General features: G+C 38.7%; 102 protein-coding genes, 2 tRNA genes, 2 riboswitches and 1 other annotated feature (1 of these 107 running past the window's edge). Of the genes, 35 read left to right on the top strand and 69 right to left on the bottom strand.

The window, feature by feature from the left end; translation table 11 throughout:
- From ACTQ45_RS04875 to ACTQ45_RS04845, 7 genes are all read right to left on the bottom strand, one after another.
- A protein-coding gene (locus ACTQ45_RS04875; RefSeq protein ID WP_441763091.1) for an ABC transporter permease subunit crosses the window boundary here: on the bottom strand, positions 1-202 show its start. Its footprint begins 1,061 nt before the window's first position; only the first 202 of its 1,263 coding nucleotides appear in the window; the start codon lies at positions 200-202; its stop codon lies beyond the left edge, outside the window.
- A 29-nt stretch (positions 203-231) separates the two neighbouring features.
- Positions 232-1,470, bottom strand: coding sequence for an extracellular solute-binding protein (locus ACTQ45_RS04870; RefSeq protein WP_441763090.1), 1,239 nt, complete (start codon positions 1,468-1,470; stop codon positions 232-234).
- A gap of 514 nt (positions 1,471-1,984) precedes the next feature.
- Positions 1,985-3,448, bottom strand: coding sequence for an alpha-L-fucosidase (locus ACTQ45_RS04865; protein WP_441763089.1), 1,464 nt, complete (start codon positions 3,446-3,448; stop codon positions 1,985-1,987).
- Positions 3,445-4,110 (bottom strand): SGNH/GDSL hydrolase family protein, encoded by a 666-nt coding sequence (locus ACTQ45_RS04860; protein ID WP_441763088.1) that lies wholly within the window; start codon positions 4,108-4,110, stop codon positions 3,445-3,447. The genes ACTQ45_RS04865 and ACTQ45_RS04860 overlap by 4 nt, the downstream gene beginning before the upstream one ends.
- A 153-nt stretch (positions 4,111-4,263) precedes the next feature.
- Positions 4,264-6,024 (bottom strand): extracellular solute-binding protein, encoded by a 1,761-nt coding sequence (locus ACTQ45_RS04855; RefSeq protein ID WP_441763087.1) that lies wholly within the window; start codon positions 6,022-6,024, stop codon positions 4,264-4,266.
- A gap of 21 nt (positions 6,025-6,045) precedes the next feature.
- Positions 6,046-6,996 (bottom strand): carbohydrate ABC transporter permease, encoded by a 951-nt coding sequence (locus tag ACTQ45_RS04850; RefSeq protein WP_441751560.1) that lies wholly within the window; start codon positions 6,994-6,996, stop codon positions 6,046-6,048.
- Positions 6,997-7,011: 15 nt separating this feature from the next.
- Positions 7,012-7,953, bottom strand: coding sequence for an ABC transporter permease (locus ACTQ45_RS04845; RefSeq protein WP_441751562.1), 942 nt, complete (start codon positions 7,951-7,953; stop codon positions 7,012-7,014).
- A 229-nt stretch (positions 7,954-8,182) separates the two neighbouring features.
- On the opposite strand from ACTQ45_RS04845, the gene ACTQ45_RS04840 reads away from it, so the two are divergent.
- Both ACTQ45_RS04840 and ACTQ45_RS04835 read left to right on the top strand, forming a co-directional pair.
- A complete protein-coding gene (locus tag ACTQ45_RS04840) occupies positions 8,183-8,785 on the top strand; it encodes a YesL family protein (RefSeq protein ID WP_441763086.1) in 603 nt (200 codons plus the stop codon).
- A 12-nt stretch (positions 8,786-8,797) separates the two neighbouring features.
- Entirely contained in the window at positions 8,798-10,573 is a 1,776-nt protein-coding gene (locus tag ACTQ45_RS04835; protein ID WP_441763085.1) for a histidine kinase, read from the top strand.
- 136 nt (positions 10,574-10,709) lie between these two features.
- Here ACTQ45_RS04835 and ACTQ45_RS04830 read toward each other — a convergent pair whose 3' ends face one another.
- The 19 genes from ACTQ45_RS04830 to ACTQ45_RS04740 all read right to left on the bottom strand — a co-directional run bounded on the left by ACTQ45_RS04830 (position 10,710) and on the right by ACTQ45_RS04740 (position 35,114).
- The gene (locus ACTQ45_RS04830; protein ID WP_441763084.1) at positions 10,710-12,128 is read right to left on the bottom strand and encodes a response regulator transcription factor; all 1,419 of its coding nucleotides are present in this window, start codon (positions 12,126-12,128) and stop codon (positions 10,710-10,712) included.
- A gap of 195 nt (positions 12,129-12,323) precedes the next feature.
- Positions 12,324-13,979: an ABC transporter substrate-binding protein gene (locus ACTQ45_RS04825; protein WP_441763083.1), complete on the bottom strand. Its 1,656-nt coding sequence runs from the start codon at positions 13,977-13,979 to the stop codon at positions 12,324-12,326.
- A 32-nt stretch (positions 13,980-14,011) separates the two neighbouring features.
- Complete coding sequence (locus ACTQ45_RS04820) at positions 14,012-14,944, bottom strand: carbohydrate ABC transporter permease (protein WP_441751572.1); 933 nt, start codon at positions 14,942-14,944, stop codon at positions 14,012-14,014.
- A gap of 14 nt (positions 14,945-14,958) precedes the next feature.
- Positions 14,959-15,933: an ABC transporter permease gene (locus ACTQ45_RS04815; protein ID WP_441751574.1), complete on the bottom strand. Its 975-nt coding sequence runs from the start codon at positions 15,931-15,933 to the stop codon at positions 14,959-14,961.
- 210 nt (positions 15,934-16,143) lie between these two features.
- Positions 16,144-17,505: a hypothetical protein gene (locus ACTQ45_RS04810; RefSeq protein ID WP_441763082.1), complete on the bottom strand. Its 1,362-nt coding sequence runs from the start codon at positions 17,503-17,505 to the stop codon at positions 16,144-16,146.
- Positions 17,498-18,199 (bottom strand): DUF624 domain-containing protein, encoded by a 702-nt coding sequence (locus tag ACTQ45_RS04805; protein ID WP_441763081.1) that lies wholly within the window; start codon positions 18,197-18,199, stop codon positions 17,498-17,500. Before ACTQ45_RS04805 ends, ACTQ45_RS04810 begins: the two co-directional genes overlap by 8 nt.
- On the bottom strand, positions 18,196-19,731 hold the full coding sequence (locus ACTQ45_RS04800; RefSeq protein WP_441763080.1) for a response regulator transcription factor: 1,536 nt from the start codon (positions 19,729-19,731) through the stop codon (positions 18,196-18,198). Before ACTQ45_RS04800 ends, ACTQ45_RS04805 begins: the two co-directional genes overlap by 4 nt.
- 1 nt (position 19,732) lies before the next feature.
- Complete coding sequence (locus ACTQ45_RS04795) at positions 19,733-21,532, bottom strand: cache domain-containing sensor histidine kinase (protein WP_441763079.1); 1,800 nt, start codon at positions 21,530-21,532, stop codon at positions 19,733-19,735.
- A 256-nt stretch (positions 21,533-21,788) separates the two neighbouring features.
- Complete coding sequence (locus ACTQ45_RS04790) at positions 21,789-22,352, bottom strand: ECF transporter S component (protein ID WP_441763078.1); 564 nt, start codon at positions 22,350-22,352, stop codon at positions 21,789-21,791.
- Positions 22,328-22,774 (bottom strand): DUF4430 domain-containing protein, encoded by a 447-nt coding sequence (locus ACTQ45_RS04785; protein WP_441763077.1) that lies wholly within the window; start codon positions 22,772-22,774, stop codon positions 22,328-22,330. Before ACTQ45_RS04785 ends, ACTQ45_RS04790 begins: the two co-directional genes overlap by 25 nt.
- Positions 22,775-22,933: 159 nt before the next feature.
- Positions 22,934-23,085, bottom strand: a riboswitch (adenosylcobalamin (AdoCbl) riboswitch).
- An 80-nt stretch (positions 23,086-23,165) separates the two neighbouring features.
- Positions 23,166-23,903: an ABC transporter permease gene (locus tag ACTQ45_RS04780; RefSeq protein ID WP_441763076.1), complete on the bottom strand. Its 738-nt coding sequence runs from the start codon at positions 23,901-23,903 to the stop codon at positions 23,166-23,168.
- Complete coding sequence (locus tag ACTQ45_RS04775) at positions 23,900-24,616, bottom strand: ABC transporter ATP-binding protein (protein ID WP_441763075.1); 717 nt, start codon at positions 24,614-24,616, stop codon at positions 23,900-23,902. The genes ACTQ45_RS04780 and ACTQ45_RS04775 overlap by 4 nt, the downstream gene beginning before the upstream one ends.
- On the bottom strand, positions 24,609-25,535 hold the full coding sequence (locus ACTQ45_RS04770) for an ABC transporter substrate-binding protein (RefSeq protein WP_441763074.1): 927 nt from the start codon (positions 25,533-25,535) through the stop codon (positions 24,609-24,611). Before ACTQ45_RS04770 ends, ACTQ45_RS04775 begins: the two co-directional genes overlap by 8 nt.
- A 293-nt stretch (positions 25,536-25,828) precedes the next feature.
- A complete protein-coding gene (locus ACTQ45_RS04765; protein ID WP_441763073.1) occupies positions 25,829-27,700 on the bottom strand; it encodes an ABC transporter ATP-binding protein in 1,872 nt (623 codons plus the stop codon).
- A gap of 18 nt (positions 27,701-27,718) precedes the next feature.
- A complete protein-coding gene (locus ACTQ45_RS04760) occupies positions 27,719-29,500 on the bottom strand; it encodes an ABC transporter ATP-binding protein (protein WP_441763072.1) in 1,782 nt (593 codons plus the stop codon).
- Positions 29,501-29,950: 450 nt separating this feature from the next.
- On the bottom strand, positions 29,951-30,736 hold the full coding sequence (locus ACTQ45_RS04755) for a PHP domain-containing protein (protein ID WP_441763071.1): 786 nt from the start codon (positions 30,734-30,736) through the stop codon (positions 29,951-29,953).
- Positions 30,737-31,000: 264 nt separating this feature from the next.
- Entirely contained in the window at positions 31,001-32,473 is a 1,473-nt protein-coding gene (locus ACTQ45_RS04750) for a carbon starvation CstA family protein (protein ID WP_441751599.1), read from the bottom strand.
- 134 nt (positions 32,474-32,607) lie between these two features.
- Positions 32,608-33,360, bottom strand: coding sequence for a LytR/AlgR family response regulator transcription factor (locus ACTQ45_RS04745; RefSeq protein WP_185150097.1), 753 nt, complete (start codon positions 33,358-33,360; stop codon positions 32,608-32,610).
- Positions 33,357-35,114: a LytS/YhcK type 5TM receptor domain-containing protein gene (locus ACTQ45_RS04740; protein ID WP_441763070.1), complete on the bottom strand. Its 1,758-nt coding sequence runs from the start codon at positions 35,112-35,114 to the stop codon at positions 33,357-33,359. The genes ACTQ45_RS04745 and ACTQ45_RS04740 overlap by 4 nt, the downstream gene beginning before the upstream one ends.
- Before the next feature lie 434 nt (positions 35,115-35,548).
- Between ACTQ45_RS04740 and ACTQ45_RS04735 the strand changes: the two genes are divergently transcribed.
- A complete protein-coding gene (locus ACTQ45_RS04735; RefSeq protein ID WP_441751604.1) occupies positions 35,549-36,904 on the top strand; it encodes a glutamine synthetase family protein in 1,356 nt (451 codons plus the stop codon).
- A 147-nt stretch (positions 36,905-37,051) separates the two neighbouring features.
- On the opposite strand, the gene ACTQ45_RS04730 is transcribed toward ACTQ45_RS04735, so the two are convergent.
- The 6 genes from ACTQ45_RS04730 to ACTQ45_RS04705 form a co-directional block, all read right to left on the bottom strand.
- Positions 37,052-37,996 carry a MetQ/NlpA family ABC transporter substrate-binding protein gene (locus ACTQ45_RS04730; protein ID WP_441751606.1) on the bottom strand — a complete coding sequence of 315 codons (945 nt, stop codon included), beginning with the start codon at positions 37,994-37,996 and terminating at the stop codon, positions 37,052-37,054.
- 141 nt (positions 37,997-38,137) lie between these two features.
- Positions 38,138-38,392 (bottom strand) — a binding site (T-box leader).
- A gap of 127 nt (positions 38,393-38,519) precedes the next feature.
- Positions 38,520-39,584 carry an LLM class flavin-dependent oxidoreductase gene (locus ACTQ45_RS04725; protein WP_441751820.1) on the bottom strand — a complete coding sequence of 355 codons (1,065 nt, stop codon included), beginning with the start codon at positions 39,582-39,584 and terminating at the stop codon, positions 38,520-38,522.
- A gap of 169 nt (positions 39,585-39,753) precedes the next feature.
- A tRNA-Leu gene (locus ACTQ45_RS04720) sits at positions 39,754-39,839 on the bottom strand.
- A gap of 67 nt (positions 39,840-39,906) precedes the next feature.
- Positions 39,907-40,461, bottom strand: coding sequence for a GNAT family N-acetyltransferase (locus tag ACTQ45_RS04715; RefSeq protein WP_441763069.1), 555 nt, complete (start codon positions 40,459-40,461; stop codon positions 39,907-39,909).
- A gap of 262 nt (positions 40,462-40,723) precedes the next feature.
- A complete protein-coding gene (locus ACTQ45_RS04710; protein ID WP_441763068.1) occupies positions 40,724-41,908 on the bottom strand; it encodes a PQQ-dependent sugar dehydrogenase in 1,185 nt (394 codons plus the stop codon).
- A gap of 146 nt (positions 41,909-42,054) precedes the next feature.
- Positions 42,055-42,627 carry a TetR/AcrR family transcriptional regulator gene (locus ACTQ45_RS04705; protein WP_441763067.1) on the bottom strand — a complete coding sequence of 191 codons (573 nt, stop codon included), beginning with the start codon at positions 42,625-42,627 and terminating at the stop codon, positions 42,055-42,057.
- Between the two features lie 151 nt (positions 42,628-42,778).
- Here ACTQ45_RS04705 and ACTQ45_RS04700 point away from each other — a divergent pair, with 151 nt between their 5' ends.
- Positions 42,779-43,864: an ABC transporter permease gene (locus tag ACTQ45_RS04700; protein ID WP_441763066.1), complete on the top strand. Its 1,086-nt coding sequence runs from the start codon at positions 42,779-42,781 to the stop codon at positions 43,862-43,864.
- Between the two features lie 11 nt (positions 43,865-43,875).
- Positions 43,876-44,580, top strand: a complete 705-nt coding sequence (locus tag ACTQ45_RS04695) for an ABC transporter ATP-binding protein (RefSeq protein ID WP_441763065.1) — start codon at positions 43,876-43,878, stop codon at positions 44,578-44,580.
- Positions 44,581-44,700: 120 nt separating this feature from the next.
- Here ACTQ45_RS04695 and ACTQ45_RS04690 read toward each other — a convergent pair whose 3' ends face one another.
- From ACTQ45_RS04690 to ACTQ45_RS04680, 3 genes are all read right to left on the bottom strand, one after another.
- Positions 44,701-45,564, bottom strand: a complete 864-nt coding sequence (locus ACTQ45_RS04690) for an ROK family protein (protein ID WP_441763064.1) — start codon at positions 45,562-45,564, stop codon at positions 44,701-44,703.
- Positions 45,565-45,594: 30 nt separating this feature from the next.
- Entirely contained in the window at positions 45,595-46,365 is a 771-nt protein-coding gene (locus tag ACTQ45_RS04685) for an ROK family protein (RefSeq protein ID WP_441763063.1), read from the bottom strand.
- 85 nt (positions 46,366-46,450) lie between these two features.
- Positions 46,451-47,236: a PHP domain-containing protein gene (locus ACTQ45_RS04680; protein ID WP_441763062.1), complete on the bottom strand. Its 786-nt coding sequence runs from the start codon at positions 47,234-47,236 to the stop codon at positions 46,451-46,453.
- 306 nt (positions 47,237-47,542) lie between these two features.
- Between ACTQ45_RS04680 and ACTQ45_RS04675 the strand changes: the two genes are divergently transcribed.
- The 6 genes from ACTQ45_RS04675 (at position 47,543) to ACTQ45_RS04650 (ending at position 54,751) form a co-directional block, all read left to right on the top strand.
- Positions 47,543-48,439 (top strand): ABC transporter ATP-binding protein, encoded by an 897-nt coding sequence (locus tag ACTQ45_RS04675; protein ID WP_441763061.1) that lies wholly within the window; start codon positions 47,543-47,545, stop codon positions 48,437-48,439.
- Positions 48,436-49,221 (top strand): ABC transporter permease, encoded by a 786-nt coding sequence (locus tag ACTQ45_RS04670; protein ID WP_441763060.1) that lies wholly within the window; start codon positions 48,436-48,438, stop codon positions 49,219-49,221. The genes ACTQ45_RS04675 and ACTQ45_RS04670 overlap by 4 nt, the downstream gene beginning before the upstream one ends.
- A 2-nt stretch (positions 49,222-49,223) precedes the next feature.
- Complete coding sequence (locus ACTQ45_RS04665; RefSeq protein ID WP_441763059.1) at positions 49,224-50,000, top strand: ABC transporter permease; 777 nt, start codon at positions 49,224-49,226, stop codon at positions 49,998-50,000.
- 972 nt (positions 50,001-50,972) lie between these two features.
- Positions 50,973-52,319 (top strand): type I glutamate--ammonia ligase, encoded by a 1,347-nt coding sequence (gene glnA, locus ACTQ45_RS04660; protein ID WP_441751629.1) that lies wholly within the window; start codon positions 50,973-50,975, stop codon positions 52,317-52,319.
- An 82-nt stretch (positions 52,320-52,401) separates the two neighbouring features.
- A riboswitch (Lysine riboswitch) is annotated at positions 52,402-52,547 on the top strand.
- A gap of 94 nt (positions 52,548-52,641) precedes the next feature.
- The gene (gene dapF, locus ACTQ45_RS04655; RefSeq protein WP_441763058.1) at positions 52,642-53,517 is read left to right on the top strand and encodes a diaminopimelate epimerase; all 876 of its coding nucleotides are present in this window, start codon (positions 52,642-52,644) and stop codon (positions 53,515-53,517) included.
- Between the two features lie 10 nt (positions 53,518-53,527).
- Entirely contained in the window at positions 53,528-54,751 is a 1,224-nt protein-coding gene (locus ACTQ45_RS04650; protein WP_441763057.1) for an LL-diaminopimelate aminotransferase, read from the top strand.
- Positions 54,752-54,981: 230 nt separating this feature from the next.
- Here ACTQ45_RS04650 and ACTQ45_RS04645 read toward each other — a convergent pair whose 3' ends face one another.
- Both ACTQ45_RS04645 and ACTQ45_RS04640 read right to left on the bottom strand, forming a co-directional pair.
- The gene (locus ACTQ45_RS04645; RefSeq protein WP_441751635.1) at positions 54,982-55,287 is read right to left on the bottom strand and encodes a MetQ/NlpA family ABC transporter substrate-binding protein; all 306 of its coding nucleotides are present in this window, start codon (positions 55,285-55,287) and stop codon (positions 54,982-54,984) included.
- 12 nt (positions 55,288-55,299) lie between these two features.
- On the bottom strand, positions 55,300-56,331 hold the full coding sequence (locus ACTQ45_RS04640) for a family 20 glycosylhydrolase (RefSeq protein ID WP_441763056.1): 1,032 nt from the start codon (positions 56,329-56,331) through the stop codon (positions 55,300-55,302).
- A 191-nt stretch (positions 56,332-56,522) separates the two neighbouring features.
- On the opposite strand from ACTQ45_RS04640, the gene ACTQ45_RS04635 reads away from it, so the two are divergent.
- Complete coding sequence (locus ACTQ45_RS04635) at positions 56,523-56,765, top strand: hypothetical protein (protein ID WP_441751639.1); 243 nt, start codon at positions 56,523-56,525, stop codon at positions 56,763-56,765.
- A 169-nt stretch (positions 56,766-56,934) separates the two neighbouring features.
- Positions 56,935-57,831, top strand: a complete 897-nt coding sequence (locus ACTQ45_RS04630; protein WP_441751641.1) for a DMT family transporter — start codon at positions 56,935-56,937, stop codon at positions 57,829-57,831.
- A 50-nt stretch (positions 57,832-57,881) separates the two neighbouring features.
- On the opposite strand, the gene ACTQ45_RS04625 is transcribed toward ACTQ45_RS04630, so the two are convergent.
- From ACTQ45_RS04625 to ACTQ45_RS04600, 6 genes are all read right to left on the bottom strand, one after another.
- Positions 57,882-57,954, bottom strand: a tRNA-Thr gene (locus ACTQ45_RS04625).
- Positions 57,955-58,022: 68 nt separating this feature from the next.
- A complete protein-coding gene (locus tag ACTQ45_RS04620; protein ID WP_441751643.1) occupies positions 58,023-58,643 on the bottom strand; it encodes a carbonic anhydrase in 621 nt (206 codons plus the stop codon).
- A gap of 200 nt (positions 58,644-58,843) precedes the next feature.
- Positions 58,844-59,368, bottom strand: coding sequence for a peptide-methionine (S)-S-oxide reductase MsrA (gene msrA, locus ACTQ45_RS04615; RefSeq protein ID WP_441763055.1), 525 nt, complete (start codon positions 59,366-59,368; stop codon positions 58,844-58,846).
- Positions 59,369-59,412: 44 nt separating this feature from the next.
- The gene (locus ACTQ45_RS04610) at positions 59,413-60,765 is read right to left on the bottom strand and encodes a serine hydrolase (RefSeq protein WP_441763054.1); all 1,353 of its coding nucleotides are present in this window, start codon (positions 60,763-60,765) and stop codon (positions 59,413-59,415) included.
- A complete protein-coding gene (locus tag ACTQ45_RS04605) occupies positions 60,752-61,948 on the bottom strand; it encodes a sensor histidine kinase (protein ID WP_441751649.1) in 1,197 nt (398 codons plus the stop codon). Before ACTQ45_RS04605 ends, ACTQ45_RS04610 begins: the two co-directional genes overlap by 14 nt.
- On the bottom strand, positions 61,938-62,627 hold the full coding sequence (locus ACTQ45_RS04600; RefSeq protein ID WP_441751651.1) for a response regulator transcription factor: 690 nt from the start codon (positions 62,625-62,627) through the stop codon (positions 61,938-61,940). The genes ACTQ45_RS04605 and ACTQ45_RS04600 overlap by 11 nt, the downstream gene beginning before the upstream one ends.
- Positions 62,628-62,867: 240 nt before the next feature.
- On the opposite strand from ACTQ45_RS04600, the gene ACTQ45_RS04595 reads away from it, so the two are divergent.
- The gene (locus tag ACTQ45_RS04595; RefSeq protein ID WP_441751653.1) at positions 62,868-63,308 is read left to right on the top strand and encodes a hypothetical protein; all 441 of its coding nucleotides are present in this window, start codon (positions 62,868-62,870) and stop codon (positions 63,306-63,308) included.
- A gap of 83 nt (positions 63,309-63,391) precedes the next feature.
- On the opposite strand, the gene guaB is transcribed toward ACTQ45_RS04595, so the two are convergent.
- The 10 genes from guaB to ACTQ45_RS04545 all read right to left on the bottom strand — a co-directional run bounded on the left by guaB (position 63,392) and on the right by ACTQ45_RS04545 (position 75,001).
- Entirely contained in the window at positions 63,392-64,867 is a 1,476-nt protein-coding gene (guaB, locus tag ACTQ45_RS04590) for an IMP dehydrogenase (protein ID WP_441763053.1), read from the bottom strand.
- Between the two features lie 302 nt (positions 64,868-65,169).
- Complete coding sequence (locus ACTQ45_RS04585) at positions 65,170-66,012, bottom strand: DUF1129 domain-containing protein (RefSeq protein WP_441763052.1); 843 nt, start codon at positions 66,010-66,012, stop codon at positions 65,170-65,172.
- Between the two features lie 15 nt (positions 66,013-66,027).
- On the bottom strand, positions 66,028-67,128 hold the full coding sequence (ychF, locus tag ACTQ45_RS04580; protein WP_441751658.1) for a redox-regulated ATPase YchF: 1,101 nt from the start codon (positions 67,126-67,128) through the stop codon (positions 66,028-66,030).
- A 62-nt stretch (positions 67,129-67,190) separates the two neighbouring features.
- Entirely contained in the window at positions 67,191-67,388 is a 198-nt protein-coding gene (locus ACTQ45_RS04575) for a DUF951 domain-containing protein (protein ID WP_441751660.1), read from the bottom strand.
- A gap of 39 nt (positions 67,389-67,427) precedes the next feature.
- Positions 67,428-68,312, bottom strand: a complete 885-nt coding sequence (locus tag ACTQ45_RS04570) for a ParB/RepB/Spo0J family partition protein (protein WP_441751662.1) — start codon at positions 68,310-68,312, stop codon at positions 67,428-67,430.
- Positions 68,302-69,066, bottom strand: coding sequence for a ParA family protein (locus ACTQ45_RS04565; protein WP_441751664.1), 765 nt, complete (start codon positions 69,064-69,066; stop codon positions 68,302-68,304). Before ACTQ45_RS04565 ends, ACTQ45_RS04570 begins: the two co-directional genes overlap by 11 nt.
- 20 nt (positions 69,067-69,086) lie before the next feature.
- Positions 69,087-69,806 carry a 16S rRNA (guanine(527)-N(7))-methyltransferase RsmG gene (gene rsmG, locus ACTQ45_RS04560; RefSeq protein ID WP_441751666.1) on the bottom strand — a complete coding sequence of 240 codons (720 nt, stop codon included), beginning with the start codon at positions 69,804-69,806 and terminating at the stop codon, positions 69,087-69,089.
- Positions 69,807-70,224: 418 nt separating this feature from the next.
- A complete protein-coding gene (locus ACTQ45_RS04555) occupies positions 70,225-71,199 on the bottom strand; it encodes a hypothetical protein (RefSeq protein WP_441751668.1) in 975 nt (324 codons plus the stop codon).
- 137 nt (positions 71,200-71,336) lie between these two features.
- Positions 71,337-73,163 carry an ABC transporter ATP-binding protein gene (locus ACTQ45_RS04550; RefSeq protein ID WP_441763051.1) on the bottom strand — a complete coding sequence of 609 codons (1,827 nt, stop codon included), beginning with the start codon at positions 73,161-73,163 and terminating at the stop codon, positions 71,337-71,339.
- Positions 73,163-75,001 carry an ABC transporter ATP-binding protein gene (locus ACTQ45_RS04545; RefSeq protein ID WP_441763050.1) on the bottom strand — a complete coding sequence of 613 codons (1,839 nt, stop codon included), beginning with the start codon at positions 74,999-75,001 and terminating at the stop codon, positions 73,163-73,165. Before ACTQ45_RS04545 ends, ACTQ45_RS04550 begins: the two co-directional genes overlap by 1 nt.
- 191 nt (positions 75,002-75,192) lie before the next feature.
- Here ACTQ45_RS04545 and thrC point away from each other — a divergent pair, with 191 nt between their 5' ends.
- Together thrC and ACTQ45_RS04535 are read left to right on the top strand one after the other, a co-directional pair.
- Positions 75,193-76,674, top strand: coding sequence for a threonine synthase (gene thrC, locus ACTQ45_RS04540; protein WP_441763049.1), 1,482 nt, complete (start codon positions 75,193-75,195; stop codon positions 76,672-76,674).
- Between the two features lie 234 nt (positions 76,675-76,908).
- Positions 76,909-77,895, top strand: coding sequence for a serine hydrolase (locus ACTQ45_RS04535; protein ID WP_441751676.1), 987 nt, complete (start codon positions 76,909-76,911; stop codon positions 77,893-77,895).
- 73 nt (positions 77,896-77,968) lie between these two features.
- Here ACTQ45_RS04535 and ACTQ45_RS04530 read toward each other — a convergent pair whose 3' ends face one another.
- The 7 genes from ACTQ45_RS04530 to mnmE form a co-directional block, all read right to left on the bottom strand.
- Positions 77,969-78,691, bottom strand: a complete 723-nt coding sequence (locus tag ACTQ45_RS04530; protein ID WP_441763048.1) for a sensor histidine kinase — start codon at positions 78,689-78,691, stop codon at positions 77,969-77,971.
- A gap of 1 nt (position 78,692) precedes the next feature.
- A complete protein-coding gene (locus tag ACTQ45_RS04525) occupies positions 78,693-79,421 on the bottom strand; it encodes a LytR/AlgR family response regulator transcription factor (protein WP_441751680.1) in 729 nt (242 codons plus the stop codon).
- 42 nt (positions 79,422-79,463) lie between these two features.
- On the bottom strand, positions 79,464-80,288 hold the full coding sequence (locus ACTQ45_RS04520) for a metallophosphoesterase (protein WP_441763047.1): 825 nt from the start codon (positions 80,286-80,288) through the stop codon (positions 79,464-79,466).
- A gap of 25 nt (positions 80,289-80,313) precedes the next feature.
- Positions 80,314-80,982 (bottom strand): DNA alkylation repair protein, encoded by a 669-nt coding sequence (locus ACTQ45_RS04515; protein ID WP_441763137.1) that lies wholly within the window; start codon positions 80,980-80,982, stop codon positions 80,314-80,316.
- A 376-nt stretch (positions 80,983-81,358) separates the two neighbouring features.
- Positions 81,359-83,263 (bottom strand): tRNA uridine-5-carboxymethylaminomethyl(34) synthesis enzyme MnmG, encoded by a 1,905-nt coding sequence (gene mnmG / locus ACTQ45_RS04510; protein WP_441751686.1) that lies wholly within the window; start codon positions 83,261-83,263, stop codon positions 81,359-81,361.
- A 20-nt stretch (positions 83,264-83,283) separates the two neighbouring features.
- The gene (locus tag ACTQ45_RS04505; protein WP_441751688.1) at positions 83,284-83,757 is read right to left on the bottom strand and encodes an NUDIX hydrolase; all 474 of its coding nucleotides are present in this window, start codon (positions 83,755-83,757) and stop codon (positions 83,284-83,286) included.
- Between the two features lie 28 nt (positions 83,758-83,785).
- On the bottom strand, positions 83,786-85,168 hold the full coding sequence (gene mnmE, locus ACTQ45_RS04500) for a tRNA uridine-5-carboxymethylaminomethyl(34) synthesis GTPase MnmE (protein WP_441763046.1): 1,383 nt from the start codon (positions 85,166-85,168) through the stop codon (positions 83,786-83,788).
- Between the two features lie 248 nt (positions 85,169-85,416).
- On the opposite strand from mnmE, the gene treR reads away from it, so the two are divergent.
- Positions 85,417-86,139 carry a trehalose operon repressor gene (gene treR / locus ACTQ45_RS04495; protein ID WP_441763045.1) on the top strand — a complete coding sequence of 241 codons (723 nt, stop codon included), beginning with the start codon at positions 85,417-85,419 and terminating at the stop codon, positions 86,137-86,139.
- Positions 86,140-86,195: 56 nt separating this feature from the next.
- On the opposite strand, the gene ACTQ45_RS04490 is transcribed toward treR, so the two are convergent.
- The 9 genes from ACTQ45_RS04490 to rpmH all read right to left on the bottom strand — a co-directional run bounded on the left by ACTQ45_RS04490 (position 86,196) and on the right by rpmH (position 95,611).
- Entirely contained in the window at positions 86,196-87,398 is a 1,203-nt protein-coding gene (locus ACTQ45_RS04490; RefSeq protein ID WP_441763044.1) for a GerMN domain-containing protein, read from the bottom strand.
- A 92-nt stretch (positions 87,399-87,490) separates the two neighbouring features.
- Positions 87,491-88,813 carry a branched-chain amino acid transport system II carrier protein gene (gene brnQ / locus ACTQ45_RS04485; protein WP_441763043.1) on the bottom strand — a complete coding sequence of 441 codons (1,323 nt, stop codon included), beginning with the start codon at positions 88,811-88,813 and terminating at the stop codon, positions 87,491-87,493.
- A gap of 168 nt (positions 88,814-88,981) precedes the next feature.
- Complete coding sequence (treC, locus tag ACTQ45_RS04480; protein ID WP_441751698.1) at positions 88,982-90,640, bottom strand: alpha,alpha-phosphotrehalase; 1,659 nt, start codon at positions 90,638-90,640, stop codon at positions 88,982-88,984.
- Positions 90,641-90,661: 21 nt separating this feature from the next.
- On the bottom strand, positions 90,662-92,179 hold the full coding sequence (gene treP, locus ACTQ45_RS04475) for a PTS system trehalose-specific EIIBC component (RefSeq protein ID WP_441751700.1): 1,518 nt from the start codon (positions 92,177-92,179) through the stop codon (positions 90,662-90,664).
- Positions 92,180-92,494: 315 nt separating this feature from the next.
- Positions 92,495-93,490, bottom strand: coding sequence for an RNA-binding cell elongation regulator Jag/EloR (jag, locus tag ACTQ45_RS04470; protein WP_441763042.1), 996 nt, complete (start codon positions 93,488-93,490; stop codon positions 92,495-92,497).
- A gap of 32 nt (positions 93,491-93,522) precedes the next feature.
- Complete coding sequence (locus ACTQ45_RS04465) at positions 93,523-94,350, bottom strand: YidC/Oxa1 family membrane protein insertase (RefSeq protein ID WP_441751703.1); 828 nt, start codon at positions 94,348-94,350, stop codon at positions 93,523-93,525.
- Positions 94,351-94,359: 9 nt separating this feature from the next.
- The gene (gene rnpA / locus ACTQ45_RS04460; protein ID WP_441763041.1) at positions 94,360-94,719 is read right to left on the bottom strand and encodes a ribonuclease P protein component; all 360 of its coding nucleotides are present in this window, start codon (positions 94,717-94,719) and stop codon (positions 94,360-94,362) included.
- A gap of 159 nt (positions 94,720-94,878) precedes the next feature.
- On the bottom strand, positions 94,879-95,388 hold the full coding sequence (locus ACTQ45_RS04455; protein ID WP_441763040.1) for an NUDIX hydrolase: 510 nt from the start codon (positions 95,386-95,388) through the stop codon (positions 94,879-94,881).
- An 88-nt stretch (positions 95,389-95,476) separates the two neighbouring features.
- Entirely contained in the window at positions 95,477-95,611 is a 135-nt protein-coding gene (gene rpmH, locus ACTQ45_RS04450) for a 50S ribosomal protein L34 (protein WP_441751708.1), read from the bottom strand.
- A 499-nt stretch (positions 95,612-96,110) separates the two neighbouring features.
- On the opposite strand from rpmH, the gene dnaA reads away from it, so the two are divergent.
- The 18 genes from dnaA (at position 96,111) to ACTQ45_RS04360 (ending at position 115,124) form a co-directional block, all read left to right on the top strand.
- A complete protein-coding gene (gene dnaA, locus ACTQ45_RS04445; RefSeq protein WP_441763039.1) occupies positions 96,111-97,442 on the top strand; it encodes a chromosomal replication initiator protein DnaA in 1,332 nt (443 codons plus the stop codon).
- Positions 97,443-97,621: 179 nt separating this feature from the next.
- Positions 97,622-98,770 carry a DNA polymerase III subunit beta gene (gene dnaN / locus ACTQ45_RS04440; RefSeq protein ID WP_441751712.1) on the top strand — a complete coding sequence of 383 codons (1,149 nt, stop codon included), beginning with the start codon at positions 97,622-97,624 and terminating at the stop codon, positions 98,768-98,770.
- Positions 98,771-98,953: 183 nt separating this feature from the next.
- Complete coding sequence (yaaA, locus tag ACTQ45_RS04435) at positions 98,954-99,193, top strand: S4 domain-containing protein YaaA (protein ID WP_441751714.1); 240 nt, start codon at positions 98,954-98,956, stop codon at positions 99,191-99,193.
- The gene (recF, locus tag ACTQ45_RS04430) at positions 99,190-100,314 is read left to right on the top strand and encodes a DNA replication/repair protein RecF (protein ID WP_441751715.1); all 1,125 of its coding nucleotides are present in this window, start codon (positions 99,190-99,192) and stop codon (positions 100,312-100,314) included. The genes yaaA and recF overlap by 4 nt, the downstream gene beginning before the upstream one ends.
- A complete protein-coding gene (gyrB, locus tag ACTQ45_RS04425) occupies positions 100,314-102,239 on the top strand; it encodes a DNA topoisomerase (ATP-hydrolyzing) subunit B (RefSeq protein ID WP_441751717.1) in 1,926 nt (641 codons plus the stop codon). The genes recF and gyrB overlap by 1 nt, the downstream gene beginning before the upstream one ends.
- A 36-nt stretch (positions 102,240-102,275) precedes the next feature.
- Positions 102,276-104,861: a DNA gyrase subunit A gene (gyrA, locus tag ACTQ45_RS04420; RefSeq protein ID WP_441763038.1), complete on the top strand. Its 2,586-nt coding sequence runs from the start codon at positions 102,276-102,278 to the stop codon at positions 104,859-104,861.
- A 109-nt stretch (positions 104,862-104,970) separates the two neighbouring features.
- Complete coding sequence (locus tag ACTQ45_RS04415; RefSeq protein WP_441751721.1) at positions 104,971-105,198, top strand: hypothetical protein; 228 nt, start codon at positions 104,971-104,973, stop codon at positions 105,196-105,198.
- 221 nt (positions 105,199-105,419) lie between these two features.
- A complete protein-coding gene (locus ACTQ45_RS04410; protein ID WP_441763037.1) occupies positions 105,420-105,884 on the top strand; it encodes a LytTR family DNA-binding domain-containing protein in 465 nt (154 codons plus the stop codon).
- Between the two features lie 159 nt (positions 105,885-106,043).
- A complete protein-coding gene (locus ACTQ45_RS04405; protein WP_441763036.1) occupies positions 106,044-106,361 on the top strand; it encodes an ATP-binding cassette domain-containing protein in 318 nt (105 codons plus the stop codon).
- A gap of 195 nt (positions 106,362-106,556) precedes the next feature.
- On the top strand, positions 106,557-106,691 hold the full coding sequence (locus tag ACTQ45_RS04400; RefSeq protein WP_441763035.1) for a hypothetical protein: 135 nt from the start codon (positions 106,557-106,559) through the stop codon (positions 106,689-106,691).
- 86 nt (positions 106,692-106,777) lie between these two features.
- Positions 106,778-107,176 (top strand): hypothetical protein, encoded by a 399-nt coding sequence (locus ACTQ45_RS04395; protein WP_441763034.1) that lies wholly within the window; start codon positions 106,778-106,780, stop codon positions 107,174-107,176.
- Between the two features lie 719 nt (positions 107,177-107,895).
- The gene (rpsF, locus tag ACTQ45_RS04390; protein ID WP_441751730.1) at positions 107,896-108,195 is read left to right on the top strand and encodes a 30S ribosomal protein S6; all 300 of its coding nucleotides are present in this window, start codon (positions 107,896-107,898) and stop codon (positions 108,193-108,195) included.
- A 38-nt stretch (positions 108,196-108,233) separates the two neighbouring features.
- Entirely contained in the window at positions 108,234-108,791 is a 558-nt protein-coding gene (ssb, locus tag ACTQ45_RS04385; protein WP_441751732.1) for a single-stranded DNA-binding protein, read from the top strand.
- Between the two features lie 23 nt (positions 108,792-108,814).
- Complete coding sequence (gene rpsR / locus ACTQ45_RS04380; RefSeq protein WP_441751734.1) at positions 108,815-109,048, top strand: 30S ribosomal protein S18; 234 nt, start codon at positions 108,815-108,817, stop codon at positions 109,046-109,048.
- A gap of 1,217 nt (positions 109,049-110,265) precedes the next feature.
- Positions 110,266-112,272 carry a DHH family phosphoesterase gene (locus tag ACTQ45_RS04375; protein WP_441763033.1) on the top strand — a complete coding sequence of 669 codons (2,007 nt, stop codon included), beginning with the start codon at positions 110,266-110,268 and terminating at the stop codon, positions 112,270-112,272.
- Positions 112,272-112,724: a 50S ribosomal protein L9 gene (gene rplI, locus ACTQ45_RS04370; RefSeq protein WP_441751738.1), complete on the top strand. Its 453-nt coding sequence runs from the start codon at positions 112,272-112,274 to the stop codon at positions 112,722-112,724. The genes ACTQ45_RS04375 and rplI overlap by 1 nt, the downstream gene beginning before the upstream one ends.
- A 192-nt stretch (positions 112,725-112,916) precedes the next feature.
- Positions 112,917-114,290, top strand: coding sequence for a replicative DNA helicase (gene dnaB / locus ACTQ45_RS04365; protein WP_441751739.1), 1,374 nt, complete (start codon positions 112,917-112,919; stop codon positions 114,288-114,290).
- 30 nt (positions 114,291-114,320) lie between these two features.
- Positions 114,321-115,124, top strand: a complete 804-nt coding sequence (locus tag ACTQ45_RS04360; RefSeq protein ID WP_441763032.1) for a hypothetical protein — start codon at positions 114,321-114,323, stop codon at positions 115,122-115,124.
- The last annotated feature ends 219 nt before the right edge of the window (positions 115,125-115,343 follow it).

Here is a 115,343-nt window from a genome sequence, read left to right as displayed (position 1 = left end):
AGATGGAGTTATCTCTGGGAACCTCCGTTCCCAGAGTAGCTAAACCCCAAATGCCAGTTTGGAAAAAGTCGCTAAAGACAAGTGCAAATGCTGTAAAGAGACTAAACATTATCAAGCCTTTTACATATTGCCGATTATAGAGTTGCCCTAAACCAGGGACCAAAGAGAGCATGGCACTGACAGGTGCTTTTGTGTCTTTCATTTACTTCCACCTCTTCCAATCTACCACTTTTACTGTAAAGCTTGATTCGTCATAATGATTTGTTGTACAGCAATATCTAAAGCTTCTTGAGCGCTTGATTGCCCATTCATCACGATTTGTAAAGCTGGGTCCATTGAGTTCCAAACTTCGTTCATTTCAACAATCCCTGGAACTAATTGGGCATGCTCAGATTGTAAGGCAATCGCTTCAGCTGCATCATTCTCAACGACACTTGGGTGGTCAGATAAAGCCAACACCGCTGGTACTTCTAATGTTTCTTCATAACGCACTAATGAATTTTCTTCATTGGTAATAAATAAAAGGAACTCTTCAGCTAACTCTGGATTCTTGCTATATGATGAAATGTTATAACTCTTGACGCCAGCCACAGATTGCATATGTTCACCATTTGGTAAGATTGGCAATTCTTTAACCCCAAAGTTTAAACCGGCAGAAGTGAATGGTTCTAGGTTCCATGGTCCTGATATTATAGCTTGAACACGACCTTCAACAAATAGAGCTTCTATGACATTAATGCCTTGCTCACCGATGATACCATCAGGGAATAAGCCTTCTGTATAAAATTTAGACACGTAATTAACCGCTTCTACCGCTCCTTCATTATTTAAGCCGATATCTTCCGGCAAATAATTACCATTCTCATCTTGGTTGAAAATGTAGCCATCATAACCACCAATGACTCCCATTGTATAATATAGCTGATCAAATAAAGCTAAGAAGGCGAAGGACTCTGCCGTATTATTTTGTGACAGTTCATACCAACCTTCTAACGTGTCAGGCAAATCTTCCTCAGCAATCAAATCTTTATTATAGAATAATATTTGAGTCTCAACTGATTTAGGTAAACCGTACAATTTACCATCAACTATTTGTGATTGAATAGAAGATTCAGTAAAACTAGCTTTGACATCGTCATCTGCATTGACTTCTTTTACTAAGCCTTCAACAACCGCTGTCCCAATTTGATCTGCTGGCATTGTGAAAACATCTGGTCCTGAACCTGCTGGCCCGTCTAAACGTAAATCCTCCAATTGCTGAGCATAGGTTTTTTCAATCACTAGAATATTCACGCCATGTTCTGCTTCAAACTGCTCGACTGCTGCTGTGATACCATTACTTTTATAAACATCTTCCCACACAACTAAATCATATTCCTCTTGTGCCTTTACTGGACTTACCGCAACGTTTGACAATAGACCTCCCAAAGCTAACATTGAACCTAACACTACTTTACCGAACTTCTTCATTTTTTCCTTCCTTTCCTTTACCACTAAATGTAATCGCTTTCTACATCCTTATCATAGCAAAAGAGTTTCCTTCTTTATCAAAAAACAGCTAGCTTTTTTATTTTTTAGTAAATTTATTTACTAAGCGCTTTCAACAAGCGCCATATCGCCGATCTAAAGACGTATTTCAAGGCAGCACAAAGAGCCATAAAACTCCACTTGATACGAGTTTAATGGCTATTCATTAAATTATTTTTTAAAAATAAACACAAGCAGTGGTATTAGAGTGAGCTCGGCTGATTATCAAATGCTTGCAGTCTTGTTTAGAATTAAGGCTTTCATGCAAACAAAACCAGATCAATGTCACTCAAGTGCTATGGACCATCCTACTTCCGTTTCATTCCGTTAGGACCTCTCAAGCAACACTCCCACACTTTTAGCCCCAGCCTGAAGAACAGCACACACTAGAAAAGCCAAGCAAACCAACCTAGCCCTGTCAAACCAACCTAACCAACCTAGCCAACCAACCGTCACGCTACTTCATCGTAATCTTACAGACAACCGGTAAATCACTACGTAGCTCCGGACATTGAATATGCAAACCCTCGTGATCTTTAGTCCACGAAAGCTCCCCCTCATAACCCAGTACTTCAACAGCTTGAAGAATACCGTGGAATTCAGGTTTATTTTGATCAGCAGATTCAGCGAGTGAACGAATCACCACTGTACCATCTGTTGGTGCCTCTAATACAAAAGCATACAAGGCTTCCGCTTTAACAGTAAAACGAATGTCTTCAGACGTATAAGACTTCACATTAGCCTCTTGGAATTGACCAGAAAAGACTTCCGTTGGCCCCTCACCAGACTGACGCCAAGGCTTGCTATCATAAATTCCTTCCCCATTGACTGCCAGCCAAGCGCCAATATCTTCTAAAATCTGTTGATCTTTTGCTGGAATCGAACCATCACCTTTGGGCCCCACATTCAATAATAAGTTCCCATTTTTGCTGACAACTTCAATTAAATCATGAAGAATCTCCTTTGTCTCTTTGTAATCCAAAGTAGACGTGTAACACCATGAGTTTCGAGCAATTGCCGTATCCGTTTGCCAGTAAAAGGGTTGAGCTTCCGCAAATTTCCCGCGCTCAATTTCAACAATGCCGCTACCAAACATCATCGCATCATGCTTATAACAAATACCCACGGGCTTGCCCCACTCAATGCCACGATTATAATAATAGGCCGCTAGCAATTGTAAGTGTTCTTTGAATGCATCATGTTGAATCCACCAATCAAAGTACAATAGCTCCGGTTGGTAATTGTCAATCAATTCTACCGTTCTAAATAACCAATCTTCTAAATACTCTTCACTTGGATAAGGCTGACTAAATAAGTCTTGATTATCCGGCTCCGGCATAGCTGGCCAATAAAAATCCCCTTTTTCCATCGGATCTTTGATGTCGCTGTCAAATTCTTGACCATGTCCCATAAAGAACCAATGCTCTGCCCGATGGGACGACGTACAAAAATGTAGATCCACCGCTTCAAACGCAGTCTTTAATTCCCCAAGAATATCCTTCTTCGGTCCCATCTTCACCACGTTCCAATCAGACAACTGACTATCATACATTTGAAAACCATCATGATGTTCGGCGACTTGGAAGACGTATTGAGCGCCCGCCCTTTTCAACAAGTTCGCCCATTCCTTCGCTGCAAATTTTTCCGCTGTAAACATCGGAATAAACTCTTTATAACCAAATTCTTTATGCGGTCCATAAGTTTCCACGTGATGCGCAAACTCAGGATGGTCCTCAATATACATGTTCCGCGAATACCATTCATTATTAAAAGCCGGCACACTATACAAGCCCCAGTGAATGAAAATCCCAAACTTGACACCCTTGAACCAAGCCGGTATCTCAAACTTACCTAAAGACTGCCAATCTGGTGTATAAGGCCCCTGATTGGCCACTTGTTTAATCTGATCCATTGTTATCATCGGTTAGTCTCCTTTATGCCCACAGTTTCAAGCCATGTTTGTGCAATTAACAAATGCCCTGCCAAAGAAGGATGCACACGGTCGCTACTTAATACGTAAGACGACTGATGATGTAAAAACTCGTCCACCTTCGCCTGAACATTGCCATAGGAAAGTTGATATTCCTCCGCTAATTTTTCAACAACGCCCCGATAAGCATCAACTCGCTGACGCATCGCATCCTCCAAAGAACTCTCCACCATAAAAGGCGACAACAGAATCATCCCCTTCACTGTCGGTAAGGTTTGGTCTAACAAACGGCGGTAGCAAGCTTCAAACTCCGCGATAGACACAAGCGGCACTTGGGCAAACGTCCCATCGAAATGACGCCAGACATCATTCACACCAATCATGACCGTGATCCAATCAGCATTAAACGCCAAAGCATCTGCTGACCAACGCTGCTCTAAATCAACGATTGTATTGCCACTTACTCCCCGATTGACCACCATTAACTCTTCTTCTGGCAACAAGGCCGTCGTATACGCATTCAACAGATTTACATAACCGTCTCCCCATGAACCCCAACCTGCCGGCATCGCCTCATATAAACGGTTACTATCGGTGATTGAATCACCCATAAATAAAAGTCGATCGCCCTTGTCAAATAACCATTGCCCCATCCTATTGACTACCCCCTCAAACTTAATAGCAAGAAGAGGCATGCCGACACTTTGGCATACCTACTTCTCAAATGATTCCACTTCCTCAGTCCAAAATAGCCCTCTAAACTTCTCGGCGCTAACTGATGAAGCTCTACGCTTAATCATTAAAACTTATTCTGTTTCACCAAATTCTTCTGCTACAAATTCACGTCTTTCATTTTGCTCCTGAGCATTTGCCATATCCACTTCTAAGACTTGTTCATAACCTAAGCCATTCGCAATATCTTGCATTTCAGCTAATAAAGTATTGAACTCTTCTTCGTCATTGGCAAATACCATGCGCCAAGAATACTCAACGATTGTTGATTTCACTTGATTACGTAATGTCGAAATTTCAGAACTATCTTCTGGAGCGACATAACTTGCACCTGGCGCTACTAAGATTTGATCATTTTCCTCTAAATACTCAACAGTAGATAAAGCCCCTCCCATGTGTTCAGACCAATCTTCTTGAACTGGATTCATATTATCGGTTAGGAAACTTTCCCACATCGTGTAGGCATAAGCATGTCCCGTGTTAGGGTTTGTATCAATCGGTAATACAGCATTGACATTTAACGCTGAGACGCCATCTTTATAAGTGCCACCACCCCATTCAGCTGGAACATCTGCATCACCATCAAGTAATGCTTGCTCACCAAACTCAGTTAAGACAGGTGTGTCATCTTGCATTTCCCAAGTTAAACCTTCAGGCCCACTACTTCCGCTCGTTTGAGCAGCATTCGACAGAACTCCTTCTGGTGAATATAACCAGTCAATAAAGGCAGCAATACGTTCTGGGTCTTCTGCATTTGAACCAATCCCGATAAATTGTGTTGCACCATACACTTCAGCACCATAAGAGAAAATCTCTTGATCTTGAATAGGTGCTAACATAAATCCTTTACCGTCGGTTAAGTTTGTTGTTGTATTATAAGCTGCTTGACCTAACCATGGCCACCAAGAGTAAAGCACTTGACCACTTTGGAATTTCGCAAATAATGTATCATAGTTTTGAGTCGTTGACTCTGGATCGACTAAGCCCATTTGATTGGCATCAAAATATAATTTTAGTGCTCGAATATATTCAGAATCACTATCTAAAATACTTTGATAATCCGAACCATCTGCTTTAGCAATAACAAAGCCAACCTCATCATAGCCATACAGTGTTAGCAATTGCTTCGCATTGTTCATGTAGTTACCGTCCCAGTCACCAAATAGTGAGAAGCCATATACTTTTTGCCCATCTTCAGTGGTTGGGTTCGCTTCTTGCATTTCTTTGAGGACTGGTAAAATATCTTCTAACGTTCCAATTTCTGGGTAATCTAAATCATCATATAAATCCCAGCGAATATATGCCCCATAGTTTAAGTCTAATCCTTCAGAAGGATCTGTGGATTTCAAGTTAGAAACTTGAGTTGGGAAACCATAAATACCATCTGTACCCTCATTTAGATTTTGAACTGCAGCATCAAAATTTTGCAGATTTTCCATACTGTCATAAAATTCACTGGCATCATATAATAAGCCCGCTTGAATCAATTCATTATATTGTTGCCCTCTATCAACGATGATTAAGTCTCCCAAATCGCCTGCGGCTGTACGTGTTTGGTATAAAGTATCCCCATTACCCGCAACGTTTGGCGCAATCACATTTAATTCCATATTGAATTTGTCTTTTACTATTTTGCCGAACCAACCTTCTTGAATCCCCATATAGTTCGCTAAACCATCAAAGACGTCAATGGTAATTGTTTCCGCGTATGGATTATCTTCGGTTACTTCCGTTGTGTCGTTAGCTTCTGATGCATCTGAGCCGCATGCTGCTAATGTCCCTGCCACTGTGATTGCTAATAAACTTGTTGCTGTTTTTCTAAGCCATTTACTCATTTTTTTCCTTCTTTCTCAAATTTATCCTTTAACTGCACCCAACATAATACCTTTTACAAAATACTTCTGAAATAGTGGATAGATAAACATAATTGGTAACACCACAATGACTGAGATTGTCATCCGAATCGAAGTTGGCGTTTGTGACGTAGCTGCTGAAGCGATGCCCGCTAAAGATCCGGTCGTATTCTTCACCATTTGGGCCAACGAGTTTGCTTGGTTGATATAGGTATATAGTAAATATTGTAAAGAATATAAACTCTGATCTGTAATATACAATAACGTATCTTGGAATGAATTCCACTGAGCAACCGCTGAGAAGATCGCAACTGTTGCAAGAATTGGTGTACAGTTTGGCAAGATGACTTTAAAGAACACTTGCAGAATGTTCGCACCATCAATTTCAGCTGCTTCTTGTAAAGAACGCGGAATAGATTCGATGTAAGTCTTTACCAAAATAATATTAAAAGGCTGAACAATTGCGGGTAAAATGTATACCCAGAAACTATTCGTTAAGCCAAGTGTTTTCATGGTTATAAACATAGGGATCAAACCAGCATTGAAATACATTGTAATAATGATGAATCGGTACCAGAATTGACGTTTCCACATTTTCTCTTGCGTAAACATAAAGCCCAAAAAAGCAGATGCCAAAACTGTTGTAACCGTACCAATGACAGTTCGGGCAATTGAAACCGTCGCAGCTAAAGGTAAGCCTCTTAATTGTAATACTTGCCTATAGTTTTCAAGATGAAGCCCTTGTGGGAAAAATCTAATCTTACCCAGAGCACTCAAATCATTACTACTGATTGAGTTGATAATTAGGTAATAGAACGGATAGGCACAAATTAAGGTAACTAATAAGAAAAACGTATAGTTTAAGATATTAAAAATAATATCCCCTTTTGTTCTTTCTTGATTATTTTTCGTATGTCTTTTAAATCTTTTCTTCTTTTCGATAGACAAATCCAATGTTCTTCCTCCTTTCTAGATAATTGATGTTCCTCTGATTTTTTTAGACGCGCCATTCACAATCGCAAGTAGCGCTACAGAAATTAAACTTTTCAGCATACTGATCGCAGTAGCTAGCGATAAACTATTGCTTCCCAAACCTAAATTATAAACATATAAGTCTAAGACTTGAATGGTTTCTTTATTGAAGGCGTTTTGGAAAACAAAATATTGTTCCATCCCGTTGTTCAATAAGTTGGCAATTGATAACATTAACATGACTAAGTAGGTTGGCATTAAAGCGGGTAAAGTAATATGACGCATTAAGTCAAAGCGATTCGCTCCATCAATTCTGGCAGATTCATAAAGTTCTGGATCAATTCCCGAAATTCCTGCTAGATACATAATGGCTCCCCAACCTAAGCCTTTCCAAATGTTCCAAGCAGTCATCATTAACCATGTATGATTCCCGCTATCTAAGAAACGAACAGGGTCTGTCACAAAACCATATTCTTGTAACAAGGTATTAACTAGACCTGTTGTTGAGAATAAACTAAAGGCAATTGTATAAATTAAGACCCAACTGATAAAGTTTGGTAAGGTCGTTAAAGTCTGTACGATATTTTTAAACCATTTGCTTTTGATCTCATTTAAGAATATCGCAAAAGCAACAGGTAAAATTGAGGTTGCTATTCCTAGAAAGCTCATTGCGAATGTGTTTTTTAAAACTTGGACAATTTGATCGATTTGTGTGGAACTAGAAACAAGTAACTTGAACCACCTTAATCCGACAAACTCACTTCCTTCGAGACCGAGTGCGGGCTTATAATCATACAATGAATAGATCCAGCCGTGTAATGGAAAATATGAAAACAAGAAAACTAAAATAAGGAAAGGGACAATACATAAAAACATGATGAGTCCGTTTTTATTTTTTTTCTGTTTCGCACGGTCAGATAACTGCTTGTTCAACTCCATTTTCATCCTCCTCAAGATGTGAAACCGTTTTTACATTTTTATCGTAACATAGCCATTTATTTTTCTATCAGCTAAAAATAGATATCAATCAGTAAAAATTAGTCATCTTGTTAGCGCTTTCCAAGGAGAATGCTTTTATGACAAGCTTTCTAGGTCTACCACAACTTTGGTAAGGCTTTCAAAAATCTGTTTTTGAGTATAGAATGAAGGAAAGAGGAGGAGTTAATCCATGAAATTCAATCCAGATGGTCAATTATATAAACTAACAACAGTCACGACACAATTTATTTTTCTAAATCTCCTGTATATCCTATCTTGTCTGCCAATTATTACAATTGGTGTAGCCACTTCCGCCCTATTTGAGGTATTATTACGCTATGCAGACAATGAACGCGGTAATTTAATTCGAGATTATTTTCAAGCGATTAAAAGCAATTGGAAACAAGCGACCGCAGCTTTTGTTGTTTTATCCGTGCCGATCGCCCTATTAATTTACAGTAGTTCTTTTTGGGTCGGTGGCGGTACGATTCTGACCAGTATTATCGGTGTTGTCTCAGCCATCTTAGCTGCTTATTTCTTTGTAGTCTTAGCATTGAGCTTGTCCTTAATTGGCCGTTACAAGAATAGCCTAAAACAAACGCTAAAAAATGCTTTTCTTTTACCTGTTGCTGATCCCATCCGATCTTTAGGCGTCCTATTGATTCCAGTCGTCCTATTTTGCCTAATGGTTCTGTTTCCAGGTTTTAGATTATTTTTACCACTTTTTGGTTTTGTATTGATTTGTTACTGCAGTGCGTTTTTATTATTATCCATTTTTAAACGATGGAATTAACGAGGTTTTTCCATGAAATTTTCATTTTTTAGAAAGTTGAGTCAATTTTCGATTCGTCAACAATTATTTATTGTTTATATTCCTTTGGTTTTTCTTTCGACTGTGTTAATTGGGGGTTATTTAGTCGTGGATTCTACCAATCAACTCACAGCCAATTACCAATATTTAGCGGAGCTAAATGCTCAACGCGTGAAGTCTGTTCTGTTTGATACGACGAATACGCTATACAACACCGTCTTTTCTTTATCGAATGATACCGAGTTAAGAGAGCTTTTATCCAGTCAGTTTGAAACGGATTTAGAGGCGATGGAAAGTATTGATGATTATCCTGCCGTTGAAGAAGCCCGTAAATACCAGACGTCGATCTCAGAATTAACCATTTACACGACTAATGAAAGCTTGCCAAATCATCGCTTTATCCAAGCGGCCAATAATAGTGTTCAAGAAACCGCTTGGTATCAACGGGCTATGACACAATCTAGTGCCTTCTTCGTGACTGATAATGAACAAGAAACGAATCGCTTAGTCTTAGTCAAGTCTTTGCCTTTACCCTTATCCGATGAAAGAGCCGTTTTGGTGATTCGTTTAGATTATAACTATTTACGAAATCGTCTCCGCAATTCTTCTTATTATCTTGAATTGCAATTAAACGATGATGTGATTTTTTACAGTGATCAACTTCAGCGAGTAGGGCAACCACTTAGTCTGGAACCAAACAAGCTGTTCCAAACACAACATGAGCAACGCGCCATTATCTCAGACAATACGCTTTCATCGAGCACGATTGATGATGTCATTCATATTTATTCGGCAGACTTTGAGGCCTACAATAACCTGAGGGAGAATCTGCTGCGTTGGGCGGCGATTGTGGGTGCTGTTGTCTTAATTACTTTCTTGATTGTTCTTTTATTTGCTCGCTTCTTTACTAATCGGATTCAGCAATTACAACAAGCCGTCAAACATGCGTCCATCGAAGATTACGACTTCTTCCAGAATATCAATGGTGACGATGAGATATCGCAAATTTCACGCGACTTCCATATCATCATTCAACGGATCAAGCGGAAGGAAGAAGAGATTTTCCAAGCGCGCATATCAGAACAAGAACTACTAACCCAACAACAGCAGATGGAATTCAGCATTCTTGCTGGACAGATTAACCCTCATTTTCTATTCAATACGCTGGAGACTATCCGGATGACCGCATTAATTTCAGGCAATACCGATGTGGCCTACGCCATTCGTTTGTTAGCTACCTCAATGCGTAACACCTTAAAGACTCACGGCACCGAATTGGTCAGTCTAGAAGAAGAACTTGATGCCTTACATGTTTATGTAAAAATACAAAGATTGCGTTTTGGCGACCGGGTCAACTTTTCTTATGCGGTTGATAATGCCTTAGACCAGAAAAGAGCCATCCTTCTACCACTTTTGATTCAACCATTAGTCGAGAATTCAATCACTCATGGCTTAGAAAGTATCACCTATCCAGGTTATATCCGCCTTAAGGTAGAAGTAAACGAAGAGGATATCATCATTACGGTTCAGGATAATGGCGTTGGCATTTCTGAAGAGGCTTTATGCCAACTTCAGGAAAAAATCAACACGCCTTCGACGACTTCTCAGAAAAACATTGGTTTAGCCAATGTGAACCAGCGTGCGTCCCTATTTTATGGCGAGGGGTATGGTTTAACAATAGACAGCACCGAAGGCCAGGGAACAACCGTTGTTTTAACTATTCGTGATCTTGGCCTGAAAGCCAAAACAAGTAAGCGTCAAAAAACTTGAGACTAGGGTAGACTTGCCCGATCAAGCCTCACAGTAACAACTGCTTTTAATTGTCAACAGCTGACTAAAACTAAAACAAAGAGAGTCTGACACAACAACGCGACAAGCGCTGAGTGCCAGACTCTCTTTTTATGGCTTATTTCATTAAATTGTTTCGAAACTCATTAGGTGACACATTAAAATGTTGTTTAAATTTCTTGTAGAAATAGTCCGAATTGCTATAACCGACCATTTCGGCCACTTCATACACCATAAAATTAGAATGCTGCAGAATATCGCTCGCTTTTTCCATTCGCACTTGATCGAGAAATGACAAATAGTTTTCTCCCGTTTCCTTCCGGAATTTCTTACCTAAGTAAGCACTATTGTAATTGAATAATTCGCCAACTTTTTTCAAGGTTAGCTCCTCTTGGTAATTTTCCTTCGTATATTTAATCAACTCTGAGACAATATCCAGATGATTCAAAGAGCTCGCAATTAAGATACTCAACTTATCTACCTTCGTTGCCATCATATCTTTTAGCTGAGACAAAGACTCAGCCAAATAAATTTCTTCGTGAAGCTGTTCCGAAGACCAAGCAATCTCAACGGGTACTTTGCCGGTAATTTGTTGATGGATCCACTCCAGATCACCATTCACTCGCCATTTTATCGCTTCCTCACTTGCCACATTGTGATAGAAATTCTGCCAATAATCTTTTAGAGCGATTTTCAACCCTTGACGGGAAAAAATCGCTTTTAACAAGCGTTCACTCGCTTGCTGAATCGCAGGATAATGACTACGAAGATTTTCGATTATGACCTGTGACAGCAATTGTTGCGGCAACAAGAAAATCAACTCACTTAAACTTTGTAGCTCTTCGACCATAGGTTTCAAGTTTTCACCTGCTGCATACCACCGCGACACTAACATCTCTTCTTGAGGCATTTCGTGTTGACAAAGTTGGCCAATCGTCTCTTCACTTACCTGTTCATCACTTAAGATTACCACATAGTGATACTGACGATAAGTCAATACCACTGCCTCAGACACTTCCTGCAACAAGGCATTCACTAATTTTTCGGTCTCTTGCTCTTGTGGTAAACGCAAGAGTTTCACATAACGAAAACGATCAACCCCAGTCATATCACTTCCAAATAGCTTCGCATGCCAGATATTGGCTTGATTGTGTTCAAATTTTTCCGTTTCTTTTTGAGTAATCAACTTTAAAATCTTGATTAATTCATCCTCATTGACCGGCTTAAGTAAATAATTGACTGCCCCCAATTGAATTGCTTGTCGAGCATAATCAAAATCAGAATAGCCTGATAAAATGACCGCATAAAAAGTTAAACCTTGCTCGATTGCCGCATTGATCATCTCTAAACCATTTTTTCCTGGCATTTTAATATCTGCAATCACGACATCCGGCTGATAGTGAGCAATCTTTTCTAGGCCGACTTCCCCATTCTCAGCGGTATCCACAATCTCAAAGCCATAACTTTGCCAATCGATGACATAACGTAATCCTTCTCGTATCATGGCTTCATCGTCTACGATCAGTACTTTACGCATTGAATTCCTCCCTCATTTTTCCTCGCATTATATACACTATAAAACGTTACCACTAAAACACGAATTAGTCACATTGTCCCTCAAGTTTTCCTATTTGTAAACACCTGATTTGCCAAACAAATAAAAAGCACCTATATGGACTAAGCCATATAAGTGCCTCCTTAAATTCAACACCCCAAAGGCAAAATAGGAAAATTAATTGCCTGAACTCCATAATTCCATACGGTCTGTTGTAATTTTCGTCATTTGACTTTCTGCTTCTTTGATATTCATGGCTTCTAATTGAGCTACCATGTCATCATAGATTGCATCGAAGTCTTCTGGACTTGCTAAAATTGCTTCAGTAATTTTTTGAGTCGTTAAGTCGTCTGCTTTCTGTTGTATAATCGTCACATCAGAACTTGTTGGGATAACATATTCCCATGCACGTCCATGCGGTGGTTGACCTAACTCTTCTGGTTGTGGGAAGCTTTCTACCCATAAATCAATACCATAGGCTTCTAGTACTTCAACTTCAGCCTCTGTATAGTTTTCCATAATATCTACTTTAGAGTCACGACCGATTGTTTGGCCGTTTGAGTCCAAAGCGCCATTCCCCCACATTGGGAAAGGATGGATATAAGCGCCAATTCCTGCGTCAATACTATAGTTAGGGTTTGTGTTCGCATTTTCTCTATCTTCTGGTTTTTGAACACGTAAACCATCAACAATGTCATAGTGAACACCTTCAACACCCCAGTTAACTAGGATTTGTGCTTCTTCAGTCGCCATCCAGTCTAAAAATTCAAAGGCTTCTTCTTGCTTGTCTGACGTTGAAGAAATTGAGATACCCATTGTACCGGTAAAGCCTGCGTCACGCGTACTTTGAGAAAGTTGATCTTCTGAAACAGTAACTGGTAAAGGTGCCCATAGGCGATTGGCTTTATCGTCAGCTTTTAATACAGCAACTGCTTGAGAAACGTTCCAATCTTGGTCAGCGGTACCTAAAACGCGACCTGACGATAACTTCGCAATATATGAGTCGAATGTTTGAGTGAATGATTCAGGGTCTAATAAGCCAATGTCATTCATATGGTTTAACCATTTGAAGTATTCTCTGATTTCAGGCACTAAGAATTTATAGAACGTTTCGCCAGTTTCTTCATCGACATGCCATTGCCCGTCATCTTGGAAACCTGCCGCAAAACCTGCAGGGTTACCCACTGTAATTAACCAACGCCAGTCACTACCTAGTAAACTTAAACCAATCGTTGGTTGACCATCAATCTCTGGATACATGTCGATATACTCTGTCAAGGCGGCTTCATATTCTTCTAACGTATTAATTTCTGGATAGCCTAATTCTTTTAAGACATCTAATTGAATTTGTACGGTCCCGCTAGTTTTTAATTGTAAGTTTGTTACGCCACCCGTTCCTAAGTGGTAAATTTGTGGATCTTCAAGACTATTTCTTAAACGTGTTAATTGCTCACCATACATCGCTTTTAAGTTCTCGCCTTTTTCCTCGATTAAATCATCTAAAGGAATAACCGCTCCCGCATCAATTAACTTATTCAAATCACCTTTACTATAAATTAAGTCTGGGTAGTCACCACTGGCAATCATCAATGGAATCGCTTGTTCATCTCCACCAACCGGGTGAGATAATTCTAGTTTAATCCCGGTACGTTCCGTAATTTCTTGGGCAACAGGGTTAGTAAATGGATCGTCTATTGATAAGTCCACCGAAAAGAATGTTAACGTTGTTTCTTCTTCTTGAGCCCCTACAAAAGTCGGTGAAATTAGAGCACTTGCTGCTAGTAAGACACTACCACACATAAGTAATGATTTTGACCATAAGCTTTTTTTCATTAAAAATCCTCCATTCATTTATAAAGCATTGTTTAACTTTTTACTGCACCTAGGGTTAGGCCCGTCACAAAATATTTTTGTAAGAAAGGATAAACCACTAGAATTGGAACGGTAGCGATAATTGTAATCGCCATTTTAATTGACTCGGGCGTCGTACGAGGGACTAAAGCGGCATTTTGATTCATACTGCTAACATCGTTGGCAGTGATTGAACTAGAGTTATCCATAATTTTCATTAATTCATACTGAAGCGTGGTTAAGTTCGTGTTGCTTCGAGCATATAAGTAAGTATCAAACCAGCTGTTCCATTGACCTACGGCCACAAATAAAGCGATAGTGGCTAAAACAGGCATACATAGCGGCATGATAATCTTAATGAAAATCGTGAAGTCATTAGCACCGTCCATCCGGGCTGATTCTTCAAGGGCATCAGGCAGATCATCAATAAATGAACGAATCACGATGACATTGAAGGCGCTGATTAGACCAGGGATGATATAAACAGCGAAGTTATTGATTAAGCCGAGATTTCTGATCAGTAAGTAAGACGGAATTAAACCTCCGCTGACATACATCGTTAGCATTAACATAATTGTTAACGGCTTACGAAAGACAAAGTGCTTACGGCTTAGAACATAGGCTAGAACGGCACAACAGAAAGTCGATGCGACTGTTCCAATTATGGTTCTTAAAACCGAGTTACGAAAGGCTGTCAGTAAGTTATTATTCGACGAGAATATTTCCTTATAGTTTTGTAGAGTGAAATCTCTTGGGAAAATATGTAAGCCTCCGCGGGCAGTATCCGTCGCATCATTTAAAGAAACGGCTAATACATTCAGGAAGGGATACAGAGTCACTACAATGACGAATAGCATCACGATACCTAATAGGACATCTGTAACGGTCGGTCTCGTATTTAGCGGGCCTTTCCGTTTCTTTATTCTTTTACTTAAAATTGCTGTCATCTGTGCTCCTCCTCTTACATTAATTGACCTTCGCCTGTTCGTTTCGCAATCCCATTAAACGTAAAGATTAATACGATACTTACGACAGACTTGAAGATTCCGATAGCTGTACCAAATGAATAGCGGAACATCCCAATCCCATAGTCCAAGGCATATTTTTCAATAACGAGGGCTTGGTTGGCGACAATGTTGTTACCTAATAACATTTGTTTTTCAAAACCAATATTTATTAAGTTACCGATACTCATGATTAATAAAATAATGATGATTGGACGAATCGATGGTAAAGTGATGCTCCACATTTGTTGCCAACGAGTGGCGCCATCTACTCGAGCTGCTTCATACATTTCTTGATCGACACTGGTCATCGCTGCTAAATAAATAATGGCATTCCAACCAGTTTCTTTCCAAACATCTGCGATGGTTACAATTCCCCAGAAATAGTCCCCTTTTGCCATGAAGTTTATTGGGCGTTCGATCCAATTCATCGACATTAAAAACTCATTGACGACACCACTTGTAGATAAAGTTTGGATGACGATATTCGCAACAACTACCCAAGAAACAAAGTGGGGCAAGTAAGAAACGGTTTGTGTAAATTTCTTAAAGCGGGTAAACCGAATCTCGTTAAGGATTAGGGCAAAGGAAATGGACGAGAGTGTCCCGAAAATTAGACCTAAACCTCCCATGCCTAATGTATTTTTCAAAGCTGTATAAAACATTGGTTCACTGAATAAATCTCTAAAGTGTTTGAGCCCAACCCACTCTGAACCGAAAAAACCGTTCTGTGGTAAATAATTTTGAAAGGCAATGGCCCAACCAATTAATGGTGAATAAGCGAACACTAATAACCAGATAACAAAAGGTAATGCCATGAAGATGAGCCCTTTTTGGTTCTTGATTTTCTTCCACGTAATTTTCTCTTTAAACTTCTTTTTTGATTTTTGATTACTTTGCAGGACGTTATCCATGACCTTTACACCTTCCACACTAATCACTCCTTCTTTCGCTCTTCTTAATCAAAGTATATTTGATACCGCTTACAAAACAAACCATAAAAATTAGCTCTTTAGCCTGTCAAAATTAGCTATTTAATGAAATTTGTCGAAAAATCACTAAAAAAATCTGAACAATAGCACTTTACGTTGCTTAAAAGTTAAAGGCAAGCGATGCTTTTGTCCAGATTTCGGAAGTTATATTTAGTTAAATTCTGCTAATTCTGTCAACATATCGTCAATTTGTGCTTTGGATGCCGTAAATTCTAGCACACCATTTTTCTCAACGGCATAGCTTTCTTCTGAGACATCATAAAAATGAATCACATGGGCGAGTGTTTCGCCCTCAGACTCAAATTGATAAGTCAGCGTCAAACTAGCTTCTTCAGGCATCGTGGCGTCTGCTGGGATCAAATCTTGATAAGATAAGGCAGCTAAATATTGATAGACTTTTCTAAAAGCCACTTCTTCGACAAGATGCCCGTCCAAAGAAAATTCATGATGTTCTTCAGCCAATTCGCCTTCACCGATTGTTTCGACCAGATGATTAATCGTCATATTTTGCAGTCCATCGAAGGTAATTGTTTCGACCGCGTCCAATGGAATTAAGGCGATAAAGTTGTCGATGAGTGCTTGGGGGTCTAAGGTGAGATCATTGACGAGTCCTTGTGGCACAGCGTACCAGGCGTCTTTTTCTTGCCAGTACATGGCCAGGTTTTCTTCGCTGTGTGGATAAAAGGCTAAGTGACTTGTTTGCTGGGCATCGTCCATCAGGCTTAAGCTTAAACTGGCCCTTTCAGCTGTTGCCGGCTCAAAGTCGGGTAAAGGCTGCGCATGTAAATTCTTCAGTGTCGTTAGGAAGCTTTCCATTTGCTTATATTCGACCGAAAAGTCTGTTTGATAGACATCATGCAAGAACCAACCACTGATAAAAGGTGAGCGTTCCACATGACTCCAGTCACTCTCTTGACTTAAGGTGAGGTCGTTTTTGGTATCTTGATAGGCCACTTCTATTAAACTGCCTAAGCCTAAATCAAGGGGAGCTTCTAAATAGAGCAATGAAAAGTCAGAGATAGCAAGCGGCAAGTTAGGAAATTCCAAGACGTCCTCTTGTTCCTTGTCACCGATTCGCTGCGTCACTACTCCAATATGACTATCAGAATTAGCTAGCGCATAAAGTTCGAGCGTTATATCGTAATTTTCATCCTGAGTGAAAGTATAGCGCGTCATTTTTTCAAGCGAGGTATGTTCAGGGGCTTTTTCTAATGTTAAGGCTTGTAAGCTGATGACTTGAGCGATAAAGTCCCAAAGTGCCTCTTCCTCAATTGCTGGTAAATCAGCACTGACTAGTTTTTCACCATCTGACGTAAAGACGTATTCTTCATCCTCATCTGTGATTCTGAATTCTTCTAGGGCTTCTAACACTTTAAACGGTTCAACAATGCTAGCTTCAAAAGTAGAGGCTGTCACTTCTTGGGTTGGACCGTCTTGGCTGAGCCAATAAGCGGGGATAGCAAGGATTAATAATAAGCCAAATAGGCTGTAAAATAAGTTCTTTTTAGTCATCTAAGGGGTCGTCTCCTTCCGGCGCTGGCTGTGAAAACTGTTCCGCCAAGGCCTCAAACATGTTTTGGTTATGTCGCATGACATAGAAGGCAATTAAGGAAAACAAAAATAAAAATAATTCGCTTGGAAAGGCCCAGAAAATAATTGCAAGAGCCACAATCGTTAATAAATTGACTAGTTGCTTAAGCGCGTATTGCCAAATGACCACGACTGTTGCTTGATAAATACTTTTTAACTCGATTTCAAAAGTAGCGATCAGTGGAAAGCCAATCAGTGAAAAGAGGCACACAAGTAAGAATAGGACAAGAAAGACTGCCGCAAGGATTTGCCAATCTCTTTGATAAAAATAGATGGCATCAATGAGTAGGATGGCACTCACTGTTAATTGCAGTAGCCAATATTTCAAAGACAGCCAAAAGTTTGACCGATAGGCTCTAAAGAAATCTTTAACAGGTGCGAGATCCCCCGTTCGAACCAATTGTCCCATTGAGAAAAACAGGGCTGTCAAGGCTGGTCCCAATGGAATTAAAGCAATTAAGTAAATGATCGAAAATTCTAGTCTGGGTGGAAACGTAATAAAGACGATTAAAAATAATAAGTTGGCAAGGATAAATAATAGATTACTCGCTAGGAAAAAATAACCATAGCGGAGTATTTTGTAAAATTGGCTGTTGATAATGTTTTTATTGGTCACGTCATTTCCTTCTCTCTCGCATCTTGCCAGTCGCGTTGGTAGGCACCTGGGCTTTGCCCAACTAAGGCTTTGAATTTTTTAGAAAAATAGTCACTGTTGGCATAGCCAACCTTTTCTGCGATTTCATAGATCAAAAAGTTTTCATCTTGGATCAATTGTTTGGCAGCTTTTATTCGGACTTGATCCAAGTACATGCGGTAACTCATTTTGACTTCTGACCGGAATTTTTTTCCTAAATAAGAATGACTGTAATTTAATTCTTTGCCTAGCTCTTGCAGGGTTAAATTGAGGTGATAGTATTTATGAGTATAGTGCTTCATCTCGTCAACTATATCAAATCTTTCTTGTTGGATGACTAAGAGACGGCTAAAATCAATAAAGATCTCATTCAGAAATTCAAAAGTTTGTTGTAGTGAGCGCTCACTCAAAATGACAGAGATAATATAGCGTTTGTCACGCTCTTTCATTGGCTGATTGATATCTTCTTCAATTTCATCACAGTAAAAATTGAAGAGTTCGGCGATATCCGCCTTGATTTCTCGTTCTGTCCACTCATTTTTCTGATAGTAATACTCTATTTCGCTCAGGTAAGCACGAATTTTCTTTTTCCGATTTTGTTTAATCGCGTCGAGTAAATTCTGCTTCCAAACGACCTTTTCAAAGCCCACCGCTTTATTCTTGTTTTTCTCCGTTAAATCCTGTAGGTGCTTATGGGAAACAATTGGTAAGGTTGGGAAAATATAACGTTTCTCTTTTAACGCTTTAATTGATTGTTGTAATTGCGGTAATTCTTTAACATCTGTTGTTAATTGGCTGACAATGACATATATTTCTGGGTGCTTGGCTTGGAGGGCACTGCTTAATTGTTGGGTCATGCGGCTAATTTCACTGCTCGTTTGATCGGCCAGCAAAACATATTGCAAGCTACCATGACTAAAGCTGACAACTTTCCCAAATAAATGCTCATCAAAAATCGCCTCTAATTCTTGTGAGTTCACACCAAAGGCCTCATAATCACAGGCTAATAAACAATAGCTATCAAAGGCCATGCGGGTCATTAGCTCTTTATCACATTGTTCATTCAGAATAAAATGACGGACTCGTCTAGCATCGACATAGTTTTGATAGAGGGTTAAATTAGCTGCTTGTTTTTTCTTAAGTAAAATTTGTTGAGAAATTCTTTTCAGCGCATCGAGTAATTCATCTTCATCAACTGGTTTCAATAAGTAGTAGGCAACCCCTAAAGACATGGCTTCTTTTGCGTAAGTAAACTCTGAATAACCCGATAGAATAATAAATTCCCGGCGTAAGCCATTCTCACAGGCATAACGAACCATCTCTATGCCGTCCATTTCTGGCATTTGGACATCGGTTAAGACCACGTCTGGCTGATAGCGCTTCATCATTTCTATTCCCTCAAGGCCGTCGCTAGCTGAAGCGATGATTTCAAAACCTGCTGCTTGCCAATCGATAATATAGGCGAGTCCTTCGCGTACAATTGGCTCATCGTCTACAATTAAGACTGAATGCATCTTATTGCTCCCCTTTTTCATTTATTTTCTGTGGTAATAAAATAGTAACTTCTGTTCCTTTTCCTTCTTCGCTAGAAATAGTTAAGCCATAGTTCACACCGTAATAGTGTTGGATTCTCTGCTGAACGTTACTAATGCCAATCCGCTTGGCTTCCTTCTCATTTTTCAACAAGGCATGTAAGTCGGCCAATTTCTCTGCTGAAATGCCCCGACCATTATCTCGGATAACGATCGCTATATCTCGGTCTAATACAAGCACTTCAAGTGAGACTCTCACAGGGCCACTGACTTTTTCAACGCCATGAATAAAAGCATTTTCGATAATCGGTTGGATTAATAAGGGAAGAATCATATACTCTTTTGTCGTCTGTATGTGAATACGATAGGTCAGACGCTCACCTAGTCGTAATTTTTGAATTTGTAAATACATTTCGATAAAGGCCAAGTCTTCGTTCAATGTCATTTCTTCACGGTCGCGTTCAAGCGCTTTTCGCATCAGTTTACTTAATATTTTGACCGTTTCAGCAACTTCTGGGTCTTTATTTTTTAGCGCCTTCATGCGGATCATTTCTAAGGTGTTGTATAAAAAATGTGGATTAATCTGGCTGGCTAGCAATTTAAATTCGGCATCTTTTTTGACAAGTTGCCAATTTTTCTGATCAATTTCATACTGGTAACCTTCTTCTAATAAGGTCTGAAGACTTCCCATCGTTGTTCGTAGTTCTTGGTAAATATCCGTAATTTCATCATTACCAGTCAAATTGTTTGGTATATCAAAATCACCGTGAGACACTTTGGTCATACTTTCTTTTAGGAGTAAAACGCGGCGATTAAAGTGCTGAATAAAGCGCGTTAAAATCAATAGGGATATCAAGAAGACAAAACCAATAATTAAATAACCGGTCACTAAAACGCGGTTCGCCTCTCGGGTTATGCTGATGGTCGGCACCGTCCCAACGATTTCAAAGTGAGAAATCAAGGATTTATTCAAAGGAACGGGTTGTACCGTAAAGGTGAGTTGATTACCAGTCCCTTGGATACTTTCTTCCTCACTATTCGCGTGATTCAAGTCAATTCGGTCACCTTCTAAAGCCAATAAGCGGTAATAATCAGAGACTTCTTCTGGCGACTCGGGACTCGTGTAGTTAAAAATTAAATTATTATCCAATGTTAAAAAAGTACTGTTACCTGAGTTGGCTAGCATTTGATTGATTTCATCGGTCGACACTGCAATGGTTACCACACCAATAAACTGATTGTTTCGAAAGACTGAGCGCGTCAGATTTAAATTTTTTTCCCTAGTGATGGGATCTTCAATCATGCGCCAGACGATTTGTCCACGTTTTTCGATCGTATCTTGATACCAAGCTGTTGAAGTAATAGCCGGGGTGACTGGATGGAAGCCGACACTACTCAAGAGGGTAGGATTATCCGTATAAAAACGTAAATAATCTATTTCGGGATAATATTTTATATAGTCAGAAAACTGACTATAAGTTTCATAGGTTTGCACAACGTCATAGATATTCTGAAACTGGGTCCCGACAATTTGAGCAAGTCGCTCATCTTGGTAAATCCAGTCAGAGACGCGGATGATCAATTCAAAGGTTCTGATTAAATCATTCGTTGTCCGAATGGTATTCTGTTCGATTTCTTCAATTTTCGTATCGATCTGATTCGAGCGGATTTCAACACTGATATAATAGCCTACCAGAATAATGGGAATAAAAAGCAGCCCTACATAAATCAAGTAGAGTCGCTTCTTAATTGTATTCATTTGAAAAAATTGTTTAATTTTCACTATGCTTCAACCCCTGATTGTGCTGCTTTTTACCATGAATGAGCCATCCGTTAAAGTATATACTTTAATGTATCCGTTAACAACATTGTGCCTGATTTTTTTTCTTTTGTAAAGATTGACTCATTCGTTATACCTTTGAGAAAACAAAAAGCACCCATTGAAAGCCTATGCGTCAATGAGTGCTTTTGATGATGGATTTTTCCTACACGACCTTTCGGCCAGTCATTATGAGTTGGTCTGATTGGTCCTGTTGTCTTTAATTGAACGACAAGCCACTGTGCTTTTTAATTAAGGGTACCAGAATTGGTTCCAAGATTAAGAAGAAGGCAGCATTTCCAGCAGCATGTAATAGATCAAAGGATAGGCCTTGTAAATAATAGACCCAGAAATTAGCAATGCCGAATAATCTAGTATCGATTATCGAAATAACAAAGCCGTACAGCAAACCTGTCAGAAAAGCAAAAGCAATAAACAGGCCACGTTTCAGTAGTGGCTTTAGGCGGCTTGAACGGTAGACTGGTCGCAAACAACCCGTCACTAATATAACGACTGTAAACGCAATAAATTGTGACATTGTCCAAGGACCCATCCCTAGAAACATATTGGATAGTAACAAGGACAATAAAGCGACAACCAGCCCGTCAACAGTCCCCATCACTAGCGCAATCAGTAAGAGAATCGTCGTCATTGGCTGAACATTAGGGATAAATTGGAAGAGCAAGCGCCCAACATGACTCATGGCGGTTAGGGCAGCTAAGACAGCAATTCTTTGAACGCTAAAGTATTTTCTTGGTTTTATTCGAAGGCCTCTAGTTTCCATTCAATTAAGTCACCTGCTTGTAATTCAGTTTCTGCCGCACCGGTTTCGCCCATTGCACCGTTGACATCAAACATCCACCATTTGCCTGCATCTTCATCTTGTTCTACGCCATTAATGGCTGAGATAAAGCCGCCGTCTTCTGTGATAGCATAATGTTCTTTCATCACATCTAATAACAGTGCACCTTCTTCGACTTCGACTACTTGTTCACCGTCTGTAATTAATTCGCCATCTTCCGTTACGGACACTGTGACCTCAACTAAGTCAGCATCTGTTTCTGAACTCGCAAGCTCTGAGCTGACCTCGCTTTCAACGACACTTGTCGATGTGTCAGCTGACGTGTCAACCTGGGGTTCTGCAACCTCTTGACCACAAGCTGCCAAGACAAAAGATGCTGATAAAAGTAATAACCATTTTTTCATAAATAATTCCTCCTTAGTAAACTTAAGCTTTGATAGAAGCCAATTATTTGCTAAAACAGCGACACAAGCAGAGCTACCTGAGATGTTTTTCATCCGGTCTAGAAAAAACAGCCATACCTTGTATGCAAAAAAACAGCCTATGTACCCCTACATAGACTGCTGCACGATTCTATTCTGCCTCGGAATAGTCATCGCAAAAATTAGCGAACTGAAAGAAAGATCTGACTACATGTTGTCACATGATTACAGTGGCGGGACCGTGTTGGAATTGAACCAAACTTCCATCTTTCAGCTGTCTTTGAACGGTAATTCTATCTCAATTTATCTTAGGCCAAACGCAAGTTTATTTCAAGTCTTGACAGAAAGAAGTAAGGAAAATTTAACAGCTACTTCAAGCTTGCCACTTGATGCTGAGTGTTTGAACGAGGCCCAATAAAGCGAACAGGATATTGCCTAGTAAGCTAAGTAAAACGATGCCCGCATACAAGGCAATATAATCCGATTTGAACCAACTCGTCATAATAAAATAGCCCAAACCCCACTGGGTGACATAATTTTCTACGAAAAATAACGTTGCCATGCTTGTCCCTAATGTTAATTTTAAGGCCGTCAATAATTCTGGTGCCACACATGGTAAAATAATATACCTCAAAGTCTGCCAAGCATTAAAGCCAAATTGCCGGGCTTGTTGCAAGTAACTTTTTGGCAAATATTTGACTGTATCACGCAAAGGAATGTAAATATAAAACGCTGCTACTGCAATCATTAAGGCGACTTTTGACAGCTCACCTAAGCCTAATAACAGTAAAAAGACTGGCAAGAAGGCCACCCGTGGGACAGGATAAAACAAATAGACGATTGGCGTTAACAAACGATCAACAAGTGAGAAACTGCCTGCCAGTAAACCTAATGAGGCACCCAAGAATAAGGAGCCCGCTACTGACCATAAAATCCGCCATAAGCTAGCTTGAATATGTAGCCACAAGCTCCCGTCAAGCGACTCGTGCCACAAATACTCAAATACAAGCCAAGGATTCGGTACGATAAATGCCTCCAACACACGGTAAGCGCCATACCAGACAAGCAGGACCATACAACTAGCATAAACTTTAGACTGCATTTGTTTCATCGCTGATCGCCTCCCAAAAGTTGTCGTAGTAACAATTGTTGCTCAAAATAATGGGCCTGTTGCCGGTAATTCTCACTGGCAGCTAAGGGATTCTGCAAACTTTTTATGACGCTGGCTTCTTCCATCACCCACACATTCTGTCCAAGAAAAGCCGCTTCCTCGATACTATGCGTGACCCAAACAATCGTTAGATGGTGTTTCTTTTGCAAACTGACCAGTAAGTCTTGAATTTTTTCTTTCGTAAAAGCGTCTAAGGCAGAGGTCGGTTCGTCCAAAAATAAATAGCTTGCCTCCTTGGCTAGTAATTGCCCTAAGGCCACTCTTTGTTGCTGTCCGCCACTAATTTGGTGAGGATACTTTTGCAGAAGTGACTGAAGCTCCAAAGTCTGCGCCAGTTCTTTGACACGCTCGCTTTGTTCTTTGCGTGTTAACTTTAAGGCCTGCAAGGCTAATCGTAGATTTTTCTCAACCGTATGCCATGGAAATAATTGATAATTTTGAAAGAGCAACCCTACCTCACTGCTTGTTAAATTCGGCTCAAGGCTGCCCGAAGTCAATGGTTGCCAACCCGCAAGTACACGCAATAAACTTGACTTCCCACAGCCAGAGGGTCCGATAATCACGGTCGTCTGATGCCGCTTGATCTCGACCGTGACGTCGTCTAAAATCACGGTCGAACCACTGACTAGTCTTAGGGAATCAGCTTTAATCATGGCTTACATAGTCCTCAACAACTAACTCATCATAGGGCACCGTAATGTCTTGATCCAACAACTGTTCTAACCAAACGCGAGCTGCTTCAACAGTTTCTTCACTCGGCAAGCGAGTTAGATGATAAGTTGGTAGCACCAATAAGTCTTGGATGCTTTCATCTAAACCAATGCGTTCAAGCAACAAAGCCTTGACCGCTTCTTCCTGTCCTTCCATCGCTAAAACAGCCGCATTATAGGCTTGATGGAAGGCAGCCACTTTGTCGGCTTCTTCACTTAAGGTCGCTTGATTGAAAATCATCACATTCGGAGAAAAATCGTCCGATTCACTCACTAACAATTTCTCCAAGCCTTGGGCTTGCGCATTTGACGCCATCGGCTCTGGCAGAACCGCCATGTCCAATTCCCCGGCCAATAACATCTGAATTCTTAACGGAACTTCTGCAATAAACTGTTTATCCAACGCATAATCGCTTAAAAATAAATCGGCCACATAATTCGTGACACTGATTTCCATCAAGCCAATGCTGACGTCTTTTCCGCCATCATACTTGGGTGACACGACCACAGGAAAGACCCCGTCCGTACTGGTCGTAATCGCACCCGCTTCGGGATTGTTTTCGATCGCAATTAAAAATTCGACCAAACTCGCCATATAGACATCAATTTGTTGGGCTTGGGCTGACGTTTGTTGATGGGTCGCATTGGTAAATAATTCCACTTGGACATTGATCCCGGCTTCTTCAAACAAACCGTACTCATCCGCCCAGAAAATCGGCGCCGCATCCGTGGCTGGCATGACACCGACTAACAAATCGACAGCCGCTTCATCCTCTGCTTGCGCAGCTACAACTAAATTGCTGGGCAAGAAAGCCCCGAGTAAACACGTACCACACACCAGTAACTTTAATAATTTTGACATCCCATCATTCCTCCAATTTTCTAATGTGATTAGTTTAACATATACGCCTAATCATTGGAATATATTTAATTAAATTTCGAGATAGTCTTTAAAGAAAAATACCCCAAACACAGGCAAAATAGTCCTTTACACCTTACAGCATTCTTTGGTCTGTTCACTGCTTCTCCAGAGAGCCGGCTGATAAAACATACACAATCTTGGCTTTCACCCCATTTGCCGACTGTTCTAAGGTAACAAAAAGAGCCCCTAACCCTTGATTGCTTCAAGTAAGAGAGGCTCGCAGTATGATTGATTTAACTATTTTGCTCTAGGAGTTGGTTGTATTGTGATTGATACAATTGATAGTAGAGGCCACGTAATTGCAATAATTCTTGGTGACTGCCGCTTTCGACAATGCGACCTTGTTCGATGTAGAAAATTTGGTCACTGTTGCGAATGGTTGACAGGCGGTGGGCAATAATAAAGGATGTTCGGCCTTTCAATAATTCTTGTAAGCCTTCTTGTAACAATTCTTCCGTTTCCGTGTCGATACTGCTGGTCGCTTCATCCAAAATTAGGATACGCGGATCGGCAATAATCGTTCGTGCAAAAGCAATCAGCTGGCGTTGCCCTGCTGACAGGGTGCTCCCACGCTCTTCAACGGCGGTATAATAACCATCCTTAAGGTTCATAATAAAATCATGCGCCCTCACAGTCTTGGCAGCTTCGATGACTTCTTCTTCAGTCGCATCTAGGTTACCGTAACGAATGTTGTCGATAATGGTGCCTGAGAAAATAAAAGTATCTTGAAGCATGACACCCATTTGCTTACGCAAGGAACGCATCGTGATATCTCGCAAATCATGCCCATCGATTTGGATGCTTCCCTCGTTCGCATCATAAAAACGGCTCAATAAGCTGATAATCGTCGTTTTACCAGAACCGGTTGGTCCAACTAGGGCGACGGATTTACCTGGTTCCATCTTGAAGCTGACACCATCCAGAATATTTTTACCTGGTTCATAACGGAAAATCACGTCTTTAAATTCGATATGCCCTTTTATGGCCGGCAATGGCTGGGCATCGGGGGCATCCACAATCTGTGGCTGCTCATCTAGCGTTTCAAAAATTCGCTCTAAGTAAGCAGAGGCCGTGATCAAATTATTGTAGAAGTTCCCGATATTAATAATCGGATTCCAGAAATTATTGACATAGGCCACAAAGGCAATCAAGGTCCCTGTGGACACCTCAACACCAATTTGGCGAATACCCACAAAGTAAATCATCGCAACCGTTAAGATGGAAATATTCTCAACAATTGGCCACATTAAAAATTGAATTTTAACAGCCTGCATCCAATGAGTCCGATTTTCTTCACTGATTGATGTGAAAATCTCGTTATTGACGTCTTCACGAGCAAAGGATTGTGTAATTCGGATCCCAGCAATACTTTCGTGAATAAAGGCATTCAAGGTCGATTGCTTGTTACTTAATTGCTGATAAGCACGGCGTTGTGAATTTTTCAGCCACAGCACTAGGCCAAAAAGAATCGGTAACAAAGCGAGACTGTAAAGGGTCAAACGAACATCAATCAATAGCATAATGCTGAGTGTGAAAATCAAACTAAATAAATCGGACACCAGGTTGATGACTCCATTACTCAAGAGATCACTCAAGGTGTTGATGTAGTTGACGACACGAATCAAAATCTTGCCATGCGGTCGACTATCAAAATAGGAAAAAGGTAAAGATTGCAGGTGCGTAAATAAATCAGAACGCATGTCCTTCAATGTATCTTGACCAATTTCGGTAATCGCATAAATACGATAACGCATGCACAAGCCAATCACGATTAGGGTCAGGATGAACAAGCCACCATATAGGAATAAGCGTAAGGTGTCGCCTGCTGGAATCACCTCATCAATGGCACTTCTGGTTAACAAAGGTCCCACCAAGGCGGCGATATTAGCCAACATAATCGTTGCTAACACTTTCAAGACTGCTGTACGATATGGCGTTAGATATTTGGCCACTCGTTTTAAATCTGAAAATTTAAATTCTTGTTCTAATTCTTCGTCGTCTTCCAAGCGTTGACGCTTATAGACTTTTTCTTTTTCTACTTCTTCTGCTGATTTATCAAAGTTTTCTGTATCTGTGATACGTTTCTTTTGCTTAAATTTAAACATTTTAGTCACCCCGCTTACTTACAAGCTTGGCGTTTCAGTTAGTTCTGAAACAGCCTCTTGGTCATCATCCGCAATTTCCATTCCCAATTGTTTCTGGTAAAGACGATAGTAGCGCCCTCTTTGGGCAATTAACTGACTATGAGTCCCACGCTCAACAATTGAGCCTTTATCCAACATTAAAATTAAATCCGCATCACGGACTGACGAAATTCGGTGGGCAATAATAAACGTTGTCGTGAGATCGGTGACTTCATTTAAACCTTGTTGAATTTTCGCTTCCGTTTCCATATCGACCGCTGAGGTTGTATCATCAAGTATTAAAATACTTGGTACTTTGGTCAAGGCTCGCGCTAAACTGATTCTTTGTTTTTGACCACCAGACAAGCCAACCCCACGCTCGCCGACAATTGTGCTATAACCATCTGGCATCCGTGAGATAAAAGCATCCGCATCCGCGACAGCAGCCATGCGTTTGACATTGTTAGCAGTCGTATAAGGATCGCCAAAGGCAATATTATCTGAAATCGTATTTGAGAATAAAAAGACATCTTGCATAACCATCGAAATATGGTTACGTAAAAAACGCACTGGGTATTCCTTAATATTATGCCCATCAATTTTTACTTCACCTTCGGTTGCATCATAGAAACGACCGATCAAGTTAACGAGTGTCGATTTACCTGAACCCGTTTCCCCAATAATACCGACCGTTTGGCCGACTTCTGCTTTAAAACTGACATTATTCAAGACGGCAAAGTTTGGATCATCGGCAAACTTAAAGGACACGCTATCAAACTCCACTTGCCCTTTAACAGGCGGCAATTTATCATGATTCATGACTGGTATTCGTGATTGAGTTGTTAACAACTCACGGATTTTGATACACGCAGCTTGGAAACGCTGAACGTCATTTAACAGCCAGCCACTCATCCGCATCGGATTGTTTAACATCCACAAATAACTATTGAAGGCGACCAATTCACCCATCGAAATCGAGCCTTGAATGACTAAATAGCCACCTAAAACTAAGGTAATCACATTCAAGCTACCAGCAAAGCCTTCTAGCCATGGCATATAAGTTCGAGTCACATCAGCAGAAGCCAAGTTCTTTTGCTTAAAGTCATCATTATGCTTATCAAACTTTTCAATTTCAAACTCTTCTTGAGCGAAAGCCTTCACCATGCGGTTACCACCAATATTTTCTTCCACCATCGAATTCAAACGTGAAAAACTCTCGCGAATGTCGAAAAATTTGATACTACTTTTTTTCACTAAACGACGAGCAAAGATGAAAATCAGTGGTGTCACAGCTACAAGCGAAAGTGTCAATGGCACATTAATCAAGCCCATTGCCACAATTGCACAAACAAACCAGACTAAACTTTCAACAATATTGTAGGATACCCAACCAATAAAGTGACGGATCGCATCTGTATCCCCTGTCATCCGCGCCATTATGTCCCCGACACGCGTATGGTTAAAGTATTCAAAATCTAATTCATTGACCTTATGATACAAATCCTGACGCAAGCGATAGAGACTATTCTGAGAGATTTGTTCAAACATCATTTGATAGCTATAACGCACAACTGTACGAATAAGCGTCGACCCAACCATCGTTAAAATAATAGGAATTAATAATTGCCCTTGATTACTATAAATCACCTGATCCACAATTAAACCAATTAAATAAGGATTGACTAAAAACAAACCTGAATTGACCAGCAACAGTAGGCAAGCGACTAACATTTTTCCCCAGTCCGTTTTGACATAAGTCCAAGCCCAACTAAAATTATTCATTCTACACCTCTATTTCTACACCTTGAGCAACAAACAACGTATGACTGATTTACAAAAACGCTTACAATATAAACTTGCCATTTTCTGGCAATATACTTATACCATCAATGACATAGTTTAAAGCTCTCTACTCCAAAAGTCACGCATTATCATCTAAAAATCAAAAGTATTTTTTTATGGCGAATATTGGTCTATACAGGCTCTCTCAAAGCTTTAATATTAAAAAATATTTTCAATTTCCTCGTGGAAACACTAAATAATACTTACTTATTTTAAGAGCTAGCGGTGGGCCCCTTGACTAGGTAAACATAAAAAAATTAGTTTAGTTTTAGAGAAAAATTAAGCGAATCCTAGTGGGCTGGTAAGTTGGTTGACTGAGACAAAAACAAAAACCCAACCGCCTTGAATTCTAAAGGGGTTGGGTTGACAAGCAGTGAATGCATTGCTTGCTTAGTTGGGTAGCGCCACAAAGTTGGCTTCGCTATTTTGAAAGGTGACTAATTGTTTGACATTGTGTTTGCGCAACATGTTAAAGGCATCACTAAAACGCAATTGATAGTCGCTGGCTCGATGGGCATCGGAACTGACAGTAAATAAGTTGCCGCCTAATTGTTTGTATAAACCAATTGCATAGTCATACAGATGCGCATTGTCGTAGCGGTACATGCTCCGAGTATTCAATTCAAGGGCTTGGTCTTGACGAATCATCGTTCTAAAAATTTTCGTCAAAATGGCTTCTTTGCGCTCTAATTCCTGCAATTGCACGTCATCATAGCCTCTTAAACCAAAGTCAAAGTGAGCCAAAACGTTCGCATATGGGGCAGCTTGCACAGCTTCTAGCATGAGGCTGAAATACTCATCGAGGTGAATATCTAAAGGCTTTTGATCATGATTCAAGGTCATAAAACCGTGGCGACCATTGTGATGGATGCTCAACAGTTTAAGATCATAGTCTTTTCCTGCTAAAAACTCTTCAATTCGGTGGCGATCGGCGTAAGTAAAACCAACCTCGATGCCTTTTAATAAACAGTTGTCATAGGTCGCATTTAATTCTTCAACCTTAGCACTATAACCGTCATAATCCGGTATCACATCATCGGCCCGCTGTAAGGGGCTGAAAAAATCAAGATGCTCGGTACTAATCAATGGTAAGTCAGTTAGGTTTAAATAGTTTTCAAACGTTTCACGTGAGTCTGGTGAGAAATAGGTGTGTAAGTGTTGATCATAGTATCGCATATTACGCTCCTTTTAATCTGAACTAAAAAAATAACTACTGAAATAAGTATAACGCAAGTCTTTTGTAAATACTCACGAAGTCAATTATGAAAGCGTTTCCTTGTCAAAATCCCACTTTCGCTTCTAAAATTTACTCATTAAATAGTCCTCGAAATTCCTTGCATCAGGATTCAGAACGCTCGCTGGAACTCACGCCGTAGCCTTTAAGACGCAAAAAAGCCTCAAGTAGCAGTCGCTACTCAAGACTTATTATGCAATTTATTATTATTTACTGAAGGTACCGATTGGTAGATAGTCGTGCGTTAAATCTGGACGCTCTGCCAAATTAGCCATTTGTTTATTACCTGTCACAAAGAAGAAGACTAAGATTGCCACACCTACCGCTAAACTAATGATATAGGTCGATGCATTAAGGCCTAAGTTAAGGCCAATTGGCTCGCTGACAATGTACACTAGACATGCGTATAACATAAAGGTTCCTGGTAGTAAGGCAACCAAATAGTTACGTTTTTTATACATTAAATAACGCGTCGCGACGAACAAGGCAATAACTGCAATCACTTGGTTTGCCCAGTTGAAGTAACGCCATAGTAAGTTAAAGTCAACTCTAGTTAAAATGAATGACACGGCAAAGATTGGAATGGTTAATAACAAAACATTTTTCAAGTTATCTTGTTTTAAGTTGATGTAATCTGCAATAATATTTCTCAATGAACGGAAAGCAGATAAACCAGATGAAATTGGTAAGACAATGACTCCAATAATGGCAGCTGTCCCAAAGACGTTTCCTAATAACATATAGGATACTTGGTTAACCACAGCTGATGGTGTACCAGCATCAATCATCTGACTTAATGTTTGACCGTCAAATAGACTCATTGACGCAGCAGCCCAAATCATTGCGATGACACCTTCCGCGATCATCATGCCGTAGAATAAGAAACGGCCTTGTTTTTCAGAAGTAGTCGTACGTGACACCATTGGTGCTTGAGTGGCATGGAAACCTGACATTGCACCACAAGAAATGGTAAAGAAAATCGCTGGGAATAATTTTACGCCGTTGACATTTTCTAAACGAATCGCTGCCGGTGTTAATTCTGGTAAAGCGTGACCTCCAAAAATCAATGACAAACCGATCGCAACGGTTGAGATAATTAAAATTGCACCAAACCATGGATAAACTTTCCCCATTGCTTTATCAATTGGTAAAAAGGTAGACACGATATAGTAGCCGAAGATTAAAGCGACAATAATTCCTGTCGTCATAAAGTCAGGTGTTAAACTTTCAATTAAACTAGCTGGTGATGTAACGAACACTGTCCCTACTAGTAATAAGAGTAAAATTGAAAAAATGTTAACAAAATGTTTCATAGGTTTGCCCAAATACTTACTTGATAATTCTGGCAAATGAGCGCCATCGTTTCTTAGGGAAATCATACCGACCATATAGTCATGGACAGCCCCACCAAAAATACAACCGACTACAATCCAAATATAAGCTACAGGTCCATATAAGGCACCCATGATTGGTCCAAAAATCGGCCCTGTTCCGGCGATGTTTAATAATTCAATAATAGCATTTTTCCAACGCGGCATTGGAACAAAATCCATCCCATCTTGTAAAACCTCAGCTGGGGTTTGTCGATCTGGTTCAATCCCAAAGTTCTTCTCGATAAAGCCACCGTAAACGAAATAACCGATAACTAATAAAGCGATACCACCTAGCAATGTTACCATCTTATTCAACTCCTCTGTTTTGTTATGATAAATTTATCACAACATCAGGAAAGCTGACTGAATTCTGAGTGAAATGCACATATCTGTTAGTGAACTGCACATAAAGTCAATTGAGCTGTTACAAATAGGCTCCCTTACTCGATGCCTAATCGCGTTTTAAAAGCATTCATATAAGAACGACTCACAATTACCTTCTGGCCATTCTTCATCGTGAGTTGATAATTACGATTGAACCACGGTTGAATTTCAGAAATCGCTTCAATATTTACCAAATAGGCACGATGCACTTGCATAAACAACTCTTCAGGCAATTTATTTTTAACCATCTTTAGGGTATCACGCATTTGATAACTTTCCGTCGCTGTGTAGATCGTTAAGGCACCATCTTCTGTAGCAACTACGTGAATGTCATTAAAAGGCACCATCGTAATCCGACCATCGACTTCAACGGGCAAAAACTTGTTGACTATTTTATAAGCCAACTGGTCTGACTCACGCTCCGCCTTGTTAATAGTCCCTTGTTGATTGGCGATTAATTTATCTAATCTTTGAAGGACTAATTGAATGCGCTCATCTTCGAAGGGCTTCAAAATATAATCAGTCGCATTCATATCAAATGCCTTGATGGCATAATCATCATAAGCGGTCGCAAAAACGACGAGGGGCGGCGTGTCCATGGCATTAATCGTATCCATCAATTCTAAGCCACGTTCATTTTGTAAATGCATATCCAGAAAAACCACTTGGACTTTCTCTTTCAATAGAAAAGTCTGAGCACTTTTAATATTATTTGCTTCATAAATCTCTACGTCGGCTTGATACTGCTTAATAATATAACTCAACTCTTGACGTGCTAAAGGCTCGTCATCTACTAGCAATACTTTCATTCTAACCATTCCTCCTCACTTTCAAATATTTTGAAGCGCACAGCAACGACCGTACCTTCTCTGCTGCTTGTAAATTTCAGTTCACTTTGCGAGCCATAAATTCCCAATAAACGCTGATTTAAATTCTCCAAAGCTGTGCCACTGCCTAAATTTGATACAATCGTTTCTTTGCCTAAGTTCTGTAAAATGTCTTCACGGATGCCAAAGCCATTGTCTGAAACAGAAAAAATGGCTTCCTTGTCATTGAGTCGCTTTAATGAGATATTAATTTGATTGTTTTCTTCACGATCTTTAAAGGCGTGATGAATCGCATTTTCGACTAATATTTGGATTAAAAAGGGTGGGATTAAACTGTTCAGCATATCCTCAGAAATATCATAGCTAATATCAAAGCGCCCTGGAAAACGAGCTTCTTCAATTTCTGTATAGGCTTGGACTTGTTGTAACTCATCCTCAACCGTTACAAGAGCTTGACGATTCCCGGTTAAACTTGCTCTAAAATACTGACTTAGTTTTAACAGTAAGCGTCGCGCTTTATCTGGATCAAACCGCATAATGGCACTGATTGTATTGATAGAATTAAAAAAGAAATGCGGATTGACTTGTCCTTGTAAGGTTCTCAATTCTGCTTGTTTCAACAGATGCTGTTGGGCTTCTGTTTGTCCAAGTTGGATTTGTGAAGAGAATATTTCGCCTAAACCTTCTGCCCACTGCTGTTCAACTTCTGTTAAATTATCCTCTTGAGTAAAGTAATATTTCAGTGTGCCTATCACTTCTATGCCATTACTCAAAGGTACGACGATGGCTCCTTCTAACGGACATTTTTCACATATACAACCAATCTCTGAGCGACTGTGTGCCACCCACATTTCGCCACTAGAGATGACCCTTTGTGATAAATCAGTGACTAAATCAGACCCCACCGTATGATGATCACTCCCAACTCCCGTAAAGGCTAATATCTCGTCACGGTTTGTCACACTGACAGCTGAAACTTTCATTGTTTTAAGAATCAATTCTGAAATTTCTTTGGCATTCGTCCGATTCAAACCACTGTGAAAATAAGGAAAGATATCTTTGGTTAATTGTAAAACATCATGCGTTTGAATCGCTCTTAAATTCTCTTCCTGACTCAAAGCATTGATGATAATCGACAGAAAAAGACCGGTCCCAATACTATTCACCACAGCCATGGGAACAAAAATCACTTGTACTAAATTCCAACCCGTTGCTTGATTTCGACTCAAAAAGCCAATACAAGCCATCTGAATAATTTCGAGACCTATCGCAATCAAGCCCCCTTGGACTGGCGTTAGGAAACGTTGTCGCTGCACAAAATAATGCCCAATCCAACCGCTCAAGACGCCGATGATAATGGAGGAAATTAAGTAAATATGAGGATCCGTCCCACCTTGAAAATAGCGAAACACACCTGAAAGTAACCCAACAGCTGAACCGACAATTGGTCCGCCAACTAAGCCACTAATCCCAATACTTAACACACGTGTATTGGCAATCACGACCTCATCGCTCAGTGAACTGAGTGCCGAACTGAATGAGAATTGTTCGATCGAAATCATCACACCAAATAGATTAGATAAGATAGCAAATATGGCAAAAAGGATAATCAAACTGATGATTGACTTCAGTTGCGTCCGTGTCATCAGTAATTGCTTCAGGTGACGATTGCTCATCAAAATATAGGCCAATAAAATAATTAATGCAGCTCTCTCAAATAAAATAAGGGTTAACACCGACGCTCGCCTCCAACTACTAGATCTTTATGTGATAATTATAGCATAGCAATGATCGAAACAGATAGTTCACGCCTTAATACCGAGCTGACCAGCTCACAAATTTCGAGACCAGTTAGAAAACCGGTTTTTTTATTTTTTTCATTCCAAAATAGGGCTCCCATTCATTCACTTGTCATTAATTGATTTAATTTAATCCCAATACATCAACTATATCACTTAATTTAAGTCAATTAATTCTTCTGTATGTTTTTATCCATTTAATATAACAATCTTATCTTTTCAAAAATAAACATCATCAAATCGGCGTTAACAATGAAGTTTCATGTGATGTTTTCTAACATTTAAGGTAACTAAAATGTTGCATTAGTCTTTTTTTGAGAATATAATTCAGAAAAATAAAAATATATTTTATTACAAATGGAGGAAGAACAATGACAACAGTGTGGACGAAAGAAAGTATCCTAGCAAACGCAAAGAAACATAACGTACGTTTTATTCGTTTAATGTTTACCGATATACTAGGAACCATAAAGAATGTGGAAATTCCTCTGTCTCAATTGGAAAAAGCCTTGGCGAATAATATGACCTTTGATGGATCATCCATTGAGGGTTTTGTGAGAATTGAAGAAAGCGACATGTTTCTCGTGCCTGATTTAAATACTTGGTTGGTTTTCGATTGGAATATCGCAGGAACCAATACCGATGAACCTTTACGAATTGCACGTTTGATTTGTGATGTCGAAACAGCGAAGCGCGACCGCTTTATTGGGGATCCACGTCAAAATCTTAAACGTGTGCTAGATGAAATGTCCGAATTAGGTTTTACTCATTTTAATTTAGGGCCAGAGCCTGAATTCTTTTTATTTAAATTAGACAACGAAGGCAAGCCAACGATGACATTGAATGATCATGGAGGTTATTTCGACTTAGCACCGACAGATTTGGCCGAAAATTGCCGACGGGATATTGTCTTAGCCCTAGAATCATTAGGCTTTGAAATTGAAGCCAGCCATCATGAAGTCGCTCATGGGCAACATGAAATCGACTGGAAATACGCGAATGCTGTGACTGCTTGTGATAATATACAAACCTTTAAACTGATTGTAAAAACGGTCGCGCGTCGTCATAATTTGCATGCGACTTTTATGCCTAAACCAATTTTTGGTATCAATGGTTCTGGCATGCACTTCAATATGTCTTTATTTAATGAGTCGGGCAATACTTTTTACGATCCTGAAACTGAATCAGGTCTGTCTGAAACCGCCATGCATTTTATTGCTGGATTAATGAAATACGCGACAGCCTTTACCGTTATTTGCAACCCGACAGTTAACTCTTATAAACGTTTAGTCCCTGGTTATGAAGCACCAGTCTATGTGGCTTGGTCGGGACAAAACCGTTCACCCTTAATTCGCATTCCTGCTTCTCGTGGTAACTCAACTCGCGTCGAATTGCGAAGCGTTGACCCTTCTGCTAACCCTTACCTAGCTCTAGCAAGTATTCTGAGTGCTGGACTTTTGGGAATTAAAGAAAAACTTGAGGCACCCGATCCAGTTGATCGCAATATTTATCAAATGTCAGCCAGTGAACGTTTGAAAAATGGCATTATTAGTTTGCCGGGATCTTTGAAAGAAGCGGTTCACGAATTTTCTCTTTCCGAAGAAATGAAAGCTGCTCTAGGTTCCCACATCGCTAGCAATATCATTAAAGCTAAAACGCAAGAATATGAAGACTATTCGCGCGATGTTTCTCCTTGGGAGATTGATAAGTATTTTAATTGCTTCTAAATCATCAATAGCTAGTCTTTCAGAACTTGGTGACCTGATCAAGGACACAATTTGTCACAAAACACTCGTAAACCAAACACGACAAGAAAAAACATGGTGCTTAGCCCAACCAGGCCAAGCACCATGCTTATTTTTACGCTTAAAGTCTTATTCTTCTGATGACTCTTCTTCTGTTTCATCTGTTTCTTCTGAATCTTCCGCTGCTTCATCAGATGTTGCTTCTGCAGAAACATCTAATGGGTAAGCATCGTTATCAGTCCATGCTGGTAAATCAGCACCTTCAGATACTTCATCTAATTTAACTGCCACATCTTCTGATTGGTACAATGACACGATGTGTGCATATAATTCATTCTCAACATCAGCTGCACGAGTCGCAATCACGTTTTTGTAATCTGCTGCTAAACTTTCGATATCATCCCCATCAGAAAAAATCGCGTCTTCAACAGATAAACCAGCATCTAATGCAAAGTTATTATTAACAAACACTGCCGCGACATCTGGTAAAACTTGTGCCAATTGAGCCGCTTCTAATTCTTCAAATTCAAGATTTTTATCATTGGCTGTAATATCATCTACAGTTGGTAAAACGCCTGCTTCATCATCCACTTCAATCACGCCAGCTTGCTCTAAAGCTAATAAGGCACGACCACCATTGGTTGGGTCATTTGGAATCCCGATTTTATCGCCATCTTGTAAGTCATCTAAAGATTCAATTTTATCTGAATAAGCACGTAATGGGGCAACATAAGTAAACCCTAAAGCTGTTAAATCTCCGTCGTTTTCGTCATTCCAACTGTTTAAGAAAGCAATATGTTGGAAGGCATTCAAGTCAGTCGACCCATCTTGTAAAGAAATATTTGGTTGCACATAGTCAGTAAACAAGACGATTTCAACCTCGATGCCCTCTTGGGATGCCTTCTCGACAACAACATCCCAAACATCGGCTTCATAATCACTTGCTACCCCAACCGTTACATGTTCGCCATCAAATTGTCCTGCTTCGTCTTGAGCGAAGACACTCACCGTTGAACTTGCTGCTAATAAACCTGCTAATGTGACTGCTGATAAACCTTTGATTAATTTTTTCATTTGAAAATCTCCTTTATTTTTAAGTTTTAATAGTTGCTTAATAGTTGCTTGTATCGAAGTGTACATGCCCATTCGTAAATAACATCGATCTATTTATCGACAGCCTCCTTCCATAAAAAAACTCACGTCCTCTAACTTAATAGAAAGGACGTGAGTTCAACTCCGTGGTACCACCTTTGTTCGCTATTCCATCACTAGAATAGCCTCTAACAGTACAGAAACACTCAGCTCTATACTGCGCAATGTTAACGGTTGCTGCCGTTCACTGTTTGTGACAAGTCATTCACAGTGACCGCTCCGTGGCCATTTTCAACGAAACAAACGATGCTCATTTCCACCAACCATGAGCTCTCTAACAACGTTGCATTCATTTACTTTCCACTTCATAGCGTTTCAATACTGGTTTGTACTTCCTATTCTAAGCCACCCTTTAATAAATGTCAACACTTTTTAATCATAATTTTATCTTACTCTCATTTACCATAGCAAAATAGGGCTCTACACTGTCTAAGCGAGCAAATCGTTACTTTTTCCGCGTATATTTCTTAACCGCTGGCGCAATCACGTCTCCTAACAATTCAACATTTTTCATCAATTGCTGATGCGACACCCCGCCAAAATCCATTTGCGCAATGTAACGTTGGTGATTAAACTGCTCGTGTTGATATAAAATCTTCTCAATGATTTGTTGTGGACTACCGATATTCTGTACACTACGGACATCTGCCCCTTGCGCAAAGGCCTGCTTATGCATGCCTCTACCATTGGTCAGTTTCATCCCTTCGTTTAGATGTGGGTAGACCTCACGCATCGCTGTTTGCGAATCTTCTGCGGCATAAAACCAGCCCGCAATCGACACTGGAAAATCTTCGACTGAATAATTGTTGTGAACTAAAGCTTGACGGTAAGCATCAACAGATACCTTAAAAGAGGAAGCTGGCCCACCTAAGGTGGCTAAAAACATTGGAACCCCTTGTAAACCTGCCCGAACCGCACTTGCTGGTGAACCACCAACCGCCCGCCAAATCGGTAAACTACCATTTTTAGGACGTGGTAAGACGTGGGCATCGACTAAAGGGGCACGGTGTTTACCTTCCCAGTTAATTACCTCATGTTGATTAATCTGTAAGAGCAGATCAAATTTTTCTTCAAATAATTCTTCGTAATCTCGCAAATCATAGCCGAGCAATTCAAACAAACCGACCCTCGACGCACGACCAGCCACAATTTCGGCTCGCCCATCTGAAATTAAATCTAGCGTCGCAAAATCCTCGTACACACGGACCGGATCAGAGGTACTAATAATTGTTGAAGTACTAGCGATTTTTATCGTCTTTGTCGCTTGAGCAATCGCCGCCAGCACGACCGAATGGGCCTGCGTGGTAAAGTATTCTTGATGACTTTCACCTACACTAAAGAAATCCAAGCCTGCTTGCTCCGTCAATTGAGCCAGCTCGATGATTTCCTTTAATCTGGCTTGGGCGCTAGGTCGTTGGCCCGTATGAGGATTGGGTAGATGATCACCCAATGTATAAATCCCCAGCTCCATGCCCTTGCTCTCATCAATTCTATATGTTTCCATCCCCATTTTTGCTGCCTTCTTTCTTTTCATGTCTTTATGACTCCTGAACATTATAACATACACTTGAACATAAACTTCAGATTTCAAGCAGCAGTGGCTAGGCCTTTAAACCTTGATTATTTTTTTAGTGCAAAAAAACACACCCCATCTCTTACGAGACTGAGTGTGTTAGCAATGCCGAGGGCCGGAATCGAACCGGCACGGTAGTCACCCACCGCAGGATTTTAAGTCCTGTGCGTCTGCCAGTTCCGCCACCCCGGCAAAAGAACTGTGCTCAACTATTCTAGCTTGTGACGTAGCAATAGTCAATACTCATGTCGACTTCTTTTTATAAATCTGAGGCAAGCAAGCTATACTGAAATAGATCTATCAATTTCCCTTGATTATCAAAGGCGCTTTGGCGGATTCGGCCTTCATATTGCATGCCGCATTTTTCCATGACAAGACCTGAATTAGGATTTTCAACACTATGATGACCCACTAAACGATTGATTTCTAGTTCTTCGAAAGCAAATTTAATCAGTCGTTCGAAAGCTTCACTCATAAAGCCTTGGCGCCACCAGGCTTTTCCTAAGGCGTAGCCAATTTCCATGGCCTCAAGTCGCTCATCATTAATACCTAAAGCGATCGAACCAATCGGGTGGTCTGGATCTGATTTTAAACAGATAGCCCATGAGTAAGTCGTGGTTTCTTCATAGCCCTTGACCCATATTTGAAGTATTTCTGCGGTCACGTCTTGAGAGGCATGACTTGGCCAAGTTAAGTAGCGGGTGACTTCATCATCGCTTGCCCAATTATGATACATGGCTTTGGCATCTGCCAGAGTAAAACGTCTTAAAATTAAGCGGTCTGATTCTAGTTCTTTGGTTCCTAAATGCTTCATCGGCGTCACCCTTCTTGTTTTTATTTAGCCAATAACATACCAGTTTGTGAAGCAGAAAGCAAACGAATTGTCAGATTGCGCTCTTGATACTCTGGTAGAGTCTGGCACAGAAAACTCCCTAACTCAGGGTCAGGGAGAGGGGGATTTTTTAGTTTAATAAGGCAACTCAGAGTTAGTCATTGTTTGAAAACGAACGACGGCTAGACCTTAAGGGGCTTAACCGGCGTCATCCCCGACTTCATAGATGGGTTCAGTGATTTTGCTAGTTCTTTTTCTTGACTTGATAGAGTTTGCCACTATCTGTAATCGCATAGAGCGCGCCATCTGAACCAATTAGAACATCTCGGAAACGCTCGCCTTCTTCAAGCAATAATCTTTCTTCAGCAACCACTTGTTGATTTTGAATCAGTAAGCGGGCAATATGTTTGCCTTTTAAAGCGCCAATAAACAAGTTGCCTTGCCATTCTTCGATGATCTGGCTGTCATAAAACGCCATCCCACTTGGCGCAATTACCGGGTCCCAGTAATAGACCGGTTCCGTAAACCCATCATGACGGCTTTGACCATCCTTAATAGGTTTACCGCTATATTCAATCCCATAACTTACCACGGGCCAACCATAATTTTGACCGTCAATCAGCAAGTTCAATTCATCACCGCCTCGCGGTCCCATTTCACTAATCCAAATTTCGCCAGTGTCGGGCGCGATGGCTAAACCTTGCACATTGCGGTGGCCCACCGTATAAATTGGCGACTCATTGCCCTCGACTGCTGTGCCTTCCTCTGTTAAATAGAGGACCTTACCCAAATAACTGTCCAGTGACTGAGCTTGGTCGCGCATTGAAGGGTCGGACCTTTCACCTGTTGTCACGAATAAGTTGCTAAGGCTATCAAAAACAAGTCGACTACCATAATGCTGAGTACCTTCGTAGGCTGGACCAGCTTGGAAAATCACTTCGAACTGTTCAATCCTTTGTTCATCCGCGGCTAATTTTCCGCGACCAACCGCTGTCAAATTGCCCCCTGCAATTACTTGGGAAAAGGTGACATAAATCAGCCGACTCTTGTCAAAGTCTGGGGCGAGTGCTAAATCTAACAAGCCACCTTGCCCCTGGCTAGTGACCCCTTCAAACCCTCCAATTGGATCAGAGACTGACCCGTCCGCCAAATTGACGATGACTAAATCGCCTTGTTTTTGTGTCACCAGCAGCCGTCCATCACTTAATTCAACTAAGCCCCAAGGTGCTGATAATTGGTCGGTAATTACGGTAACGGCTAAATCCGTTTGCGTTTCAAAACTTGCTGCGCGTGTCTGACTGTCAAAGGCTGGTAGATACTGCGTTTCAGGCGGCTGACTTTCAACCGGCGGGTTTTGAGCGTTCACAGCTGGCAAAGGCAACAAGCAAACAGCAACTATTATGAGTAATCGCTTGAGTAATCTCTTCATGCACTCACCTCCTTGAGCTTATTTTCGCACATTTGTTGATAAATGAACAATAGCTTGCTTGTTAGCTGATTGGCCGATGGCTTTAGAATTATATTGCGTTAGGAAAGGTCAAAAAAAACACTCTTTAAAGGCAGAGTGTCGGTCTATTATTTCTTATTAGTGATGCCATAGAGGAAGAAATTGATAATTTCTTCGATTGATAAAGGATTATATGATAAGTTGTCTGGATTTAAATAGGGTGAAATTAATAAAAAATAGTGACTAGCATAGCGTTCAATCTCATAATTAGACTGTAATTTTTCCTTGTGTAAGGTAAATAAATCGATAAAAGGTTGCAGATAAGCGGCCTTAAAAATTTGATAGAGGGCGAAGCTTGCCTCAGGTGAGATTTCCTTTTTCATATCGTTCATCATCATGGAAAAATTGAAGGGATGCGTTTGCTGCAGATATGAGGTCATCTGAATCAAAGCTTGGGTCAAATCGGTATCCGTTTGAAGTTTAATTCGACTCAAATCGTTCAGCGCTTCATGAGCCACTTCTTCTAAAACGGCCACATACAAGGCTTCTTTATTCTTAAAATGATGGTATAAGTTCGGTTGTGTAATGCCCACTTCTAGGGAAATATGGCGGGTTGAGGTCGCATTGTAGCCATCTCGCATAAAATGAATTTGGGCAACGGCGATGATTCTCTCTCGCGTCGTGGCTTCTTTTTTTGTCATCCTTGGAAACTCCTTCCAAATATTCGTCAATTGGACATGAATTATGTGTCGATTAATCATAACATATTATGATTGCAAATAAACTTATCAAGTGATATAATTATAAAAACTTATCGTTCGATAGGTGTGAAAATTAAGGTGGTGTACGATCATGTTTTTAGCATGGAATGAAATTAAACACTCTAAAACACGTTTCCTATTAATTATTGGCGTCATGGTGCTCGTCAGTTATCTGGTTTATTTCTTAACAGGTTTAGCATTCGGCCTGGCGCAAGAGAACCGCACGGCAGTTGATAAATGGGACGCAAGTGCGATTATCTTAAAGGATGAAGCCAATGCGAATATTAATATGTCGATGATGGAATTGGGTCTCAAAGAAGCGATTGACGCAGATGACATCGCGATGCTTGGCACAACACCTAACGTGGTCCGAAAAGCTGGCACCAATGGTGAGGACGATAAAATTTCGGTGAATTTCTTTGGAGTCCATCCCGATGAATTTTTAATGCCAACTATCATCGACGGTGTGGAAGTCACTGCTGATCATCAAGTTGTGGCTGATATTAGTTTACAAAAAGAGTATGGTCTTGAATTAGATGATGAGTTAAACTTGGCTGGGACAGAGATCACAGTTAAAATCGTTGGTTTCACGGAGAATGCCAAATTTAGTGTCTCACCGGTTTTATATACGACGATTCCAACTTACCAAGAGATTCGATTCGAAGCTCAAAATGAAACGCCTGAGGGGCGAGTCAGTGCTTTTATTGTGCGCGATGATGATTTAGCGTCGGTTAAATTGTCTAATGATGATTTACGCCTCTATTCGATTGATGACTATATCAAAGAATTGCCTGGCTATATGGCACAAGTTTTGACCTTCGCTTTAATGATTATCTTCTTGATTGTCATCGCAGCCGTCGTGATTGGGATTTTTATGTATGTCTTAACCGTTCAAAAAGCAAGTATGTTCGGGGTCATGAAAGCCCAAGGGATTTCAACCAACTATATTGCTAAGTCAGTAGTTGCTCAAACATTTCTTCTCGCCGTGATTGGCGTTGGGACAGGTCTCGCGTTGACCATTATAACGGGACTCGTCTTACCAAGCACGGTTCCCTTTCAACAGAATATCTACTTTACACTGATTATTTCAGCTTTGATTATTCTGTTTGCTCTACTCGGCGCCTTTTTCTCTGTTAGAACTGTCGCTAAAATCGACCCACTTGAAGCCATAGGATAGGAGCCTGCCATATGAAAGCAATTGAAGTCATTAATGTAAAAAAGAAATTTTTAGATGGTAGTAAAGAAATTGTCGCCTTAAAAGACACGACTTTTTCCGTTGAATCAGGTGAATTTGTTGCCGTCATTGGGCCCAGTGGTTCAGGAAAAAGCACCTTTTTAACAATTATCGGAGGCCTTCAAACGCCGAGTGAAGGTCGCGTTCTTATTAATAACAATAAATTTAGTGAAGTCGATGAACAAAAACGTGCCAAATTGCGTTTCGAAGAAATTGGTTTTATCCTGCAAGCCTCTAACTTAATTCCCTTTCTATCCGTCGAAAACCACTTACGTTTAGTCAACAAAGTCAAAGGCGAAAAATTTGACCAAAATACGGCTGATAAGTTGCTGAAGCAGCTTGATATTGATAAATTACGCAATAAGTACCCGAGCGATCTTTCAGGCGGAGAAAAGCAAAGGGTCGCTATTGCTCGGGCCTTATACCATAATCCATCTGTTATTTTAGCCGATGAACCAACGGCCAGTTTGGATACTGAGCGCGCCTATGAAGTGGTTGAAATCCTGGCTCGCGAAACGAAGGAACAAAATAAGGCGACCATCATGGTCACTCATGACGAACGCCTCATTGGCTACTGTGACAAAGTCTATTATATGAAAGACGGCCAATTGACCTTAGACGAAGAAAAAAGCAAGCTAAAACCTCAAAAAGAAGCCTAGTTGCTACTGACATTATCTTCTGGGCTCAGGCCGTCAGAAGATAATGTCAGGCATACATCCCTTGCTATTTATCAAAAAAAAGCGCCATCTTTCCAATTGGAGAGGTGGCGCTTTAGTCGATTATTTAACTTGGTTGGCTAGCGTTAAGGCGCCAGTAATACCGGCATTATCACCTAGTCCAGGTAAGACAATGTAATCGGCTAAGTCTGGGTAATCCACATAATCTGCCATCAGTTGGTCAAATTGGTCTTTGATTTTATCCAACATGCCAGGGACTTTCATGTTGCCACCACCGATCACAATCCGTTCAGGACGCAAAATTAACGTATAGTCGACCAAGGCTTGGCCTAAATAATTAGCTACGTAAGTCCAAACCGCATCATCAGGTGCGACGTCTTTGCCTGATACGCCTAAACGCCCGTCAATCGATGGACCAGCGGCCATCCCTTCAAGACAGTTGCCATGATAGGGACAGAAGCCCGCGTAATTATCAGCTGGATGTGGGTGGACAATCACATGTCCCATTTCCGGATGTCCAAGGCCTTCAAGTAGCTTGCCATTAACGAGCGCACCGACACCAACCCCCGTTCCAACCGTCACGTACAACATGTTATCAAGGCCTTTAGCGGCGCCGACACTTGCTTCACCGACTGCAGCCGCATTGACATCTGTGGTCCAAGCCATTGGAAGATCGTAGCGGACCTTCATAGCTGCTAGAAAATCGAAATTCTTCCAAGCTAGCTTAGGCGTTGATAGAATCTGTCCATATTTAGACGAATTTTGACGAACTTCAATCGGCCCAAATGAACCAATCCCAATCGCCTTTAAACCATCTAGATGTTGATCAAAAAACGCAAAGACCTGCGCCAATGTTTCTTCTGGTGTCGTCGTGGGGAAAGACACTCTTTCAATAATTTCATTCTGTTCATTACCGATGGCACACACAAACTTTGTCCCACCTGCTTCAATTGCTCCTACTTTCAATACATCAGCTCCTTTTGTTTAGTATAGCTTTTATTGCCTTGTTTGAGAATAGTGGGCGGCCACTGCCCCTAATAAATTCGCTTGATTGCGAAATTGACAAGTCTCGATATCGAGTACAACATCAGTCGCCTGAGTGCGTTTCAAGTATCCATGAGCTCTTTGAGTCACTTCTTCAAGTAAACCATCGCGTTCAGAAATCACCCCACCTAACAGAACACGGTCAGGATTCAATACAACTGACAACATTTGAATGCCACGTCCGAGCGCATCGAGCATTTGATCGACATGCTTTTGAGCTAGACTCTCTCCCCTGTCCGCTCGCTCGAATAATTCCTGTCCAGAAATCGCGATTTGACTGCCACTTTCTTCAGTATAGCGGCGCGCTGTATTAACTGGACTAGCCAAGTCACTAAAGGAATATTCTGCGTCCATCATCATGTAGCCAAACTCGCCGCCAAATAGGTTGCGGCCTTTCAATATTTTTCCTTCTGAAATAATCGCGCCACCAATTCCTGAACCAATCACAATAAAAATCGCATTCTGAACGCCGCGAGCCGTTCCTTGCCAACTTTCAGCTAAAGCGGCACAATAGGCATCATTTTCAAAGGTGACTGGCACGTCAAGCGCCTCAGTTAATTCTTGAACAATTGGGAAATGATGCAAATAAGGAATCGCACTAAAACCTTTAACGACACCTGCCTTCGTATCAACAGAACCTGGACTGCTAAAAGCAGCCCCCGTAATGTCATCGTTAGCCAAATTTCCCAAGTTCTCAAATGCTACTTTCTTTTCGCAATTCATTTCATTATTTTTTCTTCGTTTTATGGGGATTGTTCTTATTTCCGCTGAAAAAAAACCTTGCTTTGGTTAAGCAAGGTTGGGGGATTTAGTTGGGGAGGTCAACGAGTTGGATGGTTTGGTTTTGGTATGTGGCGAGGTGTTGGACGTTGTGTCGGCGTAACATGGCGTAGGCGTCGGTGAAGTATAGTTGGTAGTCTGCTGCCACGTGAGCATCTGAGCTGACGGTAAAGAGTTTGCCGCCTAGTTGTGTATATAGGGCAATGGCGTAGTCATAGAGGTGGGCATTGTCGTAGCGGTACATGCTACGGGTGTTGAGTTCGAGCGCTTGGTCTTGTTGAATCATTTTGTTAAAGATTTGTGTTAGGACGGTTTCTTTGCGTTCTAGGTCTGTTAGTTGAACATTATCGTAGCCTCGTAAGCCGAAGTCAAAGTGAGCGAGGACATTGGCGTAAGGCGCGTGGTTGACAGCTTCTAACATGAGGTCAAAGTATTCATCTAGGTGAGTATTGAGTGATTTAGTATCGTGATTCAGAGTCATGAAGCCATGGCGGCCGTTATGGTGAATGCTAAGTAATTGGATGTCGTAAGTTTTATCAGCTAGAAAGTCTTCAATGCGGTGGCGATCAGCGTAGGTGAAGCCTACTTCGATGCCTTTGAGTAATCGGTTGTCATATTCGGCATTGAGTTGGTCTAGCTTTTGAACGTAGCCTGTGTAATCCGGGATAACATTTGGTATGGCTTGTACTGAGCTAAAAAAATCAAGGTGTTCAGTCGTCACGACTGGTAAATCTGATTGAAGCAAGTAGTTTTCAAAAGTCTCTGAAGAATCCGGTGAAAAATATGTGTGTAAATGTTGGTCATAATAACGCATAATAAACTCCTTTTTATTAGAATCTTAAACACTGACTAACTTTAGTATAACGGAAGTTGAAGATGTTTTCTTACAAAGGGTATCACGAAAGCGTTTGCTATTTGAATTTTATTTAGAGACTAAATGGTACGCGTGTTTGGATGATATTTAAGGTTTATTCTCGCTTTCGGTTAAGTGTTATGCTACACTATTGTTCCTTAAAATGTCTTGAAAGGTGGCGATTAGTTCATTATTGAATTACAACAGATTCAGAAGAGTTTTAAAGTAGCTAAACGAGCGGCTGGTTTTTGGCAGACAAGTAGAGCCTTGTTCCAGAAAGAGTACACTCAAATTGATGCTCTCAGTGATATTACCTTCAATATCCAACCTGGCGAAATGGTAGGTTACATTGGGCCGAATGGCGCAGGTAAAAGCAGTACCATCAAGATTATGAGTGGCGTGCTTGTTCCTGATAGTGGGACTTGTGTCATCAACGGCCTAACTCCATGGAAAAAACGCAAGGAGCACGTGCGCAATATTGGCGTAGTGTTCGGCCAACGTTCACAGCTTTGGTGGGAAGTACCGGTGATTGATTCGTTTGAATTACTACGGGACATCTATGATATTGATCAAGCCGCTTACCGCCAAAAGCTTAATGAGTTGAGCGAGCGTTTAACCATTGGTGATTTGCTTACCACTCCGACGCGCCAACTGAGTCTAGGTCAGAGAATGCGTTGTGAAATTGCTGCTTCTTTGCTGCATTCTCCTTCTCTTTTATTTTTAGATGAACCTACGATTGGTCTGGATGCCCATTCCAAAATAGCTGTGCGTCAATTTATTCAAGAGCTGAACCATGAACATCAAACCACCATTATTCTAACCACCCATGACATGCAAGATATCGAAGCACTGACCGAAAGAATTCTGTTAATTGGTAAGGGACGCATTCTATTAGATGGTTCATTGAAAGATCTAAAACAGCGGCAACAAGACCACACACAGATTGTCATTGAAGCTGTGCATGGCAACTTCCAAGCCCAAGCTGGACTGACTTTACTGGAACAAACAGCCGGTCATTATTTAGTCGAAGTCGATACGCAACAACTTTCGCTAGCTAAAGCGATTGAAAACTTAGCAAAGCAACTCGAGGTAACTTCCTTAACGGTCAAGCAGCCGACCGCTGAAGAATTAGTCGTTAACCTCTACCAGGAGTTTGAAATATGAAAGCCTATTTGAGTATCTTTCGCGTTCATTTCATTAGTGTGCTTCAGTACCGTTCGGCTGCTTTCGCTGGTATTCTCACACAATTTGCTTGGGGCTTTATGTTAGTTTTAATGTTTAAAGCATTCTACCAAAGTAATCCAAGTGCCTTTCCCATGGGCTTAAGCCAAGTAACAGACTATATCTGGCTCCAACAAGCATTTCTCAATTTATTCGCTGTCTGGATTTTCGACCACAGTATCTTTACAAGCGTGACGGATGGGCAAATTGCTTACGAACTAGTGCGACCACTCAGCCTGTATAAACATTGGTTTGCGAAGACGCTAGCTTTTCGCTCAGCACGCACACTCTTGCGCTGTTTCCCGCCTTTAATCGTGGCTCTTTTCTTACCAGAACCTTATGGTTTATCTATCAGTCAACATTTACCTTTATTTCTACTCACGATGTTATTAAGCACTTGCTTAGTCATCGCTTTTTTGATGTTAATTTATATTTCAACTTTTTATTTATTATCCTCAACCGGCATACGTACACTTGTGATGACCATCGGAGATTTCCTAACAGGTGGCATTATTCCTTTGCCTTTCCTTCCACATTCTATTCAACACGTGATAGAATTAACGCCTTTTGGTCTAATGCAAAACGTACCATTGAGAGTTTACAGTGGTGACATCAAGGAGTGGACCATTATCTTTCCACAACTATTCTGGCTCATCCTATTGATTGTATTTGGCCAGCTATTCATGAAGAACGCCTTAACACGCGTGGTTATCCAAGGAGGCTAAGCATGAAATTATATGGACGTTACTTAAAAATCCAACTCAAAAGTCAATTGCAGCATAAAGCTTCTTTCTTAATGCTCCTTTTCGGCCAGTTTCTTGCCACCTTTACTTCTTTTCTGGGCGTTTACTTTATGATGCACCGTTTTTATAAAGTGGCAGACTTTACCCTATCTGAAGTGCTGTTAAATTTTTCGATTGTCTCCTTCGCCTTTGCGACCGCTGAACTATTCGCCCGTGGCTTCGACAGTTTTGCGCAAATTATTAGCAACGGCGAATTCGATCGCATGCTTGTCAGACCTAAGAATTTGTTTATTCAAATACTCGGTTCAAGAATGGAATTTTCGCGAATCGGTCGTTTAATTCAAGCTGTTTTACTGTTTATCTGGGCCGTTACCAACAGCACTATTAACTGGACCCCAGCCAAAATATTAACCGTACTCTTCATGTGGTTCGGCGCTACTATCGTATTCGCAAGCCTGTTCTTATTGTATGCTAGCCTCTGCTTTTTTACCTTAGAGGGGTTAGAATTTATCAACATTCTAACGGATGGGGGTCGTGAATTTGGCCAGTATCCCTTCTCAATTTACGGAGAAATCGTCCTGACATTTCTGACATTCATTGTGCCATTGGCTTTAGTTCAATATTACCCATTACTGTATTTGACTGACCGTAGTAATCAGATCTATCTTATGTTTCTACCTTTAATCGCGACGTTATTTATATTTCCCGTTTATGGTTTTTGGCGTTTTTCTTTAAAACATTATCAATCAACGGGTTCTTAAATCATAAGTATCGCGGTCTTATCAAAGAAACTCGGACGAGTCCGAGGGAATCGACTAGATTAATGGCTTTTATAGCCGATAGTCCGAGGGAATCGACCAGATTAATGGCTTTTATAGCCGAAGGTCCGAGGGAATCGACCAGATTAATGGCTTTTATAGCCGATAGTCCAGGGGAATCGACTAGCAAGCGCCTATCACTTTAGAAAAACAACAAGCTGAAAGTAGTACAAGCCTTGCTAAATCAACAAAAGCCTATAATCCCTTATATAATAAAAACTTAAGCATAACCTCGACCTGCTTTGCGGCCAGTGAGATTTTCTTACTGGCTATTTTATAAGCAACTTTAAGTTTTATATTGATTTAGCTCGTTCTATTTTTTTGATGGATTTGGGCCATACAGGTTGATCCGCATATTTATTTAGCTATGCGCCAATTGATACTGAGCGTTGGGGGAATACCGTTAGTCGATTTATCGTGATTATTTCTTAAACTTTTAATAGTATTAATATCGCGGTCATTGTTAGCATCCTTTTCTACCTCCAAGTAAAAGTAACTTTAGAGGATAAGGGGATAGCTAACAAGGCCTTTTTTGCCTGCAGAGTTATGTACAAATGTTCTGCAAACTTATGTACTTTTATTTTGCTATTAACAACTGTCTTTTCAAAAAATACTTTTTTTCTTACAAAAAATTATTTTCACCTCCATAAACTTTCATTTAATTGACACAATTAAATCCAACTAACCTCAATATTTATCATTTAATTACCAACAATTTATCACGACCTATTTTGTGTAATATTATATCACAATGTTATCGTCTCGCTAGTTAATATTGTTAAAAACGCTGTTTTTGCGTCATATTTTATGACATAGCAGGTGACCAAAAAGTTGTTTCTGAGATATTTACCCTCTATAATCTAACAAAATACAAAAAAATATTTCTATTTAATATTTAATAACGGAGGGAATAGTATGACAAATACGTGGACAAAAGAGAGTATCCTAGCAGATGCTGATGAAAAAAATGTACGTTTTATTCGATTAATGTTTACAGATATCCTTGGAACGATTAAGAATGTTGAGATTCCATTGTCTCAATTAAGCAAAGCTTTAGATAACAACATGATGTTTGACGGATCATCCATTGAAGGTTTTGTCAGAATCGAAGAAAGCGATATGTACTTGGTGCCTGATTTAGCCACTTGGCTCGTCTTCGATTGGGCGATTACAGAGAACGAAACTAGCCGAATCGCAAGGTTGATTTGCGATGTAGAAACTCCACAACGTGACATCTTCGCAGGAGATCCACGTAGTAACTTAAAACGTGTACTTGAAGAAATGACTGCGATGGGCTTCAAACAATTCTATTTAGGACCCGAAGCAGAATTTTTCTTATTCAAACTCGATGATCAAGAAAACCCAACGATGCAATTGAATGACCACGGTGGCTACTTTGACTTAGCACCGAATGACTTGGCTGAAAATTGCCGCCGAGATATTGTTCTCGAGTTAGAAGCATTAGGTTTCGAAATCGAAGCCAGTCATCATGAGGTGGCGCACGGCCAACACGAAATCGATTGGAAATATGCCGATGCGATCTCAGCTTGCGATAACATCCAAACTTTCAAATTAATCGTTAAAACAGTCGCCCGTCGACACCATTTACACGCAACCTTTATGCCCAAACCACTCTTTGGTATCAATGGTTCTGGTATGCATTTCAATCTTTCACTTTTCACCTCAGATGGCAATGCCTTTTACGACCCAACTTCAACATCTGGATTGTCAGATGTAGCCATGCACTTTATCGCCGGGCTTATGAAATATGCAACAGATTTTACTGCCGTTTGTAACCCAACTGTTAATTCTTACAAACGCTTGGTTCCAGGTTATGAAGCACCTGTCTATGTCGCGTGGAGCGAAAAGAATCGCTCGCCTTTGATTCGAATTCCTGCTGCTAGAGGAAATTCCACGCGGGTAGAATTGAGAAGTGTCGACCCATCTGCCAACCCTTATTTAGCACTGGCTGTTATCTTAAAAGCTGGTCTGCTTGGCATCAAAGAAAAATTAGCCACACCAGAACCTGTTGACCGTAACATTTATCGCATGACGGCCGAAGAACGCCAAGCTCATCATATCATCAGCCTACCCGGTTCTTTAAAAGAAGCGGTTGACAAGCTTGCTGCCTCACCAGATATGCTTGACGCATTAGGGCCACACATTGCGAGCAACTTTATCAAAGCTAAAAACCAAGAGTACAAAGACTTTGCCATGTATGTCTCACCTTGGGAAATTGAGAAATACTTCACCTGTTACTAATTCAAAATACAAAACATTAATGAGATTGATAATAATTAGTTGACGTCAATTAAATACAATGATATGCTATTAAAAATAAAAAGGAATTGTGCGAGGTGCGACTGACAAGAGTACAGATTATGTCTGGAAAGGGAAAGTCGCCGAAACGATGAATCGTTGGTTGCTAATCATAATAGGTTAGTAACTGTTCAACTTAACTGCCAGTTAAGTTTGATTGTGCAAACAATTACCCGGCAAAAGAATGTTACTCGCTCCATTCCGAGGACCACAGACTTTTGTTTGTGGTCCTATTTTTATTAAACTAATTAAGGAGTGAGACACAATGACAAATTTAATAAACAATCAAGGCATCCCCTTCACGAAAATGGAAGGCCTCGGTAATGACTATATTTACATTAACGATTTAGCAGAGAATTTATCGAATTTAGATGACTTAGCAGTTGAAATGAGCGAAAGACATTACGGCATCGGCAGTGACGGCATCATCGTCCTTCGTCCCTCTTCCATTGCGGACTTTAAGATGCGCATGTTCAACTTAGACGGAAGTGAAGGCAAGATGTGTGGTAACGGTATCCGCTGTTTGGCCAAATTTATTTACGACCAACACCTTTGGTCCGATAAACATCTGACTATTGAAACCCTCAGTGGCGTTAAGCAAGTAGAACTTATTTTCAATCAATCAGGACAAGTGACAGGCGCTCGCGTCAATATGGGCCAACCGATTCTCGAGAATTCGCTCATCCCAGTCCAAACAAAAGAAGCCAATTGGTTACAACACCCATTCACTTTAGAAAATACTACCTACCAAGTGACCGCCGTATCAATGGGCAATCCCCATTTGGTCATTTTTCATCCCGAAATTTCGCAACTCGACCTACAATCGCTCGGCCCTAAATTCGAACATCATGAATGTTTTCCTGAACAAATTAATACTGAATTCGCAGAAATAATTCGCTCAGATGAAATTAATATGCGCGTTTGGGAGAGAGGCAGTGGCGAAACGTTAGCTTGCGGCACTGGCGCTTGTGCAGTTGCCGTTGCTAGCATCCTTAACGGTTTCACCGACAATACTGTAACTGTCAATTTACTTAGTGGTTCCTTAATTATCACTTGGGACACTTCAACATCAGGCGATGTTTATATGGAAGGCCCTGCTCGCACTCGTTTTTCCGGCTCTTATTACCCAAACACCCACTAGGAGGAGTATCATGAAACCCAATACGAATTACCAGAAAATTCCCGCAAACTATTTATTCTCAACCATCAATCAGAAAGTTGAGCAATACAAGACACAGCATCCTAACTCAGATCTTATTTCATTAGGTATCGGAGATGTGACTCAGCCGATAGTTCCCGCGGTTATTGACGCACTCCATAAAGCAGTCGATGAACAGGCAAGTAGTGAAACGTTCCAAGGTTATGGTCCTGAGGGTGGTTATGACTTCTTACGCCAATCTGTCGCACAGCATGATTTCCAAGACCGAGGCCTTGCGATTGACGCTTCAGAAATTTTCATTTCCGATGGCGCAAAAAGTGATATAGCTAATTTGCAAGAGCTGTTTGAAGTGAACAATAAAATTGCAATCGGCGACCCTGTCTATCCTGATTATATCGACAGCAATGTCTTAGCTGGACGCTTAGGCGATTGGGATGAGCAAATCGGACAATGGAGTGACTTAACTTACTTAAGCAGTAACGAAGCCAATCAATTTATTCCTGAACTTCCTAAACAAGTTGTCGATGTCATTTACCTTTGTTATCCTAATAATCCTACCGGTATGACCTTGAGTAAACCTGAATTACAAACTTGGGTAGACTATGCTTTAGAAAACAATAGTTTAATCTTATTTGACGCAGCCTATGAAGCCTATATTCAAGAACCGAATATTCCACATTCAATCTACGAATGTGAAGGCGCGACAAAATGCGCAATTGAAGTCAGAAGTTTCTCGAAGAAAGCTGGTTTCACTGGTTTAAGGCTAGGGTATACGGTCGTCCCTCAAGAACTATCTTTCCAAGGACAATGTTTGAATAAGTTATGGTCACGTCGCCAAAGCACTAAATTCAACGGCGCGCCCTATATTATCCAGAGAGCAGGTTGGGCTTGTTACCAAGAACCTGGCAATACACAAATTAACGAACACATCGCTTATTACATGGAAAATGCTCGTATCATTCGTGCAGGCCTAGAAGCAGTTGGCGCAACCGTATTCGGTGGTATTAATGCCCCTTATATTTGGTTAAAAACACCAAACCATCTGACGTCTTGGGAATTTTTCGACGCCTTACTCGAAGCGACTCAAGTTGTTGGAACACCCGGTAGTGGTTTCGGTCCTAGTGGCGAAGGTTATTTCAGATTAACCGCCTTTAATTCACGCGAGCGGACCATCCAAGCAGTTGAACGCATTCAACGTTTTTTCACTCAAGCATAACAGGCGAACGAATCACTTCGCTAACCTAAGCCTTTGAACTTCAAAATCAAGAACGTCAGCGAGTCGCTAGAAGCGACCACCGCATTGGATAAATTCAACGGCGAGCGAAATACAACCTCCATTAACCCCATAAGCTTATACAAAAACTGAGTGGCTAAACTTCGGTATTATACCGAGGTTTAGCCACTCAATGTTTTATTCAGTAGTTATTTTTATTATTAATTTTGATATTATTCTTCGTCAGAAGCTTCTTCATCTGTTGATTCTTCAGTTGTGTTTGAATCATCTTCAGCTGCTTCAAGGCTTAATGGGTACTCGTCGTTTTCAGTCCAAGCTGGTAAGTCAGCACCGTTTGAAACTTCAGCTAATTTATCAGCTACTGTTTCTGATTGGTATAACGCTACGATGTGTGCGTATAATTCGTTGTCAACGTCTGCGCCACGTGTCGCAATCACGTTTTTGTAGTCAGCTGCTAAACTTTCAATGTCATCATAGAAGTTTATGAAACCCTTTTCAACAACCTTCAAAAGATACATAGTGTATTGATTTTACACATTATACTTAGCGTCCTTTGAGATTTGTAAGCTTTGATACAACTGTTTTAACTCTAAATTATCTGTATGCTGCCCTTTAGCTATCTGTTCAAAAACAGTAAAAGCTTCTGTGTCCCAGTGATGCCAAGATGTGACTAATCTGCCAAAATATTTATCTTCTGTCGATCGCTCTTTAGCAGCTTCTGCAGTCTCTTCAAATAATTGCTTAGCAACGTTATTCTTATACCAACAGGCAGGCATTACTCGATAGCCTTTTTCCATAAAGTAGCCTGGCGTTGGATAACCTTGAGTACGCTCATCATAATGCCAATCAAGAATGACAATGTCTTTAGGTAATTGCTCAACGGCGTGGTAAGTGCCGAACGTATCTCCTTCCCAATTATCATAGCCAAATCGTTCTGCATCAATTAATCGATCCCCCCACATCATCATATCTAAATCATGTATTTTTACAATGTGTTGATGCATGTCTTTGACAGCTTTAATAAATAGATCCGCACGATTTTTGCCTCGACATCTTGTGCATTCGTCACTCGCAATCTCGTATACTTCATCCATTCCAATATGAATGGTTTTGGCATCAAAGGCTTCAATGATTTCATCTAACATATCATAGACGATTGGATTCACATCAGGATGCAAAGGACACCAACTCCGGCAGAAAATCTCTGGCCATTCTGCTGTTAATGGTGTTTGTGGTGTTTCATCAAACTCCGGATAAGCTGTTAGTAAAGCACTGCGACTGCCTCCCCATCCTTGGTGACCTAAACATTGCATCAAAGGTACAATCTCCATTTGATGCTTACGAGCAAAATTAGTTAACTCCCTGGCATCTTCTTCTGTTAAAGCATGGCTTCCGGTCTTCAATTCGGGATGTTTGGTAAAAACAAAGGATTTGTCTAATTCTAAAATTAAATGAGATACGGCCTGAGTTGCTAGAACTTGACTGATTAATTGCTTGAGTTCAGGTATCAAACGACGATCTCCAAAGCGTAAATGAAAAGCAATGACTTGTGTTTGTGACATTAGAAAACTCCTCTCAAATTAAATGATTTATTCTGTCTATTAATAGAACCTGACTTTAAATTAACACCAACAGAGAGCGCATACAATAGGTTTAATTTAGCAGTCTATGTTAAATTTGATTGAAGGCATAATGTTAGTAATCGCTTTCTTTTTATGTTATATTGAAAAAAACTTTGAAAGAGGTGACATGGATGCCAACTGAAAATCCAGAAAGACCCGTTTCAGGTGTTGAAGGCTTGGCTAATTTAGCAGGAGCGCGAGCGGTTGCGAGAACTCACAAGGAAAATAGTGATAACACACTCTTACCTGAAACAGATGTAAACCGTAGCGAGGAAGAAAAGAACGCAGATGTCGTACCAGAAGATTTTGAATCATTCAATTTAGATGCAGTAGATAATTTAAAAGAGTCTAACCGCGAAGAGTCGCCTGAATGACACTAGACACCTTTATTAACATGACATAGATTTTTTTAAAAGCAGGCCGGGCTGATGCTCGTTCTGCTTTTTGTTTGGTTTGATTATATATATTATTATTGTATTTTAATCTTCTCTTAATTTTATAGGTGTGTTACGATAGCTATAATTATTTGGCTGGAGGGTTATAATGGAGAAATTTAAACTTATTATTGCGATGTTAATTGTAGGATCTATCGGCATTTTCGTTCATTATATGCCAATCTCTTCTGCTCTAATTGCAGCAGCAAGAGCTGTCATTGGAACTTTGTTCTTATTATTCGTTATATTGATTCAAAGAAAAACGATTAACTGGCCTAAAGTTCGAGAAAACGGCCGATACTTGGTAATTTCAGGGGCTGCTATCGGTTTTAACTGGATTTTCCTATTTGAAGCCTATCAATACACTAGTGTTGCGATCGCTACTTTATGTTATTATATGGCACCCGCTTTTGTAGTCATATTAGCACCTTTGGTATTGAAAGAGAAAATTACGCGTTTTAACTTAATCTGTACAGGCTTTGCAATGTTTGGGGCAGTTTTAATTTCTGGTGTCTTATCTGGAGGAGAAAGTAATCTTCTTGGAGTAGGTTATGGACTAGCTGCCGCTGTTTTATATGCGAGTATTATCATTCTTAACAAGAAAACAAAAGGTTTATCAGGACTTGAGTTAACATTCTTCCAACTACTCGTTGCTGCTTGCGTAATGGTGCCGTATATTTTACTTACGGAAGATATTAGTGCTGTCAATTGGACACCACAAATCATCGGTTTACTGTTATTTGTTGGAACGATTCACACTGGCTTAGTTTATCAATTATTCTTTTCTGCTATGAATAAACTGCCTACTCAAACGTCGTCAATCTTAAGTTACATTGACCCGATCACAGCGATTTTCCTGTCTGCAATCATCCTAAAACAAGGTCTAACACTCGTTCAGGTCTTAGGAACGATTTTAATACTAGGTTCAGCCTTGAGTAATGAACTCTTTGCTAATCGGCTAAGTAAACGTCGAAACACAAGGCCTAAATCAGAAGTCTTTAGCTAAACAAAAAAAAGTTGAAGCTGACCTAGGTCAACTTCAACTTTTTACTTTTATGCCGGCTAAAGGACTTGAACCCTCGACCCTCTGATTACAAATCAGATGCTCTACCAACTGAGCTAAGCCGGCATTATTGCTTTTTCAAACTAAAATATATGATACATTAGTTAGTAAGAAAAAGCAATATCAATTTATTATTAAAATACCTCAAAGACTTCTTTTTCTTGATTATAAATCGAAATCTCTCCGGTCCCAATATTGTAATGCCAACCATTTAATGTGAGTTGACCATCGGCCACGCGTTCACGAATATTATCGAAGGTTAACAAGTTAGATAATTGTTGAATAACATTCACTTTCTCTAAATGAGTCGCTTGTTCTTCAAAACTTTCTCCGGCCATCTCATCCGCTATTTGATCTCTTAATGCATTAATCTGAGAAATCCAAATATCCGTATAAGGAAGTTTATCAATATTACTTGGAGGATTAATACTGGCCGCACAACCGCCGCAATTTGAATGCCCACAAACAATGATGTTTTTTACATTTAGTACTTCTACTGCATACTCAACCGAAGAAGTTGTTGAAGCATATTTCACACTTTGTCCCGCTGGGGGAACAATATTTGCAATATTGCGAATGTGGAAAACCTCGCCTGGATAAGCTTGTAATAAGCGTTCCGGACTTACCCTTGAATCAGAACATCCAATAAATAAAGTGTGGGGCGTTTGTGTCTGACTTAATGTTTCATAAAGCTTTTGATTACGTACATAATCCTTCGCTTTAAATTGCTTCAGTGCTTCGTAAATATCGCGCATTTGAACGCCTCCTGGCATATTGTGTAAAAATTAAAAACGTTTGTTAGCTGCAATTCACTCAACAAACGTCTTTATTTTTTATTAAGTTATAAAAGGAAGTACTTTTATCTTATCAAATAAATTTAATTCAATAAAATAATGTTACACCTCAAAATTATGAATATCAAGCCAGAGCGATTACTTAAAACAATTTTTAATGTTTAGTCTTGATGCTTCTCGATAAAAGCATGACGTCCTGATCCGCGTGAATAACGTTCATAATGAATGGGATCTTTTTTATAAAAGTCTTGATGATAGTCTTCTGCATCATAGAATTCTGTTGCTGCTGTAATCGGCACAACAACCGGACGGTCAAAACGACCACTTTGATCAAGGGCTGTTTTAGATGCTTCTGCTACTTCTTTTTGCTCAAGACTTGTGTAAAAGATTTCTGGACGATACGATGAGCCACGATCAACGAATTGACCCTCTGCATCAGTAGGATCCATAATTTGCCAGTATATATCTAAAATCTCTTCATATGAAATGATTGATGGATCGTAGGTTATTTTGACTGCTTCAGTATGTCCTGTCCTTCCCGTACATACATCCTTATAGGTTGGATTCGGTAGATGTCCACCTGTATAGCCTGAAATGACAGATTCTACGCCATCCCATTGATCAAATGGTTTGACCATACACCAGAAACAGCCTCCAGCTAAAATCGCAATTTCTTTCTTACACATTGTATAACATCCTTTCTGTCTATCGTTTACTCATCCTAACAGATTTAATTAAAAATGTCCGTGAAGAAGCGTCGGGTACTGTCCCAACCATTGCCTACTGATTCAGTAATAATCTGCCAAGTTTGTGAATACCAAGGAGCTACTTCAATTGTTTCAGCAATTTCAACCGGTACGCCGCCGGTATCGTAAGCGGCACTTGTTCTTAAATAACGAATTGCTTGGTCTGTAATATTAATAGAAACGTAGCCAATGACAGTTCCAGCTTCAAGCGGTGCAGTCAATTCGCCTATTTGATTAATCTGATCATTAGGAATAAATTCGTATTCCAATCGAGGGGCTGTATCAATTACTGGCACCACTAAATTTAAATTCTCGCCGTAGCGCATCGGAGCGGGACTGATTTTACCATTCGACACTTTTATTTGCGAAACTTGTGTTGCTTCATCGCCTTGCTTAATAATTTCCTCTGTCATATAAGCTGAAAAAACATAATCAAATAGTTTTTTCGTTTCATGATAACGCGATTCTGTGCCTTGTGCCCCTAATACAATACTAATAATACGCATGTCATTACGAATAATCGTGGAAACAAAACTTCCACCGTCTTTAGCTGAATAACCTGTCAATAAGCCATCAACGCCTTCAAATTCAAACGTTCTACCTGGTAACATCAAGTTGTAATTTGTCATTTCAAATTCATCTGAGGTGCCATATTTAAATAGTTTTCGATTAATTTGGGTATGTTTTAAAATTTCAGGATGATCTTTGAGAAGATGGTAGGAGATAATCGCAACTGCCTCAGCTGATAGCATGTTTTGGGGACCTCTATCAATGGTCTCAGCATCGGTTGGATCATAAGCTCCATTCAAACCTGTCGCATTAATAATTGAGGCATTCATTATTCCCCAATTCTCCAAGTAAGTATTCATCTGTTTAACAAAGTCAGATTCAGATCCTGACACCAACTCTGCCAATGCAATTGTTGATCCGTTAGATAGGGAAATCATAACAGATTCAATTAGCTCTTCGACCGTGTATAACTCATCTTGTCTTAAAGGGACGTTAGAAACATCGTAGTCCTGACTAACAGCATAAGCATAGTCAGAGATAGGCACTTGGTAATCTAAGTCGATTTCACCCTTTTCAACCGCTTGCAAAACGATGTAAATCGTCAATAATTTACTGATAGAGGCCACTTCAACGGCTTCTTCTGAATTTTGTTCAAATAAAATTTGACCATTGGTTGCGTCAATCACCATCGCGGATTGAGCGCTCGTTTCTGGAATCGCTTGGTTTATGGCTGCCAGACTTGTTTTTGGACTGACAAAGACGGTTTGCAAAATCAAGACGATAAGCAAACCGCTAAAAAATTGTTTCAATTGTTTATTTATTTTCATTCGCGTCACCTAAATTATATGTTTGCAGCATTTCAATTCGGAAAACTAATTCATCTGCATCTATTAAAGCATACACTTGACCGCCGTGTAATTCAACAATATTCTTTACGATTGATAAACCTAAACCACTACCTGGTTCATCCGAGTGGCGCGATTGATCCGTTCGATAGGTTCGATTAAAAATTTGCTTCAAATCCTTTTCAGGAATGAGTGCTCCATTGTTTCTCACTTCGTACACAATTGTCTTCGGACTCTGCGGATGATTTTTTAAATAAAAAGCATTTATTTTAATCACTGTTGCCCCATAACCATACTTTAATGCATTTACCATCAAGTTATTAAAAACTCGGGCCATCTTCTCAACATCAAAATCACCTGTTAAGGTTTCTGGCTGCACACTGACTTCAATCGCCACACCTTTTTCTTCAGCAGATAATTCAAAATCGGCTGCCAACTGCTCCATAAATAACTTTAATTGGATTTTACTTGGTTGAAGAACGTAGGTTGTTTGTCTAGAAGACGCATAATCAAATAACTCAGCCACCAAGGTTTGCATATGTAAGGCTTTAGTATACGCCGTATGCGTATAGTCTAAAATTTCTTCGACACTATGATACTGTTTATTCTCAATTAAACCTAAGTAACCAATGATGGACGTCAATGGCGTACGAATATCGTGACCAACGTTCGTAATCAACTCATCTTTCGTCTTCTCAATCCGTCTTTCTTCTTCCATCGCTTCAACTGTACTGTCGACAAGTTTATTAATACTCGTCACTACCGAACTCAAATTACCTAAGTTTGTATCTGGAATACGGTAATCATAATGACCATCTGTAATATATTCGAGTTGCTTAAATACATGTCCGAGATGAACAATTCGCAAACGACGCTTAATGCGCCACCATACTAATAAAGCCGAAATGACGATCAACAAGACGCTGAATAGGTAAAACATATTTAACAATCGATTTTCCGTCAACATAAATTGAACACGTAATGTTTTTAGCTCCAAGAAATCGAGTTCCCAATCGATAATAGCTGAGAATAGCAAAATAACACTCAAATAGAAAAAGAATACTATCCAGAGTGTTACGATTGCTTCTAGTACTAATTCGAATTTTTCACTACGCGATAATCTAGTCTCAGGGATTGCTGGACTTTGACTCGCTTTAGCCTTCAATTTTGTAACCTACGCCCCAAACGGTTTGAATGACTTTTTCGCCACCCGTTGCCGATTCGATTTTATCGCGTAAGTGACTCACATGAACCATTACAGTTTTTGCACTTACAATACTTTCCTGATTCCAAACAGCTTCAAAAATCTCTTCCGCACTAAACACACGATTCGGATGACTCGCTAATAAATAGAGAATCCCAAACTCTAAGGCTGTTAATTGAATCGCCTTACCCGTGATTGTTTTGACCTCATGAGACTCTTTCTTAATAATCAGCGGACCAGCTTCCACTGTATCAGGCTCTTCAGTTTCAGTATATTTATGCTGACGACGCAGTAAAGATTTTACACGCGCAATCACTTCTAAAGGATTAAAGGGTTTCGTTACATAATCATCGGCACCAGAAATTAAGCCTTGAATTTTGTCATTATCAGAAGATTTAGCACTCAGAATAATGACTGGGATACTATGATTGGCTTCACGAAGCTTCTCAACTACCTCAATTCCATTAATCTTAGGCATCATCACATCAAGAATCACTAATTCAATTTCTTCATCGTTCTTAATATAATTTAACGCTTGCTGGCCATTATAAGCTTTCACTACATCATAGCCTTCATTTTTTAAATAAATATTAAGTAATTCAACAATTTCGCGATCGTCATCTACAATTAAAACTCGCATTATACTCAACTCCTTCTCTATCAATCTTTCATGTAAATACTCTCTCTTTTATTATACCCTATTTTAGCACGATTAACATTTTAACGCTTTCTTTATCAAAGATTACATCAAAGTTTCACACTTTCATCACATGTTAAACATTATGCTGTTTTACTACAAATATTCGTCAAATCGGAATAATTTCACATCAGGCCAAATATGACTTATAATTGCTATGCACACAAAGAAAGGGGTTTCACTATGACTAAAAAATCAATTCCTGCGATTATTCATTTAATCGCACACTTGGTTATTTTCACTTGGCAGTTTTTCCAACAAAGTCAAGTAACTGGAAGCGCACTAGCTTTCGAAACTCAAATTTACTTATGGGGCGCTTTTTTTATACGAACCCTGTTAATGACCTTTGCGGTTCAAATCGCTATTTTTACCGTCTTATATCTCTTTGGACGTTTGCGAACAAGACATCCTGCCGAACGAAAAGAGGACCGTGACCAACTGCTTGTATTGCGTTCCTTAAGAAACTGCTCGATCACCTTTGCGTCGGGCTTCTTTTTAGCTATGCTTTTATTGATGTTGAATTTTTCAATCGGGAGCATATTCCAAGTATTAGCCTTTAGTTATGCTTTAGCTGGCATCTTCTTCTATGCTTCGCAAATTTTTTATCATGAAAATAACGCTTAGAGAAACTCAATTAAACACCTAAGCAAAAACAACATGTCTTCGATGAATTGATCGAAAACATGCTGTTTATTTAGTGACTATTATTATCTTGAATAGTTAGGCGCTTCTTTGGTTATGTTTACATCATGCGGATGTGACTCAATCAAGCCAGCACCACTCATACGGATAAATTGTGCTTCATCGCGTAATGCTTTCAAGTCAGCTGAACCTGTATAACCCATACCTGAACGAATACCACCAACCATTTGGAAAATAATATCTGTGACGCTTCCTTTGTATGGAACGCGCCCTTCAATACCTTCTGGTACCATTTTCTTCGCTTCGTTTTTAGATTGAAAGTAGCGATCGCTAGAGCCAGCTTCCATCGCTGCTAAACTTCCCATCCCGCGATAAGATTTAAAACGACGGCCTTGATAAATTTCAAAATCACCAGGAGACTCGTCTGTTCCTGCTAACATACTCCCTAGCATAGCGGCGTGCCCCCCTGCTGCTAAAGCCTTCACGATATCACCAGAATACTTAATCCCACCATCCGCAATAATCGTCTTGCCATATTCCTTGGCTGCTGATGCACATTCATAAATTGCAGTTAATTGTGGCACACCAACACCTGCAACTACACGGGTTGTACAGATTGATCCAGGACCAATCCCCACTTTTACCACATCAACACCCACTTCAAATAATTCACGTGTCGCTTGCGCTGTGGCAACGTTCCCTGCGATAATCGTTACATCTGGATAAGTTTCGCGAATTTCTTTGATTTTACGAATCACACCTGCACTATGACCGTGAGCAGTATCCACAACAATCGCATCTACTTGCTCTTGAATTAAAGCCTCCGCACGTTCGAAAGTATCGGATGTTACACCAATCGCTGCAGCAACCAATAAACGACCGTGTTCATCTTTAGCTGAATGAGGGAATTGAATGACCTTTTCAATATCTTTAATCGTAATTAAACCTGATAATCTACCCTCTGTGTCAACAATTGGCAATTTCTCGATTCGATGACGGTGTAAAACTTCTTTCGCTTCTTCTAAAGAGGTTCCAATTGGTGCAGTTACTAAGTTATCTTGAGTCATCACTTCTCCAATTGGCGAAGTAAAGTTTGTGACAAATCGCATATCACGGTTAGTAATAATACCTACTAATAATTTATCTTCAAAACTTTTCACGATTGGCACTCCACTAATACGATAGCGTGACATCAATTCTTCTGCATCATGAACCGTGTGATTAGGCGTTAAATAGAAAGGATCAAGAATAACACCATTTTCTGAACGTTTTACTTTTTTTACTTCATGCGCTTGTTGTTCAATTGACATGTTTTTGTGAATAACACCTAAACCACCTTGTCTAGCCATCGCAATCGCCATATCAGCATCAGTGACCGTATCCATACTTGCACTAATAATTGGAATATTTAACCTTAAGTTGGGAGATAGTTCTACTGAAAGATCTACATCATTTGGCAACACTTCACTTTTCGCTGGCACTAATAATACATCATCAAATGTGTAACCTTCTCGAACAAACTTTGTTTCCCATGCAGTCATTTGCACGCCTCCTAATTTTTTTTGAATATATTTTTACTAAGTTATCATTTTACCGACCGACATGCAAGTAAAATATGAACATTATAAATCCCTCATCAAACTCTTGGCTTTAGCAATCATCGACACAACGATGTTCGTCACACAAATTAATTTTAGGTAAAATAAAAACACGAACATTCAGACAGATATCCTTCGTCAATCATCTTTAAATTTCAGATTGAGAGAATTCTGATAAAGGGCATAAGATTACAGACAATTGCCTCACTAGAATGTTCGTGTTATAAAATAATATTTACTTAAACTTAAAATACGCCACCGACAATGTTATAACGTTTCTTCAAGTAGAAACGTAAGCCAAATGTCGCCGCTCCGATAACCATATAAACCATTGGAGGGAAAATAGGGTTAATAACTGATGGTATAAAGGCTGCGGATAGGGTCACTACTGCCACCCAAACAATCATCCATAGTGAGGATACTCCGAAATATTTGAAGTAACCTTTTTTACCTTTTGGTGCTTCCATATTAGGCATTACTTTTGACGTTTGAAGCATCGCCCAACCGGCCACTAAGTAATTCAAGATTAAAGTGATTAGTCCCATAGATAAGACCGCTTCAGGTTGCTCAGCATTTGCATTCATCATAGACAGTCCCACGATAAAAGTGAAAACTGATCCTAAGATTAAGCCACCATCCAAAGCAATTTGCCAATCAGGTGAACGAGTCACTTCTGTTTGATCTTGAAAATTCTGATTTAAAATTGACGTTGCACATTCAGTCGGCGTGCCGTAAATTTGACGAGCCGTTTGTCCTACTTGTTGGCCTTCAATTAAAGTTTCTAACATTTCTGTGTAAATGGGCATTTTAACCGCTTCAGTCAAGCCGCCATCCGTTAGTTTCTTATCAATGGATACTAAGAATTGTTGACTTCTTTTCGTCAATTGATTAAATTCATCCCACTCTAATCCAGGTAAAGGATTAACAGCGACTGGGGCAACTGGACTGACTTGAGTCGTTTCTACAACGTTAGCATTAGTCTCAACTTTCGTCCCAGTACTTGCTTTAATCGCATCTTTAGCTGCTTGAATTTTATCTGCTTCGTTTGGATCTACAATGGGGGTATTTTTTTCAGTTTCTTTACTCATAAATTATGTCCTCTCTTAAACGTTAAAGCGGAATAACATAATATCGCCATCTTGAACGACATAGTCTTTACCTTCTGAACGCACACGGCCATGTTCTTTGGCTACAGCCATACTTTGATGAGTGACTAAGTCATCATAAGAAACAGTTTCCGCACGGATAAAGCCACGTTCGAAATCTGAATGGATAATACCAGCAGCTTGAGGCGCTTTGATTCCTTGAACAAATGTCCAAGCACGAACTTCTTGCTCACCAGCTGTAAAGTAAGTCGCCAGGCCTAATAGAGAGTAAACATGTTGAATTAGACGATCTAAACCAGACGCTTCAATTCCAAAGTCCTCTAAGAAAATGGCTTTTTCTTCATCATCAAGTTCAGCAATCTCTTCTTCAAGACGTGCACATACCGGCACTACTTCTGCGCCTTGACTTGCTGCAAGCTCACGCACCTGTGCTAAGTATGGATTATCGCTTGAGTCAGTCACTTCGTCTTCGCCAATATTCGCTACATATAACATTTTCTTGCGTGTTAATAAGAATAGGTTACGAACATAAGGTAATTGAGCATCGTAAAACTCAAGTGAATTGGCCATTTGATCATTTTCCAATGCGACTTTAAGTTTTTCTAAAACTTCCATTTCAGCAACTGCTTCTTTATCTTTTGTACGGGCTAATTTACCAACACGAGCCATTCTTTTTTCAATCGTTTCTAAGTCAGCTAAGATAAGCTCTAAGTTAATTGTTTCAATATCTGAAATTGGATCAACTTTACCCGATACGTGAGTAATGTTACCGTCATCGAAACAACGAACAACGTGACAAATCGCATCGACTTGACGAATGTGGCTTAAAAATTTATTCCCTAAACCTTCACCACGGCTAGCACCTTTTACGATTCCAGCGATATCTGTAAATTCAATCGTAGTTGGAATTGTTTTTTTAGGTTTAACTAATTTAGTGATTTCATTTAAACGTTGGTCTGGTACTTCTACCACACCAACGTTAGGATCGATAGTGGCAAAAGGATAGTTCGCAGCTTCAACGCCTGCTTTTGTAATTGCATTAAAAAGTGTTGATTTCCCAACGTTTGGAAGACCAACGATTCCTGCTGTTAATGACATAGGTGGCACTCTCTTTCTTCTGTAAAAATTCTATTTATGTTAATAGTTTCAAACGGTTGTTACTAGTTTTCTTCGTGTTTCACAAGTATTTTTTTCATTTTCTTTTCAAAATCACGGCGTGTCATTGTGACAACATGTCCACAATTCTCACATTTAATACGGATATCCATTCCCATACGTACGATTTGCCAGCGATTAGTTTGACAGGCATGAGGCTTGCGCATTTCAACAGTATCAAATTTATCGTATTTTTTTTCCATCTTGCTTCCTCCAATAAAGTAATGTCAGATTGTAACGCTTCACAACTGAATGTCTAACATCTCCAGAATACGGATTAAATCTGATTGAGATAAGAACTCAATTTCGATTTTTCCTTTATCCCCCTTTTGATTAATTGAAGCACCTGTTCCAAAGCGTTCTTGCATTTGATGTTCAATTTCGACGATATGAGGAGCTTTGGCAACTTTATCAGTTTTTTCATTTTTCTTCGGTTGAATCGGCATTTGTTGATTGTATTGTTGCACAAGTTCTTCCAATTGTCTAACGGTTAAATGCTCTCTTACAACCTTTTCAGCGACTGGTATCATTTGGCTTTTGTCTTTTAATCCTAGTATGGTTCTTGCTTGACCCATTGACATTTTTTCCTCTGTTACCATTTGCTTGATTTCTTCTGGAAGTGTTAATAAACGAAGATAGTTCGCGATGTAGGGACGACTCTTGCCCATACGATCGGCTACTTCGGCTTGAGTTAAATTTAATTTATCCATCAGCATGCTGTATGCTTCAGCTTCTTCTAAAGGACTTAAATCTTCCCTTTGTAAGTTTTCAACGACCGCAATTTCAATCATTCTTTCTTCGTCTAACTGACGAACAATTGCTGGTATCGTTGTTTTACCTGCTAAACGACTCGCACGAACACGTCGCTCACCTGCAATCAATTCATAACCTTTAATCATTGATTTACGCAAGATAACTGGTTGGAATACACCACTTTGTTTGATTGATTCGCCTAATTCTTGTAAGGCAATCTTATCAAAATGTTTACGTGGTTGATAAGGATTAGGTCGAATTTGGTCTAAAGGAATATCTTCGACGATTTCATTATCTGTCGGAGTTTCTTCGTAAGCTGTAAATAAAGCTTCCATTCCACGACCTAAACCTGTTTTTTTAGGTTTATTCGCCACTCGAAATCACTTCCTTTGCTAAATCTAAGTACATTTCAGCGCCACGAGAACGTGGATCATAATCTAATACTGACTGGCCGTAAGAAGGTGCTTCTGATAAACGAATGTTACGTGAAATAATCGTTTTATACACTTTTTCTCGGAAATATTTACGTACTTCTTCAACAACCTCATAGCCTAGATTGGTACGGGCGTCTAACATCGTAATCAGAACACCTTCAATTCTAAATTGTCGGTTATAGCTTTTTTGAACGAGACGAATTGTATTCAATAACTGGCTCAAACCTTCCAAGGCATAATATTCTGCTTGAACAGGAATCAATATCGTATCACTCGCTGTAAAAGCATTGATTGATAATTGCCCTAAAGAAGGCGGACAATCCACAAGAATATAATCATATTTATCGCGGATTGGATTAACGGCTTCTTTCAAACGTAATTCACGGTCTTTAACGTTAACGAGTTCCAATTCTGCTGCAGCTAAAGAAATAGTAGAAGGAACAATATCTAGGTTTTCGCTTGATGTTGGTAGAATACAATTTTCAAGCGGCTCTTGATCGACTAAAATCTCATACAGACTCTTGTTCACTTGACCACGCTCGACGCCTAATCCACTCGTTGCATTACCTTGTGAATCAGAATCGATAATTAGCACTTTTTTGCCTAATTGTGCTAGGGCAGCTCCTAAATTGACTGTAGTTGTTGTTTTACCTACGCCACCTTTTTGGTTTCCAATCGAAATCATTTTCCCCATGCTGTATCCTCCCTAACTTATTAAATAATTGGTTGTTTGGCTGGTTTACCAGCTTTTCTTGGATATTTCTTTGGTGTATCAAGTGTTTTTCTAATCAATAGAATCGTGCGTTCACTCTCTTCTATCGGTAATAACTCACTTGCCTGTTGTTCAAACTTCGCCCCAAGCACAGTGAGTGCTTTTCGAGCATGTTCGATTTCTTCATCTGCTTTTGCACCTTTTAACACTAGGAAACTTCCACCTTTTTTAACAAGTGGTAAGCAAAATTCACTTAGAACGTTTAACGCTGCGACGGCTCTGGCAGTAACGACATCAAACTGACCGCGATACTGTGGATTTTGTCCAACATCTTCAGCACGCCCGTGAACACATTGCACGTCACTTAAGCCTAAAGCACTCACTAATTCTTCTAAAAAGATGATACGTTTATTTAATGAATCAACAATGGTGACCTTTAATTCAGGATGTACTATTTTTAGAGGTATACTTGGAAAGCCAGCTCCTGCTCCTACATCACATAAACTCACGGCATAGCTTTCTAATGGCATCATCCATAATGGCATTAAACTATCATAAAAATGCTTTAAAAAGACTTCTTTTTTCTCCGTAATAGCTGTTAAATTAATTTTCTGATTCCATTCAACCAGTAACTCATAATACAGTTCAAATTGGTTAACTTGCTCAGGAGTAAGAGTGATTCCATGCTCGCTTAAAGCTTGGACAAATTCTTCAGTTGTCATGATGACAGCCCCTTATTTTACATATTTTCTGTGAAACAAGAATGTTTCACACACCTTTATACTTTACCCGAAAACTAGCTCAATAGCAATGAAATCTCTACATTTTTTAAAGGAAAAGACTTGTATTTAAAAGCAACAGAAACCTTTATTTCTGTAGCTCTCGTGCTCCTACCTAAGTGGTCAATTCTTTAAAAGTTGAAGGAGGTTTTCACAATCGTTCACCAAAGCCTATCATCAATTTATTTACCTTTTCTAAGCCAAAAAAGAAGCCTCGAAAGAGACTCCTTTATGTGAATCAGAATGCTATTCTTTAGAATGCAGTTAGATCTAGTGCAAGGGCTGTCTATCAATTTCTAAACAAATAAATCTAGAAAGCTTCCTTGAGCTATTTATCTTATGTTATTTATCAACCTTATCCTCATTGCGAAATGATAATAGCTTCTTGCTTTTCTCTTTCGATGACTGCTTGTTGGTAGTCTGCTCGAAGGCTTGTTAATTCAACCTGTAAAGCTTCCATAATCACCGGCAATTGAGTTTCAATGTTAACTTCATTACTAGCACCTTCAGCTAACGTTTCTTTTCTTAGTCTTTCATAAGTTGCCCATAACTTTGCTGGCCCCGCTTGATTTATTTCTTCATAGGTTAAGCCGTTTCGTTTCATTAATTCTTCCACTAATGCTTGATAATCCTTAATGTCAGCTTGAGCAAGTAAAGATAATTCAGGGTAATGAGCTTGCAAGCCTTTGTATAAATATAAACTTAACGCTTCATTTTCTAACTCATTTAACTGGGCGGCTTCCCATAAATCTAACAAAATTTGAGAATTAATCGCAGCTAATTGTAATCTGTTAATGGGTAGTTGTTCAACCAATTGAGTTTTTAATTGCTGAACTAATTCAGCTTCTTTATTTCTTTTATAAATTAGCGTTGAACTGGTGGAAAGCTGATCATTTTGTTCGTCATATGCTAAAGTAAAGGGCGCTTGATTATCAGGCAAATTATTTTCTCCGTATCGTTCAATGAAGGCATTAATATCCCAAACTAAAGCGTAGCTTTTTGTCGCATTAGGATTCGCCATGAGGGGGGAGTCTTGTTGGATTTGTGTCACGATATTATCGTAATAGACACTACCAGTCTCTTGTGTATGAACGGATAATTGAGAACCGTACAGCGTTAAAGTCTGGGCAGTACCATCTGATTTTGTCACTTCCCACACACCTTCTATTTCCTCAGGGAAACCTTGATGTGATTGTGTCTCATGATTTTGATTGTTTCTTTCTTTAGCTAGAATATCCTCTGGAAGTTGCCATGAATTCGTTTCTTGCTTTGACACAGCTAATACTATCACCGAGGCTAAAAGTAAGGCTGTAAAAATTGTTCTAATTTTGCGCATGACAATCCTCCTTATACTTGTTAAATGTTAATTTATCAGAAAAATATGACGAAAGTGTGAATTTAAGGCAATAAAATCTAAACATCAATAAAGCGTCACTTAGCTGTAATATTTGCCATGTGACGCTTTATTAAAACTTATTGATAGTACTGTGCTTGAGCATGCCAAAGATCGTAATACTTACCCGCTTGTTTAACGAGTTCTTGGTGACTTCCCTTTTGAATAATTTTGCCTTGATCAAAGACTAATATTTCATCACAGAAACGACAACTCGATAAGCGATGAGAAATATAAAAAGCTGTTTTGTCAGTGACAATTTCATCAAACTTTTGATAAATTTCAAATTCTGCAACCGGATCTAAGGCAGCCGTCGGTTCATCCAGAATCATGATGGGTGCATCTTTATACAAGGCACGACTCATGGCAACTTTCTGTGCTTGACCTCCCGATAATTGAACGCCTCTGTTATCGAATTCTTTTCCTAAATGAGTATCTAGTTCCTTAGGTAAGGTCTTCGAGAAGTCCGCTAAACCAACTTCATCCAATGTTGTCATAGCTAAATCCGCATCATAATCCTGGCTAACCGCAATGTTCTGGCCTAATGTTAAACCTAACAATCGAAAATCTTGAAATACAACAGAAAAAAGTTGGAAATACTCCGTCAATTTATATTTTTGACTGTCTATTTTATTTAGAGTAATTTCGCCACTGGTTGGATCATACAAACGCATAAGTAGTTTAATGAATGTTGTTTTTCCCGAACCATTCTCGCCAACAATTGCATACTTCTTACCGACATCAAAACTGGCTGTAATATCTGACAACACTTCCTGATTTGAGCCAGGATACGAAAAACTCAAGTTCTTGACCTCTAACTGATACTGATTATCTAGTCGTTTTTCAATCGGCAGAGAACCTTTAACTTGTTCGTCAGGTAAATCCATAAACTCATAATATTCAACAAGTGTATCCGGTTGAGATAAAATCATCGCTAAATGTTGAATCAACATCGGTAGATTGGCTAAGACTTGACTCAAGGCACTCGACAGTTGAATAATCTGTCCAACTGGTAAAAAGCCCAACAGAACGCGCAAGCCAATCAGCGCATAAGCAGCATAATTTAATAGTTGACCAATTATAACCGTCATAATATGCCAACCAACACCAGTTTTGTTCAAATCTCTTAATAGAAGAGCTGTTGAGTCGTGCATATCTAATTGATTTTGATTGAGCTTCTCTCCCATTTGATAGAGACGTATTTCTTTCCCTGATTCAATGTCGGACAGAATATCATTTTCATAGTTATATTTAGCATTAACATTGAGGACGCGTTCGCCAATGTTTTCCATATATTTAGCCGCTTTTTGCGAACCTGTAAACTGTGAAAAGACGCTCGCTAGAATACCTCCAACGAAAATCAGTAGGACCCAAGGTGTGTTCACCCATGCTAATGAACCCGTCGCACTCGTCGTGCTGACATTCCACAAAGGTGTAAGTAGAATTAAGCCCCAAATTGTTCGGATTACGTATTCCATTATGTTAGGAATCCTTACATTCATCAAATAGAGACTTGATTGCCGCGACAAATTTCCGAACTTAATTCTTTCCAATTTTTGAATCGTTTCTGCATTATCCGCGAAATGATACTGCATTCTTAGCATCTTTTCGTAGGGCATTTCGAATAAACGTCGTTGAGTGATTTCATTGAAATTCTCAACTTGGGGTTGGAGCAGAGTACTTACCAACTGTAGGACAGCAAATATACTTAAATATTGAATAAGCAAACTAACGATTTGTTCAGTTGCCTGTTGACTTAACGCATTGACAATCCGACTCATATAAATAAAGCTTAGAAAAGAAATGCTACTGCTACAGAACGTTTGCAGAAAAAGTAACAAATAATAACTTTTGCCTGCTTGCCACATATCTTTTAAAGCACGTATAAATAATGTTGAACTCTTCACTAGATTACCCCTCCCACTTCATTTTTAAAAGCTTCTTTTTCAGATTCTGCTTCTAATTCTAGTTGAACAACCTCACGGTAATAATAAGCTTGAGCTTCATATAAACGATAGTAATCTTTTTCAGCAGCGATTAATTGCTCGTGACTACCCACCTCTGTGATTTCACCTTGTTTCAAATAAATTATTCGGTCGCAAAAGCGCGTGGACGACAAGCGATGTGAAATAAAAAAAGACAATTTGTCCTGCGAGAAACGTAAATAGTCCTGATAAATTTCGTCTTCAGCTAAGGCATCTAAAGCCGCCGTCGGCTCATCCAGAATAAGAACTGGCGCATCTTTATACAACGCTTGAGCTAATTTTACTTTCTGTAATTGCCCACCTGACAGTTGAATCGCTTCGGTCGAGACTTTTCTAACGATTTGTGTTTGATCTCCCAGCTGCAGTTGAGCAATAATTTTATCGACCCCACTCTGTTCTAAGACACGTTGATAAATCTCGTCGTCGAAAGGCAAGCCTTGAACAATCGTGTCACGAATTGTATAGGTTAATAAAAAAGCATCTTGAAAAACAGCCGAGAATAGTTCGTAATATGTCTGGATATTAAAGGCTGCTTGTGGCTGGCCATTAATCAAAATTTCACCTTCATCTGGCTGGAGTAAGCCACAAATCAATTTAATCAAGGTCGTTTTCCCAGCACCATTCTCACCGACAACCGCAATTTTCTCACCAGCTTTAAACGTCGCAGATAGATTCTTGAGTGTTGGCTTAGTTTGATTAGGATAAGTATAAGAAATATTCTTCAGCTCAATCGAAATATCTGAGGTCGGTAAGTCAATGCCTTGATTATGATTAAAAATCGGCGTCTGATTCATAAAGGCATCATAATACTTCATTTCTGATAAATCACGGTCCATAATTGCGACTTGGTTAACAAACTGAGTAATTGTACTCGCTAGCAGTGTAATCGCACCGATATAGACGACAAATTCGGAAACAGCTAATTGACCATCGGCAATCAACTGAACACTTTGAAAATAGGCAAAGACTGTAATCAGAATAATACCAAAAGACAAGAATGTATTTTCTGCAAAGACTAGTTTATTCTTAGGTTTCATCAACTTGCGGTAATCAGCAGTAATCTGTTCTTGAATCTCAGAAAACCAACCAGTCATTTGATATAATCGAACATCTTTTGCTAGACGCAAATCACCATATAACCTTCGCATATAGCTGCTCTGCTTATTATTAAACGAAGTCTCTTCCATAATCTTTGGCGCTATTTTCTTGTGTAGCCATTTGAAAATTAACAATCCTGCAATTAACAAGCTGATAATCACGACATAAAGCTGATCAACTTGTAAAACTAAACTCATATACATCAATATTCCTATTATAGCACTCAATAAACGCGACAATTCTTGAATGAAGCGACCAAATAATTGCGCCGGACTACCTACTAAACTGTTTGCCTCTGAATAAATTTTCTGTCCCTCTTCAGACACAATCAATGGATAATCGATGTTATAAATGACTTGAGTGATTTTCATCATAATCGATAATCGAAAAACATCACTTTCCGTTTCAAAATAAAACATCAGACGGTTATTTACGACGTCTATAAGGCAGATGCTTGTAACCCAAATAGCTAATTCAAATAAAAATTTCTCAACAGAAATCCCCGCTAATAACCATTGAATCACTTGCGCAGATAATAATAATTGCATTAGTGGTAAGACTGTTTGAGTTATGACTCGCAAACCAAACCAAAACCAGATAGAACATTTGTATTCTGTAATTTCTCGACACATATTTTTAAAGTAATACCATTGTTTTTTCATATTTTTCACCTCATAACGATCATACTACCAAATAACTGATAGAACTATTCTGTGGAACGAGTGGTTGTTTTTGTGAATTAAACGGTCAGTTCATACTCTTTCCTCTTATTATATGCGTTTGGATGTTTGTTGTCTGGACTAAATTAAAGTATAATGAGAGAAACAATTACAGAATAGTGAGGGATGTCCACATGCAGTATAAAAGTACCCGTAATAATCAGTATCTTGTGTCTGCTTCGGAGGCAATCATTAAAGGTCTTGCTGACGATGGCGGCTTATTCGTGCCGACTTCTTTTCCAACCTTCAATTTAGATTGGAATGAATTAAAAGAGTTTTCTTATCAAGAGATGGCAACGTTTGTACTGCGGGCTTTTCTTGATGATTTTTCTGCTGAACAAGTGCAAACCTGCGTTGAAGCGGCTTATGACGATAAATTCGATGATCCAGCGATTGCGCCTTTAGTTGAAGTTGGTGGCAAACATTATCTTGAGTTGTTTCATGGCCCAACAATTGCTTTTAAAGATCAAGCCTTATCGATTTTGCCTCATTTAATGAGCACTGCCAATCAAATTCAAGACAACAACCGAGACATTGTCATTTTAACCGCTACATCTGGTGATACTGGCAAAGCTGCCATGGCGGGTTTTGCGGATGTACCAGGCACTAAAATCATCGTTTTCTATCCAAAAGGTGGCGTCAGTTCGATTCAAGAGCAACAAATGGTGTCTCAAGTTGGTGATAATACGTATGTCATCGCAGTCAACGGTAACTTCGACCGAGCCCAATCTAAGGTCAAAGAGTTGTTTAACGATGAAACCTTACGCGCTAAATTAGCTGAACACGATACCCAGTTTTCGTCTGCTAACTCGATGAATATTGGTCGTTTAGTGCCACAGATTGTTTATTACTTCTATGCGTACGCGCAAATGGTGAAGCAACAAGCAATTCTACCAGGTGACTTAATCGACTTCTGTGTTCCTACCGGAAATTTCGGGAATATTCTAGCCGCTTATTACGCTAAACAGTCAGGTGTGCCGATTGATAAACTATTATGTGCCTCGAATGACAACCGGGTGTTATATGACTTTTTCCATGGTGGTAAGTATGATATCAACCGTGAATTTGAATTAACGATTTCGCCTTCAATGGATATTCTGATTTCAAGTAACTTCGAACGCTTAGTCTTCCATGCGATTAACGAGGATGACCGTTTATTGAAAGAGTATATGCAAGAGTTAACTGATCGTAAAAGCTATGCAATTCCTGAGAAATACCATGCGAACTTTTCTGAATTTGTCGCGGAATTTGCGACTCAAACAGAAACGATGGAAGAGATTAAGGAAGTCTATGAAAAAACAGGCTACGTGCTAGACCCACATACTGCCGTCGCTTCTAAAGCACATCGCAAAGCCAGTCAACAAAGTCTAAGTCATAAGCCCGTTGTGATTATCTCAACGGCTAGTCCTTATAAATTCCCAGAAGCAGTTTTAAGGGCTCTAGGTATTGAAACGGATGGTTTATCTGATGCAGATTTATTAAATAAATTGAATGAATTGTCTGGTGTAGCTTATCCAGAAGCCATCGAAGGTTTACTTGAGGCTGAAGTTAGACACAATACAACGATTGATATTGAAGACATGAAAGCCAAAGTTGAAGAAATTGCTTTAGCCTAAGTTGGATTTTTTAAAAAACCTGAGTGTCACTGGGACACTTAGGTTTTTTTGTTAAACAATAGACACTAAAAGAGCGTCATGTTTAAGTTATGCTAGCTGTTAAACTATGTGTAGCGCAAACCAGCTTTTCTCTACCGAAGTGATTATTAAAAATGATATCAATTTGTCATTCATATTTCATTTCTTTTTATTCAATTAGTGCTATAATCGTTGGTATTTGAATGAGGTGAAAAATTGAAAATAATCAAAAAAATTATTACTATTGGCTTAATGACATTTTTAGTAGCGTGTCAAGACCAAGCCCTTGAAGAATCGCTGACAGATCAAGAGAGCACGCCTAGCGAAGCCTCTACCTCCCAAGAAAGTGAATCAATTGCGATTTCGGTTAAGAATAGCTCACCAGTCGCAGAAGATGAAAGCGACGAAGAAAGCGAAAACTTTGAAGGTGATTTGGATTATGCTGAATTTGCTTCTATAGAAGATATTGTCTGGAACGAGATCAATTCTTATGGATATGACTCGGATTATTTGTCGATTTCGATTTATGATTTTGAAACTGGTGAAGCCTTCCATCTAAACGCGGATATCCCTTCTCACGGAGCCAGCACCAATAAAGTCGGAACAGCTGTCTTATATTCAGATTTAATCAGCCAAGGTTATTTAACTTGGGACAGCCACTTACCTTTTACCCAAGACTGGTATGAAGAAGGTGGAGGAGAAATTACAAACGGTGCTTTCCAAGATAGTTATGCTATTTATGATTTAGTTTATCAATCGCTTTTCTATTCTGATAATACCGCATGGAATACTTTAATTAATAATTATTACAGTATGTATGGTGATTTCCAATCTGATTTAATTGCTTTAAGTGACTTAAGTTTTGATAATGGCGACATTTACAATTTAAACTTCGCAACATCACGAATGTTAAATGAAATTTTAATTCGCGTCGCAAGCAATCCTGACTATCAAACGATTGTCGATATTATGCTAGAAGCTCAATCAGGTATTTATTTAAAAATGTATGTCGATGAAGGAATGGCCGCTAAATACGGTCAATACGAAGACGGCAATCACGATACAGGTATTTACTATGAAGACGGTGAGCCCGCGTATACAATAGCTGTTATGAGCCGTCACTTAGGTTATATTGACTATTTCCTAGGCGATTTAAACTTACACGTCAAAGAATTCCGCGAATACCAACAATTCAATCAGTAAATCATTAAAAAGACCTAAACATTGGATACGAGTCCTAGACTCCTTCCGACGCTTAGGTCTTTTGCTTATTATTTTACCCGGCTTTTTCCAGTAAAGGCAAGGTAATCTCTGTCACAAACACGCCATCTTCCCACTGACGATTGACATGCCCCTTATTTTTGTCAACGGTTTGATCAATTCTTCTCAGCCCGTAACCTTGACGGTTCACACCTTTCAAAGACATGAAACGTGCTTGCGGATTTTTGAACATTGTATTGGTGACACTAATGTATAAATTATTTTTCATTGGCGCAATATACAATCGAATAAAAGGCGCCATACCCTTGGCAGACAATTGCAAGGTCGTAGCTTCGACTGCATTATTCAATAAATTTCCAATAATAATCGCTAAATCTACATCTTCAATCGCCAAGTTACGAGGGGCAATCGCTGTCGCATCAAGAGCCACCCCTGCTTCTTGAGCTCGTGTCAATTTAGTATTCACCAAGGCATCAATCATTGTATTGCCCGTACGAATAATCGTATCTACCTGATTCATTTCATTAGTCAATTGGCGAATATATTGACGCAACTGCGCTAACTGCTTCGTTTCAGTAAATGCTTCCATCACCTGCAAATGATTACGGTAATCATGCCGAATCCCCCGCAACTGACGATAGATGGACTCAACTTCCGTCGCATAATCATCCAGTTCTTTCTGCTGCAACTTATGAAAATTCAATTCTTTTCGCTGATAAATCGTTAACAAAACAAGGCCAATCACTAGACAGCTCAAAGTCAAGATTAGCCAATTCATACTAGTCATCATAAAACACCGACTTTCGATAGTATTCAATAAAAGCACTTTGTGTTTGTTTCGCTTGTCGACGTGATAGCGGAATCGATTCGCCAGTACTTAATTGAACGTCTTGCTTCAGTAAATGTGTTATAAATTCTAAATTAACATAGTAACTGCGATGAGTTTGGACAAAACGATCATCTATTAAATCGGACACTTCTGCCAAACTAATGCGACTAGTAAAACTATCCGTTTGCGTATGAACGAGAATATCACGCTTATTGGCTTCTAAAAACACAATCTCGCTTAAATCAAAGCGTACTTGTTCACCCGCCACCTCTAAAATTAAGTATTTGGCTTCTTCTGGTCGCATCGCTATAAAACGTTCTAACACTCTGACAATTTTTTCTAACTTAATTGGTTTTAATAAGTAATCTAAAGCTTGAACTTCATAACCCTCCACCGCGTATTCAGCAAAAGCCGTCGCAAAGACTAAAGCCATTTGTGGCGCATGTTCACGCAATTTCTTGGCGACTGACATGCCATTTAACTGTGCCATTTCAATATCTAGAAAGGCTAACTCCCAATCTAAATGATCCTCCAATGCAAATAGAAAAGCTTCGCCACTTAAATAAGTATCCACATGGAGGGTAAGCCCTATTTGCTCTGCCGCTTGATTAAGCAATTGCGTCATATAGGTTAATTGAATCTGTTCATCATCAACTAAGACAATCTTAATAACTGACAACTCTCATTCTCCTTTTCATAAGGACTGCGCGAACTCCTTGTTTTATTCAGCATCTGAGACTAGCTGAATACTCACTAATTCTGGTCGATTGTAAAATCTTGGGGCTGGTTGATCTTGATATGAGAGACCTCGACTAACAATTAAGGTGCTGTGGTCGAAAGCAAATCGTCCGCCTGCATACTTGGGAAACATCCCTTGTCCTGGCGCAAAGACACCATTGATTAAACCTGGCACGCGCCACTGTCCACCATGCGCATGGCCACTTAAAATTAAATTAAATTGATAAGGTAAAAAGTCTTCAATGAATTCAGGTCGGTGACTTAAGAGAATTGAAAACGTTGGCTCACTTGGTCTTTGTTCTTGCGCTTGAATCAATTGATTAGGATAAACGTGACTTTCTTCTGCATCATCAATCCCACTAATCGCCAATCGATTACCATTTACCTCAATAACATCCGTATCGCCACGCAATACTTTAATCTGGCTATCCATCACTAATTGACGCATTTCAGACACTCGATAAGAATAATATTCATGATTGCCCGTGACGTAATAGGCTTGATAGTGTGCGCCGATCCAGCAGATAAAACTTGCAGCCGGTTCTAAAGGTTGTTTCACTTCAAAAATATCTCCACCGAGTAAAATTAAATCAGGTTTTAAGGCAGTAATGGCTTCTTTTAAAATTTCATGGTCTTCACCATAATAATTATTGTGTAAGTCACTGATATAAACAATTTGAACATCTTGATCGATTAAAGAACTTTTCATCGTATATTTACGCGTCAATAATTTGCTATTCAGACCAGCGATCATAAATACACCCAAGGCAGTCGCGACTGCACTCGTGATTAAGTAGGATTTTTTCATACAGTTTCTCCTCGCATTTCATCTGTTACAATGTATCATTCATTTGTAAATGTTTGCTGGCTTCGCGCCAGCTTAAAGGGGCTAAACGCGATTGGTGAGCCAATAAAAAAGCACGTACCCAAGCTTCGTTAAACTTGGCGTAGTCGCGTAAAGCCCAGCCAATAGCTTTATTAATAAAGAACTCTTGTGTATTGAAGTTATTTTGAATGCATTGAGCCAATAAGTCGCTATCAGTGGCAGCTTTCATACCCAATTGATGAATAATGGCTGTTCGGCGTAACCAAATATTATCCGCCTGGCTCCATTCAAGCAGTTGAGCTTTCATGGCCTGCGATTGATGAGCCAGTTTTCCGACAATTTTAACTAATGAATCGACGCTATCCCACCAAGATTTGCCAGTAATTAACTCTGCTAAGCAGTCTAAATCATCTGCTTTCAAATAGTTTTGTAGCAATTTTAAATAATCAGCTGCCAGCAATTGAAATTCTCTTTCAGGAGCCTGCCAACACGCTTTAACGAAGGGCCAGTTGATGGTGGCTTCAGTTGGTTGTCGTTTCATTTTCTGACGTTCCTGTTCAAAATAGGGCTGGGCTAATTGTCGCCTTTGGGGCGTTTTAATTCCGATAAAGGTAAATTGCTGGCGCATATATTGTGACATAGCTGCCGCATTTTCAGGATGATGGGCTGCCTTAATAAGTCAAATAAATCTGTTAACTCCATGTAATCCCTCGTTTCCTTTCCATATTCCAGTCTCAGTCAGTTCATTTGGGAGTAGCTGTTTTTCTTTATGGACAGCTTGAGTATTCTTCTATTCTATCATGAAATTGCCAAAGTTAGCTCCTTTTAAATGCTTGCTAGTTAGATTTATTTAACTTATTTCTTGTTGATTTAATCTGTGCTGTTAGTATTATCTGACAGGTTTCTTACAGAAACTATTCCTTACATGGTGTTTCCTCTTAAGGAACACTTTATAATAAAAGTAGTTATATTGAAGTTAATTTAACATCCTAAATAAATACAGGAAGATGCTGAGGACTTTGCCTGCATCTTCCTGTATTCGTTAATTTTGTTTATTTATCTGTGACACGTGCAATTTTTCCTTGTTGGATATAGACGGATAGAATCGCGATATCTGAAGGATTCACTCCACTGATTCGACTGGCTTGAGCCAAGCTGTTTGGTTGAATGAGTTTCAAACGTTCGCGGGCTTCGTTGGCGATACTGTCAATCGCATCATAGTCAATGTCTTGAGGAATTAATTTTTCTTCCATTGCTTTGACTTTATCAACTCGTTGAATCGCTTTTTTAATATAACCATCGTACTTAATTTGAATCTCGACTTGTTCCGCAGCTTGTCGATCAAGTGGTGCATCTTCACGAGGTAATAATTCTACTAAGTCTAAGTATTTGATTTCTGGACGTTTTAGTAAATCAACAGCTAAAATACCATCTTTAAGGGCTGTTGAATGCACTCTTGCGAATAACTCTTCCAAACCAGGTGTCTTAGGCGTTAGGCGGACGTTTGATAAACGATTAATTTCTTCAGCTACCAGGTCTTTTTTGGCTTGATAGGCTGCATAACGTGTCTCGTCAATTAAACCTAATTCACGGCCCACTTCTGTTAGACGTAAGTCTGCATTATCATGTCTTAATAATAGACGATACTCTGCTCTTGATGTTAATAAACGGTAAGGTTCTGTCGTTCCCTTAGTCACTAAGTCGTCAATCATCACACCAATATAACCTTCGCTACGTTTCATAATATAAGGCTCTTTGTCTTGGGCTTTCAACGCAGCATTAATACCTGCAATTAACCCTTGCCCTGCCGCTTCTTCATAACCACTTGTTCCGTTTAATTGGCCAGCTGTAAAGAGACCTGGAATTTCTTTGACTTCTAGCGTCAAACGTAATTGGTGTGGGACGACAACATCGTATTCAATCGCATAGCCAGGACGCATTAATTCCGCTCTTTCCATCCCTTTAACTGAACGAATCATTTGAATTTGAACGTCTTCTGGTAAAGAAGTCGACAATCCTTGGACGTACATCTCTTTAGTTCCTAAACCTTCTGGTTCAATGAAAATTTGATGACGTGGTTTATCACTAAAGCGAACGATTTTATCTTCAATCGACGGGCAGTAACGCGCGCCGACACCTTCGACCATCCCACTAAACATTGGGGCACGGTGTAAGTTTTCTTGAATAATTTCGTGTGTCCCTAGATTCGTATGCGTTAACCAGCAAGAGACACTATCTGAGCGGTAAGCTTCGTCTGGTGTTTGGTATGAAAAATGATTCGGCTTAAGATCGCCAGGTTGTTCTTCCGTTGCGTCAAAATCCACAGTATCTTGATGAATTCTTGGCGGAGTTCCTGTTTTAAAGCGAACTAGTTCGAGACCTAATTCCAATAAGTTTTCTGATAATTTAATGGATGGAATCGTGTTGTTTGGGCCTGATGAATAACTTAAATCACCAATTATAATTTTCCCACGTGAAGACGTTCCGGTCGTTAAGACTACCGATGTTGAACGATAAGTAGCACCAGTATTCGTAATCACACCGCGACATGTACCGTCTTCAATAATTAATTGGTCAACTAAACCTTGTCTTAAGTCTAAATTGTCTGTTTGTTCCAAGACCTCTTTCATGCTCGTAGCATAAGCGTGTTTATCCGCTTGTGCTCGTAAGGCTTGAACAGCAGGTCCTTTTCCTGTGTTTAATAATCTCATTTGGATGTAGGTTTTATCGATATTACGACCCATTTCACCACCTAAAGCGTCGATTTCTCTTACGACAACTCCTTTTGCGGGTCCACCTACTGATGGATTACATGGCATAAAAGCCACCATCTCTAAGTTTAATGTAAGTAATAAGGTTTTACTGCCCATTCTAGCAGCTGCTAAAGCTGCCTCTGCTCCTGCATGCCCTGCTCCAACTACAATCACATCATAATTACCTGCTTCATAAGTTTGCATTGTTTCATTCCTTTCGTTCTTTAGTAAAATTTAACGGATTCATCTGTTAATTTGTCATCAACATAGGTAAACTGTGCTGAAAAGAAGGGTTCATCGTTTAGTATCCATTTCAAGAAATTGTAGTCACCTTCCCAAGTTGGCTTGTTTAACACTTGATCGTAATCGACCCACTCCAAAGTGCCTTCATCACAATCTGCGATTAATTCTCCTTCGAATTCCGTCACTCGATAAACGAAACTATACCAATCTTGCCCATCTTGAGTGAAATTTGGAAAAGTTATAAAACCTTTTAGATCTAGCGCTTTAGCTGTCAAACCCGTTTCTTCTTTGATTTCTCGAATCGCACAAGCTTCTGGTGTTTCACCTGCTTCAAATTTGCCTCCCACACTGACCCATTTTCCTTCATGGATATCATTTGCCTTTTTATTGCGATGTAAAAGTAAAAATTGAGAGCCATTATCGAGATAGCAGATGGTTGATAGTTTCATATTCATTCTTTCATCATCCTTTGTCTTTAACGATTTATTTACCTAAACAGAATTGACTAAATAGCTTGTCTAATAATTCATCTTGGACACTTTCCCCCGTAATTTCTCCAAGTAAGTCCCAAGCTTTAGTAAAATCAATTTGAATTAAATCAACTGGAATACTTAACTCAGTCGCTTCCACAACTTCATCCAAGGAATCAATCGCTTGTTGGAGTAGAGAGGTATGACGAGTGTTCAATAAATAGTTAATATCGCCTGATTGGATAGCTCCTGAAAAGAATCTTTGTTCGATTTGTTGTTCTAATAAATCTAAGCCTGATTCATTCAACATAGACGTTGTAATCAATTCATCTTCTTTAACACCGTAAGGCGCCAGTGTCTCTCGTGTCAATACCGGCGCTAAGTCTTGCTTGTTCATCAGAATAATTCGGTTCTGATTTTTAGTCGCTTCAAGTAACTCAATATCGACTGTTTGAAGGTCCTCTGATTGATTTAAGACTAAGATGATCAAATCAGCTTTTTCCATTGCTGCTCGACTCTTTTCAACACCGATTTGTTCGACCACTTCGTCTGTTTGACGAATTCCGGCCGTGTCGATTAATTTCAAGGGTACGCCTCGAACGTTGACGTATTCTTCAATCGTATCACGAGTCGTTCCAGCAATTTCAGTGACGATGGCTTTTTCCATTCCTGTTAGAATATTTAACAAGCTTGATTTACCAACATTTGGTCGGCCAATAATGGCAGTGTTAATTCCTTCGCGGAAAACCTTGCCGTGTTGTGCTTGATGAAGGATTTTTCCGATTTCTTCCTTGACTGAACGAGCGGTTTCATTCAATTGACGTGAAGACAATTCTTCAACATCATCGTATTCGGGATAATCAATCGTTACTTCAACTTGAGCAAGTGTTTGTAGCATTTCATGACGAAGACTCGTAATCTTACGCGATAAACTTCCTTGAAGTTGATTAACCGATGCTTCCATCGCTTTTGCTGTTTTGGCTTGGATTAAATCCATTGTTGCTTCTGCTTGAGATAGATCAATTCGTCCATTCAAGAAAGCACGTTTAGAAAATTCGCCTGGTTCCGCTAAACGTGCGCCTGCTAATAACACCATTTCTAATACTCGTTGAACCGCCACGATCCCACCATGACAGTTAATCTCAATAATATCTTCACGGGTGAAAGAACGCGGACCTCGCATCACGCTCAGCATGACTTCATCGACTGTTTGTCCAGTTCTTGGGTTAATCACATGCCCATAATGAATGGTATGACTAGATACCTTTGTTAAATCTTTTCCTTTGAAGACCCGATTTGCGAACTCAATCGCTTCTTCACCACTTAAACGTACAATGCCAATCGCACCTTCTCCTAGGGCAGTTGATATTGCAGCAATCGTATCTGCTTGATACATTTGACTGGCTCCTTCCTAATTTGAATCTATTTATGTCCACAAAAAAAGTGCCTAAATTAACCCCTGGCTAGTTTAGGAGTTAATTAGCACTTTGACTGCTTATATTCATTTCGATATGCATTATAACAAACCTATCCAAAGAAAAGCAACTGCTCGAAAGACAGTTATGAAAAACTTAGTCTTTTGAAATTGATTTACATACCATCTCTATAGGATTCGTGGTAAAATAGGCTCCGAGAGGTGTTAAAATGAACAAGTTTGAAAGAATCTACTTAGATATTGAACAAAAAATTAAAGCAGGTGACTATCCAATTGGTAGCATGATTCCTAGTGAACATGAGCTAGCCAAAAATTATAATGTCTCCCGTGAAACAATTCGGAAGGCACAAAAGTTATTACTAGAAAATGGTTTTATCCAGAAAAAACAAGGACGTGGTTCCATTGTGTTGGATTATCATCGTTTTTCTTTACCCATTAGTGGTTTAGTCAGCTATAAAGAGCTACAAGTTGAACAGAATATCACATCAATTACTCGTTTAATAACAAATGAGCAAATTCCTGTGCCGGATTTTCTAATTGGACAAAATGGTGTTACAGCTGATGAACGGTTCATTCATCTTGTAAGAACACGTGAAATCAATAATGAAGTCATGATTATCGATGAAGATTATATTCGTTGTTCTGTCATCAATCATGTACCAATGGAAGCCGCAAAGGATTCTATTTACGAATATTTTGAAAATGAATTATCTTTAACGATTGGCTATGCAACTAAAGAATTTGTCGCTGAAAAAGCCAGTCCGCTAGATATCGAATTAATGCATTTAGATCCGATGGACTATATCATCAGCGTTAGCAGCAATGTATTTTTAGAAGATACTACCTTCTTTCAATACACAGTCTCGCATCATCGCCTCGAGAAATTCCAGTTCTCTGAATTTGCTCGTCGCAAACCTAGATTAAATAATTAAATAAATAACCTGTTCTCTTACATTTATCATGTAAAAGAACAGGTTGTTTGCTTGGCTTAATTTGCTAGCCAGCTTGCATCAACTTCATAAACACCTTTCGGTGGATACGGCAAGGTGTCTGGTAAAAGCCCATTGTTATTGACAGTTAAACGAACTTGAGTCACGTCTAAAAACTGACCGATTGTCGTGACAATCGCTGGAATCACACCTGCTTCTTTACTATGGTGTTGATTGAAAGCAGAAACGACTCCACTCGAGAAATCAATTGTCGCTATCCCAGTTTCATCGACACTAATACTGTTGATAACAATATCGTCAGTAATCCATCCTTGTTCAGTGAACAATCTTTGGAAAGCGCGTGCCATCGTGTCATTCGTCTGAAAGGCAAATGACACTTTCTCAAGTGCTAAGAGTGAGTTTTCATCCGTTTGAGGCTGAGCAATGCTTTGGTTAACGATCATCATGACTTGATGTGCCTTTGATGTTATTTGCCAAAAATCTTCTGCTTCAGTGGCTTCAGTCGATGTGACATAGCGAGTGCCTATTAAGCCATCTTCTGCTGCGTAATATTGTCTTAAATCATAATCCTCAAATTGAGTCGATGTTTCGATAACTTGAGTAAAAGTAAGTTCACCCAAAGTCACTTCTTCATATAGTCCTAAAATTTCACTTTGATGGGTACCATCATATGACCAAGTCGTGCCAACCGTTAAAGGCGCACTCAATAAAGTCATCACATTATCAGCAGTCTGTTGGCCTGTTTCTAGCATATTCTCAAATAAAGCGATATTCTCCTGGCGTAGTGTCATTTGAATCTGTGTTTCGTCCCATCGGTAAGCACTCACGAAAGTGTCTGCGCCGACGATTTCTCGTACTTGCATCACACGATTGGCTTCATCGAAGTAATCAACATAAGTTGTATACATCCCAGTCACATTGTTAAATTGCTTCAATTGATAGGGATAAAACGGTAGGAAATTGCTTAGATCCAAGACTGTCTCGTCAGGCAAACGTGTCCAACTAGACGGATCAATCGTACTCGCCATAGACTGATTGACATCAGCCACAGTTTCTTCCTGCTGGCTTTGGCTAGGTGATGCTTCTGTGTGTGGTTCGTCAACTCTTACTTGCGACTGCTGGCGCTTTTCTTCAAGTTTAGCTTGATTTTCCTCGCTTAATTTAATCATCGGTTCACTACTACAACCGCTGAGCAAGATGAATAAGCTTATTAATAACCATTTAATACTGGATTTCATCATAATCAGTTCGTCTCCTCAAAATAAATACACCACATTATACCATAGATTAGAATAGCCTTGTGAACTTATTCTTCTTGATTTAAGCGACTAATTTAAGCCATTTTATTTCTTCTTTTAATGAAATACTCAAACAGTGAACAAATAACCAGTAAAATCAGAAAAGGTACTAACCAACCTAATTGTTGCTTATATAAAGGCAAGTAGGTGTTAAAAGCTTGTGTCATACCCGGCACAAAAATTCTAGCTGATTCTAAAGCCGTAATGCCACTTATCACTGCCACTGTATAAATCACTAACTGGTAAGTCTGACGACTATAGTTAAACCATTGACGCGTCAACTCCATCACAATCAAGACAATAGCTGCCGGATAAATAAAGATTAATACTGGTACTGAAATCTTTAGGATAGTATTCAAACCAAAGTTAGCGGTAATAAAGCTCCAGATGACGAAAATCGCTAAGAAACCCTTATAGCTAAAACGTGGAAATAGTAGCGTAAAGTACTCTGATAAAGAAGTTAATAAACCAACGCACGTATTCAAACACGCTAAACTAAAAATAAAGGTTAAAAGAATCGCGCCCGGCAGGCCGATTGCCATCACGGTCGAATTCAATAGGATTTGCGCCCCATTAATCGTGTCTGGGAACTGGGCACTTGTCGTATGTCCAATTGACGTTAAAAGCCAATAGATTAAGCCAAGAAATAAACCAGCAGTAATTCCAGCACCAATCGTTGTCTTTTGCATTTGTGTCGGTGTCATATTATACCTCTGCAAGGTATTGGCAACGACCAAACCAAAGACGAGTGCTGCTAAAGTGTCCATCGTATCATAACCGGCTAAGAAGCCACCAATATAAGCATTATGTTGATAGCGTCCCGTTACTTGGGCTGAACTACTCGTATCCATTTGCATAATAAAAATAAACATCAAAACTATTAATATCATTAAACTCGGTGTGGTAATTCGCCCCATTCGGCTCATTAATTTACTTGGATTCAAGCATAACCAATAAGCAAGCGCAAAAAAAAGAGCCGTATAAATTAAACGGGGGATTAATTGGCTCGCATCCGCCGGTAAATATGGCGTCACGATTAATTCAAACGGTGTACTCCCCGCACGAGGAATTGCTAGCCCCGGTCCAATCGCTAAATAGGTTGCGATCGTAAAGACGTAAGCAAACCTCTTATCCACACGACCAGCTAATTTTTGAATCCCTCCAGATTTGGCGATTGACGCAACCCCTAGAACAGGTAGCAAAATGGCGGTCGTGACAAAGCCTGCCCATGCGATCCAAACAGCGGCGCCTGCTTCTTTACCTAGTAACGGTGGAAAAATTAAGTTTCCAGCCCCGAAAAACATCCCAAAAAGCATGACTGAAATGGTAATAAAATGATTTAATCTAAATTTCTTCATACTAATCGACACCCCCTTAAAAGTATTTCTTATTATACATGTATTCTTACTAGATATCAGTAACATTTCTTGAAAAAATAAAAACAGTCCTGGCAAATAGATAAAGGACTCCGTTCTTGTGGACGGAGCCCTTTATCAGCCAAAGACTGTGGTTAAATCTAATCTGACTTATTCGAATAAAAAGGCAACTGTTTCAAATGGACCAAACGTTAATTCGTCTGACACATTCTCTAGCGAACCATTACCAATTAACTTGCTTGCTGAACGTTCTTTAAATTCTTCTGGTAAAGAAACTGTGACAGCTTCTTTATAGAAGTTGCTCATAACAAGTAATTGTTGACCTTGCCACTCACGTACGTAAGCCATTAATTGAGGATGATCTAACAATAAACCACGATAAGTACCTGATGAAATCACATCGTACTCTTTACGTAAAGAAATTAACTTCTGATAATATGGAAAAATACGACCATTAGTTAATTCATTTTTTACGTTGATCTGCAGATAGTTATCCGACACATCTAGCCAGGGTGTGCCTGTTGTAAATCCTGCATGCTCTGAGTCATCCCATTGCATAGGTGTTCGACCATTATCACGTGATTTTGCTAAAATAATCTCAAACGCTTCCTCTTCAGAATAGCCTTTCTCTAGCATAATTCGATAGTTATTATGTGTTTCAATATCATTATACTGATCAATAGACGTGTAAGCTGGATTGGTCATCCCAATTTCTTCACCTTGATAAATATAAGGTGTTCCTCTTAAGAACTGAATCGTTTGACCTAACATCGTTTGAGTTTCATAAGGGAAATTTTCGACGTCTCCGAAACGACTGTTAGCACGAGGTTGATCATGGTTGTTTAAGAATAAAGCATTCCAACCATTACCATCTGACATCCCTGTTTGCCATTCGTTTAGAATCGTTTTCAGTTCGATGAAATCAAACGCTGGCTTACTCCATTTTTCTCCATTTTCATAATCCACTTTGAGATGATGGAAATTAAAAATCATCGATAGTTCTTTCTCTTCAGGATTCGTATACTTCACACCATTTTCAACTGTTGTAGATGACATTTCACCCACTGTAATAAAACCTTCTCTTTGTCCAAAAGTTGCTTCATTCATTTCTTGAATCCATTCATGAACAATCGGTGTATCCGTATAAAGAGACTTCTCTTGTGTACTATTGGGTGCTTCACTGTCAACGAGCTCTTGGGATTTTCCAATAACGTTTAACACATCAAATCGGAAACCTTTGACTCCTTTTTCTGACCAAAAATTAACAATTTTATGAAGTTCTTTTCTCACTTCAGGGTTATGCCAATTTAAGTCAGCTTGTGTCACATCATATAAATGTAAATAATATAAATCTGTGTCAGCAAAAGGCTCCCAAGCAGGACCACCAAACTTAGAGTCCCAATTTGTTGGCAAGTTGCCATTTGCTTGAGCAGGTCTTAAATAATAAAAATCTTGATAATACTTATCGCCTGCTAAGGCTTTTTGGAACCACTCATGTTCTGTTGATGTATGGTTTAACACCATATCCATCATAATATCAATTTTTCGCTTTGAAGCTTGCGCAACTAAGCGTTCGAAATCCTCCATTGTTCCAAAAACTGGATCAATAGCGACATAGTCACTGACGTCATAACCGTTATCATTTTGAGGTGATGGATAAAATGGATTCATCCAAATCATATCTATCCCCAGTTCGACTAAATAATCTAATTTTTCAATGACACCTTTTAAATCACCTAAACCATTACCATCCGTGTCATTAAAGGATCTTGTATATAGTTGGTAGATGACTTTCTTTGCTAATTCCATAGCTAGAAACCCTCCAAACCATTATTTATTTGAATTATTGAAGAACGGAATATCAAAGTTTAATCCCGCGCCTGTTAAGAAATTCATTTTCTTGAATGTTAAAGTTAAAACAAATGGTACGACAAAAGCAACAGCCATAGCAACAAAGAAAACTACCATTGAATCAATATGAATGACTAAGAAACCTGGTAATCCACCAACCCCAATTGAGTTAGATTGAACGTTAAAGGTTGTGGTAATTAAACCTGCAATACCTGAACCAATCATCGCTGCTACAAATGGGTAAATATATTTTAAGGTTACCCCGAACATTGCAGGTTCTGTTACTCCTAAGTAAGCAGACACTGCTGATGGAATTGTAATTTGTGATTCTTCTTTATCTTGACGTGTTAACCACCAAACGCCTAATACAGCTGAACCTTGCGCAATATTTGATAAAGCAATCATTGGCCATAAACCAGTTGTACCTGTATCCGCAATTAATTGAGAGTCGATCGCGTTGGTCATATGGTGTAATCCAGTAATAACTAGTGGTGAATAAAGAGCACCAAATAATGCACCGAACAACCAGCTGAATGATCCTTCTAAACCAGCTAATACGACTGTCGAAATTAAATCACCTAGCCACCAACCAATTGGTCCGAGTACCGTATGCGCTAAAATGACCGCTGGAACTAGCGCCAAGAATGGGACTAAGATCATGGAAATCATTTCTGGAACAACACGACGCCAGAATTTTTCTAGATAACTTAAAGCTACTCCGGCAAACATGGCTGGCAAGACTTGTGCTTGATAACCAATCATATCAACTTGGAAGAAATCGAAGTCCCATTGCGGAACCGTTCCTTCAGCTAAAGCTCCTGCAGCTCCATAAGCATTTAATAACTGTGGAGAGACTAAGGTAATCCCTAGTACAATCCCTAAGATTTGAGTTGTACCTAGTTTACGAGTAACTGCCCACGTAATACCAACTGGTAAGAAGTGGAAGATTGCCTCACCAATTAACCATAAGAAATGGTTGACCCCGTTCCAAAACTGGTTAACGTCGACAATCGTATTAAAAACTGGTGAACCGTCTGCTGTCGTTTGTGCTACGCCATCTATAATTTTCTGACCTAACGCTTCAAAAGGAACTGCTTCTAATACGTTACGGAAACCTAAAATAAGCCCCCCAACAATAATTGCTGGTATAATCGGTGCGAAAATTTCCGCTAAGAATGTCATGACTTTTTGCCACCAAGACTGATTAGATTCTGCCGCCGCTTTAACATCTGATTTCGATACGCCACTTACACCTGACACAGCAGTAAAATCTTTATAAAATTCGGAAACATTATTACCAATAATTACTTGAAACTGACCTGCCTGTGTAAAGCTTCCTTTAACCGATGGCAATTTTTCAATTGCTTGTACATCTGCCTTTGAAGGGTCATTTAATGCAAAACGCATACGTGTCGCACAATGCGTCACAGCATTAATGTTTTCAGAACCTCCAATTTTCTCCAGTAATTCTTTAGCATCTTGTTCAAATTGAGACATAACTCTTCCTCCTCGTTTTTCTTAATTGTCTATACAACTTTCCAACGACTACATTCTATCTTGAAAGCGATTTATATGCAACTATTATTTACCTTTTCTAAAATACTTGTTTAAATCCCCCTCTCATTTGTCTATGTTCTATGCGATTGACCGGCTCTATTGAAAACGCATACATCTATTTACAGTATGAATGAAGAGATGGTTTGACGCAAATAATAAGGGAGATTTCTTTCATGATAATTATCATCGGAAAAATAAAAAAACTTCTTTCTCTTAACCAAATGATTAAAAGAAAGAAGTTGTAGTGTTTTAGTTTTAGTTTACATAGTCGACCACTAAATAACGATTTGGGTCTTTTCCTTCGGAATGTGTCTTAATATGATCGATTCTGCTCAAATAGGCATGGATTTGTTTACGCTCATAAGCAGGTAATGGATCTAAAATTACAGCTTGCTTGCTACGTAACACTTGGTCTGCCGTACGTTGCGCTATTTGTTCTAACACATTTGAACGACGGTCACGGTAATCCCCAACGTTTAAAATTACTGACACGCGACGACGTTCGTAACGATGTAATAAAATTTGCGCTAAAGTTTGCAAAGCATTGATAATCTTGCCATGTTTACCGATAACTAAACCAGACTTGTTTGTCTCGATATTGAAAATTACTTGATTACCCTTTTCTTCGTAAGTTACGCTAGCATCTGCACCATAAGTTTTAAGAACATCTTCTAAATAATGTACAACAGTTAGACGAGCTTCTTTATTTGTTTCTGCTCGATTCTTTTGCGACTTTTCTGAATCAACTGTATCAGCTGATTCTACGCTTTGAACATCTACTGCCTCCTTAACTGTTGCTTCTACTTTAGGTTCAACCTTTGCTTTTTTCGCTACCGGTTTCGGTGCTACTTTTACTTCAGGCTTAACTTTATCAATACCAGGCTTAGTTACTTCAACTGCTTTAGGAGTTGAAGGTCTAGCCTGAGTTTCAGCTTTGGGTTTAGCTTTAGACTCAACTTTTGGTTCAGCTTTGACTGCTTGTGGCTTACTAGGTGTTTTATGCCCATCTTTAGCCGATTCAGCAGCTTTGACTTCCTTTTCTAGCTGACTTGTTAACTCTGCCATTGATAAGTCTGATTCAGTACTTATTTCGACGATAGCGTCTTGCTTACCAAAACCAAAGATACCTTTTTTACCTTCGCTAATCACATTGATTTTAGCTTCAGCTTCTGTAATACCTAATTTAGTCAGACCAATCTTAACTGCTTTTTCGACCGATTCAGCTCTGATAGTTGTACTGTTTTCTAACATATAACGTTCCTTTCTCTGTTTACACTCAGCGCTTATTTTTTACGTTTAGTTGCTCGTTTTAACGCACGACGTAATTCTCGTTCGCGTTCTCTTTCGGCTTCTACTTTTGCTTCGCGCTCTGCAATAATTTTGTAAGGGTTGTTAAAGATAAATGTTTGAATTAATGTAATACCGTTTGAAATGACCCAGTATAATGTAACTGCACTTGGTAAGCCAACTGAAATAAATAGAATCATCGCTGGCATCACATAAGTCATCATTGTTGTCGCACTGTTTTTCACTGGATTTGCTTTCATAGTAAAGTATGAGTTAGCAAATGTTAAAGCTGCTGCGATAACCGGTAAAATAAAGTAAGGATCGACTTGACCTAAATTGGTCCAGAAGAAATCTCCTTGTTGAATTTCTTGCGTACTTGTAATCGATTGGTATAACGCAATCATTACAGGTAATTGAATAAACATTGGCAAACAACCAGCAAACTGATTAACACCACGTGCTTCCATCAATGCTTGCTGTTCTGCTTGCATTGCTTCCATTGATGCACGGTCTTTATTAGGATACTTTGCCTTAATGGCATCTAATTCTGGTTGAATATCTTGCATCTTACGTTGTGATTTCGTTTGCATTTGGTTTAATGGTAATAATAATAGACGAATAATTAACGTAAAGATAATAATCCCCATTGCATAATTATTGCCAAACAAACCTGATAACCATAATAACACTCGGGATAAGTTATCAATAACATACGTACTCCAAATTCCGCCTTCACTTGCTCCTTCAGCATTCCCACATGCTGTTAGAAACAATACAAAACTTAACATAATGGCAATTTTTAACCATTTACTATACTTCTTCATCCAAGCCTCCTATAGATTTTTTAATATTGTTTGATCGAGAATGTTCGCTAACTTCATTACATGAATGATAGAACGCTTAATTTGAAAATAATCTTTGTCCCGAATATCTTGGCGTGCAATAAGTAAAAAATCAATGTCTGGTTTAATCGCCGGCTCAAGCTCATGTAAAGCCTGACGCAAATAACGTTTGATTTGATTTCTTTTTACTGCGTTCCCCATTTTTTTACCTACCGATAATCCTACTCGAAAATGTACTTGTTCAGGCTTAGGATAAACATAAAGTACTAACTGCCGGTTGGCGATGGATTGTCCATTGTGGAAAACTTTTTGAAATTCTTTTTCTGATTTAACTCTGTATGCTTTTTTCAATCTATTATTCCCTCATTCTCACTACAAACATTCACTTCAACATATTATAGCTAATATTTCTCTAAAAGAAAAACCGAACTTAACGATTTTGTCACTTTTTCGACAGAATTCGTCAATAAAACTAGAAAAGAGCGAAAAATTCGAAGAAATTCGAAGTTTTCACTCTTTATTCTGAAGCAATTCTAAATAGTAAGTTTCTAAAGTCAAAGAGTCTAGTGAAATAATTTCTTCTTGAGTCACTCGATAAATAAATTCTTTCAAACTTACCCATTCAAAGGCAATCGTTTCTCCTGCTTGTAAGGTGATCTGAGTTTTATTCATGTTGACCCGTGTAAAAAAATTTGTCCAAATGACTGGATGCACTAAATCTATATAACGTTGAACTTGAATTAACGTCTCTGCTTGGATGCCGGTTTCTTCCTGCAGTTCTCTTTTAGCACCAGCTTCCACAGTCTCACCTTGTAAGATACTTCCTCCAGCTGAAGCTTCAAATTTTCCTGGTAAAATTTCTTTATTCCAATCTCTTTGCATTATAAGAACTGAACCATCCTGATGTTGGACTAATATATTTATCACGTGATGATAAAGTCCAGAGGGTATGTCATCGCCTCGACGGTGATTAGACACAATCGTATTGCCTTGTGCATCTACTAAGTTCCAATACTCCATCTGATTTCCTCCTATGATTTAAATTTAAAAATATGCAAAAAAAAAGGTTTCCTAAAAATATAGGATACCTTCCAACATTAGGCATTTATTATGATGCTAATTTTGCTCTACCTTTTAGACGGCGTCTAGCTAAGACGTTACGTCCATTTTTGGTGCTCATTCTTTTACGGAAACCGTGAACTTTTTTGCGAGTACGTTTCTTTGGTTGATATGTTCTTTTCATTCTGATACACCTCCTATGTCTACTGTTAAACAATACTAGAATAGTTTAATGAAGTACGCGATGAAAGTCAAGATATTTTTTTAGCAATTAAAATACTTTTTCTTTTGCACAGTTGATTTTTGTTATGCACATGCGTTGTGGATTGTGTGGATAACTGTTATAGTCATTTTTTACATTCACAAGACATTCATTAGTTTATCGACAAATTAACATGGTGTCAATAAGTGTTGTTTTTTATCAACAGTTTTTGTGCATAACCGTTAAGAATGTGATAGAATCAAGTTATAAAAACTTACGGTTATCCACACAGTATTCATTTCATCTGACCTGATTTTATCTTATCCACAAGTTTTATTAACCTGTGGATAAGTGAATTGTTAACATGTTGACAGTTTAAGTGATGAGTTTTCAACTTGTGGAAAACTTTCAATATGCTACAATATCCGTACGTGTTTAAACTGTGAATAACTATTTATTCGATTGAGGTGAAAATTATATAATGGATGAAAAGGAACGTTTCTGGAATGAAATTACTGACTATCTAAAAGAGATTCTTTCATTAACTTCTTATACAACATGGGTTGAACCAGCCAAAGTCACACGTATTGGTAATCAATCTATATCGATTGCAGTTCCAAATAGCTTAACTAAAAATTACTGGGAACGACATCTAGCTGGTTATATTCTTCAATATAGTCTTGAAAATTATGGCGTAGAATATGAACCGACCTTTATTATTGTACCTGAAGATGAACCAGAATCTTTAAAGAAAAAGAAAGATATTTCTCCCTCTGAAAATGAGTATTTCAGTGATTCTCAATTGAATCCCAATTATACTTTTGAAAATTTTGTTATCGGTGAAGACAATAAGATGGCCGGTGGAGCAGCATTAGCAGTGTCTGATGGACCTGGAAAAACATACAATCCATTTTTAATTTACGGTGGTGTTGGTTTAGGAAAGACTCACTTGATGCAAGCAGTAGGCCACGAGATTAAGCGTAAGAATCCTGCCGCAAAAATCAAATACGCAACGAGTGAATCGTTCGTAAATGACTTTATCACAAGTATTCAAAATGGATCTCAAAAAGAGTTTAGAGAAATGTATCGTAACATCGACGTTCTATTAATAGATGATATTCAATTTTTATCGAAGAAGGATGCCACTCAAGAAGAATTTTTCCATACGTTTAATGCACTCTATAATAATGAAAAACAAATTGTATTAACGAGTGATCGCCTTCCAAATAACATTGATAATCTAGAAGAACGTTTGATTAGTCGCTTTAAATGGGGGTTATCTACTGATATCACTCCCCCTGATTTAGAAACTCGAATTGCAATTTTAAGAAAAAAAGCGAGTAATGATCGCTTAGACATTAGTTCAGAGACACTCACCTATATCGCTAATAATGTGGATACAAATATTCGTGAGCTTGAAGGAGCTTTAATGAGAGTGATTGCATTTGCTGCAATTGAAGGTCGAGATATTAATTCGAATTTAGCAGCAGAAGCCTTGAGTAATATGCTAGGTGATGATGAAAAGAAACCTTTAACTGTTTCTGAGATCATCAACCAAGCCAGTCGCTTTTTCCAAATTAGTGCCGATGCGATTAAAGGTAAAAAACGTACAAAAGACATTGTTCATGCACGTCAAGTGGGGATGTATCTAGCAAGAGAACTGACTGAACTTTCCTTTCCTAAGATAGGTGATGAATTTGGTAAGAAAAATCATACGACTGTAATCCATGCTTATGAGAAGATTGCTGAAAATCTTAAGACTGATGACGAATTAAAAGACCAAATAAAACAACTGAAGCAGAAGTTGTCTTAATTATATTTTTGCACATGTGTATAACTCCAAAAGTTGTCAGTGACTTATGCACATGTCAACTAACAGGCAGAAATGATACCCCCATTAGTTTTAGTAGACTTATAACCACTATAGACAGGGCCTACTACTATTACTTATTATTTATATTAATATTATTTATTTATAAAGGAGTAGATGAAATGAAATTTACTATTAATAGACACGCACTAACCACTCAGTTAGCAAACGTATCTAAAGCAATCCCTTCTAAAGCTACTATTCAAATTTTAACAGGATTAAAACTCTCTGTGACAAACGAAGGGGTTACCTTAATCGGTAGTGATTCTGATATATCTATTGAAAGTTTCCTTCCAATAGAAGATGAGTCATTACATTTAAAAGTTGAAGAAACTGGACATGTTGTATTACCAGCACGTTTGTTCAATGATATTGTAAAAAAATTACCTTTAGACGATGTAACAATTGATATGAACGAGTCATTCACAGTTACTGTAACCTCAGGTAAAGCAACATTTAATATTGTAGGGATTGATGGAGATACTTATCCTCACTTACCAGAGATCGAAGCGGATAAACGAATTGTTTTACCAACAGCCTCTTTCAAACAAATGATTAACCAAACAATATTCGCAGCATCGAATCAAGAAAGTCGCCCTGTTCTTACTGGTATTCATTTACAAGCAACTGCAAATCATCTAACTGCTATCGCAACGGATAGTCATCGTTTAAGTAAACGTGAGATCCCAGTGGATATTAGTGAAAGTCAATTAAACTTTGATGCTATTACTATTCCAAAGAAAACAATGACAGAATTGACTAGAATTGTAGAAGATGATCAAACACTCTATATGATGGTTGCACAACAACAAGTTATTTTTGAAGCTGAGAAATTAACAATTTATTCTCGTTTATTAGAAGGTAACTATCCTGAAACAAGCCGTTTAATTCCTACTTCTCACCAAACAGAGATGGTAGTAAATGCGAACGAGTTCCATCAAGCCATTGATCGTGCAGCTTTAATGTCACACGAAGGTAAGAATAACGTCGTTCAACTTTCTGTTGAGAATTCGATCGTAGAATTATCCGTAAGTGGTAACGAAGCTGGACATGTAGCGGAGTTAATTAATACTAAAGATGCCAGTGGAGAGGATTTACGTATTTCATTTAACCCAGATTATATGAAAGATGCGTTGAAATCATTTGGAGAAATTGATGTAAAAATTGAATTCCAATCTGCTGTACGCCCATTATTAATTTCTGCAGAAACTGAAAGTGAGATTCCACATAATCAGTTATTACAATTATTAACCCCAGTCAGAACTCATTAAAAGTATTCAATAGACTTAAATAAAAAAAATTCAGCCTTTTTAGGCTGTTTTTTTTATTTCGATATTTTGCTTAAAAAGAGAGTATATGCCCTAAGATTCCGAATAATTGCGATTTATTTGAGATTTCTATAGATATAAGGTATAATTAGTCATGATATTGAATGAATATAGGTGATAAAAATGATGAAAAGAATAGTAAATATTCAAAATGCTTTTATTACGCTTGGACAATTGCTCAAACATGAGAATTTTATCAGTAGTGGTGGAATGGCCAAATGGTATTTAAGTGAGTTTGATGTATTTGTTAATGAACTACAAGAGCAACGTCGTGGAAAAAAATTATACGATGGCGACACAGTTTATTTGCCGAACGAAGATGTAATGATCACAGTCCAATCGACGAGTGATTCAAAAAGACCATGAGAATCAAACATTTAGCGTTAAATAATTTTCGTAATTATCAAGAGTTATCTCTAACTTTTGGTGATGGTTTAACGATAATAACCGGAGAAAATGCCCAAGGAAAAACCAATCTCCTTGAGGCGATTTTTTTGTTATCTCTAGCAAAAAGTCATCGGACAAACCATGACCAAGAGTTAATTTTGTGGGAAGAAGACTTAGCAAGCTTAGAAGCATTGATTGAAACAAAACACTACGAGTTTCCTCTTGAATTAATCTTAAATAAAAAAGGAAAGATAGCTAAATTGAACCATATTGAACAGAATAAACTAAGTCAGTTCATTGGAAAGTTCAACGTCATTCTTTTTGCCCCTGAAGACTTACAGTTAATCAAAGGCTCCCCTAGTTTAAGAAGAAAATTTATTGATTCTGAATTAGGACAATCGCACCCAGTCTATTTACAGGAGTTATTGAATTATCAACGACTTCTCAAACAACGCAATACCTACTTAAAGCAATATGGACGTTCACAGCAATTTGATTCAATGTATTTTGAAATCTTAACAGAACAGTTGGTAGAAAAAGCCAATTTATTAATTCAATACCGTTTAACATTTATTGAAGCTCTAGAAAAAATTGCTCAACCAATCCATGAAGCTTTATCAAATCAACGCGAACAATTAACAATCGCCTATCAAAGTAGCAGTTCTAAGTTAGATTATTCTAATAGAGACACTATTTCTACACAATTGTTAGAATTATTTAAACAATCCTTGACTCGCGAAAAAGAGCAAGGTATTACCGTCTACGGTCCACATCGTGATGACATATCTTTTCATATTAATGAAAAAAAAGCTCAGTTTTTCGGCTCACAAGGGCAACAACGTACGATTGTTTTGAGTATTAAATTAGCAGAATTAGAATTGTTTTATAATATGACTGGAGAATACCCAGTGTTATTACTTGATGATGTGTTGTCTGAATTAGATGACAATCGCCAAATGATTTTAATGAGTCATATCGAAAATAAAGTTCAAACGTTTTTAACAACTGCATCGATTGAAGGTTTAAAAATCCATCAATTAAAAAATGCAGAAATTTTATATGTCCAAAAAGGTCAAGTTAGTAAAGGAGACAGTGCTTAATGACTGAAAATAGTAAAGAGTTACATCAAGATTATAATGCAGATCAGATACAGGTTTTAGAAGGACTTGAAGCTGTTAGAAAACGCCCTGGTATGTATATTGGTTCTACGAGTGGCGTTGGTTTACATCATTTAGTATGGGAAATTGTCGATAACTCAATTGACGAGGCGTTAGCTGGTTATTGTGATCATATCGAAGTAATCATTGAAGCCAATAACAGTATTTCTGTTACGGATAACGGTCGTGGGATTCCTGTTGAAATCCAAACTAAAACTGGCCGTCCTGCTTTAGAGACTGTTTTTACGATTTTACATGCGGGTGGTAAGTTCGGTGGAGGTGGTTATAAGGTTTCTGGTGGTCTTCATGGGGTTGGTGCATCAGTTGTTAATGCACTTTCAAGTGAATTGACTGTTGACGTACATCGCGATGGCAAAATTCATCAAATGATTTTTGAACGTGGCGCGATTTCTCAAGAAATTTTAATTAAAGGTGATACGGAAAAAACAGGGACGTTTGTTAACTTTGTTCCGGATTCAACTATTTTTACTGAAACAACAGATTTCAAATATGAAACATTAATGACGCGTGTTCGTGAACTAGCGTTCTTAAACAAAGGATTACGCATTTCGATCGAAGACAAGCGTGAAGAGCGTGAAGCATTCGCTAGTTTTTATTACGAAGGCGGCATTAAAAGTTATGTAGAATATTTGAATGAAAGTAAAGTATCGATTGTCGATGATCCCATTTACCTTGAAGGTGAGCAAGATGGTGTTCAAGTAGAGATTGCTATGCAGTATACCGATACTTATCATACAAATATTCTTTCTTTTGCAAATAATATTCATACGTACGAAGGTGGAACTCATGAGTCTGGTTTTAAGACGGCTTTGACTCGTGTCATGAATGACTACGCTCGTAAAATGAATTTAATTAAAGAAAACGAAGAAAATTTAAGTGGTGAAGATACCCGTGAAGGTTTAACGCTTGTTCTGTCGATTAAACATCCAGAACCTCAATTCGAAGGTCAAACTAAAACGAAATTAGGTAACTCTGAGGTAAGAACGATTACAGACCGCCTTTTTACGTCAACATTTGAAACTTATTTGATGGAAAACCCAAAAATTGCACGTATCATTGTTGAAAAAGGTATTATTGCCTCTAAAGCTCGTAATGCTGCTAAACGTGCTCGTGAATTAACTCGTCGTAAGTCTGGTTTAGAAATCAGTAACTTACCAGGGAAATTAGCGGACTGTTCAAGTAAAGAAGCAGAGAAATGTGAGTTATTCATTGTCGAGGGGGACTCGGCTGGTGGGTCAGCTAAACAAGGTCGTTCTCGTATGTATCAAGCAATTTTACCGATTCGAGGTAAAATTCTAAACGTCGAAAAAGCGACGATGGATCGTATTTTGGCGAACGTCGAAATACGTTCTCTATTCACTGCTATGGGGACTGGATTTGGAGCAGAATTTGACGTAGCAAAAGCGCGTTATCATAAATTAATTATTATGACCGATGCGGATGTCGATGGTGCTCATATTCGTACATTATTATTAACGCTTATCTTTAGATATATGCGTCCGTTATTAGAAGCTGGTTATATTTATATTGCCCAACCACCTCTATACCAAATTAAACAAGGTAAAAAAGAAACATATATTGCAACTGACGATGAATTAATACAGTGGCAAGCTGCTAATCCAAATGCTCGTTATTCATTACAACGTTATAAAGGTTTAGGAGAGATGGATTTCGATCAACTTTGGGAGACAACAATGAATCCTGAAAACCGTCGCATGTTAAAAGTTTCGGTGGAAGATGCCATGGAAGCTGATAAAGTGATTGATATGTTGATGGGTGATGAAGTTGAACCAAGACGTATTTTCATTGAAGAAAATGCTCAGTACGTACAAAACTTAGACGTATAAGTAAATTAAAAATGTTAGAAGAGAAAGGAAAATATAATGAGTGAAAGTTTCGATCCTTCAACACAACAATTTGAAGAGATAAATTTACCTCATGAAATGCAAACGTCATTTCTTGATTATGCGATGAGCGTTATTGTCTCAAGAGCATTGCCTGATGTCCGAGACGGTTTAAAACCAGTTCATAGACGGATTCTTTACGGAATGAGTGAATTGGGTGTAACTCCTGATAAACCCTATAAAAAATCTGCTCGTATCGTCGGAGACGTTATGGGGAAATATCACCCTCATGGGGACTCTGCAATTTACGAAGCAATGGTAAGAATGGCTCAACCATTTAGTTACCGCCAAATGTTAGTCGATGGCCATGGTAACTTTGGTTCTGTCGATGGTGATGGTGCCGCAGCGATGCGTTATACGGAAGCTCGTATGAGTAAAATTGCTTTAGAAATGTTAAAAGACATCAATAAAGATACGATTGATTTCCAAGATAACTATTCGCAAGAAGAAAAAGAGCCAGTTGTTTTACCCGCACGTTTTCCAAACCTTTTAGTCAACGGTGCGTCTGGGATTGCGGTTGGTATGGCAACAAACATTCCACCACACAATCTAGGTGAGGTTATCGATGCGTTAATTATTTTAATGCATAAGCCTGTTGCAACAACTGCAGAATTGATGGAAGCTTTACCGGGACCTGATTTTCCAACAGGCGGTATTGTGATGGGGAAATCAGGAATTCGTAAAGCTTATGAAACAGGTAAAGGCAAAATAATTATTCGTGGTCGCGTGGAAATTGAAACATTCGGTAATGATCGCGAACGAATTATTATTACTGAATTACCCTATGGTGTGAACAAAGCGCGCTTATGGGAACGGATTGCTGAATTAGCCCGTGAAAAACGCATTGAAGGCATCACTTATGTTGCCGATGAATCTGGCCGTGAAGGTATGCGTGTCGTGATTGAATGTCGTCGTGAAACGAGTGCTAGTGTAGTTTTGAATAATTTATATAAGCAAACCTCATTACAAATTAGTTTCGGATTCAATATGTTAGCCATCGATTTTGGTGTACCAAAAGTATTAAGTTTAAAAGAAATATTATCTAAATATTTAGATCATCAAGTGATTGTTATTAGACGTCGTACTGAATTTGAAAAACGTAAAGCTGAAAATCGTGCGCACATTCTAGAAGGTTTATTAAAAGCACTCGATGTGATTGACCAAATTATTGCGATCATTCGAGGGTCTAAAGATGGTGAAAGAGCTAAAGCTGAATTAATTGAGCGTTTCGAATTCTCTGAACTCCAAGCTCAAGCAATTTTAGATATGCGTTTAGTTCGTTTAACTGGTTTAGAACGCGAAAAAATTGATTCAGAATACAATGATTTAATGGCTCTGATTCAACGATTAACAGAAATTCTGGGAAGTGAAGACCGTATTCACGAAATTATAGAAGATGAATTAATTGATATTAAAACACGCTTTAACGATGACAGACGTACTGAGTTACTGATTGGTGAAGCCTTAAGTCTTGAAGATGAAGACTTGATTGACGAAGAGGATGTTCTCATCGCATTGACTTCAAATGGTTACATCAAGCGAATGACTGAGGATGAATTCCATGTTCAAAATCGTGGAGGGCGTGGCGTTAAGGGAATGGGAATGTCAAACGATGATGCTATTCAAACGCTGGTTTCATGTTCGACGCACGATACGTTATTATTCTTTACAAATAAAGGTAAAGTGTATGCGAATAAAGGCTATGAAGTACCAGAATATGGCCGTCAAGCTAAAGGAATTCCAATTATTAACTTATTAAACATTGATAAAGATGAATACGTTAAGGATATTATCAATGTCCGTCAGAGTGAAGATAGTGATGAACATACATTAGCTTTTGTTACAAAACTAGGAACGGTTAAACGCTCTAAAGCAAGTGATTACTACAATATTCGCAATAATGGTCTAATCGCAATTTCTATGCGAGAGGATGATGAATTGATCAACGTTTTAGTAACAAATGGTCGTCAAAATCTAATCATCGGAACACACGATGGTTATGCGATGGCATTTGATGAGACTGATGTTCGTGTAATGGGACGTACTGCGACTGGTGTTCGTGGTGTAAGATTACGCGAGGATGATTACGTTGTAGGAGCTGCAGTTTTAAACGAAGCTAGTGAAGTGTTAGTTGTTACGGAGAATGGTTACGGTAAACGAACGCCAGCGAGCGACTATACACTTAAAAAACGTGGTGGTAAAGGTGTTAAGACTTCAAATATTAGTGAGAAGAGTGGGAAATTAGCTGGAATTGTGGCTATCGAAAGCTTGGAAGAAGATTTAATGTTGATGACGAATCAAGGTGTTGTGATTCGTATGAGTGTTGAGAGTATCTCTCAATCATCAAGAGCGACTTTAGGCGTTAGAATGATTCGCCTAGACGAGGGCGCGATGGTAAATTCAGTCACCAAAATACTTAAAACTGATGATGAAGAAACGATTGAAGCGTTGAATGAAGAAGCAGATCTAGAAGAAGCAATCGATTATGAGGAAGAAGTTGAAGAATCAACAGATTCGTCTGAAGAGTTAGAAGAAAGTACTGATGAAACGGTAGATGATGAATAATTTTTAATATAGGCGTAACTGTTAATAGCAGTTACGCTCTTTTTTTTAAGATTTATACAGTCATATGTTATCCTATTTTGTCCTGAAGACTAACCAGAGTCGACTGAAAATGGAGATAAAATTTAAAGAAATAATTCAACATCAATCTGATCAAATCATGACATTTACGCCAGATGATGTTGTTGTGATTCAAACAAGCAATCATCATTTCGATGCAATTATTTGCCTTACATGCAACGATGCGACGTTTCAAATGATTCGCAATCCTCAATTTTATAAACGTTTAAGTGAAAAAAACACATCAAATTTTTTATCAAATGGTATAGTAGCCCTTTAAAACTAACGGATCTTTTATCACAGTTTAATTTACTGGATGAACAACAGACTAGAATTGAAAAATTAAGCCCTGAATTGCTCCAACGTGTGTCTTTTGCTCAAACAATTCTCTCGAATAATTAATTCGTCGTTTCTTTTAATCCATTTATTGAATCATTACATGATAATATACACTTATTACATAAATTATTAATCCAATTGAAGCATGCTGCTCGTAGTACAATGGTATTCACCTTAAGAATTGAAGATGCTTTTATTGTGCAACCCAATATTTGGACGTTAAAAAGCTCTGGCTTAGACCCGATTATCACTGAAGCGACTAATTACGAGGAGAATTCAACAGAAACTATTCCAAGTAAACTTAAAGTTAAAATTGAGGATAAAACTATTTTTGTGAATATTGAAGACATTGAGTATATCGAAAGTCATGATGGAAAAGTTATCATCATGATTGAACAAGAGACTTTTGTTAATGACTCCATCCTATCAAATGCGGAAAATACGTTGAAAGCACATGGCTTTTACCGTTGTCACCGTTCATACGTAGTAAACCAACATAAAGTACGAGAAATTATTAATTGGTCGAAAATTACGTACTCAATTGTTCTTGATAACTTCAATCAAGATAAAATTCCTCTTTCAAGAACAAACTATACGCAGAGTCAAGATTTATTGGTTAAATTGTAATCACAACTCGGCCTTAAATAGTACATATTAGCGAAAATTCAGTTGATTTAAACTCTTTACTTCCACAATTAACCCTTCTATCTATGCAACTTACCAAATTTGCTTGTGGTGAGTTTTTTTGAGGTAAACTTACGTTAGAAAGCAAAGGAGGCAATTGTGATGGAGACTATAATAAAAGTGCAACAATTAAAAAAACTCTTTGGCCATGAAGAAGCTTTAAAGAAAATTGACATAAAAATTAATAAAGGTGAGATATTTGGTTTATTAGGAACTAGTGGTTCGGGAAAAACAACCACCATTAAATTACTGACTGGTGAACGAGACCCTACTTCTGGTCTGATACATGTGTTAGGTTTTAAGCATGAACAATTTAACCGAACACAATATCTTGAAAAAATAGGCATCTTATTTGACAACAATTCATTGTATGAAAGATTGACAGTCGCAGACAATTTAGAACTGTTGAGAAAACTTTAAAATACAGATAAAGGTAAAGTCGACGAGGTGTTAAGGGCTGTTGGCTTACTATAAGATAAGAATAAAAGTGTGTCAAAGGGTATGAAATAACGTATTTTACTCTGTTAAACGGTTTTACAGACTCCATCCCTTTTACTGCTAGACGAACCAAGGAGTGCTTTAGATCCAAATACGCGTGAACGAATACACGATATATTGGTAAAAATAAATGATGTAGGAACAACGATTCATTTGACAACCCCTGATATGGATGAAGCCACTTTACTATGTGACAAAGTTGCTTTCTTAGATGCAGGTGTGATTAAAGAGACTGGTAGCCCACAACTTTAAGAAATAGATATAAAACAAATCGCATTCATTTGACCTACCAAACAGGACGTGTCAAAACACTTGAAAGAAGTGAAGACAATAAGCCTATGATTAGTGAAGCATTACTGGATCCAAATGTTTTAGAAATTCACATGGACTTTCCAACACTAGGAAAAGTCTTCAAAAAGGTTACTGGAAGTGAGTTAATTTATATGAAAATATACCGCATAGCAGAAATTTTTGAAAAGGACATTAAAGAATTTATGCGAAACATGTCTCTTTTCACGATGATTCTTTTCCCCATTGTGATGAGTTTGGTCTTTAGCAATATCAATGTTGGAAATCGAGACCTTGGCTTATCATTAGAAATAATTTTAATGATTGTTGGTTTAACCTATTCAGCCATTGCTTATAGTTCAATGGCAATAATGATTGCAGAAGAAAATGAAAAGGACACTTTAAGAGGGCTCGTACAATCACCCACAACTCTATTAGATATTATTTAGGTAAAAGCTTAGTGGCTTTTCTAATGACCAGTTTGTCATTAGTCATTTCTTTAACGATTGCAGGTGCCTTGTCTGTCTTTTAATTTGCAGCGATCATTGCTGCCGTACTGCTTTTAATCTTCTTCTTGGGTTTAAAGATTGCTGTTGGTTAAACAGTCAAAAGTGTCGTAACAACGGCTGTTTATACGATGCCGATTATGTTTATCTTTGGTATGTCACAGTACATTGAGTTCGTTATTACAGATCCAAATCATCTATCAAGAAAAATATATAATTATCTCCCAATTTATCAATTATACTTATCATTAAAGCTGAGTATGTCCTTCAATCCTTTATCATTTTGCTTGTTTGGTTAGTTCTAGTTCTTACAGTTGTTCTTTACGCTTTTAAAAAACAATCAAAGTATGACAATCAATGATGACATCTAATACATACAATACATTTAAAGGGACGCTTCTATAAAACGTGCGTATTTTCATTAGAAATTCCAAGATAGCTGATCACGTCTTTATTAACGAATAAGCGTTTGCGTCTTATCCTCAACAATTTGAAAAAAATCGCCAAACGTTCAATGAATTCGTATTCATCAATAATCTTTTCATATTTAACTTGTTATTCATTAAGTAACATAGTATAATTCTTAGATGTGAGTAATTAGCTTTTATTAGCTTTTTTCTCCTTGCTCTTCGGAGCCATTAGACCAAAAGGAGGTGCAGTCAATGAGCGAAACAACAAAATATGAAATCTTATACATCATCCGTCCTGATTTAGGCGACGATGCTAAGAAAGAATTAGTGGAACGTTTTGATGGTATTTTAACTTCAAACGGTACTGAAATTGTTGAATCAAAAGACTGGGCGAAAAAACGTTTAGCATACGAAATTAACGATTATAAAGAGGGTATTTACCACTTAATTAATATCGTTGCTACTGATGCTGAAGGAATTAACGAGTTCGATCGTTTAGCCCTTATTAACCGTGATATTTTACGTCACATGATTGTTAAAATCGAAGCTTAATTTGTTTCACGTGAAACACTTTGGAGGAGGAATAGTATTTGAATACGGTACAACTAGTCGGCCGTCTTACAAAAGAAGTTGATTTAAAATTTACTTCATCAGGCACTGCCGTCGGATCGTTTACAATTGCAGTCAATCGTAGTTTTACAAACCAACAAGGTGAACGTGAAGCAGACTTTATTAACTGTGTAATCTGGCGGAAGGCTGCTGAGAACTTAGCAAGCTTTACCCGTAAGGGATCACAAATTGGGATTGAAGGAAGAATTCAAACGCGTAACTATGAGAACCAACAAGGAACTCGTGTGTACGTGACTGAGGTTGTTGTAAATAACTTCCATTTATTGGAGCCTCGTTCTGTTACAGAACAAAGACCCGCAGGAGAACCTTCTTCTTCAGGTCAATCAGGTAATTACACCAATAACCAATCTTCATATCAAAACCAGTCTGGAAACCAAGCTAACCAGAACCAGAATAAAGCTCCGCAAAGCAATCAGAACAACTTTTCATTTAACCAAGATTTTAATCAACAGGCATCTTCCCCATTCATGGAAGATGGTCGTCCAATAGATATTTCTGAGGACGATTTACCGTTTTAAGATAAGATAAAGGAGGAATTATTATGGCTCAACGTCGCGGTGGAAGACGTAGAAAAAAAGTATGTCACTTCTGTGCAAACCATATTGACCATCCTGATTACAAAGACACAACATTATTATCAAGATTTGTTTCCGAAAAAGGTAAAATCTTACCACGTCGTGTAACAGGAACTTGTGCGAAACATCAACGTACATTAACAGCAACAATTAAACGTTCAAGAATTATGGCTCTATTACCATTTACGGTAGCTGAGTAATAGTTTTCGTTAAAGTATCAGTCCATTGGATTGATACTTTTTTTATTATAAACTTCCCTGCTATAGTATGGCAGAGGACTATTTGTTTTCAACAGCGTCACCCTGTTTCTACTTAGGCATAGAGAAATTAAGTAACTTATAGGCAAGTACAAAAACACCTTTCTCTTTTGATTTCAATAAACTCTAAATGGAGATGACGGAGATTCTTTGGATGTGTGTGACGACTGACAGACATAATCGACAAAGTAGTTCTTTAAAGCAGTGATTTCACATAGCTTTCGAGCATTCACGAGAATGGCAACTGATTAATGACTTTTTTCGAGACGCCTATCCCGTATGGCTAAGTGTTCCACTGTTACCAAAAATTTATTTCATCAGTTTAACAGTTGGTAGTTGCTAGTTCCATTTAGAGAAACGAACGTTTTACCTTTGTTAAGGAACCATTCATCAAGCTACATCGCCCTAACTCTTCAATTCAATGGAAAGGGTTTATATCTATTTTATGTATAGGGACGTTTGGATATACGCAATTCTTTTGAATGCATAGGACTGTCGTATGTTCCTTACGTACAACAAGTGGCTCCAATATTCGCTATAATTAGCGACATCACACATACCCTTCTAAGCTGATGAGCACAATTTTTTTTTCTTACTTGTGCTTGCCTATACTATAACCCGAATGGTAGACTTGGCGGAAGTTAACTTTTCTAACAAAGTGCAAATGGTTTTATTTTCAAGTCAAGACTAATTTTCACGCATCTTTCAATCATCGCTGGAAGCAAATATTAAGCTAAAGAAACAATGATGATAGTGAAATATTCTTGTATGATATTATTTTATCTAAACGTGGTTGCATCGTCCGTCCATCTAAAGAATGTAGACCATCTTTATAAAATGCGATGCCCCCCCATAAAAGAAAAAGTAGCAAGAGTTTTTACATAATCTAACCACTATAAGTAAACCTATCCTTTGATAGAAAGTGATTATTTTACTTTAAAATCGAATGGATCAGAATGATATTGTTCTGGATTATTATTGGTATTCTCTTTGGAGAAAAACTGGATAAAATAATGATCCATTTATTTTATAGTATATCAATTCAATGGATACCCTAAAGAACTTACAGAATGTTTCACGTGAAACACTGTTGGACGTTGGATAGAAATATCGCCCTGTTTATGGTAAAATAAGAGTTAAATTCAGTAGTGAGGTGAAATGTGATAACGAAAGAAAAAATACAAAAGTTTTTCGAAGTATTTCATTCTTTAGAAATTAGTTGGCAATTATATAGTTTAGCTTTCCTTTACTTAGTCATTATGGTTATAGCCTTTGTCTTAAAATGGCAAATAGGATTACTATTACTATTGCTTTTAGTAGCCAGCCTAGTTTTCTGTTTGTTTAATATGAATAACTTTTTTAAAGACTTTAATGCAGTTGCAAACCGTCTCTCTAATCTGGCGAAAATAGCACAAGAAGACTCTTTATACCGGTCGCCAATTGCTGTCATTATTTATGATAATAATTATAGAGTAAATTGGGTGAATCCGGCGTTACAACATATTTTTGGAACGAAAGATATTCTTGGAGAACCACTTCAATCTTTAGGTGGAGGTTTTTCTGTTATCATCCAACTAGAATCATCCCAAGAGTGGCGTACATTTGAACTTGAGAAACGTTATTATAAAGTCATGCATCAACCAGATCGACGAGTCATCTATCTATTAGATACAACTGAAGAACATCGTATCCGTGAAAGCAAACAATTTGATCAAATTGTCTTTGGTTATTTATTCTTAGATGACTATGATGAATTAGTGCAGTCAATGGATGACCAGCAAGCAGCTAAATTTGATTCGGATTTACTGAATGATTTAAATGTGTGGACCAATCAACATCATATCTATTTGAAACGTTTAGAAGAAGATAAATTTATTCTATTATTAAATCAATTAGTTTTAAATGGACTAGAGAAAGAGAAATTCAAGACTTTTGAAGCGATTAGAGATAAGAACCATTTGAAGAACATACCAATTTCAATCAGTTTGGGCGTGGCATATTCTCAACAAGAGAACTATCATATTAATGACTTAGCCGCCCAAGCTCAGCTAAACTTAGATTTGGCGCTCGGTCGTGGTGGTGATCAAGTGGTTGTACGCGCAACAGAAGGTAAAGCAAGATTCTATGGAGGTAAAACAAATCCAACGGAAAAACGAACGAATATTCGCTCAAAACTTGTTTACCAAGCGCTTTTAAATTCAATAGAACAAGCTGAAAAGGTGATTATTAGCGGTCATAAGTATCCCGACATGGATGCGATTGGTTCAGCGATAGGCTTGTATAAAATCGTGAAGCAGTACGGTAAAGAGTGTCGAATTATTGTCAATGAAGCAGAATTTAATCATGATATTATCCAGCTCCTAGAATTGCCACAGATTAAGAATGATAAGCATTTGATGTTTGTTAATCTAGCTGAGGCAAAGGAAATGATTACTGATAATACTTTAATTGTCATGGTGGACCATCATAAGCCTTCCTTAAGTGAAGCAGAAGGATTAATTCCCAATCATGATGTCGTTATTATTGATCATCATAGACGGAGCGAAGAATTTCCAAAGCAATCTGTTTTAACGTATATTGAACCTTATGCCTCATCTACATCAGAACTTGTTACAGAGTTCTTTATGTATATGCGTTCGACGATCGAGGCTTTAAATAAGTTTGAAGCGACTGCTATGCTAGCGGGGATTATTGTGGATACCAATAACTTTGCTTTACGTACGGGCTCTAGAACTTTCGATGCAGCGAGTTATCTAAAATCACGTGGTGCCGACACTGCTCAAATTCAACGAATGTTGAAAGAAGATTTAGCGACGGTTAAACGTCGAAATCGATTGATTGAACAGGTAGATTATTTATCACAAGGTTATGCAGTTGCCATTGGTGATAATGAAGACATTTACGACAATATAACAGCTGCACAATCTGCTGACCAAATGCTCAGCTTAAAAGATGTAGAGGCTTCATTCGTCATCTATCGTCGCTCAGAGCAAACCGTAGGTATTAGTGCAAGAAGTTTAGGGACAATCAATGTACAACTTATAATGGAAAAATTAGGTGGCGGAGGTCATCTGTCAAACGCGGCAGTCCAATTAAATGATATTTCAGTTGAAGAGGCATTTGATTTATTAAAAAGTAAGTTAGATATAACTGAGGAGGAATCTTAATGAAAGTAATTTTACTAAAAGATGTTAAGAAGCAAGGTAAAAAAGGTGATGTTGTTGAAGTGAGTGATGGTTACGGACGAAACTTCCTAATCAAAAATAACTTAGCTAAATTAGCAGACGGATCAGCATTAAGTCAGTTAAACGCTGAAAAGAAAGCTCGTCAAAAAATAGCTGAAGAAGAATTAGAAGAAGCAAAAGCACTGAAAAAAACAATTGAGGATGAAAAAACAGTTGTTAAAATCAAAGCTAAAACTGGAGAAGATGGACGTCTTTTCGGAACAATCCCTTCAAAACAAATTGCTGAGGAATTAAAGAAACAATACAAAATCAAAATTGATCGTCGTAAAATCCAATTAGAAAATAATTTAGCTTCGCTAGGTTTCCACCGAGTGGATGTCAAATTGCACTCAGATGTAACAGCTGTAATAAATGTGAATGTCATATCTGAATAAACAATTTAATTAATTCAACACACTTACTTAGTAAAGACAGTCCAGTAAGTGTGTTGAATTTTTATTTGTCAGTGACAAATTGACTGACAAACTAATCAGACAAACAAAGATAAATGATGTATAATGGAAGATGAATCGTAAAAGCGTTGTATAGTTTTACGAAGCCATTGTACAAGAAAGCGAGGGACATCATTGGAAGTTAATCAATTAGAAAAAGCACTACCATTCAGTATAGAAGCAGAGAAATCAGTCATCGGGGCCTTACTGATTGATTCAATGAAAATGGGTTCAGTCCAAGCCATTTTACAAGAAGACGATTTTTATAAAAGGTCTCATCAAACTATTTATGATGCAATGAATAAAGTTTTTGATAAAAATGGAATTATTGACCCTGTTACTTTAATTAACCAATTAGACTCTTATGATGAATTAGAAAATATTGGTGGCCAAGATTATATTTTAGATTTGGCTTCTTATACGCCGACTTCCGCAAACATTGAGCAGTATGCTTTAATTGTAAAAGAGAAGTCTACCTTACGTCGTTTGATTTCGGCATCAAATACGATCATTACGGATGCCTATGCCGAAGGTGATGAAGTAGATAATATCGTCGATCGAAGTGAAAAGTTAATTCTATCGATTGGTGAGAACAGTCAAAGTAATAAGCCACGTGAAATGAAGGAAATTGTAGCCGAAGCTTTTGAAAAGGTTGTCCAACTATCAGAAGAGAAAAGAGAAATTGTCGGACTACCTACTGGTTATATTGATTTAGATCGAATGACTAGTGGATTCCAACCTGACCAATTGATTATTCTAGCAGCTCGACCATCAGTAGGTAAGACTGCCTTTGCTTTAAACATTGCTCAAAACGTAGGAACTAAATCTAAGGTTCCAGTTGTTATCTTCTCTCTAGAGATGGGAGCGGTTGACCTAGTCTTTCGTATGATTTGTGCTGAAGGTAATATTCATGCATCCAATCTAAGGACCGGACAGTTAACTGAGGAAGAATGGAAGAGCTTTACGGTCGCTACAGACACGTTGAAGGACGCTCCTATCTTCATAGATGACTCCGCTGGTATCAAAGTTTCCGAGATCCGAGCCAAGTGCCGTCGTTTGAAACAAGAGAACCAAGATCTTGGTTTGATCGTGATAGATTACCTGCAATTAATTGAAGGTACTGGCAAAGAAAACCGTCAACAAGAGGTATCTGAAATATCACGACAATTAAAAAAATTAGCTAAAGAACTCTCTTGTCCTATTATCGCTTTGTCACAGCTATCGCGTGGTTTGGAACAAAGACAGAACAAACGTCCTATACTAAGTGATATTCGTGAGTCTGGATCGATAGAACAAGATGCTGATATCGTTGCTTTCCTATACCGTGAGGATTATCACCAGCAAGAAGGTGATGAGGAGGAAAGTCATGATGATGACATGCCGGATAATACTGTAGAAGTAATATTAGCAAAAAACCGTAGTGGTGCTCGTGATACTGTTAAATTATTATTCAAAAAAGAATATAATAAATTTTCTAGTTTATCCTTCGCCCCTGCTCCCCCAATGTAATGAAATTATTGAGATAAATGAGGTAGCTTTATGAGTAAAAATTTAACCGCTCAACAACTTGCTGATGAATTAAATGTAACACGTCAATTGATTTATTATCATGCTAAGAAATTACCTAAAGATAGTAAAACTTATGATGAAGATAATACTTTGGTTTTCACTCCAGATCAACAAGTAATTTTAAAAAGTTATATGACTGATACACTGAAGGAAAAAATCACTCAGAAAAATGAAAAAAATACGACTGAGAAAAAGATTTCATCCCCGGATAAAACACCAGAAAAAGTTGAAGAAATCGATAAAATAGAAGATAACTCAGATGACAAAGTAGCGACAAATGGCGTGTCAAACGATGTGTCAAACAATGTGACAAATGACAAACTAAATGTTGTGGAAGAAGAAAACCAACAAGAAAGTGTCGAGACAAATAGAAGTGTCAAAACAGAAGAAAATCCCTCTGAAGCCGAAACAGCTAGTTATGAAAAATCAGTGACTGTAAAAGGCTACATTCAACAAGCTGTAAAAGATCATTTGGAACTGCAAAAGAAAACTGACTCAGAAGAAAGACAAACACTTATAGGTGAGTTGGAAGAAAAAAATGCACAAATTTCTACTTTGCATAAATTATTAGATCAACAACAACAACTTGCTTTAGTTGCTGAGCAAAAACATCAAAAATTATTAGATACTTTAGGTATTGAAGATGAAAAACAACTTAAGGCAATCGTGGATCTAACAACAAATGAAAGTGACAATTCTTCTTCTTCAGTTGATAACAATGAAAAAGATATTTATGACGGTAAAAATTGGTTCCAACGCCTGTTTAAACTATAAGCAATGCAAATTTATTGATTATTCCGCGCTCTCAGGACCACCAATATCCATATCGAGTCCACCAGGCCAACCGTTAAATTCACGTAATAACCAAACTAAATCCGCACCTCGGGTCCACCTATCCATGGATCAAGTCCGCTTTTCGTGCCTCTTTTATGTATAGTTACTTTGGAAGTGTAATTGCTTCTAACTATATATAAAGGAGGCTATTTTTATGGC

The sequence above is a fragment of the Fundicoccus sp. Sow4_D5 genome (assembly GCF_052116365.1).
Taxonomy (GTDB): Bacteria; Bacillota; Bacilli; order Lactobacillales; family Aerococcaceae; genus Fundicoccus.
This window is presented reverse-complemented; position numbering and strand designations above follow the sequence as displayed.

What these genes read in the sequence shown, in the direction of transcription:
- ACTQ45_RS04870 (WP_441763090.1), bottom strand. Translation starts at nt 1,470, where the DNA reads ATGAAGAAGTTCGGTAAAGTAGTGTTAGGTTCAATGTTAGCTTTGGGA.
- ACTQ45_RS04865 (WP_441763089.1), bottom strand. Translation starts at nt 3,448, where the DNA reads ATGATAACAATGGATCAGATTAAACAAGTGGCCAATCAGGGGCCTTAT.
- ACTQ45_RS04860 (WP_441763088.1), bottom strand. Translation starts at nt 4,110, where the DNA reads ATGGGGCAATGGTTATTTGACAAGGGCGATCGACTTTTATTTATGGGT.
- ACTQ45_RS04855 (WP_441763087.1), bottom strand. Translation starts at nt 6,024, where the DNA reads ATGAGTAAATGGCTTAGAAAAACAGCAACAAGTTTATTAGCAATCACA.
- ACTQ45_RS04845 (WP_441751562.1), bottom strand. Translation starts at nt 7,953, where the DNA reads ATGGAGTTGAACAAGCAGTTATCTGACCGTGCGAAACAGAAAAAAAAT.
- ACTQ45_RS04840 (WP_441763086.1), top strand. Translation starts at nt 8,183, where the DNA reads ATGAAATTCAATCCAGATGGTCAATTATATAAACTAACAACAGTCACG.
- ACTQ45_RS04835 (WP_441763085.1), top strand. Translation starts at nt 8,798, where the DNA reads ATGAAATTTTCATTTTTTAGAAAGTTGAGTCAATTTTCGATTCGTCAA.
- ACTQ45_RS04830 (WP_441763084.1), bottom strand. Translation starts at nt 12,128, where the DNA reads ATGCGTAAAGTACTGATCGTAGACGATGAAGCCATGATACGAGAAGGA.
- ACTQ45_RS04825 (WP_441763083.1), bottom strand. Translation starts at nt 13,979, where the DNA reads ATGAAAAAAAGCTTATGGTCAAAATCATTACTTATGTGTGGTAGTGTC.
- ACTQ45_RS04820 (WP_441751572.1), bottom strand. Translation starts at nt 14,944, where the DNA reads ATGACAGCAATTTTAAGTAAAAGAATAAAGAAACGGAAAGGCCCGCTA.
- ACTQ45_RS04810 (WP_441763082.1), bottom strand. Translation starts at nt 17,505, where the DNA reads ATGACTAAAAAGAACTTATTTTACAGCCTATTTGGCTTATTATTAATC.
- ACTQ45_RS04800 (WP_441763080.1), bottom strand. Translation starts at nt 19,731, where the DNA reads ATGCATTCAGTCTTAATTGTAGACGATGAGCCAATTGTACGCGAAGGA.
- ACTQ45_RS04790 (WP_441763078.1), bottom strand. Translation starts at nt 22,352, where the DNA reads ATGGAAACTAGAGGCCTTCGAATAAAACCAAGAAAATACTTTAGCGTT.
- ACTQ45_RS04785 (WP_441763077.1), bottom strand. Translation starts at nt 22,774, where the DNA reads ATGAAAAAATGGTTATTACTTTTATCAGCATCTTTTGTCTTGGCAGCT.
- ACTQ45_RS04780 (WP_441763076.1), bottom strand. Translation starts at nt 23,903, where the DNA reads ATGAAACAAATGCAGTCTAAAGTTTATGCTAGTTGTATGGTCCTGCTT.
- ACTQ45_RS04775 (WP_441763075.1), bottom strand. Translation starts at nt 24,616, where the DNA reads ATGATTAAAGCTGATTCCCTAAGACTAGTCAGTGGTTCGACCGTGATT.
- ACTQ45_RS04770 (WP_441763074.1), bottom strand. Translation starts at nt 25,535, where the DNA reads ATGTCAAAATTATTAAAGTTACTGGTGTGTGGTACGTGTTTACTCGGG.
- ACTQ45_RS04765 (WP_441763073.1), bottom strand. Translation starts at nt 27,700, where the DNA reads ATGTTTAAATTTAAGCAAAAGAAACGTATCACAGATACAGAAAACTTT.
- ACTQ45_RS04760 (WP_441763072.1), bottom strand. Translation starts at nt 29,500, where the DNA reads ATGAATAATTTTAGTTGGGCTTGGACTTATGTCAAAACGGACTGGGGA.
- ACTQ45_RS04755 (WP_441763071.1), bottom strand. Translation starts at nt 30,736, where the DNA reads ATGCGATACTATGATCAACACTTACACACCTATTTCTCACCAGACTCA.
- ACTQ45_RS04750 (WP_441751599.1), bottom strand. Translation starts at nt 32,473, where the DNA reads ATGGTAACATTGCTAGGTGGTATCGCTTTATTAGTTATCGGTTATTTC.
- ACTQ45_RS04745 (WP_185150097.1), bottom strand. Translation starts at nt 33,360, where the DNA reads ATGAAAGTATTGCTAGTAGATGACGAGCCTTTAGCACGTCAAGAGTTG.
- ACTQ45_RS04735 (WP_441751604.1), top strand. Translation starts at nt 35,549, where the DNA reads ATGACAACAGTGTGGACGAAAGAAAGTATCCTAGCAAACGCAAAGAAA.
- ACTQ45_RS04730 (WP_441751606.1), bottom strand. Translation starts at nt 37,996, where the DNA reads ATGAAAAAATTAATCAAAGGTTTATCAGCAGTCACATTAGCAGGTTTA.
- ACTQ45_RS04725 (WP_441751820.1), bottom strand. Translation starts at nt 39,584, where the DNA reads ATGGGGATGGAAACATATAGAATTGATGAGAGCAAGGGCATGGAGCTG.
- ACTQ45_RS04715 (WP_441763069.1), bottom strand. Translation starts at nt 40,461, where the DNA reads ATGAAGCATTTAGGAACCAAAGAACTAGAATCAGACCGCTTAATTTTA.
- ACTQ45_RS04710 (WP_441763068.1), bottom strand. Translation starts at nt 41,908, where the DNA reads ATGAAGAGATTACTCAAGCGATTACTCATAATAGTTGCTGTTTGCTTG.
- ACTQ45_RS04705 (WP_441763067.1), bottom strand. Translation starts at nt 42,627, where the DNA reads ATGACAAAAAAAGAAGCCACGACGCGAGAGAGAATCATCGCCGTTGCC.
- ACTQ45_RS04700 (WP_441763066.1), top strand. Translation starts at nt 42,779, where the DNA reads ATGTTTTTAGCATGGAATGAAATTAAACACTCTAAAACACGTTTCCTA.
- ACTQ45_RS04695 (WP_441763065.1), top strand. Translation starts at nt 43,876, where the DNA reads ATGAAAGCAATTGAAGTCATTAATGTAAAAAAGAAATTTTTAGATGGT.
- ACTQ45_RS04685 (WP_441763063.1), bottom strand. Translation starts at nt 46,365, where the DNA reads ATGAATTGCGAAAAGAAAGTAGCATTTGAGAACTTGGGAAATTTGGCT.
- ACTQ45_RS04680 (WP_441763062.1), bottom strand. Translation starts at nt 47,236, where the DNA reads ATGCGTTATTATGACCAACATTTACACACATATTTTTCACCGGATTCT.
- ACTQ45_RS04670 (WP_441763060.1), top strand. Translation starts at nt 48,436, where the DNA reads ATGAAAGCCTATTTGAGTATCTTTCGCGTTCATTTCATTAGTGTGCTT.
- ACTQ45_RS04665 (WP_441763059.1), top strand. Translation starts at nt 49,224, where the DNA reads ATGAAATTATATGGACGTTACTTAAAAATCCAACTCAAAAGTCAATTG.
- glnA (WP_441751629.1), top strand. Translation starts at nt 50,973, where the DNA reads ATGACAAATACGTGGACAAAAGAGAGTATCCTAGCAGATGCTGATGAA.
- dapF (WP_441763058.1), top strand. Translation starts at nt 52,642, where the DNA reads ATGACAAATTTAATAAACAATCAAGGCATCCCCTTCACGAAAATGGAA.
- ACTQ45_RS04650 (WP_441763057.1), top strand. Translation starts at nt 53,528, where the DNA reads ATGAAACCCAATACGAATTACCAGAAAATTCCCGCAAACTATTTATTC.
- ACTQ45_RS04645 (WP_441751635.1), bottom strand. Translation starts at nt 55,287, where the DNA reads ATGTATCTTTTGAAGGTTGTTGAAAAGGGTTTCATAAACTTCTATGAT.
- ACTQ45_RS04640 (WP_441763056.1), bottom strand. Translation starts at nt 56,331, where the DNA reads ATGTCACAAACACAAGTCATTGCTTTTCATTTACGCTTTGGAGATCGT.
- ACTQ45_RS04635 (WP_441751639.1), top strand. Translation starts at nt 56,523, where the DNA reads ATGCCAACTGAAAATCCAGAAAGACCCGTTTCAGGTGTTGAAGGCTTG.
- ACTQ45_RS04630 (WP_441751641.1), top strand. Translation starts at nt 56,935, where the DNA reads ATGGAGAAATTTAAACTTATTATTGCGATGTTAATTGTAGGATCTATC.
- ACTQ45_RS04620 (WP_441751643.1), bottom strand. Translation starts at nt 58,643, where the DNA reads ATGCGCGATATTTACGAAGCACTGAAGCAATTTAAAGCGAAGGATTAT.
- msrA (WP_441763055.1), bottom strand. Translation starts at nt 59,368, where the DNA reads ATGTGTAAGAAAGAAATTGCGATTTTAGCTGGAGGCTGTTTCTGGTGT.
- ACTQ45_RS04610 (WP_441763054.1), bottom strand. Translation starts at nt 60,765, where the DNA reads ATGAAAATAAATAAACAATTGAAACAATTTTTTAGCGGTTTGCTTATC.
- ACTQ45_RS04600 (WP_441751651.1), bottom strand. Translation starts at nt 62,627, where the DNA reads ATGCGAGTTTTAATTGTAGATGACGATCGCGAAATTGTTGAATTACTT.
- ACTQ45_RS04595 (WP_441751653.1), top strand. Translation starts at nt 62,868, where the DNA reads ATGACTAAAAAATCAATTCCTGCGATTATTCATTTAATCGCACACTTG.
- guaB (WP_441763053.1), bottom strand. Translation starts at nt 64,867, where the DNA reads ATGACTGCATGGGAAACAAAGTTTGTTCGAGAAGGTTACACATTTGAT.
- ACTQ45_RS04585 (WP_441763052.1), bottom strand. Translation starts at nt 66,012, where the DNA reads ATGAGTAAAGAAACTGAAAAAAATACCCCCATTGTAGATCCAAACGAA.
- ychF (WP_441751658.1), bottom strand. Translation starts at nt 67,128, where the DNA reads ATGTCATTAACAGCAGGAATCGTTGGTCTTCCAAACGTTGGGAAATCA.
- ACTQ45_RS04575 (WP_441751660.1), bottom strand. Translation starts at nt 67,388, where the DNA reads ATGGAAAAAAAATACGATAAATTTGATACTGTTGAAATGCGCAAGCCT.
- ACTQ45_RS04565 (WP_441751664.1), bottom strand. Translation starts at nt 69,066, where the DNA reads ATGGGGAAAATGATTTCGATTGGAAACCAAAAAGGTGGCGTAGGTAAA.
- rsmG (WP_441751666.1), bottom strand. Translation starts at nt 69,806, where the DNA reads ATGACAACTGAAGAATTTGTCCAAGCTTTAAGCGAGCATGGAATCACT.
- ACTQ45_RS04555 (WP_441751668.1), bottom strand. Translation starts at nt 71,199, where the DNA reads ATGCGCAAAATTAGAACAATTTTTACAGCCTTACTTTTAGCCTCGGTG.
- ACTQ45_RS04545 (WP_441763050.1), bottom strand. Translation starts at nt 75,001, where the DNA reads ATGAAAAAACAATGGTATTACTTTAAAAATATGTGTCGAGAAATTACA.
- thrC (WP_441763049.1), top strand. Translation starts at nt 75,193, where the DNA reads ATGCAGTATAAAAGTACCCGTAATAATCAGTATCTTGTGTCTGCTTCG.
- ACTQ45_RS04530 (WP_441763048.1), bottom strand. Translation starts at nt 78,691, where the DNA reads ATGAATTGGCTAATCTTGACTTTGAGCTGTCTAGTGATTGGCCTTGTT.
- ACTQ45_RS04520 (WP_441763047.1), bottom strand. Translation starts at nt 80,288, where the DNA reads ATGAAAAAATCCTACTTAATCACGAGTGCAGTCGCGACTGCCTTGGGT.
- mnmG (WP_441751686.1), bottom strand. Translation starts at nt 83,263, where the DNA reads ATGCAAACTTATGAAGCAGGTAATTATGATGTGATTGTAGTTGGAGCA.
- ACTQ45_RS04505 (WP_441751688.1), bottom strand. Translation starts at nt 83,757, where the DNA reads ATGAATATGAAACTATCAACCATCTGCTATCTCGATAATGGCTCTCAA.
- mnmE (WP_441763046.1), bottom strand. Translation starts at nt 85,168, where the DNA reads ATGTATCAAGCAGATACGATTGCTGCAATATCAACTGCCCTAGGAGAA.
- treR (WP_441763045.1), top strand. Translation starts at nt 85,417, where the DNA reads ATGAACAAGTTTGAAAGAATCTACTTAGATATTGAACAAAAAATTAAA.
- ACTQ45_RS04490 (WP_441763044.1), bottom strand. Translation starts at nt 87,398, where the DNA reads ATGATGAAATCCAGTATTAAATGGTTATTAATAAGCTTATTCATCTTG.
- brnQ (WP_441763043.1), bottom strand. Translation starts at nt 88,813, where the DNA reads ATGAAGAAATTTAGATTAAATCATTTTATTACCATTTCAGTCATGCTT.
- treC (WP_441751698.1), bottom strand. Translation starts at nt 90,640, where the DNA reads ATGGAATTAGCAAAGAAAGTCATCTACCAACTATATACAAGATCCTTT.
- treP (WP_441751700.1), bottom strand. Translation starts at nt 92,179, where the DNA reads ATGTCTCAATTTGAACAAGATGCTAAAGAATTACTGGAGAAAATTGGA.
- jag (WP_441763042.1), bottom strand. Translation starts at nt 93,490, where the DNA reads ATGTTAGAAAACAGTACAACTATCAGAGCTGAATCGGTCGAAAAAGCA.
- ACTQ45_RS04465 (WP_441751703.1), bottom strand. Translation starts at nt 94,350, where the DNA reads ATGAAGAAGTATAGTAAATGGTTAAAAATTGCCATTATGTTAAGTTTT.
- ACTQ45_RS04455 (WP_441763040.1), bottom strand. Translation starts at nt 95,388, where the DNA reads ATGGAGTATTGGAACTTAGTAGATGCACAAGGCAATACGATTGTGTCT.
- rpmH (WP_441751708.1), bottom strand. Translation starts at nt 95,611, where the DNA reads ATGAAAAGAACATATCAACCAAAGAAACGTACTCGCAAAAAAGTTCAC.
- dnaA (WP_441763039.1), top strand. Translation starts at nt 96,111, where the DNA reads ATGGATGAAAAGGAACGTTTCTGGAATGAAATTACTGACTATCTAAAA.
- dnaN (WP_441751712.1), top strand. Translation starts at nt 97,622, where the DNA reads ATGAAATTTACTATTAATAGACACGCACTAACCACTCAGTTAGCAAAC.
- yaaA (WP_441751714.1), top strand. Translation starts at nt 98,954, where the DNA reads ATGAAAAGAATAGTAAATATTCAAAATGCTTTTATTACGCTTGGACAA.
- recF (WP_441751715.1), top strand. Translation starts at nt 99,190, where the DNA reads ATGAGAATCAAACATTTAGCGTTAAATAATTTTCGTAATTATCAAGAG.
- gyrB (WP_441751717.1), top strand. Translation starts at nt 100,314, where the DNA reads ATGACTGAAAATAGTAAAGAGTTACATCAAGATTATAATGCAGATCAG.
- gyrA (WP_441763038.1), top strand. Translation starts at nt 102,276, where the DNA reads ATGAGTGAAAGTTTCGATCCTTCAACACAACAATTTGAAGAGATAAAT.
- ACTQ45_RS04415 (WP_441751721.1), top strand. Translation starts at nt 104,971, where the DNA reads ATGGAGATAAAATTTAAAGAAATAATTCAACATCAATCTGATCAAATC.
- ACTQ45_RS04410 (WP_441763037.1), top strand. Translation starts at nt 105,420, where the DNA reads ATGGTATTCACCTTAAGAATTGAAGATGCTTTTATTGTGCAACCCAAT.
- ACTQ45_RS04405 (WP_441763036.1), top strand. Translation starts at nt 106,044, where the DNA reads ATGGAGACTATAATAAAAGTGCAACAATTAAAAAAACTCTTTGGCCAT.
- ACTQ45_RS04395 (WP_441763034.1), top strand. Translation starts at nt 106,778, where the DNA reads ATGATTAGTGAAGCATTACTGGATCCAAATGTTTTAGAAATTCACATG.
- rpsF (WP_441751730.1), top strand. Translation starts at nt 107,896, where the DNA reads ATGAGCGAAACAACAAAATATGAAATCTTATACATCATCCGTCCTGAT.
- rpsR (WP_441751734.1), top strand. Translation starts at nt 108,815, where the DNA reads ATGGCTCAACGTCGCGGTGGAAGACGTAGAAAAAAAGTATGTCACTTC.
- rplI (WP_441751738.1), top strand. Translation starts at nt 112,272, where the DNA reads ATGAAAGTAATTTTACTAAAAGATGTTAAGAAGCAAGGTAAAAAAGGT.
- ACTQ45_RS04360 (WP_441763032.1), top strand. Translation starts at nt 114,321, where the DNA reads ATGAGTAAAAATTTAACCGCTCAACAACTTGCTGATGAATTAAATGTA.